Source organism: Pseudomonas sp. HD6422 (assembly GCF_025377065.1).
GTDB lineage: Bacteria > Pseudomonadota > Gammaproteobacteria > Pseudomonadales > Pseudomonadaceae > Aquipseudomonas > Aquipseudomonas putida_U.
Genome location: NZ_JAHWIW010000008.1, coordinates 57672 through 172641 on the forward strand (window position 1 = coordinate 57672; position 114970 = coordinate 172641).

105 protein-coding genes (2 of these 105 only partly in view) are annotated in these 114970 nt (G+C 63.1%); 51 read left to right on the top strand and 54 right to left on the bottom strand.

Features of this window, described 5'->3' with window-relative positions; genetic code table 11:
- The 4 genes from glnA to ntrC all read left to right on the top strand — a co-directional run.
- Nucleotides 1-1004, top strand: the 3' portion of a protein-coding gene (gene glnA / locus KY379_RS07515; protein ID WP_038411143.1) for a glutamate--ammonia ligase. 403 nt of this gene lie to the left of the window's left edge; 1004 of the gene's 1407 nt are visible here — the last part of the coding sequence; its start codon lies beyond the left edge, outside the window; it ends in the stop codon at nucleotides 1002-1004.
- 147 nt (nucleotides 1005-1151) lie between these two features.
- A complete protein-coding gene (locus tag KY379_RS07520; RefSeq protein WP_261239555.1) occupies nucleotides 1152-1646 on the top strand; it encodes a cupin domain-containing protein in 495 nt (164 codons plus the stop codon).
- Between the two features lie 261 nt (nucleotides 1647-1907).
- Complete coding sequence (gene glnL / locus KY379_RS07525; RefSeq protein WP_133324935.1) at nucleotides 1908-2993, top strand: nitrogen regulation protein NR(II); 1086 nt, start codon at nucleotides 1908-1910, stop codon at nucleotides 2991-2993.
- Nucleotides 2990-4426, top strand: coding sequence for a nitrogen regulation protein NR(I) (gene ntrC, locus KY379_RS07530; protein WP_261239556.1), 1437 nt, complete (start codon nucleotides 2990-2992; stop codon nucleotides 4424-4426). The genes glnL and ntrC overlap by 4 nt, the downstream gene beginning before the upstream one ends.
- 299 nt (nucleotides 4427-4725) lie before the next feature.
- Here ntrC and KY379_RS07535 read toward each other — a convergent pair whose 3' ends face one another.
- On the bottom strand, nucleotides 4726-5163 hold the full coding sequence (locus KY379_RS07535; RefSeq protein ID WP_196171347.1) for a hypothetical protein: 438 nt from the start codon (nucleotides 5161-5163) through the stop codon (nucleotides 4726-4728).
- Between KY379_RS07535 and trmL the strand changes: the two genes are divergently transcribed.
- Complete coding sequence (gene trmL, locus KY379_RS07540) at nucleotides 5162-5623, top strand: tRNA (uridine(34)/cytosine(34)/5-carboxymethylaminomethyluridine(34)-2'-O)-methyltransferase TrmL (RefSeq protein ID WP_136916989.1); 462 nt, start codon at nucleotides 5162-5164, stop codon at nucleotides 5621-5623. The genes KY379_RS07535 and trmL overlap by 2 nt on opposite strands.
- Before the next feature lie 79 nt (nucleotides 5624-5702).
- On the opposite strand, the gene secB is transcribed toward trmL, so the two are convergent.
- Genes secB through KY379_RS07555 form a run of 3 tightly spaced genes read right to left on the bottom strand, consistent with a single transcriptional unit; the run spans nucleotide 5703 to nucleotide 6898 of the window.
- Entirely contained in the window at nucleotides 5703-6191 is a 489-nt protein-coding gene (secB, locus tag KY379_RS07545) for a protein-export chaperone SecB (protein ID WP_133324943.1), read from the bottom strand.
- Between the two features lie 37 nt (nucleotides 6192-6228).
- Entirely contained in the window at nucleotides 6229-6483 is a 255-nt protein-coding gene (gene grxC / locus KY379_RS07550) for a glutaredoxin 3 (protein WP_003249204.1), read from the bottom strand.
- Between the two features lies 1 nt (nucleotide 6484).
- Nucleotides 6485-6898 carry a rhodanese-like domain-containing protein gene (locus KY379_RS07555; protein WP_133324945.1) on the bottom strand — a complete coding sequence of 138 codons (414 nt, stop codon included), beginning with the start codon at nucleotides 6896-6898 and terminating at the stop codon, nucleotides 6485-6487.
- Between the two features lie 206 nt (nucleotides 6899-7104).
- On the opposite strand from KY379_RS07555, the gene gpmI reads away from it, so the two are divergent.
- From gpmI to KY379_RS07575, 4 genes are all read left to right on the top strand, one after another.
- Nucleotides 7105-8640: a 2,3-bisphosphoglycerate-independent phosphoglycerate mutase gene (gene gpmI / locus KY379_RS07560; protein ID WP_133324947.1), complete on the top strand. Its 1536-nt coding sequence runs from the start codon at nucleotides 7105-7107 to the stop codon at nucleotides 8638-8640.
- Nucleotides 8641-8782: 142 nt separating this feature from the next.
- Nucleotides 8783-10072, top strand: coding sequence for a murein hydrolase activator EnvC family protein (locus tag KY379_RS07565; RefSeq protein WP_133324949.1), 1290 nt, complete (start codon nucleotides 8783-8785; stop codon nucleotides 10070-10072).
- A gap of 80 nt (nucleotides 10073-10152) precedes the next feature.
- Nucleotides 10153-11472, top strand: coding sequence for a S41 family peptidase (locus KY379_RS07570; protein ID WP_133324951.1), 1320 nt, complete (start codon nucleotides 10153-10155; stop codon nucleotides 11470-11472).
- An 8-nt stretch (nucleotides 11473-11480) separates the two neighbouring features.
- On the top strand, nucleotides 11481-12245 hold the full coding sequence (locus KY379_RS07575) for a divergent polysaccharide deacetylase family protein (protein WP_261239557.1): 765 nt from the start codon (nucleotides 11481-11483) through the stop codon (nucleotides 12243-12245).
- Nucleotides 12246-12318: 73 nt separating this feature from the next.
- On the opposite strand, the gene KY379_RS07580 is transcribed toward KY379_RS07575, so the two are convergent.
- Nucleotides 12319-14265, bottom strand: a complete 1947-nt coding sequence (locus KY379_RS07580; RefSeq protein ID WP_261239602.1) for a BCCT family transporter — start codon at nucleotides 14263-14265, stop codon at nucleotides 12319-12321.
- Nucleotides 14266-14599: 334 nt separating this feature from the next.
- On the opposite strand from KY379_RS07580, the gene betI reads away from it, so the two are divergent.
- The 7 genes from betI (at nucleotide 14600) to trxC (ending at nucleotide 25918) form a co-directional block, all read left to right on the top strand.
- Entirely contained in the window at nucleotides 14600-15256 is a 657-nt protein-coding gene (betI, locus tag KY379_RS07585) for a transcriptional regulator BetI (RefSeq protein ID WP_133324959.1), read from the top strand.
- Nucleotides 15257-15293: 37 nt separating this feature from the next.
- Nucleotides 15294-16766: a betaine-aldehyde dehydrogenase gene (gene betB / locus KY379_RS07590; protein ID WP_133324962.1), complete on the top strand. Its 1473-nt coding sequence runs from the start codon at nucleotides 15294-15296 to the stop codon at nucleotides 16764-16766.
- A gap of 76 nt (nucleotides 16767-16842) precedes the next feature.
- Nucleotides 16843-18540, top strand: coding sequence for a choline dehydrogenase (betA, locus tag KY379_RS07595; RefSeq protein WP_261239558.1), 1698 nt, complete (start codon nucleotides 16843-16845; stop codon nucleotides 18538-18540).
- A gap of 179 nt (nucleotides 18541-18719) precedes the next feature.
- On the top strand, nucleotides 18720-20462 hold the full coding sequence (locus KY379_RS07600) for a potassium/proton antiporter (protein ID WP_133324966.1): 1743 nt from the start codon (nucleotides 18720-18722) through the stop codon (nucleotides 20460-20462).
- Between the two features lie 34 nt (nucleotides 20463-20496).
- Complete coding sequence (gene mscK, locus KY379_RS07605; RefSeq protein ID WP_261239559.1) at nucleotides 20497-23805, top strand: mechanosensitive channel MscK; 3309 nt, start codon at nucleotides 20497-20499, stop codon at nucleotides 23803-23805.
- Nucleotides 23806-23967: 162 nt separating this feature from the next.
- Nucleotides 23968-25428, top strand: a complete 1461-nt coding sequence (gene selO, locus KY379_RS07610) for a protein adenylyltransferase SelO (protein ID WP_261239560.1) — start codon at nucleotides 23968-23970, stop codon at nucleotides 25426-25428.
- A gap of 55 nt (nucleotides 25429-25483) precedes the next feature.
- Nucleotides 25484-25918 (top strand): thioredoxin TrxC, encoded by a 435-nt coding sequence (gene trxC / locus KY379_RS07615; RefSeq protein ID WP_261239561.1) that lies wholly within the window; start codon nucleotides 25484-25486, stop codon nucleotides 25916-25918.
- 3 nt (nucleotides 25919-25921) lie between these two features.
- Here the strand turns inward: trxC and KY379_RS07620 are convergent, their stop codons facing one another.
- The 4 genes from KY379_RS07620 to KY379_RS07635 form a co-directional block, all read right to left on the bottom strand.
- The gene (locus KY379_RS07620; protein ID WP_136917004.1) at nucleotides 25922-26278 is read right to left on the bottom strand and encodes a type II toxin-antitoxin system HigA family antitoxin; all 357 of its coding nucleotides are present in this window, start codon (nucleotides 26276-26278) and stop codon (nucleotides 25922-25924) included.
- Complete coding sequence (locus tag KY379_RS07625) at nucleotides 26268-26576, bottom strand: type II toxin-antitoxin system HigB family toxin (protein ID WP_261239562.1); 309 nt, start codon at nucleotides 26574-26576, stop codon at nucleotides 26268-26270. Before KY379_RS07625 ends, KY379_RS07620 begins: the two co-directional genes overlap by 11 nt.
- Nucleotides 26577-26647: 71 nt before the next feature.
- On the bottom strand, nucleotides 26648-27421 hold the full coding sequence (locus KY379_RS07630; RefSeq protein ID WP_261239563.1) for a ParA family protein: 774 nt from the start codon (nucleotides 27419-27421) through the stop codon (nucleotides 26648-26650).
- A gap of 104 nt (nucleotides 27422-27525) precedes the next feature.
- A complete protein-coding gene (locus KY379_RS07635; RefSeq protein ID WP_133324976.1) occupies nucleotides 27526-28419 on the bottom strand; it encodes a LysR family transcriptional regulator in 894 nt (297 codons plus the stop codon).
- Between the two features lie 107 nt (nucleotides 28420-28526).
- Between KY379_RS07635 and KY379_RS07640 the strand changes: the two genes are divergently transcribed.
- Nucleotides 28527-29771 carry an MFS transporter gene (locus KY379_RS07640; protein WP_133324978.1) on the top strand — a complete coding sequence of 415 codons (1245 nt, stop codon included), beginning with the start codon at nucleotides 28527-28529 and terminating at the stop codon, nucleotides 29769-29771.
- A gap of 12 nt (nucleotides 29772-29783) precedes the next feature.
- On the opposite strand, the gene gspM is transcribed toward KY379_RS07640, so the two are convergent.
- From gspM to pilM, 23 genes are all read right to left on the bottom strand, one after another.
- Nucleotides 29784-30254, bottom strand: a complete 471-nt coding sequence (gene gspM / locus KY379_RS07645; RefSeq protein ID WP_133324980.1) for a type II secretion system protein GspM — start codon at nucleotides 30252-30254, stop codon at nucleotides 29784-29786.
- Nucleotides 30251-31363, bottom strand: coding sequence for a type II secretion system protein GspL (gene gspL, locus KY379_RS07650; RefSeq protein ID WP_133324982.1), 1113 nt, complete (start codon nucleotides 31361-31363; stop codon nucleotides 30251-30253). Before gspL ends, gspM begins: the two co-directional genes overlap by 4 nt.
- Entirely contained in the window at nucleotides 31356-32213 is an 858-nt protein-coding gene (locus KY379_RS07655) for a general secretion pathway protein GspK (RefSeq protein WP_133324984.1), read from the bottom strand. The genes gspL and KY379_RS07655 overlap by 8 nt, the downstream gene beginning before the upstream one ends.
- A complete protein-coding gene (locus KY379_RS07660; RefSeq protein ID WP_165976031.1) occupies nucleotides 32210-32788 on the bottom strand; it encodes a type II secretion system protein GspJ in 579 nt (192 codons plus the stop codon). Before KY379_RS07660 ends, KY379_RS07655 begins: the two co-directional genes overlap by 4 nt.
- Nucleotides 32775-33158, bottom strand: a complete 384-nt coding sequence (gene gspI / locus KY379_RS07665) for a type II secretion system minor pseudopilin GspI (RefSeq protein ID WP_133324988.1) — start codon at nucleotides 33156-33158, stop codon at nucleotides 32775-32777. The genes KY379_RS07660 and gspI overlap by 14 nt, the downstream gene beginning before the upstream one ends.
- Nucleotides 33136-33597, bottom strand: coding sequence for a type II secretion system minor pseudopilin GspH (gene gspH, locus KY379_RS07670; RefSeq protein WP_261239565.1), 462 nt, complete (start codon nucleotides 33595-33597; stop codon nucleotides 33136-33138). Before gspH ends, gspI begins: the two co-directional genes overlap by 23 nt.
- Entirely contained in the window at nucleotides 33597-34043 is a 447-nt protein-coding gene (gene gspG, locus KY379_RS07675; protein ID WP_133324992.1) for a type II secretion system major pseudopilin GspG, read from the bottom strand. The genes gspH and gspG overlap by 1 nt, the downstream gene beginning before the upstream one ends.
- A 1-nt stretch (nucleotide 34044) precedes the next feature.
- Nucleotides 34045-35250, bottom strand: coding sequence for a type II secretion system inner membrane protein GspF (gene gspF / locus KY379_RS07680; protein ID WP_261239566.1), 1206 nt, complete (start codon nucleotides 35248-35250; stop codon nucleotides 34045-34047).
- Between the two features lie 2 nt (nucleotides 35251-35252).
- Nucleotides 35253-36716 (bottom strand): type II secretion system ATPase GspE, encoded by a 1464-nt coding sequence (gene gspE, locus KY379_RS07685; protein ID WP_133324996.1) that lies wholly within the window; start codon nucleotides 36714-36716, stop codon nucleotides 35253-35255.
- Nucleotides 36713-38563: a type II secretion system secretin GspD gene (gene gspD / locus KY379_RS07690; RefSeq protein WP_133324998.1), complete on the bottom strand. Its 1851-nt coding sequence runs from the start codon at nucleotides 38561-38563 to the stop codon at nucleotides 36713-36715. Before gspD ends, gspE begins: the two co-directional genes overlap by 4 nt.
- Complete coding sequence (locus KY379_RS07695; RefSeq protein WP_196171336.1) at nucleotides 38560-38910, bottom strand: hypothetical protein; 351 nt, start codon at nucleotides 38908-38910, stop codon at nucleotides 38560-38562. Before KY379_RS07695 ends, gspD begins: the two co-directional genes overlap by 4 nt.
- Nucleotides 38911-39095: 185 nt before the next feature.
- On the bottom strand, nucleotides 39096-40565 hold the full coding sequence (gbpA, locus tag KY379_RS07700; protein ID WP_261239568.1) for an N-acetylglucosamine-binding protein GbpA: 1470 nt from the start codon (nucleotides 40563-40565) through the stop codon (nucleotides 39096-39098).
- Between the two features lie 212 nt (nucleotides 40566-40777).
- Entirely contained in the window at nucleotides 40778-41842 is a 1065-nt protein-coding gene (hemE, locus tag KY379_RS07705; protein WP_133325002.1) for a uroporphyrinogen decarboxylase, read from the bottom strand.
- 160 nt (nucleotides 41843-42002) lie between these two features.
- Nucleotides 42003-43421: an FAD-dependent oxidoreductase gene (locus KY379_RS07710; RefSeq protein WP_133325004.1), complete on the bottom strand. Its 1419-nt coding sequence runs from the start codon at nucleotides 43419-43421 to the stop codon at nucleotides 42003-42005.
- Nucleotides 43422-43544: 123 nt separating this feature from the next.
- Nucleotides 43545-47990 (bottom strand): glutamate synthase large subunit, encoded by a 4446-nt coding sequence (gene gltB, locus KY379_RS07715; protein WP_133325006.1) that lies wholly within the window; start codon nucleotides 47988-47990, stop codon nucleotides 43545-43547.
- A gap of 372 nt (nucleotides 47991-48362) precedes the next feature.
- Nucleotides 48363-49952, bottom strand: coding sequence for an SPOR domain-containing protein (locus KY379_RS07720; protein WP_133325008.1), 1590 nt, complete (start codon nucleotides 49950-49952; stop codon nucleotides 48363-48365).
- Between the two features lie 15 nt (nucleotides 49953-49967).
- Entirely contained in the window at nucleotides 49968-51065 is a 1098-nt protein-coding gene (aroB, locus tag KY379_RS07725; RefSeq protein ID WP_261239569.1) for a 3-dehydroquinate synthase, read from the bottom strand.
- A 90-nt stretch (nucleotides 51066-51155) separates the two neighbouring features.
- Nucleotides 51156-51674: a shikimate kinase AroK gene (gene aroK, locus KY379_RS07730; RefSeq protein WP_133325012.1), complete on the bottom strand. Its 519-nt coding sequence runs from the start codon at nucleotides 51672-51674 to the stop codon at nucleotides 51156-51158.
- Nucleotides 51675-51678: 4 nt separating this feature from the next.
- Complete coding sequence (locus KY379_RS07735) at nucleotides 51679-52950, bottom strand: type IV pilus secretin PilQ (protein ID WP_261239570.1); 1272 nt, start codon at nucleotides 52948-52950, stop codon at nucleotides 51679-51681.
- On the bottom strand, nucleotides 52868-53347 hold the full coding sequence (locus KY379_RS07740) for a pilus assembly protein PilP (RefSeq protein WP_261239571.1): 480 nt from the start codon (nucleotides 53345-53347) through the stop codon (nucleotides 52868-52870). Before KY379_RS07740 ends, KY379_RS07735 begins: the two co-directional genes overlap by 83 nt.
- Nucleotides 53348-53422: 75 nt before the next feature.
- A complete protein-coding gene (gene pilO, locus KY379_RS07745; RefSeq protein WP_261239572.1) occupies nucleotides 53423-53881 on the bottom strand; it encodes a type 4a pilus biogenesis protein PilO in 459 nt (152 codons plus the stop codon).
- Nucleotides 53878-54414: a PilN domain-containing protein gene (locus tag KY379_RS07750; protein WP_165976029.1), complete on the bottom strand. Its 537-nt coding sequence runs from the start codon at nucleotides 54412-54414 to the stop codon at nucleotides 53878-53880. Before KY379_RS07750 ends, pilO begins: the two co-directional genes overlap by 4 nt.
- Nucleotides 54414-55253 (bottom strand): type IV pilus biogenesis protein PilM, encoded by an 840-nt coding sequence (gene pilM, locus KY379_RS07755; RefSeq protein ID WP_133325020.1) that lies wholly within the window; start codon nucleotides 55251-55253, stop codon nucleotides 54414-54416. Before pilM ends, KY379_RS07750 begins: the two co-directional genes overlap by 1 nt.
- A 177-nt stretch (nucleotides 55254-55430) precedes the next feature.
- Here pilM and KY379_RS07760 point away from each other — a divergent pair, with 177 nt between their 5' ends.
- The gene (locus KY379_RS07760; protein ID WP_409977266.1) at nucleotides 55431-57878 is read left to right on the top strand and encodes a penicillin-binding protein 1A; all 2448 of its coding nucleotides are present in this window, start codon (nucleotides 55431-55433) and stop codon (nucleotides 57876-57878) included.
- A gap of 61 nt (nucleotides 57879-57939) precedes the next feature.
- On the opposite strand, the gene KY379_RS07765 is transcribed toward KY379_RS07760, so the two are convergent.
- The 3 genes from KY379_RS07765 to rpmE form a co-directional block, all read right to left on the bottom strand.
- Nucleotides 57940-59208, bottom strand: a complete 1269-nt coding sequence (locus KY379_RS07765) for a malic enzyme-like NAD(P)-binding protein (protein ID WP_133325024.1) — start codon at nucleotides 59206-59208, stop codon at nucleotides 57940-57942.
- A 178-nt stretch (nucleotides 59209-59386) separates the two neighbouring features.
- On the bottom strand, nucleotides 59387-60214 hold the full coding sequence (locus KY379_RS07770) for a thermonuclease family protein (RefSeq protein ID WP_133325026.1): 828 nt from the start codon (nucleotides 60212-60214) through the stop codon (nucleotides 59387-59389).
- 2 nt (nucleotides 60215-60216) lie between these two features.
- A complete protein-coding gene (gene rpmE, locus KY379_RS07775; protein WP_133325028.1) occupies nucleotides 60217-60429 on the bottom strand; it encodes a 50S ribosomal protein L31 in 213 nt (70 codons plus the stop codon).
- A 168-nt stretch (nucleotides 60430-60597) separates the two neighbouring features.
- Here rpmE and KY379_RS07780 point away from each other — a divergent pair, with 168 nt between their 5' ends.
- From KY379_RS07780 to KY379_RS07790, 3 genes are all read left to right on the top strand, one after another.
- Complete coding sequence (locus tag KY379_RS07780) at nucleotides 60598-62817, top strand: primosomal protein N' (RefSeq protein WP_133325030.1); 2220 nt, start codon at nucleotides 60598-60600, stop codon at nucleotides 62815-62817.
- A 107-nt stretch (nucleotides 62818-62924) separates the two neighbouring features.
- Nucleotides 62925-64661 carry an arginine--tRNA ligase gene (argS, locus tag KY379_RS07785; protein ID WP_133325031.1) on the top strand — a complete coding sequence of 579 codons (1737 nt, stop codon included), beginning with the start codon at nucleotides 62925-62927 and terminating at the stop codon, nucleotides 64659-64661.
- A 1-nt stretch (nucleotide 64662) separates the two neighbouring features.
- On the top strand, nucleotides 64663-65361 hold the full coding sequence (locus KY379_RS07790) for an SPOR domain-containing protein (protein ID WP_133325033.1): 699 nt from the start codon (nucleotides 64663-64665) through the stop codon (nucleotides 65359-65361).
- Nucleotides 65362-65613: 252 nt separating this feature from the next.
- On the opposite strand, the gene KY379_RS07795 is transcribed toward KY379_RS07790, so the two are convergent.
- Nucleotides 65614-66030: an NINE protein gene (locus KY379_RS07795; RefSeq protein WP_133325035.1), complete on the bottom strand. Its 417-nt coding sequence runs from the start codon at nucleotides 66028-66030 to the stop codon at nucleotides 65614-65616.
- 165 nt (nucleotides 66031-66195) lie between these two features.
- On the opposite strand from KY379_RS07795, the gene KY379_RS07800 reads away from it, so the two are divergent.
- Nucleotides 66196-66819 (top strand): C40 family peptidase, encoded by a 624-nt coding sequence (locus tag KY379_RS07800; protein WP_133325037.1) that lies wholly within the window; start codon nucleotides 66196-66198, stop codon nucleotides 66817-66819.
- 95 nt (nucleotides 66820-66914) lie between these two features.
- Here the strand turns inward: KY379_RS07800 and KY379_RS07805 are convergent, their stop codons facing one another.
- Nucleotides 66915-67919, bottom strand: coding sequence for a type IV pilus twitching motility protein PilT (locus tag KY379_RS07805; RefSeq protein ID WP_261239574.1), 1005 nt, complete (start codon nucleotides 67917-67919; stop codon nucleotides 66915-66917).
- A 65-nt stretch (nucleotides 67920-67984) separates the two neighbouring features.
- Here KY379_RS07805 and KY379_RS07810 point away from each other — a divergent pair, with 65 nt between their 5' ends.
- The 9 genes from KY379_RS07810 (at nucleotide 67985) to KY379_RS07850 (ending at nucleotide 74553) form a co-directional block, all read left to right on the top strand.
- The gene (locus tag KY379_RS07810) at nucleotides 67985-68671 is read left to right on the top strand and encodes a YggS family pyridoxal phosphate-dependent enzyme (RefSeq protein WP_261239575.1); all 687 of its coding nucleotides are present in this window, start codon (nucleotides 67985-67987) and stop codon (nucleotides 68669-68671) included.
- A 38-nt stretch (nucleotides 68672-68709) separates the two neighbouring features.
- On the top strand, nucleotides 68710-69528 hold the full coding sequence (proC, locus tag KY379_RS07815; protein WP_261239576.1) for a pyrroline-5-carboxylate reductase: 819 nt from the start codon (nucleotides 68710-68712) through the stop codon (nucleotides 69526-69528).
- Between the two features lie 10 nt (nucleotides 69529-69538).
- Complete coding sequence (locus KY379_RS07820; RefSeq protein ID WP_133325045.1) at nucleotides 69539-70129, top strand: YggT family protein; 591 nt, start codon at nucleotides 69539-69541, stop codon at nucleotides 70127-70129.
- Between the two features lie 98 nt (nucleotides 70130-70227).
- On the top strand, nucleotides 70228-71367 hold the full coding sequence (locus KY379_RS07825; protein WP_133325047.1) for a homoserine O-acetyltransferase: 1140 nt from the start codon (nucleotides 70228-70230) through the stop codon (nucleotides 71365-71367).
- A gap of 7 nt (nucleotides 71368-71374) precedes the next feature.
- On the top strand, nucleotides 71375-71995 hold the full coding sequence (metW, locus tag KY379_RS07830; RefSeq protein ID WP_133325049.1) for a methionine biosynthesis protein MetW: 621 nt from the start codon (nucleotides 71375-71377) through the stop codon (nucleotides 71993-71995).
- Nucleotides 71996-72017: 22 nt separating this feature from the next.
- Nucleotides 72018-72452, top strand: coding sequence for a DUF4426 domain-containing protein (locus tag KY379_RS07835; protein ID WP_133325051.1), 435 nt, complete (start codon nucleotides 72018-72020; stop codon nucleotides 72450-72452).
- On the top strand, nucleotides 72449-73045 hold the full coding sequence (gene rdgB / locus KY379_RS07840; protein ID WP_133325053.1) for an RdgB/HAM1 family non-canonical purine NTP pyrophosphatase: 597 nt from the start codon (nucleotides 72449-72451) through the stop codon (nucleotides 73043-73045). The genes KY379_RS07835 and rdgB overlap by 4 nt, the downstream gene beginning before the upstream one ends.
- Nucleotides 73042-74217 carry a radical SAM family heme chaperone HemW gene (gene hemW, locus KY379_RS07845; RefSeq protein WP_196171331.1) on the top strand — a complete coding sequence of 392 codons (1176 nt, stop codon included), beginning with the start codon at nucleotides 73042-73044 and terminating at the stop codon, nucleotides 74215-74217. The genes rdgB and hemW overlap by 4 nt, the downstream gene beginning before the upstream one ends.
- A 9-nt stretch (nucleotides 74218-74226) precedes the next feature.
- Nucleotides 74227-74553 (top strand): DUF3392 domain-containing protein, encoded by a 327-nt coding sequence (locus KY379_RS07850; RefSeq protein WP_133325057.1) that lies wholly within the window; start codon nucleotides 74227-74229, stop codon nucleotides 74551-74553.
- Nucleotides 74554-75183: 630 nt separating this feature from the next.
- Here KY379_RS07850 and trmB read toward each other — a convergent pair.
- The 4 genes from trmB to KY379_RS07870 all read right to left on the bottom strand — a co-directional run bounded on the left by trmB (nucleotide 75184) and on the right by KY379_RS07870 (nucleotide 77438).
- Nucleotides 75184-75906: a tRNA (guanosine(46)-N7)-methyltransferase TrmB gene (gene trmB / locus KY379_RS07855; protein WP_133325059.1), complete on the bottom strand. Its 723-nt coding sequence runs from the start codon at nucleotides 75904-75906 to the stop codon at nucleotides 75184-75186.
- Between the two features lie 9 nt (nucleotides 75907-75915).
- On the bottom strand, nucleotides 75916-76710 hold the full coding sequence (locus tag KY379_RS07860; RefSeq protein ID WP_008092966.1) for a thiazole synthase: 795 nt from the start codon (nucleotides 76708-76710) through the stop codon (nucleotides 75916-75918).
- 53 nt (nucleotides 76711-76763) lie between these two features.
- The gene (thiS, locus tag KY379_RS07865) at nucleotides 76764-76964 is read right to left on the bottom strand and encodes a sulfur carrier protein ThiS (RefSeq protein WP_133325061.1); all 201 of its coding nucleotides are present in this window, start codon (nucleotides 76962-76964) and stop codon (nucleotides 76764-76766) included.
- A gap of 102 nt (nucleotides 76965-77066) precedes the next feature.
- Entirely contained in the window at nucleotides 77067-77438 is a 372-nt protein-coding gene (locus KY379_RS07870) for a DUF423 domain-containing protein (RefSeq protein WP_133325063.1), read from the bottom strand.
- Between the two features lie 64 nt (nucleotides 77439-77502).
- Between KY379_RS07870 and mtgA the strand changes: the two genes are divergently transcribed.
- Nucleotides 77503-78213, top strand: a complete 711-nt coding sequence (gene mtgA / locus KY379_RS07875; protein ID WP_409977264.1) for a monofunctional biosynthetic peptidoglycan transglycosylase — start codon at nucleotides 77503-77505, stop codon at nucleotides 78211-78213.
- Between the two features lie 130 nt (nucleotides 78214-78343).
- Here the strand turns inward: mtgA and rpoH are convergent, their stop codons facing one another.
- The 4 genes from rpoH to ftsY form a co-directional block, all read right to left on the bottom strand.
- Nucleotides 78344-79198, bottom strand: a complete 855-nt coding sequence (gene rpoH / locus KY379_RS07880) for an RNA polymerase sigma factor RpoH (protein WP_133325067.1) — start codon at nucleotides 79196-79198, stop codon at nucleotides 78344-78346.
- A gap of 120 nt (nucleotides 79199-79318) precedes the next feature.
- Nucleotides 79319-80347, bottom strand: coding sequence for a permease-like cell division protein FtsX (gene ftsX / locus KY379_RS07885; RefSeq protein WP_133325069.1), 1029 nt, complete (start codon nucleotides 80345-80347; stop codon nucleotides 79319-79321).
- On the bottom strand, nucleotides 80344-81015 hold the full coding sequence (ftsE, locus tag KY379_RS07890; RefSeq protein WP_133325071.1) for a cell division ATP-binding protein FtsE: 672 nt from the start codon (nucleotides 81013-81015) through the stop codon (nucleotides 80344-80346). The genes ftsX and ftsE overlap by 4 nt, the downstream gene beginning before the upstream one ends.
- Nucleotides 81012-82487, bottom strand: a complete 1476-nt coding sequence (ftsY, locus tag KY379_RS07895; RefSeq protein ID WP_261239580.1) for a signal recognition particle-docking protein FtsY — start codon at nucleotides 82485-82487, stop codon at nucleotides 81012-81014. The genes ftsE and ftsY overlap by 4 nt, the downstream gene beginning before the upstream one ends.
- 231 nt (nucleotides 82488-82718) lie before the next feature.
- Here ftsY and KY379_RS07900 point away from each other — a divergent pair, with 231 nt between their 5' ends.
- The 6 genes from KY379_RS07900 to KY379_RS07925 all read left to right on the top strand — a co-directional run bounded on the left by KY379_RS07900 (nucleotide 82719) and on the right by KY379_RS07925 (nucleotide 89934).
- Nucleotides 82719-84074, top strand: coding sequence for a M16 family metallopeptidase (locus tag KY379_RS07900; protein WP_133325077.1), 1356 nt, complete (start codon nucleotides 82719-82721; stop codon nucleotides 84072-84074).
- The gene (locus KY379_RS07905) at nucleotides 84067-85551 is read left to right on the top strand and encodes a M16 family metallopeptidase (RefSeq protein ID WP_261239581.1); all 1485 of its coding nucleotides are present in this window, start codon (nucleotides 84067-84069) and stop codon (nucleotides 85549-85551) included. The genes KY379_RS07900 and KY379_RS07905 overlap by 8 nt, the downstream gene beginning before the upstream one ends.
- Nucleotides 85551-86153 (top strand): 16S rRNA (guanine(966)-N(2))-methyltransferase RsmD, encoded by a 603-nt coding sequence (rsmD, locus tag KY379_RS07910; RefSeq protein ID WP_261239583.1) that lies wholly within the window; start codon nucleotides 85551-85553, stop codon nucleotides 86151-86153. The genes KY379_RS07905 and rsmD overlap by 1 nt, the downstream gene beginning before the upstream one ends.
- A gap of 98 nt (nucleotides 86154-86251) precedes the next feature.
- The gene (locus tag KY379_RS07915) at nucleotides 86252-87547 is read left to right on the top strand and encodes a M16 family metallopeptidase (RefSeq protein WP_261239584.1); all 1296 of its coding nucleotides are present in this window, start codon (nucleotides 86252-86254) and stop codon (nucleotides 87545-87547) included.
- 1 nt (nucleotide 87548) lies between these two features.
- Complete coding sequence (locus tag KY379_RS07920) at nucleotides 87549-88877, top strand: M16 family metallopeptidase (RefSeq protein ID WP_230385164.1); 1329 nt, start codon at nucleotides 87549-87551, stop codon at nucleotides 88875-88877.
- Between the two features lie 64 nt (nucleotides 88878-88941).
- Nucleotides 88942-89934 (top strand): hydrolase, encoded by a 993-nt coding sequence (locus KY379_RS07925; protein ID WP_133325087.1) that lies wholly within the window; start codon nucleotides 88942-88944, stop codon nucleotides 89932-89934.
- 14 nt (nucleotides 89935-89948) lie between these two features.
- Here KY379_RS07925 and KY379_RS07930 read toward each other — a convergent pair whose 3' ends face one another.
- Complete coding sequence (locus KY379_RS07930; protein WP_133325089.1) at nucleotides 89949-90803, bottom strand: sulfurtransferase; 855 nt, start codon at nucleotides 90801-90803, stop codon at nucleotides 89949-89951.
- Nucleotides 90804-90838: 35 nt separating this feature from the next.
- Complete coding sequence (locus KY379_RS07935; protein ID WP_133325091.1) at nucleotides 90839-91504, bottom strand: TetR/AcrR family transcriptional regulator; 666 nt, start codon at nucleotides 91502-91504, stop codon at nucleotides 90839-90841.
- 153 nt (nucleotides 91505-91657) lie between these two features.
- Here KY379_RS07935 and KY379_RS07940 point away from each other — a divergent pair, with 153 nt between their 5' ends.
- The 5 genes from KY379_RS07940 to KY379_RS07960 all read left to right on the top strand — a co-directional run bounded on the left by KY379_RS07940 (nucleotide 91658) and on the right by KY379_RS07960 (nucleotide 96160).
- Complete coding sequence (locus KY379_RS07940; RefSeq protein WP_261239585.1) at nucleotides 91658-93088, top strand: coniferyl aldehyde dehydrogenase; 1431 nt, start codon at nucleotides 91658-91660, stop codon at nucleotides 93086-93088.
- 10 nt (nucleotides 93089-93098) lie between these two features.
- Complete coding sequence (locus KY379_RS07945; RefSeq protein ID WP_133325095.1) at nucleotides 93099-93584, top strand: twin-arginine translocation pathway signal protein; 486 nt, start codon at nucleotides 93099-93101, stop codon at nucleotides 93582-93584.
- A 25-nt stretch (nucleotides 93585-93609) separates the two neighbouring features.
- Nucleotides 93610-95208, top strand: a complete 1599-nt coding sequence (locus KY379_RS07950; protein ID WP_261239588.1) for a GMC family oxidoreductase — start codon at nucleotides 93610-93612, stop codon at nucleotides 95206-95208.
- Between the two features lie 111 nt (nucleotides 95209-95319).
- Entirely contained in the window at nucleotides 95320-95799 is a 480-nt protein-coding gene (coaD, locus tag KY379_RS07955; RefSeq protein ID WP_133325099.1) for a pantetheine-phosphate adenylyltransferase, read from the top strand.
- A gap of 109 nt (nucleotides 95800-95908) precedes the next feature.
- Entirely contained in the window at nucleotides 95909-96160 is a 252-nt protein-coding gene (locus KY379_RS07960) for a YfhL family 4Fe-4S dicluster ferredoxin (RefSeq protein ID WP_016489663.1), read from the top strand.
- A 42-nt stretch (nucleotides 96161-96202) separates the two neighbouring features.
- Here KY379_RS07960 and mutM read toward each other — a convergent pair whose 3' ends face one another.
- Entirely contained in the window at nucleotides 96203-97015 is an 813-nt protein-coding gene (mutM, locus tag KY379_RS07965) for a bifunctional DNA-formamidopyrimidine glycosylase/DNA-(apurinic or apyrimidinic site) lyase (RefSeq protein WP_261239589.1), read from the bottom strand.
- Nucleotides 97016-97018: 3 nt separating this feature from the next.
- A complete protein-coding gene (locus tag KY379_RS07970; RefSeq protein ID WP_196171387.1) occupies nucleotides 97019-97837 on the bottom strand; it encodes an HDOD domain-containing protein in 819 nt (272 codons plus the stop codon).
- A gap of 208 nt (nucleotides 97838-98045) precedes the next feature.
- Between KY379_RS07970 and KY379_RS07975 the strand changes: the two genes are divergently transcribed.
- Both KY379_RS07975 and KY379_RS07980 read left to right on the top strand, forming a co-directional pair.
- Nucleotides 98046-98585, top strand: coding sequence for a type 1 glutamine amidotransferase domain-containing protein (locus KY379_RS07975; protein ID WP_133325114.1), 540 nt, complete (start codon nucleotides 98046-98048; stop codon nucleotides 98583-98585).
- A gap of 127 nt (nucleotides 98586-98712) precedes the next feature.
- Nucleotides 98713-99909, top strand: coding sequence for a class I SAM-dependent rRNA methyltransferase (locus KY379_RS07980; protein ID WP_133325116.1), 1197 nt, complete (start codon nucleotides 98713-98715; stop codon nucleotides 99907-99909).
- Nucleotides 99910-99973: 64 nt separating this feature from the next.
- On the opposite strand, the gene mgtE is transcribed toward KY379_RS07980, so the two are convergent.
- A complete protein-coding gene (gene mgtE, locus KY379_RS07985; protein ID WP_261239590.1) occupies nucleotides 99974-101029 on the bottom strand; it encodes a magnesium transporter in 1056 nt (351 codons plus the stop codon).
- A 775-nt stretch (nucleotides 101030-101804) separates the two neighbouring features.
- Between mgtE and ilvD the strand changes: the two genes are divergently transcribed.
- The 3 genes from ilvD (at nucleotide 101805) to KY379_RS08000 (ending at nucleotide 105993) form a co-directional block, all read left to right on the top strand.
- On the top strand, nucleotides 101805-103646 hold the full coding sequence (gene ilvD, locus KY379_RS07990; RefSeq protein ID WP_133325120.1) for a dihydroxy-acid dehydratase: 1842 nt from the start codon (nucleotides 101805-101807) through the stop codon (nucleotides 103644-103646).
- Nucleotides 103647-104206: 560 nt separating this feature from the next.
- Nucleotides 104207-105187, top strand: coding sequence for a hypothetical protein (locus KY379_RS07995; RefSeq protein ID WP_261239593.1), 981 nt, complete (start codon nucleotides 104207-104209; stop codon nucleotides 105185-105187).
- Between the two features lie 38 nt (nucleotides 105188-105225).
- Nucleotides 105226-105993 carry a sulfite exporter TauE/SafE family protein gene (locus KY379_RS08000; protein ID WP_196171324.1) on the top strand — a complete coding sequence of 256 codons (768 nt, stop codon included), beginning with the start codon at nucleotides 105226-105228 and terminating at the stop codon, nucleotides 105991-105993.
- Nucleotides 105994-106183: 190 nt separating this feature from the next.
- Here KY379_RS08000 and KY379_RS08005 read toward each other — a convergent pair whose 3' ends face one another.
- Nucleotides 106184-107239, bottom strand: coding sequence for a haloacid dehalogenase-like hydrolase (locus KY379_RS08005; RefSeq protein WP_133325124.1), 1056 nt, complete (start codon nucleotides 107237-107239; stop codon nucleotides 106184-106186).
- Between the two features lie 242 nt (nucleotides 107240-107481).
- Between KY379_RS08005 and KY379_RS08010 the strand changes: the two genes are divergently transcribed.
- On the top strand, nucleotides 107482-108873 hold the full coding sequence (locus KY379_RS08010) for an L-cystine transporter (protein ID WP_133325126.1): 1392 nt from the start codon (nucleotides 107482-107484) through the stop codon (nucleotides 108871-108873).
- Nucleotides 108874-108905: 32 nt separating this feature from the next.
- On the opposite strand, the gene KY379_RS08015 is transcribed toward KY379_RS08010, so the two are convergent.
- Entirely contained in the window at nucleotides 108906-109421 is a 516-nt protein-coding gene (locus KY379_RS08015) for a dihydrofolate reductase (RefSeq protein WP_261239594.1), read from the bottom strand.
- A gap of 54 nt (nucleotides 109422-109475) precedes the next feature.
- On the opposite strand from KY379_RS08015, the gene KY379_RS08020 reads away from it, so the two are divergent.
- The gene (locus KY379_RS08020; protein WP_261239595.1) at nucleotides 109476-110867 is read left to right on the top strand and encodes a DUF2868 domain-containing protein; all 1392 of its coding nucleotides are present in this window, start codon (nucleotides 109476-109478) and stop codon (nucleotides 110865-110867) included.
- Entirely contained in the window at nucleotides 110860-112224 is a 1365-nt protein-coding gene (locus KY379_RS08025; protein ID WP_133325132.1) for a GTPase/DUF3482 domain-containing protein, read from the top strand. Before KY379_RS08020 ends, KY379_RS08025 begins: the two co-directional genes overlap by 8 nt.
- 101 nt (nucleotides 112225-112325) lie before the next feature.
- Here KY379_RS08025 and KY379_RS08030 read toward each other — a convergent pair whose 3' ends face one another.
- Both KY379_RS08030 and KY379_RS08035 read right to left on the bottom strand, forming a co-directional pair.
- On the bottom strand, nucleotides 112326-113348 hold the full coding sequence (locus KY379_RS08030; RefSeq protein ID WP_261239596.1) for a putative 2-aminoethylphosphonate ABC transporter substrate-binding protein: 1023 nt from the start codon (nucleotides 113346-113348) through the stop codon (nucleotides 112326-112328).
- 29 nt (nucleotides 113349-113377) lie between these two features.
- Nucleotides 113378-114970, bottom strand: partial view of a putative 2-aminoethylphosphonate ABC transporter permease subunit gene (locus KY379_RS08035; protein WP_133325136.1) — the 3' portion only. 132 nt of this gene lie beyond the right edge of the window; 1593 of the gene's 1725 nt are visible here — the last part of the coding sequence; its start codon lies off the right edge, out of view; it ends in the stop codon at nucleotides 113378-113380.

The window sequence follows — 114970 nt, forward strand, 5'->3', positions numbered from 1 at the left end:
TCGACCAGGTCAAGTTCAAGTCGGACATCTCCGGCTCGATGTTCAAGATCTACTCCGAGCAAGGCTCCTGGATGACCGACCAGGACGTCGAAGGCGGCAACAAGGGCCACCGCCCTGCCGTCAAAGGCGGCTACTTCCCGGTTCCGCCGTGCGACCACGACCACGAAATCCGTACCGCCATGTGCAACGCCATGGAAGAGATGGGCCTGGTCGTCGAAGTTCACCACCACGAAGTGGCGACTGCCGGCCAGAACGAGATCGGCGTGAAGTTCAACACCCTGGTCACCAAGGCTGACGAAGTCCAGACCCTGAAGTACTGCGTGCACAACGTAGCCGATGCCTACGGCAAGACCGCTACCTTCATGCCGAAGCCACTGTACGGCGACAACGGCTCGGGCATGCACGTCCACATGTCGATCTCCAAAGACGGCAAGAACACCTTCTCGGGTGAAGGCTATGCCGGCCTGTCCGATACCGCCCTGTACTTCATCGGCGGCATCATCAAGCACGGTAAGGCCCTGAACGGCTTCACCAACCCGGCCACCAACTCCTACAAGCGTCTGGTACCTGGCTTCGAAGCTCCGGTCATGCTGGCCTACTCGGCCCGTAACCGTTCGGCCTCGATCCGTATCCCTTACGTTTCCAGCCCGAAAGCCCGCCGCATCGAAGCGCGCTTCCCGGACCCGGCTGCCAACCCGTACCTGTGCTTCGCCGCACTGCTGATGGCCGGCCTGGACGGTATCCAGAACAAGATCCACCCAGGCGATGCCGCCGACAAGAACCTGTACGACCTGCCGCCTGAAGAGGCCAAGGAAATCCCACAGGTTTGCGGTAGCCTGAAAGAAGCCCTGGAAGAGCTGGACAAGGGCCGTGCCTTCCTGACCAAGGGCGGCGTGTTCTCCGACGACTTCATCGATGCCTACATCGAGCTGAAGTCGGAAGAAGAAATCAAGGTCCGCACCTTCGTTCACCCGCTGGAATACGACCTGTACTACAGCGTGTAAGTGAAATAGATCGGGCTTAACCGCTCGCTCAAGGAAAAGGCCTCCCTCGGGAGGCCTTTTTCGTTCAGCAAAGTCAGCTCCAGCCGGCATTCGGTGACAGACAAACCACGCAGGGTAAGCGCTCATCTTCAAGGAGCCCCCTGCATCATGCGTCCCCCCCTCCTCGCCGTCCTTGCCATCACCACTCTCCTGGCCGGTTGCGGCAAAGCACCTGACAAATCCGACCAGGTAAATGCCGAGCTTCTGCTAAGCACCACCGCCAGCTGGGATGGCACGCCCTATCAGCACTACCCCGAAGGCAAGCCCATGCTGTCCCTGATGAAAGTGAGCGTACCGGCCAACACCAGCCTGGACTGGCACTGCCACCCGTCCTTCAGCCTCGGCTACCTGCTGGCCGGAAAATTCGAGGTCGAAACCACAACAGGTAAACGGATAACGCTATCAGCCGGCGACAGCCTGGCTGAGGTCGTCGACGAGGTCCACCGGGGGCATACAGCGGCTGAACCCGCCACGATCATCATGTTCCACGCGGGCATCGAACACCTCCCGCTCTCCGTTCCCCAGGCCCACTGCGAGCGAGCGACGATGCCCGGCGACGTGCCGATGGACATCGGTGCGGGCCACCAGCCAACCAGGCCATAACGGTCGACCCGCCTATGCTCTATATTGGTGCACATAAAAGGCCGATGCCTTCCAGTGCACCCCAAAAAGGGTCATAAGGATCGTCGCTTCAGAAAATTCTGATCCGTATTTGCGCAGTTGCAGGCCTTTATCGGCAATTTCCGCTTCTTTTCGGAGCCTTGGTTTGTTTCTTGCATTTTCCAGGTATCAGCGGATCCACTGCGCGCCCGGCCCTGCCCCATGCATTGCCAGGCGGGCGCCAAAAGAGGTCAACGACGCCTTATGACCATCAGCGATGCACAGCACCGTCTGCTCCTGGACAACCTGACCACCGCCACGCTACTGCTCAATGGCGAACTGCGCCTTGAGTACATGAATCCCGCTGCAGAGATGCTTCTGGCCGTCAGCGGCCAGCGCAGTCACGGGCAGTTCATCAGCGAGTTGTTCACCGAATCCACCGAGGCGCTGAACTCGCTGCGCCAGGCGGTGGAGCAAGCGCACCCGTTCACCAAGCGCGAAGCGCAACTGACTTCGCTGACCGGGCAGACGATCACCGTCGACTATGCCGTGACCCCAATCCTGCACCTGGGCAACACCCTGTTGCTGCTGGAGGTACACCCCCGTGACCGGCTGCTGCGCATCACCAAGGAAGAAGCCCAGCTGAGCAAGCAGGAAACCACCAAAATGCTGGTGCGTGGCCTGGCCCACGAAATCAAGAACCCGCTCGGCGGCATCCGCGGTGCGGCCCAACTGCTCGCCCGAGAGTTGCCCGACGACGGCTTGCGCGACTACACCAATGTGATCATCGAAGAGGCCGACCGCCTGCGCAACCTGGTCGACCGCATGCTCGGCTCGAACAAGCTGCCATCACTGGCGATGACCAACATCCATGAAGTGCTGGAGCGCGTCTGCAGTCTGGTCGAAGCCGAAAGCCAAGGTTGCATCACTTTGGTGCGCGACTATGACCCCAGCCTGCCGGACGTGTTGATCGACCGCGAACAGATGATCCAGGCGGTGCTGAACATCGTGCGCAACGCCATGCAGGCCATCAGTTCGCAGAACGAACTGCGCCTGGGCCGCATCACCCTGCGCAGCCGCGCGGTTCGCCAGTTCACCATCGGCCATGTGCGCCACCGCCTGGTGGCCCGTGTCGAGATCATCGACAACGGCCCAGGCATTCCTGCGGAACTGCAGGACACCCTCTTCTATCCCATGGTCAGCGGGCGCCCGGACGGCACCGGGCTCGGCCTGGCCATTACCCAGAACATCATCAGCCAGCACCAGGGCCTGATCGAGTGTGAAAGCCACGCAGGGCACACCGCCTTCTCGATCTTCCTGCCTCTGGAACAAGGAGCCACCGCCTCATGAGCCGAAGTGAAACCGTATGGATCGTCGATGATGATCGCTCCATCCGCTGGGTACTGGAAAAAGCCCTGCAACAGGAGGGCATGACCACCCAGAGCTTCGACAGCGCCGACGGCGTGATGGGCCGACTGGCCCGGCAACAGCCCGACGTGATCATTTCCGACATTCGCATGCCCGGCGCCAGCGGCCTCGACCTGCTGGCCCAGATCCGCGAGCAGCATCCACGCCTGCCGGTCATCATCATGACCGCGCATTCTGACCTGGACAGCGCCGTAGCCTCCTATCAGGGCGGCGCGTTCGAGTACCTGCCCAAGCCGTTCGACGTGGACGAAGCGGTGTCGCTGGTCAAGCGTGCCAACCAGCACGCCCAGGAACAGCAAGGCCTGGATGTGCCGCAGAATCTCACACGCACGCCGGAAATCATCGGCGAAGCACCGGCAATGCAGGAGGTGTTTCGCGCCATCGGTCGCCTCAGCCACTCCAACATCACCGTGTTGATCAACGGCGAATCCGGTACCGGCAAGGAGCTGGTGGCGCACGCCCTGCACCGCCACAGCCCGCGCTCGGCATCGCCGTTCATCGCCCTGAACATGGCGGCCATTCCGAAGGACCTGATGGAGTCGGAGCTGTTCGGCCACGAGAAAGGCGCGTTCACCGGCGCGGCCAACCTGCGCCGCGGTCGCTTCGAACAGGCCGATGGCGGAACGCTGTTCCTCGACGAGATCGGCGACATGCCGGCCGATACCCAGACCCGACTGCTGCGCGTGCTGGCCGATGGCGAATTCTATCGCGTCGGTGGCCATATCCCAGTCAAGGTCGACGTGCGCATCATCGCCGCCACTCACCAGAACCTCGAATCGCTGGTACAGGCCGGCAAGTTCCGGGAAGACTTGTTCCACCGCCTGAACGTCATCCGGATCCACATCCCACGCCTGGCCGATCGTCGCGAGGACATTCCGGCGCTGGCCCGGCACTTCCTCGGCCGTGCGGCACAGGAACTGGCAGTCGAGCCAAAGTTGTTGAAGCCGGAAACTGAAGAATTCATCCGCAACCTGCCCTGGCCTGGAAACGTGCGCCAGCTGGAAAACACCTGTCGCTGGATCACGGTGATGGCCTCCAGTCGTGAAGTGCTGATCGGCGATCTACCTCCCGAGTTGCTCAACCTGCCACAGGATGCGGCACCGGTCACCAATTGGGAACAAGCCTTGCGTCAGTGGGCCGACCAGGCCCTGGCCCGGGGCCAATCGAACCTGCTCGACAGCGCGGTGCCCAGCTTCGAACGGATCATGATCGAGACCGCCCTCAAGCACACGGCTGGACGTCGGCGCGACGCGGCGTTGCTGCTGGGCTGGGGGCGCAATACCCTGACCCGCAAGATCAAGGAGTTGGGGATGAACGTCGATGGTGGGGATGATGACGAGGGTGACGATCACTGACCATCGTTCGAACCGTCGAGACCCTGGGGCCGCTTTGCGGCCTCAGTCATTTCTGCCTTGCGGTGCACCGATGTTGTGCTCAACGCACCCTGCGAAGGCATAAATCCCCTCAAAACCCGGCCAAAATACCCCGAAACGCCTTATTTGCGGGGTTTTCAAACTTGGCACGCCACCTGCAATAACCAATGTAACTCCAGTTTTGGGGGCCTCGGTACAGGCAGGCCGGGTGAACCCCCCTTTTGTTCGCGGTATTGCTGTTTTGGGGACCTCGGTACAGGCAGGCCGGGAAATCCCCTCTTTTATTCGTGCAGCCTCACCTGCACACGCCAACGCCCAGCGTCCTCTGCACCGGCCCAATCGCCGTGCAGGGGACGCGCGGCAACCACCGTCAGCAACAACCCTTCCTTGCTCTTGCGCAGTTGCCATGCAACCGGCCTCCCCCCCAGGTCGAGCTGGCCGCGCTGCACCTTGCCCTCGGCCTCGAAGAGCAGTGCCACCGTTCCTTCCACGTTTTCGCCGTGCAGCTTGGGTTCTTCGTTGAACCACAGGTCCAGGCCATCCTGCACCACCGCTATTCGTTCCAGCACCCGTTCTTCTGGGGCCGTCAGACGACCGATCATCAGCCCCACCAGCATCCCGAAGATCGCCAGAGAAAACAGCACACGCGGCCAAGCCTTCGAACGCTCGTCCGGTTCGAGGGTAGAATGCTCGTCATCTTCACGCTTGGAGCCGTGCATGTTTCACGTCATCCTTTTTCAACCTGAAATTCCGCCGAACACCGGCAACATCATCCGCCTTTGCGCCAACAGCGGTTGCGACCTGCACCTGATCGAGCCGATCAGTTTCGAGCTGGACGACAAGCGCCTGCGCCGCGCCGGGCTGGACTATCACGAGTATGCCACGCTCAAGCGCCACGAAAGCTTGGCCGGATGCCTGGAAAGCCTGGGCAATCCGCGCCTGTTCGCCTTCACCACCAAGGGCTCGCACCCCTTCCACGAAACCGCCTACCAACCGGGGGATGCCTTCCTCTTCGGGCCAGAGAGCCGCGGCCTCCCCGCCGAGGTGCTGGACAGCCTGCCGGCGGAGCAACGTCTGCGCCTGCCGATGCGGCCCGGCTGCCGCAGCCTGAACCTGTCCAATACCGTGGCGGTGACGGTGTACGAGGCGTGGCGGCAGAACGGGTTTGCCGGGAGTTGATCCATCGTCTGCCCGCGAAAAGGCCGGCCCAGGCAACAAAAAAGCGCCCCGAAAGGCGCTTTTCTCATTGCCGTAGCAATCACTGCACGGTCGGTGCTTCGCCAGCTTCCTGCATGCGCTGCATTTCTTGCGCGTACAGGGCGTCGAAGTTGACCGGCGACAGCATCAGTGCCGGGAACGAACCACGGGTCACCAGGCTGTCCAGGGTTTCGCGGGCATAGGGGAACAGGATGTTCGGGCAGAACGCACCGAGGGTGTGGCTCATCGAAGCCGCGTCGAGGTTCTTGATCAGGAAGATACCCGCCTGCTGCACTTCGGCGATGAAGGCCACTTCGTCAGCATTCTTGACGGTAACCGACAGGGTCAGGACCACTTCGTGGAAATCACCTTCCAGGGCCTTTTGCTTGGTGTTCAGGTCCAGCGCGACGCTCGGCTCCCACTGCTGGCGGAAGATCTGCGGGCTCTTCGGCGCCTCGAACGACAGGTCACGCACGTAGATGCGCTGCATGGAGAACTGTGGGCTGTTGTCTTCTTCGGTAGCAGCGCCGTTGGTCTGTTGGTCAGTCATGGCAGATCCTTATCCTAATGTTGTTCAATGCAGAAAATCAGGCCGCCAGCAGCGCGTCGAGCTTACCGGCACGCTCCAGGGCATAGAGGTCATCGCATCCACCGACATGCGTACTGCCGATCCAGATCTGCGGCACCGACGTACGACCGGCCTTCTGGCTCATCTCGGCACGCACCTGCGGTTTGCCGTCGACCTTGATTTCCTCGAACGCCACGCCCTTGCTCTCGAGCAGGTATTTGGCGCGCATGCAGTAGGGGCAATAGTCGCTGGAGTAGACGATGACTGGCTTCATATCACTTCACCAAAGGCAGGTTGTCGGCTTTCCAGCTGGACACACCACCGCTGAGCTTGGCAGCGGTGTAACCAGCCTTTAGCAGCTCGCGGCAGAGCGTGCCGGACTGCTGGCCCATCGCGTCGACGACGATCAGGGTCTTCTCTTTGTGCTTTTCCAGCTCGGCCATGCGGTTGACCAGCTTGTCCTGGGGGATGTTCAGCGCACCGACGATGTGGCCGGCGGAGTATTCCTTGGCCGGGCGGATATCGATGACCACGGCCTTGTCGGCGTTGACCAGTGCGGTCAGCTGGCCATTGCTCAGGCTCTGGCCGCCACGGCGGACTTCATTGACGAGCAGCAGGATCAGCAGAACAACGAAAATCGCGACCAGGATGTAGTGATCTGTCGCGAATTGAATCAGGTGAGCAACCATCAGCGGTGTTCCAGGCGATTGAAAATGCCGGCCAGTATACACAGCACCCCAGTACCACCAAAGCCCGACGGGCGGGCGGCAACGGTACCTTCATGTTGCCAGGTCGCCCGCGCTGGTCGGACGAGCGGACGAATATTCGCCGCTGATGGCGTATTTGCCCTAAAATGCGTGTCTTTATCATCTTTGAACAACCGTGAGTTTGATTGATGACGAGTACGCCCAAACCCCTGGTCCTGATCATCCTGGATGGATTCGGCCATAGCGAAAGCCCCGAATACAATGCCATCTATGCCGCCAATACACCGGTCTACGACCGCCTGCGCGCCACCCAGCCGCATGGCCTGATTTCCGGTTCCGGGATGGATGTCGGCTTGCCGGACGGGCAAATGGGCAACTCCGAAGTCGGTCACATGAACCTCGGCGCCGGTCGCGTCGTCTACCAGGACTTCACCCGGGTGACCAAGGCCATCCGTGACGGTGAGTTCTTCCACAACCCGGTGCTCACCGGGGCGGTGGACAAGGCCGCCGGTGCCGGCAAGGCCGTGCACATCCTTGGCCTGCTCTCCGACGGCGGCGTGCACAGCCACCAGGATCACCTGGTCGCCATGGCCGAACTGGCGGCGCAACGTGGCGCCGAAAAAATCTACCTGCACGCCTTCCTCGATGGCCGCGACACCCCGCCACGCAGCGCCCAGTCGTCCATCGAACTGCTCGACGCGACCTTCGCCAAGCTCGGCAAAGGCCGCATCGCCAGCCTGATCGGTCGCTACTACGCGATGGACCGCGATAACCGCTGGGACCGCGTCAGCGCCGCCTACAACCTGATCGTCGACAGCGTTGCCGACTATAGCGCCGACACCGCACTGGCCGGCCTCGAAGCGGCCTACGCGCGTGATGAAAGCGATGAGTTCGTCAAGGCCACGCGCATCGGCGAAGCCGTCAAGGTCGAAGACGGCGATGCCGTGATCTTCATGAACTTCCGCGCCGACCGAGCGCGCGAGCTGTCGCGCGTGTTCGTCGAGCCCGACTTCAACGAGTTCCCACGCGCCCGTCTGCCGAAGCTGGCAGCCTACATCGGCCTGACCCAGTACTCGGCCAAGATCCCGGCCCCGGCGGCGTTCGCCCCGGCCAGCCTGAACAATGTACTCGGTGAGTACCTGGCGAAAAACGGCAAGACCCAGTTGCGCATCGCCGAAACCGAGAAGTACGCCCACGTCACCTTCTTCTTCTCCGGCGGACGTGAAGAGCCCTTCGAAGGCGAAGAGCGCATCCTGATCCCGTCGCCGAAGGTCGCCACCTATGACCTGCAGCCGGAGATGAGCGCGCCGGAGGTCACCGACCGCATCGTCGAGGCTATCGAGCAGCAGCGCTACGATGTGATCGTGGTCAACTACGCCAACGGCGACATGGTCGGCCATACCGGCGTGTTCGAGGCCGCGGTGAAGGCCGTCGAGGCCCTGGATGGTTGTGTCGGCCGCATCGTCGCAGCGCTGGACAAGGTCGGCGGCGAAGCGCTGATCACCGCCGACCACGGCAACGTCGAACAGATGGAAGACGAATGCACCGGCCAGGCGCACACCGCGCACACCACCGAGCCGGTACCGTTCATCTATGTCGGCAAACGCAAAGTGCAGGTCCGCGAAGGCGGTGTGCTGGCCGACGTGGCACCGACCATGCTCAAGCTGCTGGGGCTGGAAAAACCGGCCGAGATGACCGGCACCTCGATCCTGGTAGACGCCTGAATCCTCGGGCAGGGGCCGCGCTGCGGCCCCCGTTGTCGATGAATTCCAGACAAACGCCCCGCAGCAGCCACAGCGAGGCGTTTTTTTTGCCAGCCCAGGCGGGCATACTAGGTCGGTCTCCATCCTCGGTACCCCCAACCCCATGCTTCGCGCCCTGATCCTCCTCGCCCTGTCATGCCTGCTCAGTCCGGCCTTCGCCGACGAGCGCGCACAGACCCAGCAACAACTGGAAGCCACCCGCCAGGACATCGCCGAGCTCAAGAAAACCTTGGGCAAGCTCCAGGAAGAGAAGTCCGGCGTGCAAAAGGACCTCAAGGCCACCGAAACCGACATCGGCAACCTCGAGAAGCAGGTGGAGGCGTTGCAGCAAGAGTTAAAAAAGACCGAGGGCGAGCTGGAGCGCCTTGATACCGAGAAAAAAAAACTCCAGAGCGCCCGCGTTGAACAACAGCGACTGATCGCCATCCAGGCCCGCTCGGCCTACCAGAATGGCCGCGAGGAATACCTCAAGCTCCTGCTCAACCAGCAGAATCCCGAGAAGTTCGCCCGCACCCTCACCTATTACGATTACCTGAGCAAGGCGCGCCTGGAGCAACTGCGCGCCTTCAACGAGACCCTGCGCCAGCTGGCCAACGTCGAACAGGACATCGGTCGTCACCAGGAAGAGCTCCTGACCCAGCGCGCCGACCTCGACAGCCGCCGCCAGGCGCTCGACGCCGAACGAAGCAAACGCCAGCAGGTACTGGCCAAGCTCAACAGCGACATGAAGAGCAGTGACCAGAAGCTGCAGGCCCGTCAGCAGGATCAGGCCGAGTTGGCCAAAGTCCTCAAGACCATCGAGGAAACCCTTGCCCGCCAGGCCCGCGAAGCCGAGGAGGCTCGCAAGAAGGCCCTGCTCGCCCAGCAGGAAGCGGAAAAGCGCCGCCAGCAGCAAGCCCTGGCGGCCCGCGACGCGGCCGATACCGAGCCGCCGAAGAAGGCCCGGACCACCCTCGGCCCACTGGTATCCAGCGACGGTGCGAGCTATGGCGGCGCATTTTCTGCTGCCCGCGGAAAACTTCCATGGCCCGTCAATGGTCGATTGCTGGCACGCTTCGGTGAAGCCCGTGGCAGCGACTCCCGCGCCAAGTGGGACGGGGTGATGATCAGCGCCAGCCCGGGCACCCAGGTGCATGCCGTGCATGGCGGGCGCGTGGTGTTCGCCGACTGGTTGCGCGGCGCTGGACTTCTGGTCATTCTCGACCATGGCAACGGTTACCTGAGCCTGTACGGCCACAACCAGAGCCTGCTCAAGAGCGCCGGTGACATCGTCAAGGCCGGCGAAGCCATCTCCACCGTTGGCGACAGCGGTGGTCAGGACAGCGCAGGCTTGTACTTCGCCATTCGCCAGCAGGGCCGGCCGACCGATCCTGCGCAATGGTGCCGAGGCTAAATCCACTTTATCCGGCATGGCGCCTGACGCTACGCCGTTGCTCCGCAGGGAGCGCCTACAGGATCAGGAGTTCGTTCGACATGCTGCACTCGCCTCGCCTCACCCAGCTGGCCCTGACCATCGCCCTCGTGGTCGGTGCGCCTCTGGCCATCGCCGCCGAACCGGCCGTGGTCAAGCCTGCCGCAGCGCCGGCAACCGAGGCCGCCAAGGCGCCGCTGCCGTTGGAAGAGCTGCGTACCTTCGCCGAGGTCATGGACCGCATCAAGGCGGCCTATGTCGAGCCTGTGGATGACAAGACCCTGCTGGAAAATGCCATCAAGGGCATGCTCAGCAACCTTGACCCGCACTCGGCCTACCTGGGCCCCGAGGACTTCCAGGAGCTGCAGGAAAGCACCAGCGGCGAATTCGGCGGCCTGGGCATCGAAGTGGGCCAGGAGGACGGCTTCATCAAGGTGGTCTCGCCCATCGACGACACGCCGGCCTCGCGTGCCGGCATCCAGGCCGGCGACCTGATCGTCAAGATCAATGGTGCCCCGACCCGTGGCCAGACCATGACCGAGGCGGTCGACAAGATGCGCGGCAAGGTCGGTGAGAAAATCACTCTGACCCTGGTGCGCGACGGTGGCACTCCGTTCGATGTGACCCTCGCCCGCGCCGTCATCCAGGTCAAGAGCGTGAAGAGTCAGCTGCTGGAGAACGACTACGGCTACATCCGTATCACCCAGTTCCAGGTCAAGACCGGCGAGGAAGTCGGCAAGGCCCTGGCCAAGCTGCGCAAGGACAACGGCAAGAAGCTGCGCGGGATCGTCCTCGACCTGCGCAACAACCCCGGCGGTGTATTGCAGTCGGCGGTGGAAGTGGCCGATCACTTCCTGACCAAAGGCCTGATCGTGTACACCAAGGGCCGTATCGCCAACTCCGAGTTGCGCTTCTCTGCCGACCCCGCCGACGCCAGCGAAGGCGTGCCGCTGGTGGTACTGATCAACGGTGGCAGTGCTTCCGCTTCGGAAATCGTCGCCGGCGCCCTGCAGGACCAGAAGCGCGCCGTCCTGATGGGTACCGACAGCTTCGGCAAAGGCTCGGTGCAGACCGTGCTGCCACTGGCCAATGACCGGGCGCTGAAACTCACCACCGCGCTGTACTTCACCCCGAACGGTCGCTCGATTCAGGCCCAGGGCATCGTGCCCGATATCGAGGTACGCCCGGCCAAGCTGACCGCCGAGGTCGACACCGAGAACTTCAAGGAAGCCGACCTGCAGGGTCACCTCGGCAACGGCAATGGCGGCGCCGATCGCCCAACCGGCAGCAGCAAGCGCAAGGAACGCCCACAGGACGACGACTTCCAGCTGAGCCAGGCCTTGAGCCTGCTCAAGGGCCTCAACATCACCAAGGGGAATTGACCCCACCCATGCGTTATCTGCTGTGTCTGCTGCTCTGCCTGTTGGCCGGTGTCGCCCAAGCGGCGCCGGCCAAGGCCTACATGAGCATCATCATCGACGACCTGGGTCAGAGCAGCGAGCGCGATAGTCGCACCCTCGCGCTACCGGGCCCGGTAACCCTGGCGATCATGCCCGATACACCCCATGCCAGCGATTTCGCCCGCCAGGCCCATGACGCCAAGCGCACGGTGATCCTGCACATGCCCATGGACCCGGCCACTGGCCCTTACGCCTGGCATCCCGAATTACCACTGGACGAGCTCGCCAAGCGCCTCCAGGCCGCCCTGACCAAGGTGCCCTACGCCGCGGGTATCAACAACCATATGGGTAGCCGAATGACGGCGCAGCGCGAACCGATGGCCTGGCTGATGGCCGAGCTGCAACGTCGCCATCTGTTCTTCGTCGACAGCCGTACCAGCGCCGCCACCGTGGCTGCGGCCCAGGCCCAGGAAATCGGGCTGGCCCAGGTGTCGCGCGACGTGTTCCTCGATGACGTGCGCACCGTCGAGGCCATTCGCGCTCAGTTGCAACTGGGCATTGCCCAGGCGCGCAAGCAGGGCTCGGCAGTGCTCATCGGCCACCCTTACCCACAGACGCTGGAAGTGCTCGAGCAGGAACTGCCGCGCTTGCACAGCCAAGGGGTCGAGTTGATCGACCTGAACCAGATGATCGCCGAGCGCGGCAACCAGGCCATGCCTGCCCATGGCAAGCATGGCCGCTACAGTAACCATTGAGGGGAAAGAACGCCCGGTAGAGTGTGCAGGGATGTTGCGACCTGCCTACCCCACCAGACGGCGCTCATAGTGATCAGCTGTAGACGCGGCCCAGCAACTGTCGATGGCTCTCGAACTGATCGAGCACATCGCGCACGATCTGATCGGGCGCGAAGCCCATCAGGTCGTATTCCTGACTGCCGTCATGCAGGTACACCTCGGCACGATAGAAGCGCTGACGCACCTCCGGCTCGCCCTCGACCGGCGCCTCGCTCGGCGCGGCCAGGTAGCCGTCCAGGCTCACTTCATAGACGAAGGGGTTGCCCTCCTCCATCATCACCCGCAAACCCATCATGTTGCGCGACTGGCCAACCCGGGTCTCGACCTCGAAGCCCAAGGTACGAAGCTGCGCGGCGGCTTCCTGCAACGCCGGGCTCACCTGCCGGTCCATGAAGCGCTGCACCACCGCCTGGGTCGGTTGCAGCTCCAGCTGGGTCAGGCGCTCGCTGAAGCCTCGGCGACCGCGGGCGGCCAATTCGGCGCGCTCCTGCTCCACTGCCACGTCCTGCTTCATGGCCTTGTACAGACCGAACATGAACAGCACCAGCACCACCGAGAACGGCAGGCCGGCGAGCACCACCATGGTCTGCATCGCCTCGAAGTTACCGGCGAACAACAGGCCGATGGTCACCAGGGTGATCACCACCGACCAGAACACCACCATCCAGTGCGGTGCGTCCTCATCGACCTTGCCGCCTTTGCACGACAGGTTGGCCATCATCACCGCGCCGGAATCGGCCGGGGTGAGGAACAGCACGAAGCCGACGAACACTGCCACACCGATCACGATCTTCGCTGCCGGGAAATATTCCAGCAGCTGGTAGATGGACATCGACGGCTGTTCCAACGCGGTCTTGCCCAGCTCCACGGCGCCCTGGTTGATGACCAGGTCCAACGCGGTGTTGCCGAAGATCGACAACCAGGCCAAGGTGAAGCCCAGCGGGATCAACAGCACGCCGCTGACCAGTTGGCGCACGGTACGGCCCTTGGAAATACGGGCGATGAACATGCCGACGAATGGGCCCCAGGAGATCCACCAGGCCCAGTAGAACACGGTCCACAGACCGAGCCAGCGCTCGGATTTGCCGGCCTCGCCCTCGTAGACGTAGAGATCGAAGGTTTTCAGCACGATGCCGTTGAGGTAATCACCGACGTTCTGCACCAGGCCATTGAGCAAGTGCAGGGTCTGGCCGCCCAGCAGCACGAAGATCAGCAGGCCGCTGAACAGCACGATGTTCAGGTTGGACAGACGGCGAATGCCGTTCTCCACACCCGAAACCGCCGCCACGGTGGCCACACCGGCCATGACCAGGATGACCACCAGCAGGTTGGTCTTGCTGTGGTCCATGCCGAACAGGTATTCCAGGCCGGAGGCCACCTGCATCGAGCCGATACCCAGATTGGTCACCAGGCCCAACAGGGTGACGAACATGCCGAAAATGTCCACGGCGTTGCCGGCAGCGCCCTTGACCCAACGTTCACCGACCAACGGGTACAGCGCGGAACGCAGTGCCAGCGGCTGATTGTGGCGGTAGGCGAAATAGCCCACGGCCAGGCCGACCAGGGCATAGATCGCCCAACCATGCAGGCCCCAATGCAGGAAGGTCAACTGCAAGCCCTGACGCGCGGCCTCGAGGCTGGCAGGCGTACCCTCCGGTGGGTTGAAGTAGTGGTCCAGCGGTTCGGATGCGCCGAAGTACAGCAGCGAGATACCGATGCCGGACGAGAACAGCATCCCGGCCCAGGCGCCGTAGCTGAAATCGGGCTGGTCGTCCTTGCCGCCAAGCTTGAGCTTGCCGTAGTCGGAGAATGCCAGATAAACGACGAACAGCAGGTAACCACAGATCACCAGCATGTAGTACCAACCGAAGGTCCGCGTCAGCCAATGCTGGGCAACACCCAGGATTCGGCCAGCGGTTTCGGGAACAGCAATCAGCAAGGCAGTCAAAACGAGGATCATCAGCGCGGAGGTGAAGAACACCACGCGGTTGACCCCTACCCTCTCGGCGGGGGGTTTGGTTAGGGAGGCAGAACTCATTGCACGAAGGCTCCGGGCAGTGCGGCTGTGGAGGCTAATCAGTCTTTTCCCGAGCAATTGGTGGAATACCCCCACTGCCCCGGGTGTTATAAAAGCACCCTGGAAAATTTCCCGGGGTGTCAATTCGTGCCGGCTCGACCGCCTGAACAACTGTCAATGGCACAAATTGTCGCAGAGCTTATTCTTTATTGATTGAACGTTCAATCAAAACAAAATAGACTGGTCTTCGCCGAGTCAGCCGCTTGTCGTCTGCTCGCAGGCCTGAGGAGAAAGCAAGATGCCCAAGGTCGGTATGCAACCCATCCGCCGCCAGCAATTGATCGAAGCCACCCTGCAGGCGGTCGATCAGGTCGGCCTGGGGGACGCCAGCATTGCGCTCATTGCCCGTTTGGCCGGCGTGTCGAACGGCATCATCAGTCACTACTTTCGGGACAAGAACGGCCTGATCGCAGCGACGATGGGCTACATCATGACCATGCTCAACGAAGGCGTTGCAGCACGGCGCCAGGCCCTGACCGACGACAGTCCGCGCGCCCACCTGAAAGTGATCATCGAGGGTAACTTCGATGCCAGCCAGGTGAATGGCCCGGCAATGAAAACCTGGTTGGCCTTTTGGGCGTCCAGCATGCACCAGCCCGATTTGCACAGGTTGCAGCGGATCAACGATCACCGCCTGTATTCCAACCTGTGCTGTCAGTTCCGCCGCGTCCTGCCGCTCTACCATGCGCGCAAGGCTGCCCGCGGACTGGCGGCCCTGATCGACGGTTTGTGGCTGCGTGGCGCTTTGTCGGGAGATGCTTTCGACACCGACCAGGCGATACGGATCGCTTACGAATACATGGATCTACAACTGGCTAAGCAGCACACCCTGAGCGCAAGCGCCCAGGCCGCTGACCAGACGCACACGGCGCTTGCCAACCCGGCGGGAGCGTGACGCGCAGCCAAACACACACTGCACTTGCGAGGACACTATGGCCCGTTTCGGAACGCAAAAACTCTACATTGATGGTGGTTATGTCGACGCCGGCAGCGATGCCACCTTCGAAGCCATCAACCCGGCCAACGGCGAAGTCCTCGCCCACGTGCAACGTGCCACCGAGGCGGACGTCGAAAAAGCCGTCGCCAGCGCCGAGCGTGGCCAGAAAGTCTGGGCGGCGATGACCGCCATGCAGCGTTCGCGCATCCTGCGCCGCGCCGTCGACATCCTGCGCGAGCGCAACGACGAGCTGGCCATGCTGGAAACCCTGGACACCGGCAAGTCGTACTCCGAAACCCGCTACGTCGACATCGTCACCGGCGCCGATGTGCTGGAATACTACGCAGGCCTGGTACCGGCCATCGAAGGCGAACAGATCCCGCTGCGCGAGTCGTCCTTCGTCTACACCCGCCGCGAGCCGCTGGGCGTGACCGTCGGCATCGGCGCGTGGAACTACCCGATTCAGATCGCCCTGTGGAAGTCCGCCCCGGCCCTGGCCGCAGGCAACGCGATGATCTTCAAGCCGTCGGAAGTCACTTCCCTGACCACCCTGAAACTGGCCGAGATCTACACCGAAGCCGGCCTGCCGGACGGCGTGTTCAACGTTCTGACTGGCAGTGGCCGTGAAGTCGGCACCTGGCTGACCGAGCACCCGCGCATCGAGAAAGTGTCCTTCACCGGCGGCACCACCACCGGCAAGAAGGTCATGGCCAGCGCTTCGAGCTCCTCGCTCAAGGAAGTCACCATGGAACTGGGCGGCAAATCGCCGCTGATCATCTGCGCCGACGCCGACCTGGACAAGGCCGCGGACATCGCCATGATGGCCAACTTCTACAGCTCCGGCCAGGTCTGCACCAACGGCACCCGCGTGTTCGTCCCAGCCGAGATGAAAGCCGCTTTCGAAGCCAAGATCGTCGAGCGGGTGGCACGCATTCGTGCCGGTAACCCGGAAGACGAGAACACCAACTTCGGTCCGCTGGTCAGCTTCCCACACATGGAAAGCGTGCTCGGCTACATCGCCAAGGGCAAAGAAGAAGGTGCCCGTGTGCTGTGCGGCGGCGAACGCCTGACTACCGGTGATTTCGCCAAGGGCGCCTTCGTTGCCCCGACCGTGTTCACCGACTGCCGCGACGACATGACCATCGTCAAGGAAGAGATCTTCGGACCCGTGATGAGCATCCTCACCTACGAGACCGAGGAAGAAGTCATCCGCCGCGCCAACGACACCGAATATGGCCTGGCCGCTGGTGTCTGCACCAACGACATCTCCCGCGCCCACCGCATCATTCACCAGCTCGAAGCCGGCATCTGCTGGATCAACGCCTGGGGTGAGTCGCCGGCGGAAATGCCGGTCGGTGGCTACAAGCAGTCGGGCGTTGGCCGTGAGAACGGCATCAGCTCGCTGGCTCAATACACTCGCATCAAGTCGGTCCAGGTCGAACTGGGCGGCTATACCTCGGTTTTCTAAACCCGGTCCAGCCACGCCCGTGCCACCGTGCACGGGCGTTCCCGCCTCCTGATCACCGCCAAACGAGGGAACGCTCATGTCCCAAGCATTCGATTACATCATCGTCGGCGCAGGTTCCGCCGGTAACACCCTGGCCACCCGCCTGACCGAAGACGCCAACGTCACCGTGCTGCTGCTCGAAGCCGGCGGCCCCGACTACCGCTTCGACTTCCGCACCCAGATGCCGGCGGCCCTGGCCTTCCCGCTGCAGGGCCGCCGCTACAACTGGGCCTACGAGACCGACCCGGAGCCGCACATGGACGGCCGCCGCATGGAGTGTGGCCGCGGCAAGGGCCTGGGTGGCTCGTCGCTGATCAACGGCATGTGCTACATCCGCGGTAACGCCATGGACTTCGACGGCTGGGCGAAACTGCCAGGCCTGGAAGACTGGACCTACCTCGACTGCCTGCCGTATTTCCGCAAGGCCGAAACCCGCGACATCGGCCCTAACGATTACCACGGCGGCGAAGGCCCGGTCAGCGTGACCACACCCAAGACCGGCAACAACCCGCTGTTCCATGCCATGGTCGAAGCCGGCGTGCAGGCGGGCTACCCGCGTACCGAAGACCTCAATGGCTACCAGCAGGAAGGCTTCGGTCCCATGGACCGTACCGTGACCAAGCAAGGCCGCCGCGCCAGCACCGCCCGTGGTTATCTGGACCAGGCCAAGAAGCGTCCGAACCTGACCATCGTCACCCACGCCCTGACCGACCGCGTGCTGTTCGAAGGCAAGCGTGCCGTTGGCGTGACCTACCTGGTCGGTGACAGCGAAGAGCGCGTCGAAGCCCGTGCCCGCAAGGAAGTCATCGTCAGCTCCGGCGCCATCGCTTCGCCGCAACTGCTGCAGCGCTCCGGCGTCGGTCCGCGCGAACTGCTGGAAAGCCTCGACATCCCAGTAGTGCACGACCTGCCAGGCGTCGGCGAGAACCTGCAGGACCACCTCGAGCTGTACCTGCAGTACGCCTGCACCCAGCCGGTGTCGCTGTACCCATCGCTGCTGTGGTGGAACCAGCCGGCCATCGGCGCCGAATGGATGTTCAAAGGCACCGGCATCGGCGCCAGCAACCAGTTCGAGGCCGGCGGTTTCATCCGTACGCGCCCCGAGTTCGAGTGGCCGAACATCCAGTATCACTTCCTGCCGGTGGCCATCAATTACAACGGCTCCAACGGCGTGAAAGAGCATGGCTTCCAGGCGCACATGGGTTCGATGCGCTCGCCAAGCCGTGGCCGCATCAAGCTCAAGTCCAAGGATCCGCGCCAGCACCCAAGCATCCTGTTCAACTACATGGCTACCGAACAGGACTGGCAGGAGTTCCGTGACGGCATCCGCCTGACCCGTGAGATCATGGCCCAGCCGGCGCTGGACCCGTACCGTGGTCGCGAAATCAGCCCAGGCGAGCATGTGCAGACGGACGAGGAACTGGACAAGTTCATTCGCGAACACGCCGAGACCGCGTTCCACCCGTCCTGCTCGTGCAAGATGGGCACCGACGACATGGCCGTGGTCGACAACGAAGGCCGCGTGCATGGCATGCAGGGCCTGCGTGTGGTGGACGCGTCGATCATGCCGATCATCATCACCGGCAACCTCAACGCCACCACGATCATGATCGCCGAGAAGATCTCGGACAAGATCCGTGGTCGCCAGCCACTGCCGCGCAGCACCGCCAAGTACTATGTGGCGGGTGATGCACCGGTGAAGGGCAAGGCGATGCGTGAGGTGAAGCAAGGCTGATCGGCGAAAGGGCCATCACCGGCAACAACCCAAAAGGCACCGCTACGGTGCCTTTTCTACATCTGCAGAAACGCTTTACATGCTGCCAATTCATCAGGTTAGAATCGATTGGCACGCGACCTGCTACTTCATCGCAACTACCGTGTCCTTTTCCCCGCGCTGTCCCGGAGTACCTGCCTTTGGATGCAAGCACCATCAACAGCCTGTTCTTGATCGGCGCATTGCTGGTGGGCGCAAGTATCCTGGTCAGTTCGCTGTCGTCGCGCCTGGGGATCCCGATCCTGGTCATCATCCTCGCCGTCGGCATGGCAGCCGGGGTCGATGGTGGCGGCATCATCTTCAACAACTATCCGACCGCCTACCTGGTGGGCAACTTGGCGTTGGCAGTGATCCTGCTCGACGGCGGCCTGCGCACCCGCGTTGCCAGCTTCCGGGTGGCGCTGTGGCCGGCCTTGTCGCTGGCCACTGTGGGCGTGATGATCACCACCGGTCTCACCGGTATGGTCGCCGCCTGGCTGTTCGACCTGAGCCTGATCCAAGGCCTGCTGATCGGCGCCATCGTCGGCTCCACCGACGCTGCGGCGGTGTTTTCGCTGCTGGGCGGCAAGGGCCTGAACGAACGGGTCACAGCGACCCTGGAAATCGAATCGGGCAGTAACGACCCGATGGCGGTATTCCTCACCGTCACCCTGATCGACATGATCGCCAGCGGCCAGACCGGATTGCACTGGAGCCTGCTCGGCCACCTGCTGCGGGAGTTCGGCATCGGCGGGCTGATCGGCCTGGGCGGCGGCTGGCTGATGCTGCAACTGGTCAACCGCATCAACCTGGCAGGTGGGCTCTACCCGATCCTGGTGATAGCCGGCGGCCTGGCAGTGTTCTCCCTGACCAACGCCCTGCACGGCAGTGGCTTCCTCGCCGTGTACCTGTGTGGCCTGGTGCTGGGCAACAAGCCGATCCGCAGTCGCCATGGCATCCTGCACATGCTCGACGGCATGGCCTGGTTGGCACAGATCGGCATGTTCCTGGTGCTCGGCCTGCTGGTCACCCCCCATGACCTGCTGCCGATCGCCCTGCCCGCGCTGGGTCTGGCACTGTGGATGATCCTGGTGGCCCGCCCCCTGTCGGTAGTCGCCAGCCTGCTGCCGTTCAAGGCCTTCCATGGCCGAGAAAAAGGCTTCATCTCGTGGGTCGGCCTGCGCGGCGCGGTGCCGATCATTCTGGCCGTGTTCCCACTCATGGCCGGCCTGCCCAACGCCCAGTTGTTCTTCAACCTGGCCTTCTTCATCGTCTTGGTGTCGCTGCTGGTGCAAGGCACTAGCCTGCCGTGGATGGCCAAGTTGCTGAAGGTCACGGTCCCGCCGGACCCCGCGCCGATCTCACGCTCGGCTCTGGAGGTCCACATCACCAGCGAGTGGGAGATGTTCGTCTACCGCCTGGGCGCGGAGAAGTGGTGCATCGGCGCCGCCCTGCGCGAGTTGAAGATGCCCGAGGGCACCCGTATCGCCGCCCTGTTCCGTGGCGAACAGCTGCTGCACCCCTCTGGCAGTACCGTCCTGGAGGTCGGCGACATGCTCTGCGTGATCGGCCACGAACACAACCTGCCAGCGCTGGGCAAGCTGTTCAGCCAGGCACCGCAGCGCGGACTCGACCTGCGCTTCTTCGGCGACTTCGTGCTCGAGGGCGATGCCGAGCTGGGTGCGGTGGCGGCACTGTATGGCCTGAAACTCGACGGCCTGGACGCAAAAATGCCGCTGGCGCAGTTCATCCGACAGAAGGTCGGAGGCGCTCCAGTAGTGGGCGACCAGGTCGAATGGCACGGCACGATCTGGACCGTGGCCACCATGGACGGGAACAAGATCCAGAAAGTGGGCGTCAGATTCCCCGAAGGAACGCGACCAGGACCAGGATTGTTCCTCTAAACTCCGTTTCAGCCTGATCCTAAGTAGTCTGCCTATGTCCCTGCGCGCATCCCTTCGCGCAGCCCTGTTCGGGCTGTGCCTGTCCTTCTCGTTCATGACCCTCGCGGCCGAGGCGCCCACCACTGCCAGCATCCAGAGCAGCCTCGACAAGATCGCCGAGCGCAAGCTGCCGGAGGCCGAGCAGAAGGCCTTGCAGCAAGTCCTGGAACAGACCCTGACCCTGCTCGCCAGCGCCGAGGACAGCGAGAAGAAGCTGGCTGCCCTCAAGCAGCAGTTGGCCGACGCACCGAAGGAGACCACCGAAAGCCAACGTGAGCTGTCCAAGCTCAAGGGCAGCAAGAGCGTACCGGTGGCCGAGCGCTACGCCGACCTCAGCGTGCCGCAGCTCGAACAGTTGCTCAGTGAGCGCAGTACCCAGCAGGGCGAGCTGCAAAAGGCGCTGTCCGAGGCCAACAGCCTGATCATCAATTCGCAGACCCGCCCCGAGCGGGCCCAGGCCGAAATCAGCAACAACCAGACCCGCACCCAGCAGATCAATAACGCCCTGAAAAGCGGCAAGGTCGATGGCAAGCCGATCAACGCCGACCAGCGCAACCAACTCACTGCCGAGCTGGCCTCGCTCAATGCCCTGACCCTGCTCCGGCGTCAGGAATTGGCCGGCAATGGCCAACTGCAGGACCTGGGCAACGCCCGCCACGACCTGCTGATCGAACGTGCCACCCGCCTGGAGCAGGAAATTCAGGACCTGCAGACGCTGATCAATGACAAGCGCCTGGCGCAGTCGCAGCAAACGGTCACCCAGCAGTCGATCGAAGCGCAAAAAGCCGGGGGTAGCACCCTGCTGGCCAACGAAAGCGCGACCAACCTCAAGCTGTCCGACTATCTGCTCAAGAGCACCGACCGCCTCAACGAACTGACCCAGCAAAACCTGCGCACCAAGCAGCAACTGGACAGCCTGACCCAGGCCGACCAGGCCCTGGACGAACAGATCAGCGTACTCAAGGGCAGCCTGCTGCTGTCGAAGATCCTCTATCAGCAGAAACAGGCACTGCCCCACCTGAAGGTCGACCGCGACCTGGCCGACCAGATCGCCGACATTCGCCTGTATCAGTTCGAGATCAACCAGCAGCGCGAACAGATGAGCAGCCCGCTGGCCTATGTCGACAAGTTGCTGGCCAACCAGCCCCAGGAGCAGGTCACCCCGCAACTGCGCAAGGCGTTGCTGGAAGTCGCAATCACCCGCAGCGACCTGCTCGAGCGGCTGAATCGGGAACTGTCGGCACTGCTCAACGAGTCGATCACCCTGCAGCTCAACCAGAAGCAACTGCTGGGCACGGCCCAGGGCCTGCGTACCACCCTCGAAGAGCAGATGTTCTGGATTCCCAGCAACAAAGCCCTGGACTGGGACTGGCTGCGCTATGTGCCCGAGCGGTTCGCCAGCCAGGTCGCGAGCCTGCCATGGAGCTCAGGGATCAAGGAACTGGCCGACGGCCTCAGCCAGCGCCCGCTGCTGTTCCTGCCGCTGCTACTGGTGATCGGCGCACTGCTGTGGCGCCGCAAGTACCTGTACCAGCGCCTGGGCAAGGTGCACCAGGACATCGGCCACTTCCGTCGCGACAGCCAGTGGCACACGCCACAGGCGATCCTGATCAACATTCTCCTGGCGATGCCGGTCAGCCTGGGCCTGGCGCTGTGCAGCTATGCCCTGCAGATCGACGCCCGCGGGCAGAACGCCAACCTGGGCGCAGCACTCTGGCAACTGGCCCAGGCCTGGCTGGTGTTCTACACCGCCTACCGCATCCTCGCTCCCGGTGGCGTGGCCGAGATCCACTTCCGCTGGCACAAGCCCCAGGTCGAGTTCCTGCGCGGCTGGGTCCGGCGCCTGGGCACGGTGGTGCTGGCGCTGGTCGGCGTGGTCGCGGTGGCCGAACATCAACCTTCGGCGCTGGCCGACGACGTACTGGGCATCGGTATCGTGCTCACCTGCTACGCGCTGATGGCATGGCTGCTCAGCCGCCTGCTGCTGAGCAGCCCGGCGCACCGAGATACCTCGCTGTTCCGCAAGGCGGTCGGGGTGGCCTTCACCGCCCTGCCGATCGCGCTGTTCGTGGCGGTCTGCTTCGGCTACTACTACACCGCCCTGAAACTCACCGACCGTCTGATCTACACCCTGTACCTGCTGCTGTTCTGGCTGGTGATCGAAGCGGCCTTCGTCCGCGGCCTGTCGGTGGCGGCGCGGCGCCTGGCTTATCAGCGAGCCTTGAGCAAGCGTGCGGCGGCCAAGGAAGGGCTCGATGGCGAGGTCATCAGCGAAGAGCCGACCCTGGATATCGAGCAGGTCAACCAGCAGTCGCTGCGCCTGATCCGCCTGGCCCTGCTCGGTGGTTTCATCGCCGGGCTGTACTGGGTCTGGTCGGACCTGCTGTCGGTGTTCGCCTACCTCAACAACTTCACCCTGTACGAGTACACCAGCGGCACCGGGTCCGCTGCCAGCATGGTGCCGATCAGTCTGGGCGACCTGCTCGGTGCGCTGGTGATCGTCGGCATCACCTTCGCGCTGGCCGGCAACCTGCCAGGTCTGCTGGAGGTGCTGGTACTGTCGCGGCTGAACCTGGCCCAGGGCAGCGCTTACGCCACCACGACACTGCTGTCGTACACCATCGTCGGGATCGGTATCGTCAGCACCCTGTCGACCCTCGGGGTCAGCTGGGACAAACTGCAATGGCTGGTGGCGGCGCTGTCGGTCGGCCTGGGCTTCGGTATGCAGGAGATCTTCGCCAACTTCATCTCCGGCATCATGATCCTGTTCGAGCGCCCGGTGCGTATCGGTGACACCATCACCATCGGCAACCTGTCAGGCACGGTAAGCAAGATCCGCATCCGCGCCACCACCATCACCGACTTCGACCGCAAGGACATCATCGTCCCCAACAAGACCTTCATCACCGGCCAGTTGATCAACTGGTCGCTGACCGACACGGTCACCCGGGTGACGCTCAAGCTAGGCATCGACTACGGGTCAGACCTGGATCTGGTGCGCGAGCTGCTGCTCAAGGGCGCCCACGAGAACCCAAGGGTGCTCAAGGACCCGGAGCCGATCGTGTACTTCCTGAACTTCGGCGAGAGCTCGCTGGACCACGAACTGCGCATGCACGTGCGCGACCTGGGCGACCGCAACCCGACCCTGGACGAGATCAACCGCTATATCAACCGTGAATTCAAGGCGCACGGCATCAAGATCTCGGTGCGCCAGGTCGAGGTGTTCCTGATGGACACCAAGGGCGGCAAGCAACAGCTGATTCCACTGGAACAACCAAAATCGGATGGCACCGCACCGGCCTGAGTACACTCCAATACTTTATGCTGTGCGCACCCCCTGCGAGGGCTGCGCCCTCGTTCGCGGGCAAGCCCGCTCCCACAGAGACCGCGCACTACCTATGGGAGCGGGCTTGCCCGCGAAGGGCCGCAAAGCGGCCCCGATGTCCAGACTTCAGGAGCCGGCCCCGTGAAAGCCCTCGACCAACTCAGCTTCGACAACCGCTTCGCCCGCCTGGGAGATGCCTTCTCCACTCAGGTCCTGCCCGAGCCCATCGCCGAGCCGCGCCTGGTGGTGGCGAGCGAGTCGGCCATGGCCCTGCTCGACCTCGACCCGACCCAGGCAGAACTGCCGATCTTTGCCGAACTGTTCAGCGGCGCCAAGCTCTGGGAGGAGGCCGACCCACGAGCGATGGTCTATTCCGGCCACCAGTTCGGTTCGTACAACCCACGCCTTGGCGATGGCCGAGGCCTGCTGCTGGCTGAAGTGCTCAACGACGCCGGCGAGCATTGGGATCTGCACCTCAAGGGTGCCGGGCAGACGCCCTACTCGCGCATGGGCGATGGCCGCGCCGTGTTGCGCTCGTCGATTCGCGAATTCCTTGCCTCCGAAGCCCTGCACGCCCTGGGTATTCCCACCAGCCGTGCGCTGTGCGTGGTCGGTTCAAGCACCCCGGTGTGGCGCGAAACCCGCGAAAGCGCCGCGATGCTCACGCGACTGGCTCACAGCCATGTGCGTTTCGGCCACTTCGAATACTTCTACTACACCCAGCAGCCAGAGCAGCAGCGACTGCTGATCGATCATGTGCTGGATCAGCACTATCCCGAATGTCGCGACGCCGAGCAGCCGTACCTGGCGATGTTCCGCACCATCGTCGAGCGCAACGCCGAGCTGATCGCACGCTGGCAAGCCTACGGTTTCTGCCATGGGGTGATGAACACCGACAACATGTCGATTCTCGGCATCACCTTCGACTTCGGCCCTTACGCCTTCCTCGACGACTTCGACGCCAACTTCATCTGCAACCACTCCGACGACCGAGGCCGCTACAGCTACGCCAATCAGGTGCCGATCGCCCACTGGAATCTCAGCGCCCTGGCCCAGGCGCTGACCACGGTGGTCGAGGTGGAGCCGCTCAAGGAAGCGCTGGGGCTGTTCCTGCCGCTGTACCAGGCCCATTACCTGGACCTGATGCGTCGCCGCCTGGGCCTGACCTGCGCCGAGGACGACGACATGGCGCTGGTCGAGCGGCTGCTGCAACGCATGCAGAGCGGCGGTGTGGACTACAACCTGTTCTTCCGCAGACTGGGCGAGCAGCCGCTGGCCGAGGCGCTCAGGGTCGTACGTGACGACTTCGTCGACCTCGCAGGTTTCGATGCGTGGGGCGCGGATTACCTCGCTCGGTGTCAGCGCGAACCGGCCAATGCCGAAGGGCGTCGGCAACGGATGCACGCGGTCAATCCGCTGTATGTGCTCCGCAACTACCTGGCGCAAAAGGCCATCGAAGCCGCCGAAGCCGGGGATTATAGTGAAGTGCGGCGGCTGCATCGGGTGTTGAGCACGCCGTTCGAAGAGCAGCCCGGCATGCAGGCCTATGCCGAGCGACCACCCGAGTGGGGCAAGCATCTGGAGATCAGCTGCTCCTCATGATCGGTGCTGGCTGTACCGGCGATAGACCGGTACCTACAACACACAAGGAACAGACATGTCAGAGCCATTGGTAATCCCCTGCCCTCACTGCAACGGTCTCAACCGCCTGCCCGCCGCCCGCTTGGGCGATGCCCCTAAATGCGGGCGCTGCAAGCAGGATGTGCTGCTCAGCACGCCGTTCGACCTGACCGAAAGAGGCTATGCCAGCCAAATCAAGGGCGACCTGCCATTGCTGGTCGACGTCTGGGCCGACTGGTGCGGCCCGTGCAAGTCCTTCGCCCCGACCTTCGAGCAGGCCGCCCGTCAGCTCAGTGGCCGCTGCCGCCTGGCCAAGCTCGACAGCGAAGCCAATCGCAACCTCGCTGGCCAGTTGGGCATCCGCTCGATCCCCAGCCTGATCCTGTTCAAGAACGGCCGCGAAGTCAGCCGCCAGGCGGGTGCCTTCCCGCTTCAGTCGTTGCTGGAGTGGTTGCGGAGCCAGGGGGTCTAGGTTCTATGCGCTTGCCAACAAGGATTCGTAGGGAATGCGAAGGCCATCGTGCAGGCGCTTGATCATGGAAAGGCTAAGTCCGCGCTTTCCATTCAAAACCTCTGATACCCGCCCGCTTGGACCGATAAATGGTTCAAGATCACGCGGCGTCAGGCCCTGCTGATCCATACAAAACTTGATCGCCTCGATGGGATTGGCCGGATGGATGGGGTAGTGCTTGTTCTCGTACACCTCGATCAAAGCTACAAGCACTTCCATTTCATCAGCCTCGGGCGTGCCCGCCTCAGCCTGAAAAATGGCTTCGAGTCGCTGGAAGGCTGCTCGAAGGTCGTCATCATTACGGATCGGCTTAATATTCACAGATTGTCTCCACGTCAATCTCGTCATAGCGCTTGTGCGTACCGACGAACTTCACCCAGGCAATACCGGCTCGATACTGCATCTCGACAACAAGCCGGTACTTGTTACCCCCGATATTGAAGACCACGCGGTTGCTGCCACATATGCTGGCGCTGCCAATCTGATTTTTTACATCCTGCGGCGTTTGCCAGATGGCCTTTGTTGCCATATCGTGCCAGCTCTCCAACGGAGCTCTGGCATCCTCATACCCCGGTAATTCCCAGAACCTCACCAGGGTGCTTTTAGCAATGACGCGCATCCAAGCATATCTCCCGTTTTGGGAGATTATGCATGGCACTCAGCGAATGGGCAATGATTTGAATGTTGCGCTCACTCACTACGCTCAAGCAGATCGTGCAACTCGACAAATTGCTGGGTCAGCTTGTGCCGCGGTTCCAGGTGTATCAACGGCAGGCTGGCATGGTGCGATTCACGCATCTTCACCGAACTGCCCAGGTACACCGGTAGCACCGGTAACCCCTCCGCCAGCAATTCGTCGAGCATTTGCTGAGGCAGGCTGGCGCGGGACTGGAACTGGTTGACGACGATGCCCTCGACCACCAACTCCTCGTTGTGGTCATCCTTGAGTTCGTCGATCTCGGCCAGCAGGCCATACAGGGCCTGGCGTGAGAAGCTGTCGCAATCGAAGGGGATCAATACACGATCGGCTGCGATCAGCGCAGAAACAGCGTAAAAATTCAGCGCCGGTGGTGTATCGATATAGATCCGCTCGTAGTCCTCGTCCAGCTCGTCGAGCAACTTACGCAACTTGTTGATCTTGTGCTTGGCTTCGAGCTTGGGCTGCAGGTCGGCCAACTCCGGGGTCGCCGTGACGACATGCAGGTTGTCGAACGGCGTTTCATAGATATCGACCTTGTTCTTCTTGCTGAACGGCCCGCTGGACAGGCTCTGCTTGAAGAAATCCGCGATGCCCATGGGAATGTCCTCACCGGTCAGGCCGGTCAGGTACTGGGTCGAGTTGGCCTGGGCATCCAGGTCGATCAGCAGGGTCCGGTAACCCTCGTTGGCACTCACCGCCGCCAGGTTGCAAGCGATGCTCGACTTGCCCACACCACCTTTCTGATTGAACACCACACGCCGCATGACAGACCTCCGTGTATCAACGAATGCCCGAGTATGTGGCGGCGCCACGGCATTGACCAGCCCTGTTCATCCGTGCCCGCCACCAACCGTCCGAGCGTTTGCGCTCAGCCACTCACCTGGTCGGTCAGCAATTCGGCGAAGGCCTTGGCCATCGCCGATCCACCATGGGCACGCTGCAACAGCCACACTGCCGACATCGCGTCCTGGTCCAGCAACGTGCGATAGACCACCCCTTCGATGCGCATGCGCTGATAGGAAGCCGGAAGTACCGACACGCCCAAGCCCGCCGAGACCAACCCGATGATGGTCATCGCCTCACCCGCCTCCTGGGCGAAGTGTGGGCTGAAGCCGGCCTGGCGTGCCAGGCTCTGCAACTGGGCATACAGCCCACTGCCATAGCTACGGGGGAAGAACACGAATGGCTCATGGGCCAATGCCGCCATGTGCAGGCCCTGCTCGGTACCGGCAGCCAGCGGATGCGAGGCATTGATGACGGCCACCAACGGCTCGCGGAACAGTTCCGTGGCCAGAAGTCCGTCCGGCAACGGCATCGGTCGCATCAGGCCGACCTCGATGGATTCGTCGAACACCGCTTGGGCCACATCGCGGCTGCTCATTTCCTGCAAGTGCAGGTGCACGGCAGGAAATCGCTGGCGGAAGGCGTGGATAGCCTTGGGAATCTTCGACGTGAACGGCGCCGATGAGGTGAAGCCGATCTTCAACTCACCTAACTCGCCGAGCTGGGCACGTCGGGCCACGTCGGCCGCCTTCTCCACCTGTGCCAGCACCTGCCGCGCCTCCTCGAGAAACAGTCGGCCAGCCTCGCTGAGCTCCACTCGTCGGTTCGTGCGCTCGAACAGGCGCGCACCCAGCTCCTGTTCCAAGGCCTGAATCTGTTGGCTCAGGGGCGGCTGGGAGATGCCCAGTTGCTGCGCGGCCCTGCCGAAATGCAGCTCTTCGGCGACGGCGATGAAATACCGCAGGTGACGCAGTTCCATGTTCGCTCCTAACGAGTCGTTAAAGCTCTTAAATAGGTCGAACAATATATTGGATCTAATCATTAGGCAGCTATATGATTTTTTCCATTGCCCCAGAGGTCTCCCCCGTGAAAACTGCTGTAGCCCCACTTTCCGCCGAGCCCGACCCCGCCCCGCTGAACGAGATCTGGATCGAAAAAGGCTCCCCCGCCTTCATGAAGACCGTGCTGGCCCTGTTCAGCGGCGGTTTCGCCACGTTCGCCTTGCTGTACTGCGTTCAGCCGATGATGCCGCTGCTGTCCAAGGAGTTTTCGATCAACGCCGCGCAGAGCAGCCTGGTGCTGTCGGTATCGACGGGTCTGCTAGCGTTCGGACTGTTGGTTACCGGCCCGATCTCCGATCGCATCGGACGCAAGCCGGTGATGGTCGCTGCCTTGCTCTGCGCCGCACTGTCGACCCTGGCCAGCGCCGTGATGCCGACCTGGGAACTGGTGCTGGCCACACGCGCGCTGGTCGGCCTGTCGCTGAGCGGCCTGGCGGCGGTGGCGATGACCTACCTGAGCGAAGAGATCCACCCACAGCACATCGGGCTGGCCATGGGCTTGTACATCGGCGGCAACGCCATCGGGGGGATGAGCGGTCGCCTGATCACCGGCGTTCTCATCGATTTCGTCAGTTGGCACACGGCAATGCTGGTGATCGGTGGCCTCGCCCTGGTGGCGGCAGTGGTGTTCTGGAAGGTCCTGCCCGAATCTCGCAACTTCCGCGCGCAGACGCTCAATCCACGTAGCCTGCTCGATGGCTTCCTCATGCACTTCAAGGATGCCGGCCTGCCATGGCTGTTCCTCGAAGCGTTCTTGTTGATGGGCGCCTTCGTCACCTTGTTCAATTACATTGGCTACCGCCTCCTCGCCGAGCCCTATCACATGAATCAGGCACTGGTCGGCCTGCTCTCGGTGGTGTACCTGTCGGGCATCTACAGCTCGGCGCAAGTGGGCGCCCTTGCCGACAAGCTAGGCCGCCGCCGGGTATTCTGGGCGAGCATCCTGGTGATGGCCGGCGGGCTGCTGATGACCCTGGCCAGTCCCTTGACGCTGGTGATCGTCGGCATGCTGGTGTTCACCTTCGGCTTCTTCGGCGCGCACTCGGTGGCCAGCAGCTGGATCGGTCGCCGGGCCCTGAAGGCCAAGGGCCAGGCTTCGTCGCTGTACCTGTTCTGTTATTACGCAGGCTCCAGCGTGGCCGGTACGGCGGGCGGGGTGTTCTGGCACCATGGCGGATGGAACGGCATCGGGCTGTTCATTGGCAGCTTGTTGGCCGTGGCGTTGCTGGTGGCACTGCATCTGAGCAAGCTGGCGCCCAAGAGTGCCTGAACACGGCGCACTTCAAATGTCCGCCAGTTCCAGCACCAAGCGCGCATGCAGCAACTCACCCTGGGCCTGCAACTGGATGCCACGAACTCTGCCACCATCCCGTTCGAGCTGATGCAGCCACGGCAAGACCTGGGTGGCCGGGCCTTCGAGGCTGACATCCAGCTGCCCGGCCTTGGCTTGCAGACTGTTGATGCGGATACCGGCGGCCTTGGCGCGCTCACTCAAGGTGGCAGGTGTCAGCCGGGGGGTTGCGCCATCTGACCGGGGCGGCCCCTGCATCAGCCGCCGCAAATTGGCGCCCTGCTCATATTCCGCCACGAGATTTCGTTCAGCCTGCTGCAAGCGCGCCTGACCCGGTAGCCAGAGCAGTTGATGAATCACCAGCAGGCCGCAGGCCCACAGACCCACTTGCAACAGGACACGTCGAGCGCTCGATATCTGCTGCCACTGACGCACCAAGGTGTGATCGCTCCAGGGTTTCAATCAACCTCCTCCCAGGAAAGACTGGCTCGAACGCCGCCATCGTCCTGCCGGCCATGCTCCATATGCAGACCTGGAACCCGCTCGGCCAGTCGTTCAAGGTCGCCGAAGCTCTGAGCGACAACGTCCACCCGCCATCCTTGCGCAGGGCTCGATTCGGCACGCTCGATGGTGATGTTCGCGGCCGCGACCAACTGCTCGGCGAATCCGGCCAGCTTCTCTACCGCGGTGGTTGCCTGGGGGCGGGCTTGCAGCGAACTGATCAGCAGGTTCAAGTCTGAGCCGACAGGCTGCCCGGGCGTCCAGCGCTGCAATGCCTGGACGGTCTCGGCATGCTGGCGTGATGCGAGCCGCGACAATCGCTCAGCCTGCAGATGATCCGCTGCGCAGACCATCAGCGCGGCAAGCGTCACCCCGCCTGCCAGCCCTACCCAAGAGGGGGCTTTGCCTCGCCGCCGCAAGTCCCCTTGGCGCAGGTCCACGGCGCCGCCACGGCCTTGCAACAAGATGTCGAGGGCATTGCCGACCTGCCGTTCGTCACCCATCCCAGTAATCGCCCCGGCCTCCGCCATCCAAGGCATGCCCGGGCATTTCGCCAAGAGAGCCCCCGCAGCCTGGGCACCGACCGCCAGCCGCACGCCCTCGGTGCCCCCTAACAACCAGCGCCCTTCGAACCACAGAGCACAGACCCGCTCGGCCACCAGCAGATCGGCATCGACATGGATTGCTACAGGGTCGATGCCCTGTCCCTGCAATAGCGCCAGCACCCGGCGCAGTTGCGCCTGGGCGACGATCAGGACCTTTCGCCGACCCTGTCCATCCACCGGCCCGAACGCCAGGTGCGATGCTTCCAGCGATGCGGCCAGCTGCTCTTCGGCGGCATACGCCAGGGCCTCGCGACTGGGGCGCCGCCCCGGCACCGGCCCGATCGGGCAATATCCCGCCATTTCCATGGGCAGCACCAGCACCACACCTGCGTCGCTCAGTGCCGCCGGCAGCTCAGCCAAGGTGGAACGGTAGGTATTACCATCCGCCGCACGCACAAGCACTGGCCACTGCGCGTCCCCCTGCGCCAGCCCCTCGGCCAGCAGAAACAGGTAAATGTCATTCATCGGGCATTGGCTCCGGTTGTGCAGAATGAACCCGACGCACCACGCGTATCCGAAGCGTGTCCGGGTCGATCTCCAAGTCGCTGTACAAGTAAAGGGACCGGCCCTGTAGCACTGCCCGGACTTCCAGGCGGTACCATCGGCTGTTTACCCTCAGGCCATGGCTGTCGATGCCCAGGCCAACCAGTTGTGGCTGCGCCAGAAAGCGCTGAACGCTGGCAGAGCCCTCCTCGTCCCGCCCGTTGACCAGGCGCTCGGCTGTGGCGGGTTCGACCCCTTCGAGGGCTGCGAGCAACGTGGCCGACGCGGTATTGATGTTCAGCCCCGCTTGCGCCGGCAACGCCACGACCCAGGGGCGCAAACGCCGCATGACTTCGCCATCGACACCCGGCAGAGCCCGCAGCTGGCTGGGATCGAGCAGCCGTTGACCAGCCAGGGCGTCCAATGCCGGCGCCTCGATCTGCAAGACGCGACACAGACGCTGCCAACGTTCGAGCAGCACCGGGTCCAAGGTCTTGCGTGCAGTGAGCGCCCCGAGGTTGAAGCGACCGGACAGGTCCTCCAACTTCAAGTGCACCTGCCCCTGCGCAAGATCGAGCACGCGCGGTTGCGCCCAGGGCTGGCCGGTATGGGTAATCTGCAACAAGGTGGTGGCCTGCTGCTTGAGCTGCGCCATGGCGTAGCGCTCTCCCGCCTGCGCCAGCTGCAAAAGCCGCGACGCGTCGATCTGTTGCCCGATAGCACCGAGCATGCCGTGATGGCTGCGTAACGAGCCGGCGACCAGCATGATCAGCAGTGCCATCACCAGCAGCACGGTTACCAGTGCCACGCCCCGCTGCCGCGGCTTGCTCACAGGCTGGCCCCCGCCAACGGCAGGACCCGGCGTATCGCCTGCAGACGCTGGGTCGACAGGATGACTTCGAGCGCCAACGGGGGCTGGGTCATCTTCCCGTCGGATGACCAACCCTCCTCTGCGCCATACAACCGCCAGTGCAACGCCACTACGCCTTCCAATAGCCGCTGCGGCCGCACTTCGCCGTACTCCAGCGTGCGCCGCTGACGCCACAGCACCCCATCCTCGAGCCAGTACTCGACGATCCTCAGATCGCTGCGCGGCAATGCCTGGCGGTCGTATTCTGCGCCCAGCAACCAACTCACTCGATGCGGCGTCAGCACCACATTGGAACTCGCACGCTTGTCCCCGGAGGCTGGCCAGTAACCTTGCAGGGCGTCACGCTGCATCACGCTCATGGCTCGGCCGAGTGCGCGGAGTTCGTCGGCGTAGGCCTGACGCGCGGCATCGGCGCGTACCCAGGTCGCCAGCAGCTGGCTGGTGCCGGTGGCAAGCAAGGCGAAGACGCTGATGGCCAGCAGCAGTTCCAACAGCGTGAAGCCGCGCTGGGCACGCCGTGGATCATGGGCGTTCATCGCCTGCCTCCAGCCAGCCCACCGCCTGGTGAAGCGGTCGCCCATCAGCCGCCAGGCCAACGCTCACGCTCACCTCCACCAGACCAAGGCCCACCAGTGAGCGCCGCGATTCCTCGAGCACCCAGGTGCGCTGATCGAGGCGAACCTGCAACGTACGTTGCGCCTTGGCCGGCATCGCCTGCACGCGGAGCTCGCTGAGGTGGTTGTCTGCAATCCAACTGGCGAACAAGCGATCACGCACATCCTGGGACTGCGTCAGCAGGTGCTGACTGGCCGTGGTCACCGCCGCGGCAAGGACGGCGAACACCGTCAGTGCCACCAGCACTTCCAACAGCGTGAAGCCACGTTCAGAGTTCGAGCCAGGGGTCATTCAGGCCATCGCTCGTGACGCGGGCAAGTTCCACACCTGCCTGCTGAAAGGACAACGAAAAAGGGGTGTATTCGTCGTTGCAGGCAAACACCAACTGGGCAATATTCGAATCGCTGGCGAGGACCACAGGAAGGCTGTCGATCTCCAGCAACAGGTCCAGCCCCGTATCGTGGCGCGGCCCTTCGACCTGCCAGATTCGCCCTGCAGCCTTGAGCAGCTGATAGCCGTGCGGGTCGATGTGCACGCCAAGCGCCTGCCCCTCCAGGACGGCCTGGTGCCGGGCATGCTGAACCAGTTGCAAGAACAGGCTCGCTTCTTCACGGGCCAGTCGCTGCGGGTCACGCCCAGCCTGGAACCCCGCGAGCCCCATGACGATGCCCACCAGCACCAGCACCAGCATCATTTCCAGAAGGGTGAAGCCCCGTGCCTGGCGCCGCATCATTCGGTCCAGTTGCCGATATCGGCATCGGCGTTCTCACCCCCCGGCTGGCTATCGGCGCCGAGGGAATAGAGATCGAAGCCCTGGTTCGAACGGGTCCCGGGACTGGCGTATTGGTATGGCGCGCCCCAGGGGTCGAGCGGAGCGCTTTTGAGGTACCCCTGGGCACTCCACTGACGGGGCAATGGGGCGATGGTAGGACGCTTGACCAGTGCCTCGAGGCCTTGGGCCGTGCTGGGGTAGCGCCCGTTGTCCAGGCGATAGATCTCCAGCGCGGTGGAAATGGACTGGATATCGGTACGTGCCGCTGTCAGCTTGGCGTGTTCCGGGCGGCTCATCACATTGGGCAGGACCAGTGCGCCGAGTACGCCCAGGATGACGATGACCACCATGATTTCGATGAGGGTGAAGCCGCGTTGTCGGCGACGAACAGAGCCAGGAGACATATCAGTTGACCAATTGGTTGAGGTTGAGAATCGGCAGGAGGATGGCCAGCACGATGAACAGCACGATGCCACCCATCACCAGCAGCATCAGGGGTTCGCAGAGACTGACGAGAAGAGAGATACGGCCGGCCAGGTGCTTGGCCTGAAGGTCGGCGGCGCGTTCGAGCATGCTGTCCAGTTCGCCCGCCCGCTCGCCGCTGGCGATCATGTGCAGCATCAATGGGGGCAAGGTCTCGCTGCGGGCAAGGCTATCGGCCAAGGTCGTTCCTTCGGCGACTTCCCGCGCAGCCGCTTGCAGGCGCTCGCGCAGTACCCGATTGCCCACGACGTCCGCGCCGATGGTCATAGCATCGACCAGAACGACACCACTGCGACCTAGAATCGCCAGCGTGCTGACAAACCGCGCCGCGTCGCTGGCGCGCACGAAGCCGCCATAACCGGGCAAGCGCAAGACCAGGGCATGCCATTGCCGGCGTCGTTGCGGCTGACGTAACGCCAGGGCTATGCCCACCGCAGCGAGCACCACCAACAGCAATGCCGACAAACCCAGGCTGCCGACCCCCTCACTTAGCGCGATCAGCACCTGGGTCGGCAACGGCAATTGCGCCTGGTCACGGGCGAAGGCCTGCACCACGTCTGGCACGACATAGCCCAGCAGAAACCCCACCACCAGAATCGACACGACCATCAGGATCAGCGGATAGAGCATCGCCAACTGCACCTTCTGGCGCAGGGCCTGCTGGGCCTCGCCATGCTCGGCCAACCGTTCCAGCACCCCGGCCAGATGCCCGGAGCGCTCGGCCGCCTCGACAGTGGCACGGTACATGGGGGGAAAAGCTGCGGGATAATGCGCCAGTGCATCGGCAAAGGCATTGCCTTCGGCGACCCGCTCGGCCACGCCCAGCAACAGCTGCTTGGCCTGGCGCTGGTTGGTCTGCCACGCCACCGCGTGCAAGGCCTCGGTCAGCGGCATGCCGGCCTGCAACAAGGTGGCCAGTTGTCGGGTCAGCAGGCAACGACGGTCGAGCGAAAGCCGGTGACCGGGGGCCAGCGCAGTGAAAGGCGACGGCTGCACCGCACTGATCGCCAACACCGTCAGGCCTTGCTCGCGCAGCTGTTGCCGGGCCTGACGCGCATTCGGCGCGTCCAGCGTGCCACGTAGACGGGCGCCCTCGAGCGAGTGTGCCTGATACCTGAAAACCGGCATCGTCAATCCTGTCCCGTCACGCGCAACAGTTCCTCGACACTGGTCTGCCCTTGGCAGACACGCTCAACGCCGTGCTGGAACAGGCTGGAAGTCATGGGCCGGATCATCTCGCGCATCTGCGCCTGGGCGGCGCGACCATGAATGGCTTGAGCCAGGGACGGCGTGACAACCACCAGCTCGTGCAGCGCCACACGTCCTCTGTAACCCATCTGGCAATGCTCGCAACCGGCGGCCCGGTAAAGATGCGTGGGCAGATCATCGGGGTTGCCCAGGGCTCGGGCCATGGCGGCGTCCACCGCACAGGCGACCTTGCAGTGCGGGCACAGCCTACGCACCAGGCGTTGGGCCATGACCCCAGCGAGCGACGAGGCGAGCAGGCAGGTATCGATCCCCATGTCCGCCAACCGGGTGATGGCGCCCAAGGCATCGTTGGTGTGCAGGGTCGACAGCACCAGGTGGCCGGTCAGCGACGCCTGCACGGCGATGTCGGCGGTTTCCCGGTCACGGATCTCGCCGACCATCACCACGTCCGGGTCCTGCCGCAGAATCGCCCGCAGGCCACGGGCAAAGGTCATCTCGACCTTGGTATTGACCTGGGTCTGCCCGATGCCGGGCAAGTGGTATTCGATCGGATCCTCGACGGTGAGGATGTTGCGCGACTCCTGGTTGAGCACCGAAAGCGCGGTGTAGAGGGTCGTGGTCTTGCCGGAGCCGGTCGGGCCGGTGACCAGGAAGATGCCATGGGGCCTGTCCAGCAGGCCCAGGAAGCTGTCGCGCACCGACGGTTGCATCTGCATGTGATCGACATCCAGGCGCACAGCGCGTTTGTCCAGCAGACGCAGCACCACCCGCTCGCCATGTGCGGCGGGCAGCGTCGAGACCCGCACATCGACTTCATGACCCGCCAGCCGCAGACTGATCCGACCATCCTGAGGCACGCGTTTTTCCGCAATGTCCAGGCGCGCCATGACCTTGATTCTCGAGACCAGCAAAGCCGCGACCGCCCGGGGTGGCGTGAGCACTTCACGCATGATGCCGTCGATGCGCATCCGAACCCGTAGCTGTTGCTCGAATGTCTCGAGATGAATATCCGAAGCCTGCGCCCTGACGGCCTCACTGAGCAGGGCGTTGAGCAAGCGGATGATCGGCGCATCGTCCTGCTGGTCGAGCAGGTCGCAGGTCTGCGGCAAGGCCTCGGCCAGGCGGGACAGATCGATGTGTTCGTCCAGGCCCTGGATCAGCGACTGGGCGGCATCCTGGGCCGCGCCATAGCACTGCGTCAGGTGCCGGGCGAACTGCTCGGCATCCACCCAACGCAACGGCCAGTCAGGACCCACCACCCGCAGGGCCTCGGAAAGCGCCTCCAGCGTGGCATCCTCGCGCATCAGCAGTGCTGGCTGCGCAGCCTGCTGGTCGAGGAGGATCCCGTGGCGACGGGCAAAGCTGAAGGGCAGCACGGGACTCACTGGGCGGACTCCTCGCCCACCGGCATGCGCCGCGTTTCGAACAGCGAGTGTGGATCTTCGGAGAGGCGCGCCGGATCAGAAGCATGCACTTCATCGTATGCACGGCGTCCTGACTCGATCAGTTCTGCCTGGCTGCGAAGAATGGTGGGCCGCAAGAACACCATGAGGTTGGTTTTTTCCTGGGTGTCCCGGGTCCAGCGGAACAGACCTCCGATCAGCGGCAACCGCCCGAGCAGCGGCACTGCGCGCTGCTCCTGACGCACACTGTCCTTGAGCAGGCCGCCAATCACGATGATTTCGCCATCCTCCGCCAGGATCGTGCTCTTGAGCGTGCGCTTACTGGTGACCAGGTCCCCTTCGAGCGTGCTCGGCGCCAGTTCGGAGCTTTCCTGCTCCACTTCCAAACGCAGGCTCCGGCCCTCGTTGATGTGCGGGCGGACTTTGAGGCTGATGCCGATGTCCTTGCGTTCGACGGTGGTGAACGGGTTATCCGCACCACTGCCTGAGGTGGTGTACGAGCCGGTCTTGAACGGCACGTTCTGACCCACCAGGATCTGCGCTTCCTGGTTGTCGAGGGTCAGCAGGCTGGGTGTGGAGAGCAGGTTGCTGCGGCTGTTGCTGGCCAACGCCGAGACCAGCACGCCGAAGCGGTCCGAACCCAGTGCCAGCGCTGCGCCGCTGGGTAACACCTTGTCATCGCCCAGCAGGTCGCCCCAGGCGGCGCCACTGTCGGGGAAGGTGATTCCCCCCTTCAGGCTGCCGGTATTGATCCCCCACTGCAGGCCCAGGGCTTCATTGATGTCGCCACTGACCTCGACGATCGCCGCGTGGATCAACACCTGCGCACGGGGCTGGTCCAACTGCTCGATGATCTTGACTACGTTGCCGAGCATGCGCGGCTCTCCGAGCAGTACCAGGGCATTCTGGCTGACATCGGCTTTCACCATGGTACCTGCCGTGAGCGACTGGCCCAGAGCCTGCGGGTCGCTCTTGCCTGCCAAACGCTTGCCCACCTCGCCGAGAACCTCGGCCAACTGCTCGGCATTGCCATGCTGAAGCCGGACGACGCGCCAGTTCTGCGAACTGATCGGCGCCGGTACATCCAGGTCACGGATCAGTTGGGCCAGACGCTTGCGCGATGTGGACGGACCAAGCACCAGCAGACGATTGCCGCGCGGGTCGGATAGCACACGCAAACCGCTGTCCGGGGCCGCGGTCAATTGCTCGACCACGGGCAACAGGTCAGTCGCCTGGGTGGCGCGCAGGGTCACCAACTCATAATCCTGCCGTTGCCCGCTGTCCAGTTGCGCCACCAGGCTTTGCAGGCGGTCCAGGTTCGCCGCCGAGTCAGTCACGACCAGGGCGTTGGCCGAGTTGGAAGGACCTATGTAGCCATTGCTCGACACCAGCGGCCGGAGCAGGCCGGCCAGATCGGATGCCGTGCTGCCGGAAAGTTCGAACACGCGCGTGCCGAAGGCAGCAGGAATGCTTTCGACCTGCTGGTTGGCCCAGGCCTTGGCCTCGCTGGCCGGCACGATCAGCAAGCGATCGCCGTCGTTCACCGCCGCAAAGCCTTGTGCACTGAGCACCGAATAGAACAAGCGGCGAACCCCCTCGCGATCGTGGGGCTCATTGGAATGGACAGTGATGCGGCCCTGCACACGCGGATCGAGCACGATCGTCTGGTCGAGGATCATCCCGACTTCGCGCACCACGTCGCGCACATCGGCATCACTCATTGCCAACTGCCACGTTGGCTGATCGGGCTGATCTGCGAGTACCAGCGAGCAGCCGATGCTCAGACACGCGCCCAGAGAAGCCGCTCGCAGGTAACGTTGGAATTTCATTGCACCTCCCGCAACAAGCGGGGTGGATCGGCAGCAGCAGGACCTGGGTCACGTGCGCCACCAGATGGATAGATGTGGTTGGTTCGGCCCTCGGACAGCGTCACTCTGCGCTCGCCACTGCCATCCCAGAGCGTCATGGAACGGACATCGATGTGGCGCACCACATGGCCACCCGGCAAGCGGTCGCCCACCTGGTAGAAACGCTCATCCTGGCCGCTGGCCACCAGCACACGGGCGGTGCCGCGACTGGAGATGAAACTTGCCTTGAGTACCAGCCCTGCCGGACTGGCGGCCTGGGCACCAGGCTCGTGGTAGCCGAAGGCCAACGCCAGGGTTGCCGTGGGCAATGATGGGTATGTCGGTGCTGCGGGCCGAACTGCTCCTTGCTCGACGGCCACGGCAACGGTGGGCCGCGTCGTTTCACGTGCGATCAGAAAGACGAGCGTCACGAGCGGAACAGCCAACCACGACAACACCGATAACGACTTCATTGATCAGGACAACATCTGGCGAGGCACTTATCGGACCTTTCTCAACGCTTGATCCAAGCGTCCTGCCAGTTGCTGCCTACACCCGGCTCGTACTGGTTGGCATTTTCCGAGTAGATCTTGCACCAACCCTCATACGGGAATGGCTTGCACTCGAAGACTTCGCCGGTCTTGGGTTGCAGAACGGTCACACCAGCGGCATAGCTCGCCAACGACTGCGGGAATTCGAAGTCGTATTGGTCGCCGCCTGCGGCCTTGAGCTGCACAGGGCGTTCTTCCTGCAGCAGGATGCGGCCGGTCTTGTTGACGCCGACGACTTTCAGCAGGTGCTCGCCTTCGCTGCTGGTGGCCTGCAGCTTGATCGGGCTGGAGGTGGCATTCACCGCCTGACGAGCGAAGCCGACCTGCTGGTTGGCGCTGTCGAACAGACGCGAAGTCACTTGCAGATCACGGTTGGTCATTACCGTGAAGTCCACGCTGGTCTTGCCATCCGTCAGGGTGTAGTCGGGCTTCAGGTCATGCAGGTGCATGTAGCTGTCATCGACCGGCTTGCCTTTGAAGTCCAACTGATAGCTGGTGATACCCGACTCCGCTTTGGCGAAAATCGTATTGCTGCCCTGCACCGGCTTGATTTCGCCGTCGCTATCGATCTGGCCTGCGCGCACCAGGGGCAGGGTTTCGTTGATACGCTTGGCGAGTTTGTACGACCAGTTCGGGGCAAGGCCCTCGTCGGCGTTGTCGATGCTGATACTGGCGCTCAGTTCTGGGCTTTCGACACCTTCCACGAACGCGCGAGCCTTGACCCTGTCGCCCACTTGCAGGTCACGCTGCGGGTTGATGCTGCCGACTCGGGGCCACTCAGGCGCCGGGCCACCGTCGACCTGAATGTCCACGTCCATGACGTTGTAGAATGCGGCGGCGGTATCGTCGATGGTCCAGACGCCCAGAATGATGTGCTGTCCGGACTTGTCGGCAGGCAGCGTGCACTGGTGTTTTTCCAAGGCTGGACCGTGAGACTCCTGCCCCTCGCCACGGGCTGGCTTGCCGTGACCGTCGACGGTGCAGAAAGGTGCCGTTTCGAACGCTTCTCGCGCCAAAGGCGCATTGGGGTTCCAACCGCTCTTGGTGATGAAATATTCCCACCGGGTCGTCCGGTGCCCCGTGGTGTAGTACCAGTCGAAGGCCACCTCCCGCTGCGTCAGAGGAGTGAGATGCCAGCGGTTGGCCGACTGTTCATCTAACGGTGAGAAGTCTGCACGCACTCCACCACTGGCGATCTTGCCGTCTGCAGGACCCTGTGCCGGAAAGCCTTTCGGGGCCTCGCCGACAGAGAACTCCTCATACATCGCCTGGCCACAGCCGGTGTTCAAACCCAGCCGACAGGCGGAGGCACGCGAAGGTGGCTCACTCGCATAGCCATGCGCGTTGGCCAGCTGAGCGTGCATGCCCGCGCTAGCAACCGCCAGCCACACACCGCTGGTGATGATTCCTCGTAGATTGTTTTTCTGACTCATATCGCACCCCGAACTGCTTGGGACTATGTCGGGAGGGCCCGACGGGAGTGCGCGAGTCTAGAAAGTTGTCGTAAGTCGATATGTAGGATTAAACCTGTAAGAACTGTGGACTTTCAGTTCATGAGCTCCATGATGGGGACGTCCACGTCCCGGCTCATGAGGTGCTTTTCCACCGCACCGATCAGCTTGGGCTGACCGGGTCGGCGATCAACTCACTGATGGTACTGCGCCGACAACTCGTGCACGGCGTTGATGAACGCGCCGGCATGTTCCGGATCGACTTCCGGGGTGATGCCATGGCCCAGGTTGAATACATGGCCGCTGCCATTGCCATAGCTGGCCAGAATACGCGCCACTTCCTTGCGGATGGCCTCGGGTTTGGCGTAGAGCACGGTCGGGTCCATGTTGCCCTGCAACGCCACCTTGTCGCCAACGCGACGGCGGGCATCGCCGATATCGCAGGTCCAGTCCAGGCCCAAGGCATCGGCGCCGGCCTCAGCGATGCTTTCCAGCCACAGCCCGCCATTCTTGGTGAACAGGATTACCGGTACCTTGCGCCCCTCGTGCTCGCGGATCAGGCCGCTGACGATCTTGCGCATGTAGGCCAGGGAGAATTCCTGATAGGCCGCTGCCGACAGGTTGCCGCCCCAGGTGTCGAAGATCTGCACAGCCTGGGCGCCGGCCAGGATCTGCCCGTTGAGGTAGCTGGTGACCGATTGGGCCAGCTTGTCCAGCAGCAGGTGCAGGGCCTCTGGGTTGTCGTAGGCCATGGCCTTGGTCTTGCGGAAGTCCTTGGAGGAGCCGCCTTCGACCATGTAGGTGGCCAGGGTCCAAGGGCTGCCGGAGAAACCGATCAAAGGCACTCGGCCATTGAGCTCGCGGCGGATGGTGCTGACCGCATCCATGACGTAGCCGAGGTCTTTCTGCGGATCGGGGATCGGCAGCGCCTCGATATCGGCCGGGGTGGTGATGACCTTCTTGAAACGCGGGCCTTCGCCGGTCTCGAAATACAGGCCCAAGCCCATGGCATCAGGGATGGTGAGAATGTCCGAGAAGAGGATCGCGGCATCCAGCGGATAACGGTCCAGCGGCTGCAGGGTGACCTCGCAGGCGAACTGCGGGTTCATGCACAGGCTCATGAAGTCGCCAGCCTTGGCACGGCTCGCGCGGTACTCAGGAAGGTAGCGGCCAGCCTGGCGCATCATCCACACCGGGGTGACGTCTACGGGTTGCTTGAGCAGTGCACGCAGGAAACGATCGTTCTTCAGGGCAGTCATGTCGGCATCCGGAAAAATAGTGCCGGCATTTTCTCAGACGCCAGCGCAAAAGGCACGGACGAGGCCATGCGATTTGTCTATTAGGTGCCATGGATCAAGCGTTTTTGTATACAAAAGCTCCGCGGGCGGGTCGGGTCGACTCGCCCGCGAATGCGCTGGATCAGACTTCCAGGTAGTCCAGAATGCCTTCGGCGGCGGTACGGCCTTCGAAGATCGCCGTCACTACCAGGTCCGAACCGCGGACCATGTCGCCACCGGCGAAGATCTTCGGGTTGCTGGTCTGGTGCTTGAACTTGCCTTTCTCCGGTGCCACCACACGGCCCTGGCTGTCCAGCTGGATACCATGCTGCTCGAACCACGGCGCAGGGCTCGGACGGAAGCCGAAGGCGATCACCACGGCATCGGCCGGCAGGATCTCTTCGGAGCCTGGGATCGGCTCGGGGCTGCGGCGGCCACGGGCATCGGGCTCGCCGAGACGGGTCTCGACCACCTTGACGCCTTCGACCTTGTCTTCGCCGACGATGGCGATAGGCTGACGGTTGTAGAGGAACTTCACGCCTTCTTCCTTGGCGTTCTTCACTTCTTTGCGCGAACCCGGCATGTTGGCTTCGTCACGGCGATAGGCGCAGGTCACCGATTTGGCACCCTGGCGGATCGAAGTGCGGTTGCAGTCCATCGCGGTGTCGCCACCACCCAGCACCACGACTTTCTTGCCCTGCATGTCGACGAAGTCTTCAGGGGACTTCTCGAAACCCAGGTTGCGGTTGACGTTGGCGATCAGGAAATCCAGTGCATCGTGCACGCCTGGCAGGTCCTCGCCCGGGAATCCGCCCTTCATATAGGTGTAGGTGCCCATGCCCATGAACACTGCGTCGTACTCGGCGAGCAGTTGCTCCATGGTGATGTCCTTGCCCACCTCGGTGTTCAGCCGGAACTCGATGCCCATTCCGGTGAAGACTTCGCGACGATTGCTCAGCACGGTCTTTTCCAGCTTGAACTCAGGAATACCGAAGGTCAGCAGGCCGCCGATTTCCGGATTCTTGTCGAACACCACCGGGGTCACCCCGGCGCGCACCAGCACGTCGGCACAGCCCAAGCCAGCCGGACCGGCACCGATGATGGCAACGCGTTTGCCGGTCGGTTTGACCTTGGACATGTCCGGACGCCAGCCCATGGCGAAGGCGGTATCGGTGATGTATTTCTCGACGGAACCGATGGTTACCGCGCCGAAGCCGTCGTTCAGGGTGCAGGCACCCTCGCACAGGCGGTCCTGCGGGCACACGCGGCCGCACACTTCCGGCAGGGTGTTGGTCTGGTGGGAAAGCTCCGCCGCCGCCAGGATGTTGCCCTCGGAAACCAGCTTCAGCCAGTTGGGGATGAAGTTATGGACCGGGCACTTCCACTCGCAATACGGGTTGCCGCAGCCCAGGCAGCGGTGCGCCTGTTCGACGGACTGTTGGGGCTTGAAAGGTTCGTAGATTTCCACGAACTCTTTCTTGCGCTGACGCAGCAGCTTCTTCTTCGGGTCCTTACGACCCACTTCGATGAACTGGAAGTCGTTGTTCAGACGTTCAGCCATTTTTCAAAACCTCTTTACAGCAGCTGCAAGCTACACGCTGCAAGCCGCAAGACGATCACTTAAGCCGGGCGAACCGCATGCTGCCTTCACTTGCAGCTTGCAGCTCGCCACTTGCAGCTTTATTTACTGCGGGTTGGCACGGGTGCTGGACAACAGTTGCTTGAGGTTGGCTGCCTTCGGCTTGACCAGCCAGAAGCGCCGCACATAGTCGTCCAGGTTCTCCGAGAGCTCACGCCCCCACTCGCTGCCGGTTTCTTCGACGTATTCGCCCAGGACACGCGCCAGGTGGCTGCGGTAGGCCTCCATCGCTTCACCACTGATACGCTGGATTTCCACCAGCTCGTGGTTGAGCTTGTCGACGAAGGTATTGTCCATGTCGAGCACGTAGGCGAAGCCGCCAGTCATGCCAGAACCGAAGTTGTAACCGGTCTTGCCCAGTACGCAGACAAAGCCGCCGGTCATGTATTCACAGCAGTGATCGCCAGTACCCTCGACAACAGCGTGGGCGCCGGAGTTACGCACAGCGAAGCGCTCGCCCGCAGTGCCGGCGGCGAACAGCTTGCCGCCAGTGGCACCGTACAGGCAGGTGTTACCCACGATGGCGCTGTGCTGGGTTTCGAACGGGCTACCGGCCGGCGGCACGATGGTCAACTTGCCACCGGTCATGCCTTTGCCGACGTAGTCGTTGGCATCGCCTTCCAGGTGCAGGTTCAGGCCACCGGCGTTCCACACGCCGAAGCTCTGGCCAGCCGTGCCTTTGAAGCGGAAGGTGATCGGCGCTGCGGCCATGCCCTGGTTGCCGTGCAGCTTGGCGATTTCGCCAGAGATGCGCGCACCGATGGAGCGGTCGCAGTTGCAGATGTCGAGGCTGAACTCGCCACCGGCCTGGTCGCGGATCGCTGGCAGGGCCATCTCGACCATCTTCTCGGCCAATTCGCCCTTGTCGAACGGCGGGTTCTTCTCCACTTCGCAGAACTGTGGCTTGTCGGCCGGGATGTGCGAGCTGCCCAGCAACGGCGTCAGGTCGAGGTGCTGTTGGCGCTCGGTGTCGCCTGGCAGCACGTCGAGCAGGTCGGTACGGCCGATCAGTTCACCCAGGCTACGCACACCCAGCTTGGCCAGCCACTCGCGGGTTTCTTCAGCGACGAAGGTGAAGAAGTTGATCACCATGTCGACGGTGCCGATGTAGTGATCTTTGCGCAGCTTGTCGTTCTGGGTAGCCACGCCGGTGGCGCAGTTGTTCAGGTGGCAGATACGCAGGTACTTGCAGCCCAGGGCGATCATCGGCGCGGTGCCGAAGCCGAAGCTTTCGGCGCCGAGGATGGCTGCCTTGATGACGTCCAGGCCGGTCTTCAGACCGCCGTCGGTCTGCACCCGCACCTTGCCGCGCAGGTCGTTGCCGCGCAGGGTCTGGTGGGTTTCAGCCAGGCCCAGCTCCCATGGCGCGCCGGCGTACTTGATCGAGGTCAGAGGCGAAGCGCCGGTGCCGCCGTCGTAGCCGGAAATGGTGATCAGGTCGGCATAGGCCTTGGCCACGCCGGCAGCGATGGTGCCGACACCGGCTTCTGCCACCAGCTTGACCGACACCAGCGCTTGCGGATTGACCTGCTTGAGGTCGTAGATCAGCTGCGCCAGGTCCTCGATCGAGTAGATGTCGTGGTGCGGCGGTGGCGAGATCAGGGTCACGCCCGGCACTGCATAGCGCAGCTTGGCGATCAGACCGTTGACCTTGCCGCCAGGCAGCTGGCCGCCTTCGCCGGGCTTGGCGCCCTGGGCCACCTTGATCTGCAGCACTTCGGCATTGACCAGGTATTCCGGGGTGACGCCGAAGCGACCGGTGGCCACCTGCTTGATCTTCGAGCTGCGAATGGTGCCGTAACGCGACGGGTCTTCACCGCCCTCACCGGAGTTCGAACGCGCACCCAGGCGGTTCATGGCTTCGGCCAGCGCCTCGTGGGCCTCTGGCGAAAGCGCGCCGAGCGAGATACCAGCGGAGTCGAAGCGCTGCAGAATCGCTTCCAGCGGTTCGACCTGATCCAGCGGCAATGGCTGATCAGCGACCTTGACCTTCAGCAGGTCACGGATCATCGACACAGGGCGCTGGTCCACCAGCGTGGTGTATTCCTTGAACTTGGCGTAGTCGCCTTGCTGCACGGCAGCTTGCAGGGTGTTGACCACGTCCGGGTTGTAGGCGTGGTATTCGCCACCGTGGACGAACTTCAGCAGGCCGCCTTGCTGGATCGGCTTGCGCGCACTCCAGGCTTCTGCGGCGAGCAGCTTCTGGTCGCTTTCCAGGTCGACGAACCGCGCTCCCTTGAGACGGCTGGACACGCCCTTGAAGCTCAGGCCAACCACTTCCTCGGCCAGACCCACGGCTTCGAACAGCTGGGCGCCACGGTACGAGGCGATGGTGGAGATACCCATCTTCGACAGGATCTTCAGCAGGCCTTTGGAGATGCCCTTGCGGTAGTACTTGAACACCTCGTCCAGGTCGCCGAGGACTTCACCGGTGCGGATCAGATCGGCGAGCACTTCGTAGGCCAGGTAGGGATACACGGCCGAGGCGCCGAAGCCCAGCAGCACGGCGAAGTGGTGGGGGTCGCGAGCGGTGGCGGTTTCGACCAGGATGTTGCTGTCGCAACGCAGACCCTTTTCGGTCAGACGGTGGTGCACGGCACCGACGGCGAGCGAAGCGTGAACCGGCAGCTTGCCCGGGGCGATGTTGCGGTCGCTCAGCACCAACTGGGTCTTGCCCGCGCGAACCGCTTCCTCGGCCTGATCGGCGATGTTGCGGATGGCAGCTTCCAGGCCGACGCTTTCCTCGTAGTTGAGGTCGATCAGCTGACGCTCGAAACCTTCACGCTCCAGGCTCATGAGGGAACGCCACTTGGCCGGCGAGATCACTGGCGAGCTGAGGATAACCCGCGAGGCATGCTCTGGGGATTCCTGGAAGATGTTGCGTTCGGCACCGAGGCAGATTTCCAGCGACATGACGATCGCTTCGCGCAGTGGGTCGATCGGCGGGTTGGTCACCTGAGCGAACTGCTGGCGGAAGAAGTCGTACGGCGAACGCACGCGCTGGGACAGCACGGCCATCGGCGTATCGTCACCCATCGAACCGACCGCTTCCTGGCCTTGCTCGCCGAGCGGACGCAGTACTTGGTCACGCTCTTCGAAGGTGACCTGGAACATCTTCATGTACTGCTTGAGCTGGTCGCTGTCGTAGCTGGCCACGCCCTGGTCGTCGGTCAAGGTCGCCTGGATGCGCAAGGCATGCTGACGCAGCCAACGCTTGTATGGGTGGCGGGACTTGAGACGGTTATCGATGGCATCGGTATCGAGGATCTGGCCGGTCTCGGTGTCCACGGCGAAGATCTGGCCCGGACCTACGCGGCCCTTGGCCAGAACGTCCTCGGGCTTGTAGTCCCAGACGCCGATTTCCGAAGCCAGGGTGATGTAGCCGTTCTTGGTGGTCACCCAGCGCGCAGGACGCAGGCCATTGCGGTCGAGCAGGCAGACCGCGTGGCGGCCTTCGGTCATGACGATACCGGCCGGGCCATCCCACGGTTCCATGTGCATGGAATTGTATTCGTAGAAGGCACGCAGGTCGGCGTCCATGGTCTCGACGTTCTGCCAGGCTGGCGGCACCAGCATGCGCACGCCACGGAACAGGTCGATGCCACCGGTGACCATCAGTTCGAGCATGTTGTCCATGCTCGAGGAGTCCGAGCCCACGCGGTTGACCAGCGGGCCGAGCTCTTCGAGGTCAGGGATCAGGTCATTGGAGAACTTGGTGCGACGGGCCATGGCCCAGTTGCGGTTACCGGTGATGGTGTTGATCTCGCCGTTGTGGGCGAGGAAGCGGAACGGCTGAGCCAGCGGCCATTTCGGCAGGGTGTTGGTGGAGAAGCGCTGGTGGAACACACAGATCGCGGTCTGCAGGCGCTCGTCGCCCAGGTCCGGGAAGAATGCGGCGAGGTCCGCCGGCATCATCAGGCCTTTGTAGATGATGGTCTTGTGCGAGAAGCTGCAGATGTAGTGGTCGGCGTCATGGGCGTTGGCCACGGACGAACGACGACGGGCGCTGAACAGCTTGATGGCGAATTCCTGGTCGCTCAGGCCTTCACCGCCGATGAACACCTGTTCGATCTGCGGCAGGCGCTCCAGGGCCAGGCGCCCGAGCACGCTGGTGTCGATCGGCACCTTGCGCCAGCCGACCAGCTTCAGACCGGCATTGATGATCTCGCGATCCATGTTGGCGCGGGCAGCTTCGGCTTTGACCGGGTCCTGGTTGAAGAACACCATGCCGACGGCGTACTGCTTTGGCAGTTCGACGGCGAAGTGTTCCTGGGCCACGGCACGCAGGAACTGATCGGGCTTCTGCATGAGCAGACCGCAACCGTCACCGGTCTTGCCGTCAGCGTTGATGCCACCGCGGTGGGTCATGCAGGTCAGCGCCTGCATGGCGGTTTGCAGAAGGTGGTGGCTCGGTTCACCCGTCATATGGGCGATCAGGCCAAAACCACAGTTGTCCTTGAATTCTTCGGGATGGTACAGACCTGTTTTCATAGACACTTTCTCACCAGGTTCACCTCTCAACGGAGGCAAATCTCTTTTTAGTACAACCACTTACCATCCACGCCGATCAAATGCCAGCTTTTTTGCGGTGGCCATGGAAAACCATTGTTGCACAGCGACAGTGACGCTCACAAATTTTCATGTCTCACCATTGAAAATTCATGTCGCATTTTTGAATGTTTTACGCCATACGCCGTGATAGCGGATTGGCTCGAGTCTGAAGCGTTTCAGCCATGACTGCAAGTTGGGCTTGTGGCCGGCAGTCTGGGACAGAAAAGCCTGCCGCGCTCAGGCGCAGCAGGCTAGACGGGTATCAGTGGTCGCTCAGCAACTGGGCAGCGGGGTGGTGCCGCCCGGCAGGTATCAGCGGGCCGCAGCCAGCTCTTGTTGGACGCTGGCGACGGTACGTGGCCAAGGTTTACCAGCCTGAACCTTCGCTGGCAAGTTCTTGATCGCCGCAACCGCGGCATCACGGTTGGCAAAACTACCATAAGTGACGACGTAGAGTGGCTTGCCCTGGAGGTTTTTCTTGAAGTAGCGATAGTCGCCACCTTGCGCCTTGACGAAGGCCTGGGCCGAGGCCTCGGAGCTGGTGCCGAAGATCTGAACGACGTAGTTGCCGGGCTTCTGGCCGCTGTACCAGCCGCTGTTGCCACTGCCGCCAGCAGCAGGTTTGGTCGCTGGTTTGGCAGTGGCGACCTGAGTTGGCTGCGAAGCCGGTTTGGCAGGTGCAACCGACTTGGCGGGCTGGGTAGCGACAGGCTTCTGGGCAGGCGCAACCGGCTGGACCGGCGTTGGCGCAGGACCTGCAGCGACGCCTTCAGGCGGCGCAGTGGTGGTCACAGTCGGCGGATTGGACGGCTGCAGCTCGGTGGTGCCGGCGGGGCTCCCCTCCTCTCCATCCCCCATGCCTGCGGCCTGGGCAAGCGGCTCGCGCATCACCGGCTGGGACTGACCGACCAACGGCAATGGCATGGGCTGAGAGTTGCCGGAGAACTCGATGGCGGGGCCGCCATTGTTGGATTGCGCGGCATTAGGCTGGCCATCGCCCAATGGCAACTGCGCTTGCGCGACCGGCGCTTCGGCGGGCGCCTTGTCGCCTTTCTTGGGCATGAGCACGGCAGCCGCCACGGCGACCACTACGACTGCAGACAGGGCGAGCACGTGTTTTTTAGGCATTTTGAACCCCATGGATGGTCGCTTGGCCGTGGAACGGGTAGCGATCATGGCTTCGATCAAAGTATCGCGGGCGACCTGATTGATGTTGCCAGGCCATCCGTCGGACTGTTCATGGATATCGACGATCTGCTCACGACTGAAGACCTCGATGCCGCGCCCCGCGCCCTCAAGACGTTGCTCGAGGTATTCACGGGTCTCGTCCTCGCTGTAGGGCGCCAGCTCGATGACATGGAAGCGCTCTTCATCGGTGTGGATCGCCTCAAGGGAAGCGATCAGGGACGGCTCGCCGAACAGGAACACGTGGGGGTGCCCTTCCGGTACGCCCGCCGCCAGTTCCAGCAACGCTTGGAGTGCCGACTCGCCGAGTTGTTCCGCATCGTCCACCAACAGATAGACTTCCTGCCCGGTCAGCGCCAGTTGTACCACCTGGGACAGGATCGCCTGCATCTCCGGTTGGGCTACGCCCAGCGACTGGGCCACTTGACCAAGCACGCTGGCAGCATCGCCGGCACTGCGGGCCGAGATCACCACGCTCTGCACCGACTGCTTGTTGGTGCTGGCCACCAGGGCCTGGCGTAGCAGCGTCTTGCCGCTGCCCACCGGACCGCTGACCACCAGCATCAGCTGGCTGTAGCGTGCCAGGTGGTGCAGCTGGCCGAGCACCGGCTTGCGCTGGGCAGGGAAGAACTTGAAGCCGGGCACACGCGGCGCGAACGGATCGTGGCTCAGCTGGTAGTGCTCGAGAAACGCCTCATCGGCATGCAAACTGGTCATTGCGCTGTCACAACCTCAAAGCTGGGCCACGATCGTACGGTAATCCGCCGCCAGCGTGGCCTGAAGAATCTCTTTCGGATAGTCGTCGGTCACCACCGCTTCGCCCATCTGGCGCAACAGCACCAGGCGTAAACGGCCATCGATCACCTTCTTGTCGACCGCCATATGCTCCATGAAGTGCGCCGGGGTCATTTCCTGGGGAGGCACCACCGGCAACCCGGCATCACGCAACAAGCGGATCCCGCGATCGCGTGCCGCCTGGTCGATCCAGCCCAGGCGCATGGACATCTCCAGGGCCATGACCGTGCCTGCTGCCACGGCTTCGCCATGCAGCCAGACGCCATAGCCCATGTGGGTCTCGATGGCGTGACCAAAGGTGTGGCCCAGGTTCAGCGTGGCACGCACGCCGGACTCCCGCTCGTCGGCGCCCACCACCGCAGCCTTGGCCGCGCAGGAGCGACGGATGGCCTCGGTCAGCGCAACCGGCTCCAGTGCACGCAACGCAGCCATGTTGTCCTCGAGCCAACCGAGGAACGGCGCGTCGCAGATCAGGCCGTATTTGATCACCTCGGCAAGGCCGGCGGAAAGTTCACGCACAGGTAGGGTCTTGAGGCTCGTGGTGTCGATCAGCACCGCATTGGGCTGGTAGAACGCACCGACCATGTTCTTGCCCAACGGATGGTTGATACCGGTCTTGCCGCCCACCGACGAGTCGACCTGAGACAGCAGGGTCGTCGGCACCTGGATGAAGTCGACGCCACGCTGATAGCAGGCCGCGGCGAAACCGGCCATGTCACCGACCACGCCGCCGCCGAGCGCGACGACGGTAGTGCGACGGTCATGCCGCGCCGTCAGCAGACCGTCGAAGATCAATTGCAGGGTTTCCCAGTTCTTGTAGGCCTCGCCGTCGGGCAGGACCACCGGCAGGACCGAATAGCCCCCCAGGGTCTTGCTCAACCGCTCGAGGTAAAGTGGGGCAACGGTTTCATTGGAGACGATGGCGACCTGCCGCCCGGCAATGTGCGGGGCCAGCAATTCGGGCTGGTCCAGCAGGCCTTCGCCAATGTAGATCGGGTAGCTGCGCTCGCCCAGGTCGACCTTTAGTGTCTGCATGTATCCCCACAATGTACTTGGGCGCGGCGCCAATGGTGGGAGCCACGCGTTGAACCTCGCCTCGGCGTGGTCGCCGAGAATAGTCCCGGCTTACCGGGGCGGCAACTGCTGCAAACGCTCGAGAATATCGAGCACTACCATGCGCGGCGGCCGTTCGTCGGTTTCCACCACCAGATCGGCGATTTCCCTGTAGAGCGGGTCACGAGCCTCGAGCAGGGCACGCAGGGTGGCTTCCGGATTGGCGGTGCGCAGCAACGGGCGATTGCGGTCGCGCGCGGTGCGCCCGACCTGCTGCTCCACCGAGGCATGCAGATAGATCACCCGACCGCCGGCATGCAGGGCACGACGATTGGCTTCGCGCATGACCGCGCCGCCGCCGGTGGCGACGACCACGCCATCGAGCTCGCACAGCTCGGCGATCATGGCCTGCTCTCGGTCACGGAAGCCCGGTTCGCCTTCCTTGTCGAAAATCCACGGGATATTGGCGCCGGTTCGCAGTTCGATTTCCTTGTCGGAATCCTTGAACAGCAGGCGCAGCTCTTTGGCCAACAGGCGCCCGATGGTGCTCTTACCGGCACCCATGGGCCCTACAAGTATCAAATTTCGCACAGAATCAACGACTCACAGCAATCGCCTGGTCACTCATGATACGCGGAGTCAGGAAGACCAGCAGCTCGGATTTTTTCTCTTGTAATGCATCGCGTCGAAATAGCCGCCCAACATACGGCAGATCGCCGAGAAATGGCACCTTGTCGACCACTTTGTTTTGCGTGGTCGAGTACACACCGCCGATCACGATGGTTTCGCCATCGGCCACGCGGACCTTGGCATTGACTTCGTTCTTGCGGATCGGCGGAACGTCGTTCAAGGCATTGACGTAATCAGGCTCGTCCTTGGTCACCCGCACCGCCATGATGACCTTGCCATCCGGGGTGATCTGCGGGGTGACTTCCAGCGACAGCGAAGCTTCGCGAAACGACACCGAAGTGGCGCCGCTCTTGCTGGTTTCCTGGTAGGGCACCTCTGTGCCCTTGAGAATCCGTGCGGTTTCCTTATCGGCGGTAACCACCTTGGGCTGGGAGATGATCTCGCCATTACCGCTCTTTTCCATGGCACTGAGTTCGAGGTCCAGCAACAGGCCGCCCCGCAACAGGCCCAGACCAAGGCCAGCTGCGGGCCGTTCGACGCCAAGGTCGACGAACAGGTCCTTGCCCAGCCGCGCAGACTCGCCATGCAACGCAGTGCCCCAACGCACTCCCAGGCTCTTTTCGTAGTCGACATTGGCCTCGACGATCCGCGCCTCGATCGCCACCTGGCGCACCGGCACGTCCAACTGCGCGACCAGCTGTCGCAATTCCGCCAAGCGCCCGGCCGGCTGGTAGGCCACCAAGGTGTTGGTGCGTGGATCTACGCTCAGGCTGCCACGCCCGGTGAGAATGCCGTCGTCGGCGAGCGTCTCCAGCAGCAGTTCGGCCAACTCACTTGCCTTGGCATGGTGAACCGGCAGCAATTCACGACGCAGGGGCTGCAACGGCGGGTCCGGTTGTCCCAAAGTGGCTTCGCCCGATGGCCAGGCAAGCGCTCCGGCGGGCGCGACCAACAGGACGTTGCCTTCCTTACGACTGCTCAGGCCTTTGCTACGCAGGATCAGGTCAAGCGCGTGGTCCCACGGCACCTCCTGCAAGCGCAGGGTGACACTGCCCTCGACCGCATCGCTCGCCACCAGGTTGATCCCGGCATGGTCGGCTAACACCTGCAACACTGCGCGCACCGGCACATCCTGGACATTCAACGACAACGCTTCACCACGGTAGGCTGTCGCCGAAGCCAGCGGGATCGGCATCACCAGCGCCAACAGCCATTTCCAACTTCTGCCCCACTTCATCCCTGCCTTCTCCATGCCGCCGATGCCCCACGCTCAAGTACACGCTGTGTTCATGCCAGCTCCCGTTTGCGAACAAGCGCTCGCGCACCTCCAGGGTGGTTTCATCGATATTCGCCACCCGCCCCTCGTTACGCCCCAGCACATCCCCCAACTGGACCCGATACACCCGGCCTCCGGCCAGCAGCAAGGCCTGTCGCTCCTCGCCCCGGGCAAGGCTACCGACCATCCTCAGTTGACCCAGTGCGACGCCAGCCAGACCGGCCTCTCCCGGCCCACCGCCGCTGGCGAACAGGTCACCGGCAGGAGCTGCCGGCAAAGGCCGAGCGGGCTCGTCAGCCAGCGATGCGGGCATCACCGGCTCACCCTCGGCGCGGTAGGCATTTACTTGCAAGGTCAAACGTAACAGGCCGTCCTCGGACTCCGTCTGCCGCCACTGGAAGTCGCCAGTTCCCAGTACGCGAACCTGCCCCAGCTAGTCGTCGAGCAGGTGCCGCAGAGCGCCGTAACGTCCGACCACCTGCACCTGCATGGGCATTCGCCAGTAAAGGTCTTCGCGGATTTCATCGAGCAACTCGAGTCGCTCGAGGATCACCCCGCGCACCTGGGCAGACCGGGATAGATGCTCCACCAGACCGGCCACCCCCTCGCCCGCGGAAAGTCGCCAAAGCGCTCCCTGCACCTCACTCTGCACGCCGATCAACTTCGCACGCAGTGCTTGCAACCCCGCCACATCGCGCCGACCAGCCTGCTCCTCAGCGGCCAGCGCCTGGCTGACCAACGCCTGTTCCTGCTGCAGCCGCAACAGATCGGGCAGGCGTACGGCGGCACCTGCTCCCAGCACCAACAGCGCAGCGAGGGCGACCAACGCGCAGCGCACCGCGCTGCTCTGAACCGCAATCCAGTCCTCATCCACCCAGGGCCAGCGCGTCACGACGGCGAAGCCGTTACACGCACGGCCAAGCGGAAGTGCTCCCCGCCTGCCTGGCGCTGCATGTGCCGAAGCGCGGGTTCACTCACCCCCCTGGCGTCTTCGAGGCCTTTCATGAACGCCGCCACCGCACCCGCAGACACCGCCAAACCCGTCATGTGTAACTGCGCACCATCAAGGCTTAGCGTGGTCAGTTCGACGCCATCAGGCAATGCCTGCTCCAGTTCGCTCAATAGCGCAGGCAAGCGCTGTTGCCCGGCGCGAAGCGAAGCGAGGGCCTGGGACTGCCTGCTCGCCGCCTCCAGCGTCGTACGCACCTGTGCGAACGGTTCGAGTTGCTGGTCCAGCGCCGCGATGGCGCGCTCACGTCGATCATTGGCGAGAGCTTGTTGCTGGACACGTTGCCTCGCCATCCGATCGATCAGCAACACCAGGCACAACGCCAGGCACATGCTGCCCACCAGCGCTCGCTTGAATCGCTTCACCGCAGACAGCCGTTGGCGCTCGCGCCAGGGCAACAGGTTCAGGCGCAGCATCAATGCAGCCCTCCCAGCGCCAATGCGTAGGCCAGGACCATGGTCCCATCCCCCCTGGTCATCCCTGGCATGGCCGGTAGCGCATGGCATGGAACACCCAGTGTCGCGCTCAATGCATCGAGCCGGTCAGGCGTCAGCGCTTGACGACCGACCACCTGCAGCGACTGCAGCACAAGCGAAGAAGGAATGCCCACTGCACCTGGCGCAAGCTCCAAAGCATGGCGCTGCGGGACTTGATCGCGGGACCAGCCATACAGGATGGCGTCCCCGCCTTCCAACCGCAAAAGCGCCTGGTCGCCCTCCGCACGGGTCGGCATCGCACGCCGCAAGGCAATGCTATCGACTTCGACCGCCACCAGGTCCAGTCCGGCTCGCGCAACCATCCGTTCGACCGGCTCCAGCGCTCGCTGCCGACAGGCGGCCACCAGCACGTCCTGGTGCCCGTCCCGCTCACCGGAAGCGCCAAGCACCTGGAAGTCCAGCGCCAGGTCATCCAGTGGAAACGGAAACAGCCGCTCGGCATCGGCGAGCAGTTGCGCTTCGAGTCCGGACGCCCCGAGGCCCTGTGGCAACTGGCAGTGCTTGAAGATGACCTGGGAACCCGGTAACGCCAGGGCTGCCCGGCGCTGCCGACTGCCACAACGGCGCAGGGCGTTTTCCAGGGCGGCGACGACGCTGTCGGGGTCGCCGGCAGCTCCATCGGAAGACAGGGGCTCCGATATGCAGGCCGCCACCCGGTGACGCCGACGACAGCCCTGGAGTTGAATGATCCGTACCGAATCGGAGGCGATCTCCACCCCCAGCAGTGAACCGGCATCCTTGCCGAAGCGTCCTAGCATCGCTGTTCCTTTTTTACTGTGATGTCGCCCCGCCGACAGACGGCCGTGCAGGCCATGCGCCGAGGCCGGCCGCCCAGGCGGTGACCCGGCGGAGCGAAAAATGCTTATAATGCCCAGCGCTTTTCCGGCGCTGGCCGCGTGCAATCCACTCCTCAACCTGGACACCCAAAAGCCTTGATACGCCTGCTGAAGTTCTTCTGGTGGTCTCTCGTCGCAGTCATCTGCGCGCTCGTACTCGGTGTGAGCGGTGCGTTTCTGTATCTTAGTCCCAGCCTGCCCTCGGTCGACGCTCTCAGAAGCATCCAGTTGCAGATCCCCCTGAGGGTCTACAGCAGCGACGGCAAGCTGATTGCCGAGTTCGGCGAAATGCGCCGCTCGCCGATCCGTTTTGCGGATATTCCCCCGCAATTCATTCAGGCGCTTCTGTCAGCCGAAGATGACAATTTCCTCAACCACTACGGCGTCGATCCGGGCAGCCTGATGCGCGCCGCGACCCAGTTGTTGAAGTCCGGCCATATCCAGACCGGCGGCAGCACCATCACCATGCAGGTGGCGAAGAACTTCTTCCTGACCAACGAGCGCAGCTTCTCGCGCAAGACCACCGAGATCCTGCTGGCGCTGCAGATCGAACGGGAACTGACCAAGGACGAAATCCTCGAGCTGTACGTCAACAAGATCTACCTGGGCAACCGCGCCTATGGCATCGATGCCGCCGCGCAGGTGTACTACGGCAAGTCGATCCGCGACATCAGCCTGGCGCAGATGGCGATGATCGCCGGCCTGCCCAAGGCACCGTCGCGCTTCAATCCGCTGGCCAATCCGGTGCGCGCCAAGGAGCGCCGCGACTGGATCCTGGGCCGCATGTACAAGCTCGGCAAAATCGATCAGGCCAGCTACGAAGCGGCCTTGGCTGAACCGCTCAACGCCAGCTATCACGTGCCGACGCCGGAGGTGAACGCGCCGTACATCGCCGAGATGGCCCGCGCCGAAATGGTCGGGCGCTACGGCAGCGACGCCTATACGGAAGGTTTCCGGGTGACCACCACGGTGCCCAGCGACATGCAGGAAATGGCCAACAAAGCCGTGCTCAATGGGCTCACCGCCTACGACGAGCGCCACGGCTACCGTGGCCCCGAGTCGCGTTTCCCCGGCAAGACCCACGCTGCCTGGCTGCAGGAACTGAACAAACAGCGCGCCCTCGGCGGCCTGGAACCGGCCATCGTCACCGAGGTCGACAAGACCGGGCTGAAGGTGATGACCCGCGACGGTGAAGAAGAGCACGTTGCCTGGGACACCATGAAATGGGCACGTCCTTACCTCAACACCAACGCCCAGGGGCGTTCGCCGCAATCACCGGCGGACGTTGCCCAGGTGGGCGACCTGGTACGGGTACAACGCCTAGAGGATGGTTCGCTCAAGTTCAGTCAGGTGCCGGCGGCGCAAAGTGCACTGGTGACCCTCGACCCTTATAGCGGCGCGATCCGCGCCTTGGTCGGCGGTTTCTCGTTCGAGCAGAGCAACTACAACCGCGTCATGCAGGCCAAGCGCCAGCCAGGCTCGAGCTTCAAACCCTTCGTCTACAGCGCGGCGTTGGACAGTGGCTATACCGCGGCCAGCCTGGTCAACGACGCACCGATCGTGTTCGTCGACGAGTACCTGGACAAAGTCTGGCGACCGAAGAACGACACCAACACGTTCCTCGGCCCGATCCGCATGCGCGAGGCGCTGTACAAGTCGCGCAACCTGGTGTCGATTCGCCTGCTGCAAGCCATGGGCGTCGACCGCACCATCGACTACATCAGCAAGTTCGGCTTCAACAAGCAGGACCTGCCGCGCAACCTGTCCCTGGCACTGGGCACCGCAACGTTGACGCCGATGGAGATCGCGACCGGCTGGAGCACCTTCGCCAACGGCGGCTACAAGATCAACCCGTACCTGATCGAGCGGATCGAGAGCCGCAATGGCGAAACCTTGTTCACCGCCAATCCCGCTCGCGTGCCTCAAGGCGCCGAAGACAACGCCGGAGTAGCCGCGCCGGAGCAGCCGCTCAGCACCGCCGCATTGCCTGGGGAGGCACCGGCTGACAGCCAGGAGGCTGCGCAGCCGCAGACCCCGGCGGTGGCCGAGCGGATCGTCGATGGCCGCACCACCTACATCCTCACCAGCATGCTGCAGGACGTGATCAAGCGAGGGACCGGCCGTCGTGCCCTGGCCTTGGGCCGTGACGACCTCGCAGGCAAGACCGGTACCACCAACGAGTCCAAGGACGCCTGGTTCTCCGGCTACAACGCCGACTACGTGACTTCCGTCTGGGTCGGTTTCGACCAGCCGGAAAGTCTTGGCCGTCGGGAATACGGCGGTACCGCGGCACTGCCGATCTGGATGAGCTTCATGGGCGCGGCGCTCAAAGGCAAGCCAAGCCATGCGCCTGCCGAACCCGAGGGCATCCTCAGCCTGCGCGTCGATCCGATCAGTGGACGGGCCGCTTCGCCAAGCACGCCTAACGCCTACTTCGAGCTGTTCAAGGCCGAAGACTCGCCACCCTCGGTGGACGAACTGGGCAATGGGGTGGCACCTGGCAGCCCGCTACCGGCCGACGAAGCGACGCCGATGGACCTGTTCTAGCCTGGAACCTGAAGCAAAAAAAACCGGCTCATATGAGCCGGTTCTTTTTTGTCTGCTGCTTTCAGCCGTTGAACACTTCATCCACGCTGTTCAGCGGGTAGTGCTTCGGATACGGCAGGGTCGCGACGCCGGATTCGATGGCGGCCTTGGCCACGGCATCGGAAACCACAGTGATCAGACGTGGATCCAGTGGCTTCGGAATGATGTACTCGCGACCGAATTCCAGGGCCTGGACGTTGTAGGCGTCGCAAACTTCCTTCGGAACCGGCAGCTTGGCCAGGTCTTTCAGGGCGATGGCGGCGGCGATCTTCATCTCTTCGTTGATGCGCTTGGCGCGAACGTCCAGCGCACCACGGAAGATGAACGGGAAGCCCAGTACGTTGTTGACCTGGTTCGGGTAGTCGGAACGACCGGTGGCCATGATCACGTCGCTGCGGGTTTCGTGGGCCAGTTCAGGCTTGATTTCCGGATCCGGGTTCGAGCAGGCGAACACGATCGGGTTGGCAGCCATCGACTTCAGACCTTCCGGGCTCAGCAGGTTCGGGCCGGACAGGCCGACGAACACGTCGGCGCCGTCCAATGCGTCGGCCAGGGTGCGCTTGTCGGTGGCGTGGGCGAACTGCGCCTTGTACTGGTTCAGGTCGTCACGACCAGCGTGGATCACGCCGCTGCGGTCGATCATGAAGATGTTCTCGACCTTGGCACCCATGCTGACCAGCAGCTTCATGCAGGAGATGGCGGCAGCGCCGGCACCCAGGCAGACGATCTTGGCGTCTTCGAGCTTCTTGCCGGCGATTTCCAGGGCGTTGATCATGCCGGCCGCGGTGACGATGGCGGTACCGTGCTGGTCATCGTGGAACACCGGGATGTCGCACTGCTCGATCAGAGTGCGCTCGATCTCGAAGCACTCAGGTGCCTTGATGTCTTCCAGGTTGATGCCACCGAAGGTGATGGAAATACGACGCACGGTATCGATGAAAGCCTGCGGGCTTTCCGACTCGACTTCGATGTCGAACACATCGATACCGGCGAAACGCTTGAACAGAACACCCTTGCCTTCCATGACCGGCTTGGAGGCCAGTGGGCCGAGGTCGCCCAGGCCGAGGATGGCGGTACCATCGGAAATCACAGCAACCAGGTTGCCCTTGCCGGTGTATTTGTAAGCCAGCTCTGCATCGCGGCCGATCTCGCGCACCGGCTCGGCAACGCCAGGGCTGTAGGCCAGGGCGAGGTCACGGGCAGTGGCGGTTGGCTTGGAGAGCTCGACGCTCAGTTTCCCCGGACGAGGTTGAGCGTGATAATCGAGAGCGGCGGTTTTCAGGTCTGACATGGTGGGCATTCCGCTTGTTTACTGTTCTGACGGACCGCCGAGGATACGCAAAGAGCCGGGTAGTCACAAGACTGCCCGGTCACTTGTGTCAAGGCCTTTGGCCTAAGACTTTCCGCTATAACCCACGGGGCATACGCCTCACAGTGTGTACAATCTACACTCTTAATGTCTACATGTTTTAGCCGGAAATACGCTGCAGCATGCTGGGGTCGGTCAGCGGCAGCACCCAGCGCCGCTGGCCCGACTTGAGCCCTCCCCGGCGGGACCGATCCAGCACCCAACCCCGCGCCTCGACCCGATGCCCCTTGAGGTGTTCGAAGAAGCTGGAGGGAAAGCTGCGCTGCAGACGAGCCGGCACCTGCAACACCACGGCATCATCCAAGGTCAGCCAGACTCCACCGCGATTACGCTCGATGCCTTGCACGGTGCCACTGAGCACGGCGAAGCCGGCGTGCCGCACGGCATCGGCACGCAGCACCGGCGATTGCCGCCATAGGCCGGCGCCAGCGTCGCGCGCAGCCTGTTCGGCCCGCTGCTGGCAGCGCGCCAGGCTGACATTGGGGGCCACCGCAACCCGGTAACCCAAGCCTTCGCTAAGCAACCGCGCCTCGAGATTGTCGCCATTGCGCCCATACAAATGCGCCAGGGTGCGACCGTACTTGTCCCTGCCCTGCGCCCCCAACACCAGGCCGACCTGGCCATCACTGGCCTTTACCAACGCCTGCAGGCGCCGTCTGGCGGCTTCGGCATAGGGTTCGCTGGTGCGCCCCTTGCGCCCGATTTCCGGCGCGTTGATACCGATCATCCGCACGCTGCGGCCATCGCTCAAGCGCACGGTGTCGCCATCGACCACCTGGCGAACCGCGACCGTCTGCGGATTGGCTGGCAGCGGGCAAAAGGCAGTGGCCGAAGCAGGGCAGTGCCAGATCGCAGCCACAAAAAAGGCGCCCACGAGGGGCGCCTTCTTCTGCAACAACGCGAAGCCCGAAGGATTCGCCATGCGCATGATTACTTCTTGGTACCGAACATGCCGAAGCGGTCGGCGAACTTCTGTACGCGACCACCGGTGTCCAGGACTTTCTGCTTACCGGTGTAGAACGGGTGGCACAGGTTGCACACGTCGATCGCCAGGGTATCGCCCAGGGTCGAACGGGTTTCGAATTTGTTGCCGCAGCTGCAAGTGACTGCAACTACTTCGTAGTTCGGATGAATATCTTTCATGGTTGCTTCCTCGAGCTGCGTGCCGCCATCCAACACCAATTGTTGAATACCGCACGTAATTAGGCGGCGAATAATACCAGAGCACAGCGCTAGCGCAAGTTGTCGCGTGTACCAACGGTCGTCTGCTAGGCTCGCCAAACCTTGAAATGCCCTGCCGAGACCTTCCGCGTGTCCGATGTCATCCTGCGTCTTGCCCTGCCCTCTCCGCTGCGCCGCCTGTTCGACTACAAGGCACCGGCGAGCATGGCGCGTCTTGCCCTGACCCCAGGCATGCGCATTCGCGTGCCGTTCGGTCGACGCGAAATGATAGGCGTGCTGGTGGAGGTATGCGCGCAAAGCGAGGTGCCCGCCGACAAGCTCAAGCCGGCCACGGCCCTGCTCGACCCGGTGTCGCCGATCCCGGCGTCGCTGTTCAAGCTGTGCCTGTGGACCGCCCAGTATTATCAGCACAGCCTCGGAGACACCCTCAGTTGGGCGCTCCCCACCCTGCTGCGCCAAGGCGAACCGGCCGAGATGCGCCAGGAGCGTTTCTGGCACGTGGCACCCGGTGCACGCTTGGAAGACCCGCGCATCGCCCGCGCACCACGCCAGCGGGATGCGCTCAAGACCTTGGCCCAGCATCCCCATGGCGTGGCGCACAGCTTGCTGGGCAAGCTCAACCTGAACAAGGACAGCCTCGATCTGCTGCTGGCCAAGGAGCTGGTCCAGGTCGAGGTCCGTCGCCACTTGCCCAGCACCCGCCACGAACATTGGCTGGCGCAGCCGGAATTGCCGCTCAACGACGAACAGCGCGAGGCCTTCGACAGCGTTCGCGAAGGCTTTGGCGGCTTCGCCGCGTTTCTGTTGGCCGGCGTTACCGGCAGCGGCAAGACCGAGGTGTATCTGCAACTGATTCGCGAAACGCTGGAGGCCGGCAAGCAGGCGTTGGTGCTGATTCCTGAGATCAACCTCGGCCCTCAGACCCTGGCCCGCTTCGAACAGCGCTTCAACGCCCGCATCGCCCTGCTGCACTCGGCGGTCGGCGATCGCGAACGACTGGACGCCTGGCTGGCCGCGCGCGACGGCGAGGCGGACATCATCATCGGCACGCGCTCGGCGCTGTTCACGCCAATGAAAAACCCCGGCCTGATCATCATCGACGAAGAGCATGACGGCTCCTATAAACAGCAGGAAGGCCTGCGCTATCATGCCCGCGACCTGGCACTGGTGCGCGCCCATCAGGAAAACATCCCGATCCTGCTCGGCTCGGCGACCCCGTCGTTGGAAACGCTGCACAACGCGCTGACTGGACGCTATCGGCTGCTGCGCATGAACCAGCGCGCCGGCGGCGCGCGCCCACCGCGAATGTTGCGCCTGGACGTCAAGAGCCTACCCCTGGACAGCGGCATCAGCGGCCCGCTGCAACAGGCCATTCGCCAGACCCTCGAGGCCGGCCAGCAAGTACTGGTGTTCCTCAACCGTCGCGGCTTCGCGCCCACACTGCTATGCCATGACTGCGGCTGGTTGTCGGAATGCCCTCGCTGCGACGCCCGCATGACCGTGCACCAGCGCTCGGGGGTACTGCGCTGTCACCATTGTGGCTACGACGAACGCCTGCCGCACCACTGCCCCAAGTGCCAGCACGTCGACTTGCGTGCCGTTGGCGCGGGCACCGAACGCGCCGAGGAGCGGCTCAAGGTGCTGTTCCCGGACTACCCGGTCCTGCGGGTGGACCGTGACAGCACCGCGCGCAAGGACGCCATGCACAACCTGTTCAGCACCATCCAGCGGGGACAGCCGAGCATTCTCGTCGGCACCCAGATGCTGGCCAAGGGTCATCACTTCCCCCGGGTCACTCTTGTAGCCATCCTCGATGCCGATGGAGGACTGTTCTCCGGCGATTTTCGCGCCAGCGAGCGCATGGCCCAGCTAATCGTCCAGGTGGCCGGGCGAGCTGGACGCGCCGAAGAACCGGGCAAGGTGATCATCCAGACCCACCTGGCCGACCACCCATTGCTGGTGCAATTGACCGAACAGGGCTATTTCGCTTTTGCCGAGCAGGCCCTGGAAGAACGCCGCAGTGCCGGGCTGCCGCCTTTCTCGCACCTCGCCCTGCTGCGCGCCGAGGCGCACAAGCCCGGCCAGGCAGAAGGCTTTCTCGATGAGGCCTGCAGTGCCGCCGAGCGCTTGGTGGCCGAGCAGCGCCTGCCCGGCATCGAACTGCTGGGACCGGTACCGGCACCGATGGAGCGGCGCGCCGGCCGCTTCCGGGCGCAATTGTTGATACAAGCCAACACCCGGGCGCCCTTGCATCGACTCATCAGCGCCTGGTTGCTAGTGTTGGAACAGATGCCGAGCGGGCGCCAGGTGCGCTGGTCGCTGGACGTCGACCCCGTCGACCTGTACTGAGCCAGCAGTTCAAAGGTTGGCAACCCGCTCCCGGCAACGGATAATAGCCAGTTTTTCCACCTGCGCATCCAGGCGCTCACCGCGCTTGCGGTCGAAAAGAGAACCCCATGAAAGACACCATTCGCCAGCTCATCCAGCAAGCCCTCACCCAACTCGCCGCCGATGGTGTGCTGCCAGCAGGGCTGACGCCGGCGATCCAGGTCGAAAACGCCCGCGACAAGACCCACGGCGATTTCGCCAGCAACATTGCCATGATGCTGGCCAAGCAAGCGGGCATGAAGCCGCGTGACCTGGCAGAAAAGCTCATCGATGCGCTGCCGGCCAGCGATGACATCAGCAAGGTCGAAATCGCCGGCCCCGGCTTCCTGAACTTCTTCCAGAACACCGGCGCCCTCGCCAGTCGCCTGGACGCAGCCCTGGCCGACGATCACCTCGGCGTGCGCAAGAACGGACCTGCCGAGAAAGTGGTGATCGACATGTCGGCGCCCAACCTGGCCAAGGAAATGCACGTCGGCCATCTGCGCTCGACCATCATCGGCGACAGCGTCGCCCGCGTGCTGGAGTTCCTCGGTGATGACGTCGTGCGGCAGAACCACGTGGGCGACTGGGGTACCCAGTTCGGCATGCTGCTGGCCTACCTGGAAGAGAACCCGATCACCAGCGACGAACTGTCGGACCTGGAGAACTTCTACCGCGCAGCCAAGAAACGCTTCGACGAGTCCGAAGAATTCGCCAACCGTGCACGTGGTCTGGTGGTCAAGCTGCAGGCCGGCGATGCTGACTGCATGGCATTGTGGACGCGCTTCAAGGATATTTCCCTGTCGCACTGCCAGAAGACCTACGAGCTGCTCAACGTCAAGCTGACCATGGCCGACGTGATGGGCGAAAGCGCTTACAACGACGACCTGGCCAACGTGGTCGCCGATCTCAAGGCCAAAGGCCTGCTGGTCGAAGACCAGGGCGCCCAATGCGTCTTCCTCGATGAATTCAAGAACAGCGAAGGCGAGCCGCTGCCGGTGATCGTGCAGAAAGCCGACGGCGGCTACCTGTACGCCACCACCGACCTCGCGGCCGTGCGCTACCGCAGCAACGTGCTCAAGGCCGACCGCGCGCTGTACTTCGTCGATCAGCGCCAGGCCCTGCACTTCAACCAGGTGTTCGAAGTCGCGCGCCGCGCAGGTTTCGTCGGCCATCCGATGCGGATGGAGCACATGGGCTTCGGCACCATGAACGGCGCCGACGGCCGCCCGTTCAAGACCCGCGACGGTGGCACGGTGAAGCTGATCGACCTGCTCACCGAAGCCAAGGAACGCGCCTATGCCCTGGTCAAGGACAAGAACCCAGACCTGGCCGAGGACGACCTGCGCCATATCGGCGAAGTGGTGGGTATCGGCGCGGTCAAGTACGCCGACCTGTCCAAGCATCGCACCAGCGACTACAGCTTCAACTTCGACCTGATGCTCAACTTCGAGGGCAACACCGCGCCTTACCTGCTGTATGCGTACACCCGCGTGGCCGGCGTGTTCCGCAAGCTGGGCAAGGGCTTCGACGAGGTGGACGGGCAAATCGTGCTGCAGGCCGAGAAGGAGCAGGACCTGGCTGCACGCCTGGCCCAGTTCGGTGAAGTCCTGAACAACGTCGCGGAGAAGGGTACGCCACACGTGCTGTGCAGCTACCTGTACGACCTCGCAGGTCTGTTCTCGAGCTTCTACGAGAACTGCCCGATCCTCGCCGCCGAGAGCCCGGAGCAGCAGCAGAGCCGCCTGCGCCTGGCGGCCCTGACCGGCCGCACGCTCAAGCAGGGCCTCGAGTTGCTGGGCCTGGAAACCCTGGAGCGCATGTAAGTTGGCTGCCAAGAAAAAACCCGCCCCCAAACGCGGCGCCAGCCGCCCGCAAGCCCCCGCCAAGCAGCCCATCCCCGGATGGGTCTGGCTGGCGGTCGGCCTCACCGTCGGTGCTTTCATCGTCTTCCTGATGAAGCTCGAACCGGGCGGCGGCGATATCAAACGCAGCAAACCCGAGCAGCAGAAGCCAGAGAAGGTGGCCGAGGCCAGCAAGGGCAATGCCGCTACCCCACAGCAGCCGGTGAAGCCGAAGTACGACTTCTATACCCTGTTGCCGGAGTCCGAGGTGATCGTGCCGCCGGAGGCTGTGCCAGAGAAGACTCCGCCCGTGCCTGCCCAACCGCCGACACCGGTCACCCCTGCCGAAGCCGCCAAGATCGATACCGCACGCGCCCAGGCAGCACTGCTTGGACAGACGCCACCACCGGCACCGCCCGTGATCAAGCCGGCGGCCACCACCCAGTTCTTCCTGCAGGCCGGCTCGTTCCGCAAGCAGGCCGATGCCGACCGGGTTCGCGCGCAGATTATCCTGCTCGGCCAGGCGGTCAAGGTGGAGTCGGGTACGGTCAAGGATGAAACCTGGTACCGCGTATTGGTAGGTCCGTTCAGCAACCGCGAACAGTTGACCGGGGCACAGAAGCAGTTGGCGGGAGCAGGTTTCAGCAACCTGCTGTTGCAGCAGCGTCAGACTCGCCAATAAAGCCAGCGAGTGAAAAAGGCCTTGTCACACGACGCGACAAGGCCTTTTTTGGCTCTTCACGGATTAGTGGGGGGCAGGGGTTTGGGCTTTGGGGTCTCCTGGTCTCCGGGGGTGGGGCTTGGGTTTGTATGGCTGGTCCGAGGGATGTAGCGGCGCTACGCACAATGGATCAGCTCACGATCTAAATGCCAACCCAAGCCAAGCCAAGCTCCCCGACAATCCGTGAATAACCTTTGGGTGCCGGCAGCCCTTTCAGCGCTGGGCATTGGCCTCGGAGACCTGGCTGTTCAGCGTCCAGAAGTCGTACAACACCCCCAGCAGGAACAACCCACCGGTGAAGAAATAGATGATCGCGCTGATCCATTTCCCTTGATACAGGCGATGCACACCGAAGATGCCGAGGAAGGTCAGCAGGATCCAGGCGATGTTGTAGTCGATACGGCCGGAGGTGAAGCGCATGTCGGCCTCTCGGTCCATCGACGGGATCAGGAACAGGTCGATCAGCCAGCCGATACCGAACACACCGAGGGTCAGGAACCAGATGGTCCCGGTGATCGGCTTGCCGTAGTAGAAACGGTGCGATCCGGTGAAGCCGAAGATCCACAACAGGTAGCCGATGACCTTGCTATGGGTGTCGTGATACGGCACGCCGTCTTGATAACTGTTCATTCATAGCTCCCTGGGTTTATCCAAAAATTTTCTAACGAAAAATGTGACTTTTCTGGCGCAGGCCGACGTACGGCAACATGACAATCGACCAACGGATCAGAAATTGATCAAAAAGCTGTTATAAAGTTGCGCGCCCAACACACAACATTCATAAGAGCTTCATCTATGCCGCCTTTCTTCAAGACATGGCTGACCCTCTGCCTATTATTGCCCCTGGCCGCCCACGCCACCAATCGTGAGCAACGTCTTCCCAACGGGTTCACCGGCTATACCACCAATGCCACGGTGAAACACGCCCCGGCCAAGCACACCACGCTGCGTGCTCGCCCGAGCAGCGTTGCCAGCAGTCACGGTCTGCCGGTGGCCGCGATGTCGCCGAAACAGAGCAGCACTGTGCTCAGTCGCGCCGTCAATATGCTCGGCACCCCCTATCGCTGGGGCGGTAGCAGCCCGAAGAAGGGCTTCGATTGCAGTGGTCTGGTCAAGTACGCCTTCGATGACGTGGCCAATGTCGACTTGCCACGCACCTCCAATGCCATGGCCCAGGGCCACGGCATCAAGGTGGCGAAGAGCGACCTCAAGCCCGGTGACCTGATCTTCTTCAACATCAAGAGCCGTCGGGTCAATCACGTTGCCATCTATCTGGGCAACGATCGCTTCATCCATGCGCCGCGTCGCGGCAAGCGGGTGAGCATCGACACGCTGAGCAAGCCTTACTGGCAAAAGCACTACGTGGTGGCCAAGCGAATGCTGCCCAAGGAACAGCAACTGAGCTTGGCCAAGCGCTGATCCGATCGGCGCTGCAGCGCGACGACCTGTTCGCGGGGCAGGCCCGCTTGCTTCAGGCCCGCCCGAAGGAGCGGGCCTGCCGCGTCAACGAGCGGCTACAGGTGCTGGTCACTGATCAGCCTTTTCTCCACCAGCCGCCGCACGGCGCCCTCCATCGTCGACATTCCCTGCGCAGCACCTGCCTGCATCACTGAACACAACTGCTCCATGCGCCCCTCACGAACCAGGTTGCGTACCGCCGGGGTCGCCACCAATACCTCCCGGGCTGCCACACGTCCGCCGTCGACCCGCTTGACCAGCGCCTGCACCACGACCAAACGCAGCGAATCGGCCAGCATCGCACGCACCAGCGGCTTTTCCTCGGCGGCGAACACCTCTACGAGGCGCTCAAGGCTGCTTGAAGCCGAACGCGCATGCACCGTGGCCAGGACCAGATGCCCGGTTTCCGCAGCCCGCAACGCCAGGCGAATGGTCTCCAGGTCGCGCAGTTCGCCGATCATGATCACATCGGGGTCCTGGCGCAGCGCACTGCGCAGGCCCTGGGAAAAATCCTGGGCGTGGCGACCGATTTCCCGCTGAGTCACCAGACTTCGCCCGCTCTTGTGGATAACTTCGATCGGATCTTCCAGCGTGACGATGTGCAACGCTCGCTGACTCCCTAGCTGGTGCAGCAAAGCCGCCAGGGTGCTGGACTTGCCGCTGCCGGTCGGACCGCCGACCAGCACCAGGCCGTCGCTATGATTGGCAATCATTGGGTACAAATTTTCCAGTTCGAGTGCAGCGAGGCTGGCGACGTTCTTCGGGATCAGGCGAAACGTTGCCGCAGCGCCGCGCAACTGGCGGAACAGGTTCACGCGGAAACGCCCAAGCGGCTCCAGGTCCAGTGCCAGGTCCAGATCCTCTCCGCGCTGCCAGCGCTGGTGCTGGCTGGCATCCAGCCATTGCGCCAGGGCATGGTCCAGCAATGCCGGCGATAGGCTCGGCAGGTCCATGCGCTGCAACTCGCCCGCACAGCGCAGCATTGGTATCTCACCCACGGCCAGGTGCAGGTCGCTCGCCCCTGCCTCCACGGCCAGGGCCAACAGGTCGGTCACATCCATGAGACTCCCCAAAGACCGTCAAGCAGGTAGAATGCGGCAGACTCCTGAGCCGCCGGCATCGATCCATGTCCACCATAGCAGACAACCTTTCCGCCCTACTCACCCGCATCGATAGCGCCGCCAAGGCTGCCGACCGGGCTCCGGCGAGCATCCAGTTGCTGGCCGTGAGCAAGACCAAACCCGCCACCGCCATCCGCGAGATCCATGCCGCCGGCGTGCGCGATGTCGGGGAGAACTACCTGCAGGAAGCCCTGGCCAAGCAACAGGAACTTGCCGACCTGCCCTTGATCTGGCACTTCATCGGCCCCATCCAGTCGAACAAGACCAAAGCCATTGCCGAACATTTCGACTGGGTACATTCCGTGGATCGCCTGAAGATCGCACAACGCCTTTCCGAACAGCGCCCTGCCGGGCTGCCGCCGCTGAATATCTGCCTGCAGGTGAACGTCAGCGGCGAAGACAGCAAGTCCGGCTGCACCCCGGCCGACCTGCCGGCGCTGGCCGAGGCGGTGATGGCGTTGCCCAACCTGCGCCTGCGCGGGCTGATGGCGATTCCCGAACCGACCGATGACCGGGCGGCGCAAGAGGCCGCCTTCGCCACCGTGCGCCAGTTGCTCGACGGCCTGGACCTTGGCCTGGACACCCTCTCCATGGGCATGAGCCACGATCTGGAAGCGGCGATCGCCCAGGGCGCGACCTGGATCCGTATCGGGACCGCCCTGTTCGGTGCCCGCGACTACGGGGCTGCCTGATTCCATGCTTTACTCACTCTTTCCCTCAAGGACCTGACATGAGCAAGACACGTATCGCCTTTATCGGCGCCGGCAACATGGCCGCCAGCCTGATCGGTGGCCTGCGTGCCCAGGGCCTGGATGCTTCGCAGATCACCGCCAGCGATCCCGGCGCCGAGACCCGCACCCGCGTCCACGTCGAGCACGGTATCGAGGTTTACGAAGACAATGCCCAGGCCGTGGCCAGTGCCGACGTGGTGGTGCTGGCGGTCAAGCCGCAAGTGATGAAAACCGTGTGCCAGACCCTGCAGCCCTCGCTGCAGGACGGCCAGCTGATCGTCTCCATCGCTGCCGGTATCACCTGTGCCAGCTTGCAAGCCTGGCTGGGTGCCCGCCCGCTGGTGCGCTGCATGCCCAACACCCCGGCCCTGCTGCGCGAAGGCGTCAGCGGCCTGTATGCCACTTCCGAAGTGACCGACGCCCAGCGCCAACAGGCTGAGCAGTTGCTGTCGGCGGTCGGCACCGCCGTCTGGCTGGAGCAGGAACAGCAACTGGATGCCGTCACCGCTGTCTCCGGTAGCGGCCCGGCGTATTTCTTCCTGCTGATCGAGTCCATGATTGCCGCGGGTGAAAAACTCGGCCTGCCGCGTGAAACCGCCTCGCAGCTGACCCTGCAGACCGCCCTGGGGGCTGCGCGCATGGCCGTTTCCAGCGATGTCGACGCCGCCGAATTGCGGCACCGTGTGACTTCGCCGGCGGGCACCACTGAGGCTGCGATCAAGTCGTTCCAGGGCAACGGTTTCGAGGCCCTCGTCGAGCAAGCGCTGCAGGCTGCGGCCAAACGCTCGGCCGAACTCGCCGAACAATTGGGCAAATAAGGAGTTCTTGATGAATGCACTGTCCGGCGCCGCGATCTTCGTGGTGCAAACCCTGGTCAGCCTGTACCTGGTGATCGTCCTGCTGCGCTTCGTGCTGCAACTGGTCAAAGCCAACTTCTACAACCCGCTGAGCCAGTTCACGGTGCGCGCCACCCAACCGCTGCTCAAGCCGATCCGCCGTATCATCCCCAGCATCGGCGGGTTGGATACGTCTTCGCTGCTGCTCGCCGTGGTCATTCAGGCGCTGCTGATGGCCTTCGTGCTGATGCTGACCTACGGCGTCTTCGGCGATGTGCTGCACCTGCTGCTGTGGGCGATCATCGGCATCACGTCGCTGTTCCTGAAGATTTTCTGGGTGGCGATGATCGTCATGGTGATCGTGTCCTGGATCGCGCCCAACAGCCACAACCCGGCAGCCGAGCTGGCCTACCAGATCAGCGAACCGGTACTCGCGCCGTTCCGCCGCCTGGTGCCGAACCTTGGCGGCCTGGACATTTCGCCGATCTTCGCCTTCATCGCCATCCAGGTGATCCAGTCGTTCGTCATGCCCCCGCTGGCCGCCTACGCCGGCATGCCACAAGAACTGTGGCGGATGATCTGACCCGGATCAGCGCTCCTTGAGCCTGGCGGCAAGCCTTTGCTTGCCGCTGGGGGTAGCGCTCTTTAGACTTACGCCTCCGTCAAGCGTGAGCAGGGTCGATGTCCACTGTCCTTCCCGAAGATTCCGTCGGTCTGGTGACCCCGCAGGTCGCCCGGTTCGACGAGCCCCTGGCCCTGGCCTGTGGCCGTTCCCTGACCAGCTACGAGCTGGTCTACGAAACCTATGGCACCCTGAATGCCAGCGCGAGCAACGCTGTGCTGATCTGCCATGCTCTGTCCGGCCACCACCATGCCGCCGGCTATCACGCGGTCACCGACCGCAAGCCGGGCTGGTGGGACAGCTGCATCGGCCCAGGCAAGCCGATCGACACCAACCGATTCTTCGTGGTCAGCCTGAACAACCTCGGCGGCTGCAATGGCAGCACGGGGCCAAGCAGCCTCAACCCGGCCACCGGCAAGCCCTATGGCGCCGATTTTCCGGTGCTGACCGTGGAAGACTGGGTGCACAGCCAGGTGCGCCTGGCCGATCGCCTGGGGATCGGCCAGTGGGCCGCGGTGGTCGGCGGCAGCCTCGGTGGCATGCAGGCCCTGCAATGGACCATCACCTATCCTGAGCGCGTGCGCCACTGCGTCGACATCGCCTCGGCGCCCAAGCTTTCGGCGCAGAACATCGCCTTCAACGAAGTGGCGCGCCAGGCCATTCTCACCGACCCCGAGTTCCACGGTGGCTCGTTCCAGGATCAGGGCGTGATCCCCAAGCGCGGACTCATGCTGGCGCGCATGGTCGGCCACATCACCTACCTGTCCGACGACTCGATGGGCGAGAAATTCGGCCGGGAACTCAAGAGCGACAAGCTCAACTACGATTTCCACAGCGTCGAATTCCAGGTCGAAAGCTACCTGCGCTACCAAGGCGAGGAGTTTTCCGGTCGATTCGACGCCAACACCTACCTGCTGATGACCAAGGCCCTGGATTACTTCGACCCGGCAGCCGCCCACGGCGGCGACCTGGCTGCCACCCTGGCCCACGTCAAGGCAGACTACTGCATCATGTCGTTCACCACCGACTGGCGTTTCTCGCCGGCCCGCTCGCGGGAAATCGTCGATGCCCTGATGGCCGCACGCAAGAACGTCTGTTATCTGGAGATCGACTCGCCTTACGGCCACGATGCCTTCCTGATCCCAACACCTCGCTACATCCAGGGATTCTCGAACTACATGAACCGCATCGCCATCTGAGGACAGCATGAGAGCCGATCTGGAAATCATCCACGACTGGATCCCCGCCGGCAGCCGGGTACTCGACCTGGGCTGCGGCAGCGGCGAGCTGCTGGCTTCGCTGCGTGACCGCAAGCAGGTCAGCGGTTATGGCCTGGAGATCGACCCTGACAACATCGCCGCGTGCGTGGCCAAGGGCGTCAACGTCATCGAACAGGACCTGGACAAGGGCTTGGGCAACTTCGCCAGCAACAGTTTCGACGTGGTGATCATGACCCAGGCCCTGCAGGCCGTCGAATACCCCGACCGCATCCTCGACGAGATGCTGCGGGTCGGACGTCAGTGCATCATCACCTTCCCCAACTTCGGTCACTGGCGTTGCCGCTGGTATCTGGCGACCAAAGGCCGCATGCCGGTATCGGACTTCATGCCGTATACCTGGTACAACACGCCGAACATCCACTTCTGCACCTTCGCCGACTTCGAAGAACTGTGCCACGAGCGCCACGCCAAGGTCCTCGACCGCCTGGCTGTGGATCACTTGCACCGCAACGGGTGGGGCGGGCGGCTTTGGCCTAATCTTCTAGGTGAAATCGGCATCTACCGCGTCAGCAGCCCAAGCCTGCAGGAGCATCAGCTCGCGGTCTGACGCCCACCGGAGGACTCGCACCATGCGTCGCCTAGCCCTGTTCCTGATCAGCCTGTGCCTGGCCCTGCCAGCCCTGGCGGCCGACGCCGCCCGCCCCGAGCGCAAGGAAGTGTTCGGCGATGTGACGGTCCACTACAGCGCCTTCACCTCCAGCATGCTGCAGCCGAATATTGCCGCCGCCACCGGTCTGGTCCGCAGCAAGAACCAGGGCGTGCTCAACATTGCCGTGATCAAGGCCGGCAAGCCGAGCATCGCGGTGGTCAGCGGCACGGTGAAAGACCTCACCGGACGCAGCAGCCCACTGTCGTTCCGGCAGATCACCGACCAAGGGGCGGTGTATTACATCGCTCAGTTCAAGATCGAACAGGCCGAGACACTGACTTTCGACCTGAACGTCGAAACCGGCGGTATCAGCCACCCACTCAGTTTCAACCAGGAAGTGTTCCCAGGCGAATGATGAATCTCCAGCAACTCGTATTGGCCAGCCATAACGCCGGCAAACTCAAGGAACTCCAGGCCATGCTCGGCACCTCGGTGCAGTTGCGCTCGATCGGCGAGTTCAGCCAGGTCGAGCCGGAGGAAACCGGCCTGTCGTTCGTCGAAAACGCCATCCTCAAAGCGCGCAATGCCGCGCGTATCTCAGGGTTGCCGGCGCTGGCCGACGACTCGGGCCTGGCGGTGGACTTCCTCGGCGGTGCCCCCGGCATCTACTCGGCACGCTATGCCGATGGCAAGGGCGATGCAGCGAACAACGCCAAGCTGCTCGAAGCCCTCAAGGACGTGCCCGAGGCAGAACGTGGCGCTCAGTTCGTCTGCGTGCTGGCTTTGGTGCGCCATGCCGACGACCCGCTGCCGATCCTCTGCGAGGGCCTGTGGCACGGCCGTATCCTGTTCCAGGCCAGCGGTGAGCATGGCTTCGGCTACGACCCGCTGTTCTGGGTGCCGGAGCGCGACTGCTCGAGCGCCGAGCTCGCCCCTGTGGACAAGAATCAGCTCAGCCACCGCGCCCGCGCCATGGCGCTGCTGCGTAAACGTCTGGGCCTGGCATGATCGAAACGTTGTCCCAGCCAGGCGCGGCAGGCCTTTCCAGCCTGCCCCCGCTGGCGCTGTACATCCACATTCCGTGGTGCGTGCGCAAGTGCCCCTACTGCGACTTCAACTCCCACGCCGCCGGGCCTGAGTTGCCGGAAGAGGCCTACGTCGATGCCTTGCTGACCGACCTCGACCAGGAGATGCCCGCCGTGCAGGGCCGGCCGATCACGTCGATCTTCTTCGGCGGAGGCACCCCGAGCCTGTTCAGCGCCAACGCGCTGGGGCGCTTGCTGCGCGGGGTGGAGCAACGCATCCCGTTCACTGCAGATATCGAGATCACCCTCGAGGCCAACCCCGGTACGTTCGAGCAGGAGAAGTTCAAGGCCTACCGGCAGACCGGTATCAATCGCCTGTCGATCGGCGTGCAGAGCTTCCAGCCCGCCAAGCTGCAGGCCCTGGGGCGCATTCACAACGGCGACGAAGCGATCCGCGCCGCCGCCATGGCCCGCGCCGCCGGTTTCGACAACTTCAACATGGACTTGATGCACGGCCTGCCCGACCAGTCTCTGGACGATGCCCTGGGCGACTTGCGCCAAGCCATCGACTTGAGTCCGACGCACCTGTCCTGGTACCAGCTGACGGTGGAGCCGAACACGGTGTTCTGGAACCAGCCGCCGGAGTTGCCCGAGGACGATATCCTCTGGGATATCCAGGAAGCCGGCCAGGCGCTGATGGCGGCAAACGGCTTCCAACAGTACGAAGTGTCAGCCTACGCCCAGGCCGGGCGCGCCGCACGGCACAACCTCAATTACTGGCGCTTCGGCGATTTCATCGGCATCGGCGCGGGCGCCCACGGCAAACTGACGTTTGCCGATGGTCGAATCCTTCGCACCTGGAAGACTCGCCTGCCCAAGGATTACCTGAACCTGGCCAAACCGTTCAAGGCTGGCGAGAAGCTGCTGCCAGTCGACGAGTTGCCGTTCGAATTCCTGATGAACGCCCTGCGCCTGACCGAAGGCGTGGAGGCGGAGCTGTTCACCCAGCGCACCGGCCTGCCCCTGGCGCAGCTTACCGAAGCGAGGCGTGCGGCCGAACAAAAAGGCCTTTTGCAGGTCGAACCGGATCGGCTGGTGGCAACGCCACGCGGCCAGTTGTTCCTCAACGACCTGCTGCAGTATTTCTTGACCTAAGGATGACCCATGGATCTGGTACTTGACTTGCTCGCGACGGTTTCCCGCTGGAGCCGCAGCCACCTCTCGGAAATCTCCCTGGCCCTGGTCGGCTGTCTGCTGGTGCTGTTTGGCACCGATATCAAGGGCTGGGTTGAACAGCGCCTGGGCGGCCTGGCCGGTGCGCTGCGCGTGCCGTTCATGGCATTGCTGGTGATGATCGGCAGTGGCGCCGCGCTGATCTATGCCACGCCATGGGTGGTGAAGGGTCTGGGACAGTTCAACAACTATGCGCTGGCACCGGTGTTGCTGGTGGTACTGGTGTTGATTGGCGTTGTGGCGGATCGCCGGGGTTGAGGCTGCTAGAAGCTGCCCCGGAAGACCGGGGCAGCCCAACCACCTGACTAGCCCTTACTGGGCGTCATCGAAGTGATCGCGCATGAAGTCTCGAGCGGTCTTGAACACAGTCAAGATTCGGACGAGCTTCCAGACGCGGCTCAGCGTACCAAGCAAACGCTTCATAAGCCTTGGCCTCCGTGTTGGCGGGCCAATCTTCCAGCATCTAACCGGTACTTCGATGCCTTCGAAAACCGTGTGGAGGTTTTCGGTGAAGTGGCCAGGTCAGTGGCCCTTCGAATAACGTCACCGGCACGGTTCTCAGGCCGTGTCGAAGGGGCCGAAAAGCAGAATTCTTCTCCTACCCGGCCCATCACCGAAATCATCCAAACAGGAGCAGCGCGATGATACTTGGGATACGCGACCGAAGCTGTTAAACGCTCCGACACACATGATGCTGGTTGTTTCTGATTATTGACCCACCGTCGCAGGCTGCCTATGATCCTTTCACCGTGTGGGGGTTTCGGTGAAGTCCCAGAGCGATGGATACTCAGTCCTACCGCTCACACAAAAAAACCGCCCTTTGAAAGGCGGTTTTTTTTCGCCTGCATCGCAGCAGACAGCAGCGTTTCGAACGGCCCGATCAGCCGATCAATCCACCTTCTCGAACTTCAAATCCCACACCCCATGCCCCAAGCGCTCGCCACGGCGTTCGAACTTGGTGATCGGACGCTCTTCCGGACGCGGTACATAGGTGCCGTCAGCAGCACGGTTGCGATAGCCGGGCGCTGCGCTCATCACTTCCAGCATGTACTCGGCATAGGGCTCCCAGTCGGTCGCCATGTGGAACACGCCACCGGGTTTGAGCTTGCGCCGTACCAGCTCGGCGAACTCCAGCTGCACGATGCGGCGCTTGTGGTGGCGCGCCTTGTGCCAAGGGTCCGGGAAGAACAGCATCAGCCGGTCGAGGCTGTTATCGGCCACGCAGCGGTTGAGCACTTCGATGGCATCGCAGTCATACACCCGCAGGTTCTTCAGGCCCTGGGTCAGCACGCCGTTGAGCAGCGCGCCCACACCTGGACGGTGCACTTCGACACCGATGAAGTCCTGTTCCGGGGCGGCAGCGGCCATCTCCAGCAGCGAGTGACCCATGCCAAAGCCGATCTCCAGCGTACGCGGTGCCGTGCGGCCGAAGACCTGGTCGTAGTCGACCGGGCTGTCGGTCAGCGGCAGGATGAACAGCGGCCCCCCCTGGTCGAGGCCACGTTGCTGGCCTTCGGTCATGCGCCCTGCACGCATCACGAAGCTCTTGATGCGGCGGTGGTGGCGCTGGTCGCCGTCGGCGGGAATCGGCGTATCTTGCGAGTCAGTCATCGGGGGCTCTTACTTGATCAGACCATCCAGCGGCGAAGAGGCGCTGGCGTAGAGTTTTTTCGGCATCCGGCCGGCGAGGTAGGCCATGCGGCCGGCGACGATGGCATGCTTCATGGCTTCGGCCATCAGCACCGGCTGCTGGGCATGGGCGATGGCCGAGTTCATCAGCACGGCCTCGCAGCCCATTTCCATGGCGATGGTGGCGTCGGAGGCAGTGCCGACACCGGCATCGACCAGCACCGGCACCTTGGATTCCTCGAGGATGATCTGCAGGTTGTAGGGGTTGCAGATACCCAGGCCGGTGCCGATCAGGCCGGCCAGCGGCATCACCGCGATGCAGCCGGCTTCGGCCAGCTGACGGGCGATGATCGGATCGTCACTGGTGTAGACCATCACGTCGAACCCGTCCTTGACCAGCACTTCGGCGGCCTTGAGGGTTTCGATCACGTTGGGGAACAGGGTCTTCTGGTCGGCCAGGACTTCCAGCTTGACCAGGTTGTGGCCATCGAGCAGCTCGCGGGCCAGGCGGCAGGTGCGCACGGCCTCGACCGCGTCGTAGCAGCCGGCGGTGTTGGGCAGGATGGTGTAGCGGTCAGGCGGCAGCACGTCGAGCAGGTTCGGCTCGCCCGGGTTCTGGCCCAGATTGGTACGGCGCACGGCGACAGTGACGATTTCGGCACCCGAAGCCTCGATGGCCAGGCGGGTTTCTTCCATGTCACGGTATTTGCCGGTGCCTACCAGCAGGCGCGACTGGAAAGTGCGCCCGGCCAGGGTGAAGGGCTTGTCGCTACGAACGTTGCTCATCGTTGTTCCTCGGGAAAAGGTTACGGGACTTGCGGGTGAATCGCCGGGACGGATCAACCGCCACCGATGGCATGGACCACTTCGACCTGGTCGCCCTCGTTCAATAGGGTGCTGTCGTGCTGGCTACGCGGCACGATGTCCAGGTTCAGTTCCACCGCCACGCGGCGCCCGGTCAGCTCCAGGCGGGCCAGCAAGGCCGCGACGCTTTCGCCAACAGGCAATTCGTAAGGTTCACCGTTCAGTTGAATGCGCATGCGCACGGCCACCATTGTACTTTGGGGCACGCATTCTAGCCCCGATCAACCCTTGAACCCAAGGGCGACGGGCACCATTAGTCGCGATTGTGGACCGGGCGGTCAGCCCAGTCGCCAGGCTGCCAGGCCCAGGCACAGCCAACCGGCCAGGAAGCAGAGCCCACCGAAAGGCGTGATCATGCCAAGCTTGCCCAGGCCACTCAGGGTCAGCAGATAAAGGCTACCGGAGAACAGGACGATACCGACCGCGAACAGACCACCGGACCAGGCCACCAGGCGTCCAGGCAAGTGCACCGATAGCACCGCCACCGCGAGGATCGCCAGGGCATGCACCAGTTGGTAGGTGACGCCGGTGTGGAACACCGCCAAGTAGTCGGCACTGAGCCGGCTTTTCAGGCCATGGGCGGCGAACGCGCCGAGCGCGACACCGGTGAAGCCGAAAAACGCGGCGAGCATCAGGAAGCTGCGAAGCATGGGACGACTCCTTGGAACGGGTCTGTATAATGGCCTCTTCCACCGGTCCGGCCAAGCCATTGCCATGCTGTCATCCCTTTTCCGCCGATTCGTCCGCGTCCTGCTCTGGTTTGCCGCCGCGAGCATCGTGCTGGTCCTGGTGTTTCGCTGGGTACCGCCGCCAGGTACGGCCCTGATGGTCGAACGCAAGGTGGAATCTTGGGTCAGCGGCGAACCGATCGACCTGCAACGCGACTGGGAGCCCTGGGACAACATCTCCGATCAGCTCAAGGTGGCGGTCATTGCCGGCGAGGACCAGAAATTCGCCAGCCATTGGGGCTTCGACATCCCAGCGATTCAGGCAGCGCTGGCCTACAACGAGCGTGGCGGCAGTATCCGCGGTGCCAGCACCCTGACCCAGCAGGTGGCCAAGAACCTGTTCCTGTGGTCGGGTCGCAGCTGGTTGCGCAAGGGCCTGGAAGCGTGGTTCACCGTACTGATCGAGCTGTTCTGGCCCAAGGACCGGATCCTCGAGGTGTACCTCAACAGTGCCGAGTGGGGCAAAGGCGTGTTCGGCGCCCAGGCCGCGGCTCGCTATCACTTCGGCATCGATGCCAGCCGCCTGAGCCGCCAACAGGCCGCGCAGCTGGCAGCAGTGCTGCCCAATCCGATCAAGTGGAGCGCCAGCCGGCCGAGTGCCTACGTCGCCAGCCGGGCCGGCTGGATTCGCCGACAGATGAGCCAGTTGGGTGGGCCGAGCTATCTGATGCAACTGGATGCTTCGCGCCGGCCTTGAGGGCGAGTGCAGCGTAAGCTTGGAGTTGTCGCGGCGCTCGATCTCAACAACGCAGCAACCCTCAAGACGAGCATAAAAAAACCGCCGCCCCGTCTCCGAGCCAGCGGTTTTCCAATCCCACCAAACTAGATCAAACCGCGATCAACGCCTTGACCTTGTTCATCGCGTTCTTTTCCAACTGACGGATACGCTCAGCCGACACACTGTATTTGTCCGCCAACTCGTGCAGCGTGGCTTTCTCCTCGGCCAACCAACGCTGGTAGAGAATATCGCGGCTGCGCTCGTCCAGACCCTGGAGCGCTTCGTGCAGGTTGCTGGTGGAGTTGTCGCTCCAGTCGGCGTCCTCCAGCTGCGTTGCCGGATCGTAGCGATGGTCTTCCAGGTAGTACGCCGGCGATTGGAACGCGCTGTCGTCGTCCGCCTCGGCGGCCGGGTCAAACGCCATGTCCTGGCCGCTCAGGCGGCTTTCCATCTCGCGCACTTCGCGAGGCTCGACGCCCAGGCTTTCCGCCACGCGATGGACTTCGTCGTTGTTCAGCCAGGCCAGACGCTTCTTCTGACTGCGCAGGTTGAAGAACAGCTTGCGCTGGGCCTTGGTGGTAGCGACCTTGACGATACGCCAGTTGCGCAAGATGAATTCGTGGATTTCCGCCTTGATCCAATGCACGGCGAAGGAAACCAGGCGCACGCCCATCTCCGGGTTGAAGCGCTTGACGGCTTTCATCAAGCCGACGTTGCCTTCCTGGATAAGGTCGGCCTGAGCCAGGCCATAGCCGGCATAGCTGCGTGCGATGTGCACGACGAAACGCAGGTGGGCCATTACCATTTGCCGAGCGGCCTCAAGATCCTGCTCGAAATAGAGACGCTCGGCCAGTTCACGCTCCTGCTCGACCGTCAGCAGCGGGATGCTGTTGACCGTGTGCACGTAGGCCTCCAGGTTCGCACCGGGGACCAGGGCATAGGCAGGTTGCAACGAAGTGGTCATTCAAGAACCTCCGACTCACTAGACTCGTGCCTTGTGGGCACTGCCAACATAGACCTTGAACCACTGTACAAGTTCCGAGTGGTTCACAAGATGAAAAAAAGTCAATGCTGGCGAAGAAAACTATCGTGGCGCCAACTCGTTCAGGTGTCGGGCTACCGCGATCCATGCACCGATATACCCCAACAAGACCGCTCCGATCAAGAGAGAAAGACCATCGGAGGCCGGCACCCCGCCCAGGGCGAAATCACTGTTGTACAACCCCGAAAGCCCTACCACTGCTTCGTTCAGCCAGTTCAGTCCGAACGCCAGGATCCCCCAGGCCAGCAAGCCCGCGCCCAGGCCGTACAGAGCGCCCATGTACAGGAAAGGCCGGCGTACGTAGCTGTCGGTGCCGCCGACCAGCTTGATGACTTCGATCTCGGTACGCCGGTTCTCGATGTGCAGGCGAATTGTGTTACCAATTACTAAAAGCAGCGCTGAAATCAGCATCACCGCCAGGCCAAAGACGAACCGATCACCCAACTTGAGGATGGCGGCCAGACGCTCGACCCAGACCAGATCCAGTTGCGCCACCTCGACCCGCGGCAATTCAGCCAGGCGCTGACGCAATGCCTCCAGGGCCGGCTTGTCCACCTCGGTTGGAGTCACCACCACCACGCCAGGCAGCGGGTTGTCGGGCAGTTCACGCAGGGCTTCGCCCAGACCCGACTGTTGCTGGAACTCCTCCAGCGCCTGCTCGCGGCTGACGTACTGGGCGTCAGCCACGCCGGGCATACCCTTGATCTCGTCACGCAGTGCCTCACCTTCGCGGCTGCCCGCGTCAAGCTTGAGGTACAGCGAGATCTGCGCCGCCCGCTGCCAGGAGCCGCCGAGTTTCTCGACATTCTTCAGCAGCAGCGAAAGGCCCATGGGCATGCTCAGGGCAACCGCCATCACCAGACAGGTGAAGAAGCTGCCGATCGGCTGCTTGCCCAGGCGCCGCAAGCTGTCGGCCAGACTGGCGCGGTGGCTTTCCAGCCAGGCGTGCAGCAGTGTGCGGAAGTCCGGGCCGTCGTCGTCATGGTCGCCGCGTTTTTTCTTCGCCGGCTGTGGGTCCGCAGGCTTGGGCGCGACGCGCTCGGAAACCTTGGGTGTACGTGTAGTGCTCATTGCCCGGCCTCCCCATCGCCGATCAGACGACCGCGCTGCAGGGTCAGCATGCGGTGGCGCATGCGCGCAATCAGTGCCAGGTCATGACTGGCGATCAGAACCGTGGTGCCGAGGCGATTGATGTCCTCGAACACACCCATGATTTCCGCAGCCAGGCGCGGATCGAGGTTGCCGGTCGGCTCGTCCGCCAGCAACAAGGCCGGCTGATGGACGATGGCGCGGGCGATACCGACCCGCTGCTGCTGGCCCGTGGACAGGTCCGCGGGGAACAGCTCGCCCTTGTCGGCCAGCGATACGCGCTCCAACGCCGAATCCACGCGTTTGGTGATCTCGGCCTTGGACAGGCCGAGAATCTGCAGCGGCAGCGCGATATTGTTGAATACCGTGCGGTCGAACAGCAGTTGGTGGTTCTGGAACACCACGCCAATCTGCCGGCGCAGGAACGGGATCTGTGCATTGCTGATCTGACCCAGGTCCTGCCCGGCCAGCATCAGCTTGCCGCTGGTCGGTCGCTCCATGGCCAGCAGCAGGCGCAACAAGGTGCTCTTGCCGGCGCCCGAATGCCCGGTGACGAACAGGAATTCGCCCCGGCGCGCCCGGAAACTCAGCTCATGCAAGCCGACATGGCCGTTGGGATAGCGCTTGGCAACCTGTTCGAATCGGATCATGGGTGCTCCCGCTCGGCAAACAAGGCTTTGACGAAAGGTTCGGCCTCGAACGTGCGCAGGTCATCGATGCCCTCGCCCACGCCAATGAAGCGGATCGGCAACTTGAACTGCTTGGCCAGGGCGAAGATCACCCCGCCCTTGGCGGTGCCATCCAGCTTGGTCAGCGCCAGGCCCGTCAATTCGACGCTCTGGTTGAAGTACTTGGCCTGGCTGATGGCGTTCTGACCGGTGCCGGCATCGAGCACCAGCAGCACCTCATGGGGCGCCTCGGCGTCCAGTTTGCCGATCACTCGGCGCACCTTCTTCAGCTCCTCCATCAGGTTGTCCTTGGTATGCAGGCGTCCGGCGGTGTCGGCGATCAGCACATCGATGCCCCGGGCCTTGGCGGCCTGCACGGCATCGAAGATCACCGAAGCGGAGTCGGCGCCGGTGTGCTGGGCGATCACCGGGATCTGGTTACGCTCGCCCCATACCTGCAGCTGCTCGACCGCGGCAGCGCGGAAGGTGTCTCCGGCGGCGAGCATGACTTTCTTGCCTTCGAGCTGCAGCTTCTTGGCCAGCTTGCCGATGGTGGTGGTCTTGCCGGCGCCGTTCACGCCGACCACGAGGATCACGTAGGGCTTGTTCTGCGCCTCGACCTTCAGCGGCTGTTCGACCGGACGCAGCAGCGCGGCCAACTCTTCCTGCAGCGACTGGTACAGCGCGTCGGCGTCGGCCAATTGCTTGCGGGCGACCTTCTGGGTCAGGTTCTGGACGATCGCGGAAGTGGCCTCGACGCCGACGTCGGCAGTCAGCAGACGAGTCTCGATCTCGTCGAGCAGGTCGTCATCGATGACCTTCTTGCCCAGGAACAGGCTGGCCATACCTTCGCCGATGCTGGCGCTGGTCTTCGAAAGGCCCTGTTTCAGGCGGGCGAAGAAGCCCAGCTTGGACTGTTCGGCGCTGGCCGGAGCTGCGGCAACAGGTGCTACCGGCTCTGGCGCCGGCCGCTCGGGGATGGCCGGCGGGGCCTTGGGTTCGAGGTCCGGGACCAGGGCGACGGGCTCTTCGGCAACGGGCAGGACCAGGTTGCTGACGGGCGCCTCGACGGGCTGGGCTTGCGGGGGCTGCGCGGCCTCTGGGACGGTCGCTATCGGCGCAGGGCACGGTGGCTCTGCTGCGGCGGGCGGCGCAGCCGCCGGCAAGCCGGTGTCTACAGGGGCCGGGGCCGGCTCCGAAGGCGGCACAGGCTCTGGTGCTGTGGAGGCTGCAGGGACCACCGGCGCGGGGGCAGCAGGCACCTCCACTGGCTCAGCCGGGGCCGGCGCAGGCTGGGGATCGACCTGCGGCGCTACCGGCTCTGCGGGTTGCGTGTCAGGGGCTTGTGGCTGTTCGGCGACAGGTTGCTGCGGCTTCTTGCGAAACCAGCTGAACAGGCCTTTTTTCTCGCCAGCCTCGGTCGGCGCTTTTTTGTCGTCGTTGGAACCAAACATGGAAGACGGCTATCTCAGGGTAGCGATGGGCCAGCATTGGCGCATCAGGAATTCTCTAAACGCAGAACAGACTATTTTGAATCCGGCTGGTTCATGCGCAATGTTTTGTCGTAGGGTCCTGTGGGCCAGAACGGCGACAGGCATGGTCGCCAGGCAACCGGATCAGTATCCTAGCACCTCCTGGCCCGCCGACGCTAAACCCTGCGGGCCGCCGAACAGGTCAAACACCGTATGAATGCTCTAGCCCGCCGCGCCGCTGGCCTGCTGCTCAGCACGCTCTGCCTGCCACTGGCCGCCTTCGCCGCCGATGTGCAGCCGACCCACGAATTCATTCTCGACAACGGCCTCAAAGTGGTCGTACGCGAGGATCACCGCGCCCCGGTCGTGGTTTCGCAGATCTGGTACAAGGTCGGCTCCAGCTACGAAACGCCCGGGCAGACGGGCCTGTCCCACGCCCTGGAGCACATGATGTTCAAGGGCAGCGCCAAGGTCGGCCCCGGCGAAGCCTCGCGCATCCTGCGCGACCTGGGCGCAGAGGAGAACGCTTTCACCAGCGACGACTACACCGCCTATTACCAGGTGCTGGCCCGTGACCGCCTGCCCGTCGCCCTGGAGTTGGAGGCCGATCGACTGGCCAGCCTGCGCCTGCCGGCCGACGAGTTCAGCCGCGAAATCGAGGTCATCAAGGAGGAGCGCCGCCTGCGCACCGACGATCAGCCGAGCGCCAAGGCCTTCGAGCTGTTCCGCAGCATGGCCTATCCGGCCAGCGGCTACCACACACCGACCATCGGCTGGATGGCCGACCTCGAGCGAATGAAGGTCGAAGAGCTGCGTAACTGGTACGAATCCTGGTATGCGCCGAACAATGCGACCCTGGTGGTGGTCGGCGATGTCACCGCCGACGAGGTCAAGGGCCTGGCCCAGAAGTACTTCGGCGCCATCCCGAAACGCGCCGTACCGCCGGCCAAGCTGCCGCTGGAACTGGCCGAGCCCGGTAACCGTCTGCTCACGCTGCATGTCCGCACCCAACTGCCGAGCCTGATCTACGGCTTCAACGTGCCGGGCCTGGCCACCGCCAAGGACCCCAGCACCGTACATGCCCTGCGCCTGATCTCGGCACTGCTCGACGGCGGCTACAGCGCGCGCATGCCGGCACGCCTGGAGCGCGACCAGGAGCTGGTGGCCGGCGCTTCGTCGAGCTACAACGCCTTCACCCGTGGCGACAGCTTGTTCATGATCTCGGCCACGCCGAACGTGCAGAAGCACAAGACCCTGGCCGATGTCGAAAAAGGCATCTGGCAGTTGCTCGATGAGCTCAAGACCACACCGCCGAGCAGCGAAGAGCTGGAGCGGGTGCGTGCCCAGGTGATCGCCGGGCTGGTCTTCGACCGCGACTCCATCAGTAGCCAGGCCACCACCATTGGCCAACTGGAGACGGTCGGCCTGTCCTGGAAGCTGATCGACAGTGAGCTGGACGAGCTCAAGCGCGTGACGCCGCAGGACATCCAGAATGCCGCGCGCACCTACTTCACCCGCGAACGCCTGAGCGTTGCCCATGTATTGCCCGAGGAGTCCGCTCATGAGTGATCGCAGCGCACCACGCTACACCCTGATCGGCGCTGGCATCATCGCCCTGGTGGTGGCCTTGGCCGCCGTGCTGGCACGCCCGGTCCACGCCGAAGCCGAGACCAGCGCCGCGCGCCCGGCCAACACCTTGCAGTCGCTGGCCGAGCTGGATGGCAAGACGCCCAGCCGGCGCCAGTTGAACATCCAGAACTGGACCACAGCCGAAGGTGCCCGCGTACTCTTCGTCGAGGCTCGCGAGCTGCCGATGTTCGACCTGCGCGTGACCTTCGCCGCCGGCAGCAGCCAGGATGGCGCCACGCCAGGCCTGGCCACCCTGACCAACGCCATGCTCAACGAGGGGGTGGCCGGCAAGGACGTGACCGCCATTGCCGAAGGTTTCGAAAGCCTGGGCGCGGACTTCGGCAACGGCTCCTACCGCGACATGGCGATCGCCTCGTTGCGCAGCCTGAGCGCCAAGGACAAACGCGAACCGGCGCTCAAGCTGTTCGCCGAGGTGGCCGGTAAGCCGACCTTCCCCGAAGACGCGCTCAAGCGCATCAAGAACCAGCTGCTGGCCGGTTTCGAGTACGGCAAACAGAACCCCGGCAAGATCGCCGGCAAGGCGCTGTTCGCCAAGCTCTATGGCGACCACCCCTACGCCCACTCCAGCGACGGCACCGCCGAAAGCATCCCGGGCATTACCCTGGAACAACTGCGCGCCTTCCACGCCAAGGCCTACACCGCTGGCAACGCGGTCATCGCCCTGGTTGGCGATCTCAGCCGCAGCGAAGCCGAGGCCGTCGCCGCCCAGGTCTCCGCCGCCCTGCCCAAGGGCCCTGCACTGGCCGCGCCAGCCGAGCCGGTCGAGCCCAAACCGGGCATGACCCACATCGACTTTCCGAGCAAACAGACCCACCTGATGCTCGCTGAGCTGGGCATCGATCGCCAGGACCCCGACTGGCCTGCCCTGTCCCTGGGCAACCAGATCCTCGGCGGTGGCGCCTTCGGCACTCGGCTGATGAGCGAAGTGCGGGAAAAACGCGGCCTGACCTATGGCGTATACTCGGCATTCAGCCCCATGCAGGTTCGCGGCCCGTTCATGATCAACCTGCAGACCCGTGCCGAACTCAGCGAGGGCACGCTGAAGCTGGTCCAGGAGATCCTCGCCGAGTACCTGAAGAACGGTCCGACCCAGCAGGAACTCGACGATGCCAAGCGTGAGCTGGCCGGCAGCTTCCCGCTGTCCAACGCCAGCAATGCCAGCATCGTCGGCCAGTTAGGTGCCATCGGTTTCTACAACCTGCCACTGACCTGGCTGGAAGACTTCATGCAGCAATCCCAGGCGCTGACCGTCGACCAGGTCAAGGTCGCGATGAACAAGCACCTGGCTGCCGACAAGCTGGTGATCGTCACCGTCGGCCCGAAAGTGCCGCAGAAACCGCTGCCGGCCCCCACTGACAAACCCGCCGAGCAACCGCTCGGCGTACCGGAGCACTAATGCCCAGATCCACCCCTCCCGCCCGCCCGCAAGCCGGCCAAAGTAAGGGCCAGGGCCACCTACGCATCATCGCCGGTGAGTGGCGCAGCCGCCGCCTGGCGGTACCGGACGGCGAAGGCCTGCGGCCGACGCCTGATCGCGTGCGCGAAACTCTGTTCAACTGGCTGGCGCCGTACATCGAAGGGGCGCGGGTGCTGGATGCCTTCACCGGCAGTGGCGCCCTGGTGCTCGAAGCGCTGTCGCGCGGCGCAGAAGATGCGGTGGCCCTGGACAGCAACCCGGCGGCCATCGCCAATCTGAAGAACAACCTCGAGATCCTCCGCTGTCCACGCGGCCAGATCCTTCAAACCGACGCCCTGCGCTACCTCCAGGGCCCGGCCAAGCAGCAGTTCGATCTGGTGTTCCTCGACCCGCCATTCCACCAAGACCTGCTGGCCGACACCTGCGCCCTGTTGGAGCAGAACGCCTGGCTGCGTGAGCAAGCCTGGATCTACACCGAAAGCGAAGTGGCACCGTCGAGTCTGGCGATGCCGGGCAACTGGCGTCTGCATCGCGAGAAAAAGACCGGGCAGGTGCATTACGCCTTGTGGCACAGAGATTGATCGGGCCGATGGCCACGAGTTGAAGACTTAACTACCGCCATTGCACCTCGGGCATGGCTGAAGCTGCTCCTTCCGATTCATCCAGGAGCAGTTCAGCCATGCCCGACACCTCACGTGCGCAATTCTCATTGCAGCACTTCACCCTGGCCAATGGCCTCAAGGTCTATCTGCGCGAAGATCATCGCGCCCCGCTGGTCAGCGTCCAACTCTGGTACCACGTGGGTTCCAGCTACGAGCCCGAGGGTCACAGCGGGTTATCCCACGCCCTTGAGCATCTGATGTTCGAAGGCAGCAGCAAACTGGCCGCGGGCGAATACTTCCAATTGATGTCGCGTCTCGGTGGCGATCCCAATGCCTATACCTTCTCGGACGCCACGGTCTATCCCGTCACCTTGCCTGCCAGCCGTATGGAGGTCGCCCTTGAAGCCATGGCCGATGCGATGGCCACGGCGACACTGAGCGAAGCACCGTTCGAGCGCGAACTCGCCGTCGTCATGGCAGAGCGCCGGGTAGATGTCGACAACAAACCTTTTGCCGTCGCTGTCGAGCAACACAAGCTGCTGGCCCACGGCAGGAGCGGCTACGCCACACCAACCCGCGGTTTCCGAGAAGACCTGCAGCAGCTGGCTCAGGCCGCGGCGCTTAGCTGGTACCAGCGCTGGTATCACCCCAACAACGCCACACTGGCGGTGGTTGGCGCCGCGCACCCGGCGCAATTGCGCACGCTGGTAGAGCGTCACTTCGGCGCGATTCCCGCTCATCCCCTGCCCATCGCGCCACTCCCTCGACACGACCAGACGCTAACCCGCCGCACGCAATCGGTGCGCATCGAGGGCCTGCGCGAAGGCCTGATCATGAGTTTCAACTGCCCTAGCCTGGCCACCGCTGATGACCCGACCCAAGCCCAGGCGTTGCGCCTGATCCCCGAACTGCTCACCCAGGGCGCCTCCGCACGACTGCAGCGCTCGATGGTCGCGGAACAACCGCTGCTGCAAGGCGTGAAAGGCGGCTATGACCTGCTGGTTCGCGGCGACGGCCTGCTGACGTTTAGTGCCTTCAACGACCCCGCCAAAGTCACGCCGGAGCAGGCTCAGGAACAATTGCTGCGGGAAATCAGCGCGCTTCGCCTGACGCCGCCCACAGCAGCAGAACTCCAGCGGGCCAAAGCCCAGCTGATGGCAAGAGAGGTGTTTGCCCGGGATGACATCGCCAAACAAGCCGACATGTTGGGCCGCATGGCCGCCTGTGGCCTCGACCCAACCGAACTGGAGTTCGAGACAACGATGATCGAGGGCCTGACCGACGTGCAAGTCTGCCAAGCCGTAGAAGCCTTCCTGAGCGACGACCGCCTGACGACCACTTTCATGAGTGGCATGGAGAGCCATGATGAATGACATGACCCGTTTGACTTCCCTCCAAGGGCTGGACCTCAACCACCTGGAACCTGTCGATACCCACGTGCAGACCTGGACGACCGAGGCCGGTACACGCGTCCAGTTCGTCGAAGCGCGAGGGCTGCCCGTCGTCGATCTGGTCCTGCGCTTTGGCGCCGGAGTCGTCCAGGACACCGACAAATCGGGCTTGGCTGCGCTGACGCTGTACATGCTCGATGAAGGCAGCGATGGGCTCACCGCGAGCGAGCATGCGGTGGCCCTGGAGCGCCTGGGCGCAGAAGTCAGCAAGGAGGTGCGCCTGGAAGAAGCCGTGCTGAGCTTGCGCAGCCTCAGCCAGCGGACCTTGCTCGACCCTGCCCTGGCACTGTTCGGCGCAATGGCCGCTAAGCCTGACTTTTTGCCGGCCGCGCTGGAAAAAGTGAAGTCGCAGACGCTCGCATATACCGCCTCACGCCTCAGAAACCCCATCGTGCAGGCACGCTCCGCGGCCTTCGGCTATCTATTCGATGGCCACCCCTATGGCAACCCGAACGGCACCACGCCGGAGGGAATCGAAGCCGTCACGGTAGACGACCTCAGGGCCTTCCACCGCAGAGCTTATAGTGCCAGCAACCTGCAAATGACTCTGGTGGGTGACCTATCCACTACCGAGGCCAAGGCCATTGCCCACCGCATCAGCCAGACATTGCCACAGGACTGGACAGCCCTACCTCCGCCAGCAGTGGCCGAAGTCCCTGCCATGACGTTGCATGTCGAGCGACCCGGCGCGAGCAATTGCGTGCTCCTCGCATTGCCCATGAACGTTCCGGCAAACGATCCGCAATTCCTGGCCATGGTGCTGGCGAGCGAGATCCTGACCTCAGGCCTGGACTCCAGGCTGATGACTGAACTGCGTCAGCGCAGGGGGCTGACCTATGACGTGAGTTCGAAGATCTCGGCGATGCGTTCAGGCGGCGTGTTCATGATCGAATGGGACATCGCCTCGGACCTGGTAGAGGCCAGCAAGACACTGGTCGGCACGCTGTTGCAACGGTTCATCGATGAAGGACCCACCGAGGCGGAACTGGAACAGGCTCGGCACCAGTTGGCTGGCGAGCTGCTGCGTAACGTTGCCCAGAACAAACGACTCGCCGGTTTGTTGTCGGCCACCGCCAGGCAGCGCCAACCAGAGGGCTATCTGAACGGCTACAACGCCATGCTGAACGGTCTCACCACGGGCGCAGTACGGGAAACCCTCAGGCGCAGGCTCGACCTGCGCCAGGCGGTGTGGGTAAGCGTGGGGCCAACCGTCGATCAGCAACCGCTGCCGGAACTGCCCGACACCGACTAATGGGTACAGACACAGGAGCGGTATTTCGTGGCACTCTAGACAGGCACAACACGAGTCGCCCAGCATGCCCAGTCTTACCGCCAGCTTCCGCCCGGCCACCGGCCTGTCCAATCCTCACCTGCAGACCCTGTGGGGACCGTTGTGGCGCAAGCTGCCGACGCTCGAACGCAACCGCGAGCGCCTATGGCTGGCCGATGGCGACTTCCTCGACCTGGACTGGCATGGGCCGCATCAGCCCGGCTCGCCCTTGGTGATGATCCTGCATGGTCTCACCGGCTCTTCCCATTCGCCCTATGTCAAAGGCTTGCAGCAATCGCTGCAGGCCCGCGGCTGGGCGAGTGTGGCTGTGAACTGGCGCGGCTGTTCGGGTGAACCGAACCTGTTACCACGCAGCTATCACTCTGGCGCCAGCGAAGACCTGGCCGAAGTCGTCGCCCACCTGCAAGCCCAGCGGCCCATGGCCCCACTGTATGCCGTGGGCTATTCGCTGGGCGGCAACGTGCTGCTCAAGTACCTGGGTGAAAGCGGTACGGCCAGCGGGTTGGAGGCGGCCGTGGCGGTGTCGGTGCCGTTTCGCCTGGATCTATGCGCCGACCGCATTGGCCAGGGCTTTTCCAAGGTCTACCAGGCACATTTCATGCGAGAAATGCTTGCTTATGTGCAGGTCAAGCAGCGTCACTTCCGTGACCAGGGGCACCACGAACGGCTGGCCACCCTGGACCGCCTTGGACCCTTGCGCAACCTGCGTACGTTCTGGGATTTCGACGGCAAGGTGACAGCCCCGCTCAATGGTTTCGCCGATGCCCAGGACTACTATCGCCGCTCGTCGAGCCGCTATTTCCTGGGGCAGAACCGCACACCGACACTGATCATTCAATCCGCCGACGACCCTTTCGTTTCCAGCCACAGCCTGCCAACGACCAACGAACTGGCGCCAAGGACGCAGCTAGAGTTGCATGCGCGCGGCGGCCACGTGGGCTTCGTCGAGGGCAGCCTGCGCAATCCCAGCTATTACCTGGAGCGGCGAATTCCGCAGTGGCTGGTCGAAGGCAGTTAAACCCTTCAGCTGGGCTACTCTCCAATGGCCACGCCATGCTGCGGATCATTGATCCACTCGCTCCACGACCCGGCATACAGCCGGCCCAGCGGGTAGCCTGCCAGTGCCAAGGCGAACAGGTTGTGGCACGCCGTCACCCCGGACCCGCAGTACGCCACCAGCTGCTCGGGCGCACGCCCGGCCAATAGCTGGGCAAAGCGCTGCTTGAGCGCTTCTGGCGCCAGGAAGCGCCCATCCGAACCGAGATTGTCGGTGAATGTCGCGCATTGGGCGCCGGGAATGTGTCCTGCCACTGGATCGATGGGCTCCACCTCGCCGCGAAATCGTGGCAACGCCCGCGCATCGACCAGGGTCAACTCGGCGCTGCCCAGGCGCTTGGCCAAGTGCTCCGCATCGATCAACAGCCTGGGGTCCGGCTCGCCCTCGAAGCTACCCTCGCGTTTGGCCGGCGGATCCAGGCTCAGCGGCAGATGGGCAGCGTGCCAGGCCTTGAGACCTCCATCGAGGATCGCCACACCGCTACGCTTGCCCAGCCAGACCAGCAACCACCAGGCACGGGCAGCGAAAGCGCCGGGGCCATCGTCGTACAGCACCACCTCACTGTCGTCGTCCACACCCCATTCGCGCAGGCGTTCGACCAGTCGGCGCGCATCCGGCAGCGGATGGCGGCCGGTCCTGCCCTTGCTCACCGGGCCGCTCAGGTCACGTTCCAGGTCGGCGAAATGCGCCCCGGCGATGTGCCCCTCGGCATAGCTGCGCTGGCCGTAGTCGGCATCCTCCAGAGCGAAACGACAATCGAGGATCACCAGCTTGGGCGAGTCCAGACGCTCGGCCAGCTGTTGCGGGGTGATCAATTGCGCAAGGGGCATGACAGTCTCCTGATCGATGGCACGGTGACCCTGGCCTAGTGCTCCAGGGCCTGATTGAACGGAACGTGGAATTCTTCGCAGAGCGTTTCCACGGCACCGCGGGCATTGGCGGTGACGAAGCCGAGCTCCAGCACCAATACCTGATAGACACCGCGCTTGAAGGCTTCTTCCCCCAAGTGCGCCGAATGCTCGCGGGTGGTGCTGAGAAAACGTACCCATGAGGTCAGGACGATCCAGGCATTGATGGTCAGCGACTCGATCTGCGCCGGCTCCATGGCCAGGATCCCGGCCTCGACGAAACCACGGTAGATCGCCTGGCCCTGGCGCAGGCAGCGCTCGGAAAAACGCCGATAACGGGCAGCCAGCTCGGGGTCGCTGTCGAGCAGATGTTCCAGGTCGCGGTGCAGGAAACGGTAGTTCCACATCGCCGCGAGCAACGCCTTGAGGTAGAAACGCTTGTCCTCGACAGTGGCCGCGCGCCCCTGCGGCGGACGCAGAAAGCTGTCCACCAGCGCTTCGTACTGGCTGAACAGCAAGGCGATGATCGCCTGCTTGTTGGGGAAGTGGTAGTACAGGTTGCCGGGCGACATTTCCAGGTGCGCGGCGATGTGATTGGTGGTGACGCTCCGCTCGCCCTGCTGGTTGAACAGCTCCAGGCTGTTGTGCACGATGCGCTCGCGGGTCTTCATGCGCGGGGCCATGCTCAGCTCCCAATCTGCAGGCTCTCGATAATGCCGCCATATTACGGTGTATCACGCTGCTGATGCACCGTCGGGTTGCGTGAAAAAAAATCGCGCCAGGGTCACTTTTAGAGTATAGGCTCTAGAAAAAACCAGCCGAGACGGGACACCGCCGTGACCTCGCCCATCGCCCTGACTGCTGTGCCATCGGACACCGACCTGGCGTCGACGTTCGCCACCCAACGCCAGGCCTTCGCCGGCAATCCCATGCCCCCTGCGGCGCAGCGCCGACAATGGCTGAAAAGCCTGCGGGCAGCACTGCTGGCAGAGCAACAGGCGTTGATCGCTGCCATCGACCAGGACTTCGACGGCCGAAGCGCCGATGAGACCCTGTTGGCCGAGCTACTGCCCTCGGTGCAAGGCATCCGCCATGCCGAGCGCCACTTGCAACGCTGGATGCGCCCGGCCAGGCGAAGCGTCGGCCTGGCCTTCCAGCCGGCCAATGCCCGGGTGCTCTACCAGCCCCTGGGCGTAGTCGGCATCATCGTGCCCTGGAACTACCCGCTGTTTCTCGCCATCGGCCCGCTGACCTGCGCGCTGGCCGCTGGCAACCGGGTCATGCTCAAGCTCAGCGAGGCCACACCGGCCACAGCCCAGGCACTCAAGGCGCTGCTCGAGCGGGTGTTCCCGGCAGACCTGGTCAGCGTGGTGCTGGGCGAGGTCGAGATCGGCCAGGCCTTCGCCAGGCTGCCGTTCGACCACTTGCTGTTCACGGGCGCCACCTCTATCGGACGCCAGGTCATGCTGGCCGCCGCGCAAAACCTCACGCCAGTGACCCTGGAACTGGGCGGCAAGTCTCCGGCCATCGTCTCGGCCAACGTGCCCTTGGCGACAGCCGCCGAGCGCATCGCCTTCGGCAAGACCCTCAATGCCGGCCAGACCTGCGTCGCCCCCGACTACGTCCTGGTGCCCCGAGCACGCCTGCAGGCGTTCAGCGAGGCCTACCGCGAGGCGGTGCACCGGTTGTACCCGCGCATCGCTGACAACAACGACTACAGCGCGATCATCAACCCCAGGCAGTGGCAGCGCTTGCAGCACTTGTTGGACGATGCCCGCAGAAAAGGTGCCGAGGTCATCGACCTGTACCCTGGCGAGGCCCCCCAAGGCAGACGCCTGCCGCCCCATCTGCTGCTGGGGGTCAACGACGGCATGCAGGTGATGCAGGACGAGATCTTTGGCCCTTTGCTGCCGCTGGTGCCCTACGACCACCTCGATGAGGCTCTGGACTATATCAACCAGCGCCCGCGCCCACTGGCGCTGTACTACTTCGGATACGATCGAGCCGAGCAACGCCGGGTGCTGCAGCACAGCCATTCCGGCGGCGTCTGCCTGAATGACACCCTACTGCACGTGGCTCAGGATGACCTGCCATTCGGTGGCATCGGCCCTTCCGGCATGGGTCATTACCACGGTCACGATGGTTTCCTGACCTTCAGCAAGGCCAAGGCCGTGTTGGCCAAACAGCGCCTGAATGCCGCCCGGCTGATCTACCCGCCCTATGGCAAAGCGTTGCAGCGCCTGGTCTACAAGCTTTTCATCCGCTGAGGTCCGGGCCATGCATCGTCGTGATCTGCTGCGTTTGAGCCTCGGTGCCAGTGTTTTCCTCGGTACCGCCAGCCTGCTCGGCTGCACCCAACAAACGCCTGCCAGCGGTTACCAGGCGCTGCGCGAAGACGACCTGCCCGTGTTGCTGGCGCTGATCCCAGTGGTCCTTGCTGGCACAGGCGCCAGCGACACGTTGGTCCTGCATAGCCTTGACCACACGTTGGCGGCGCTGTCGCCGGAAATGCTCAAGCTCACCCGACAGCTGTTCGACGTGCTCAGCCTGCCCCTGACGCGAGGTCCGTTGACCGGTATCTGGGGCGCCTGGTCCGAGGCCAGTCCTGGGGAGGTCACGGCCTTCCTGCAACGCTGGCAGGACAGCTCGCTGAACCTGCTGCGCATGGGGCATGCCTCGCTGCTGCAACTGCTGTTGATGGCCTGGTACGAGCGCCCGGAAGCGTGGGCTGCCTGCGGCTATCCTGGGCCACCGAACATCTGACCGACAACCCACAAGAGCATCGCAAATGCCAGTGACCGACCCCTTTCGCCAAGGCCTGGAGCGCGGCTGGATCACCTACGACGGCTCGCGCCTGGAGCAGAACCTGAACCTGGAGGCCGATATCGCCGTGATCGGCAGCGGCGCGGGTGGCGCCACCAGCGCGCAGATGCTCAGTGCGGCGGGCTTCAAGGTGCTGTTGATCGAGGAAGGCCCGCTCAAGACCAGCAGCGACTTCCACCTGCTGGAGAACGAGGCCTACGCCAGCCTCTACCAGGAAGGCCTGGGCAGGATGAGCAAGGATGGCGCCATCACCATTCTGCAAGGCCGCGCCGTGGGCGGCACCACCCTGGTCAACTGGGCCTCGTGCTTTCGCACGCCAGCACCGACCCTGGCCCACTGGGCTGCGGCACACGGTGTGACCGGCCTGGACGCCGACGCCCTGCGCCCGTGGTTCGAGCGCATGGAACAGGAACTGGGTATCACGCCGTGGGCCATGCCCCCCAATGCCAACAACGAAGTGCTGCGCCGCGGTTGCGAACAGCTCGGTTACCGCTGGGCGGTGATCCCGCGTAACGTGCGTGGCTGCTGGAACCTCGGCTATTGCGGCATGGGCTGCCCGGTCAACGCCAAGCAGTCGATGCTGGTCACCCGAATCCCCGCCACCCTCGAACAGGGCGGCGAACTGCTGTATCTCGCCCGTGCAGAGCGCTTCGAGCACGACGGCGAGCGCATCGCCCACCTCCATTGCCAGGCGCTGGACGCCCAAGGCGTTCAGCGTACCGGGCGCACCATCCGGATACGCGCCCGGCACTACATTCTGGCGGGCGGCGGCATCAACAGCCCCGCCCTGCTGATGCGCTCCGAGGCCCCCGACCCGCATGGACGCTTGGGTCGGCGGACTTTCCTGCACTTGGTCAACTTCAGTGCCGCGCGCTTCAGTGAACGCATCGACCCGTACTACGGTGCCCCGCAATCGATCTACAGCGACCATTTTCAGTGGGCGGCGGGCGTCACCGGGCCCGTCGGCTACAAACTGGAGGTACCGCCGCTGCATCCGGCCCTGGCCAGCACTCTGTTCGGCGGACATGGGGCCGACAACGCCCAGCGCATGGCCGAACTGCCGCACACCCACGTGATGCTGGCGCTGCTGCGTGATGGCTTCCACCCCGACAGCCCTGGCGGCAACGTGACGTTGCGCGGCGATGGCTCGCCGGTACTCGACTACCCGATCACCGACTACCTGCGCGATGGCCTGCGACGGGCGTACCACAGCATGGCGCAGATCCAGTTCGCCGCTGGTGCCACCGAGGTCATGCCGCTGCACAGCGATGCCGGCCGGGCCAGCGACCTGGCGCAGGCACGTGGGATGATCGACCGCCTGCGCCTGGAGCCGTTTCGTACGCGTCTGGGCAGCGCCCACGTGATGGGTGGCTGCGCCATGGGCGAAGACCCGCGCCAGGCGGTCTGCGACAGCCTGGGCCGCCATCACCAACTGGAAAACCTGTCGATTCACGACGGCTCGCTATTCCCCACCAGCATCGGCGCCAACCCACAACTGTCGGTATATGCCATCAGTGCCAGACTCACCGATGCGCTTGCCCGCCGCCTGGCCAACGGCGCATGAAGACGAACCCAGAGACTGTCCATAATACCTTCGGCCGACCGTGTCACTTGGCCGCAGCGCGTTCGCTGCGCTACCATCCGACTCCCGACGCACTCCAGCCAGGATGACGCGATGAACCGAGTGTTGTACCCAGGTACCTTCGACCCCATTACCAAAGGCCATGGCGACTTGGTCGAGCGCGCTTCGCGGCTGTTCGACCACGTGATCATCGCGGTAGCGGCCAGCCCGAAGAAAAACCCCCTGTTTCCTCTGGAACAACGGGTAGCGCTGGCACGTGAGGTCACCAAGCACCTGCCCAATGTCGAAGTCATCGGCTTCTCCTCGCTGCTGGCGCACTTCGCCAAGGAACAAGGCGCCAACGTGTTCCTGCGCGGCCTGCGAGCGGTATCGGACTTCGAGTACGAGTTCCAGTTGGCGAACATGAACCGGCAACTGGCCCCGGACGTCGAAAGCCTGTTCCTGACGCCCTCGGAGCGCTACTCGTTCATTTCCTCGACCCTGGTCCGGGAGATCGCGGCGCTGGGCGGCGACATCACCAAGTTCGTCCACCCGGCGGTGGCCGACGCACTGACCGAGCGCTTCAAGAAGTGAGCTACACCGCCTGATCATCGCGCCCGCGTGCACTGCGGGCGCGAATGCGGCACAATTGTGCCCATTGCGTTTGAACATGCCCGGGCCCAATGCCCAGGCCGGAGCCCCCATGTCCCTGATCATCACCGACGATTGCATCAACTGCGACGTCTGCGAACCCGAGTGCCCGAACGAGGCCATCTCCCAAGGCGAAGAGATCTACGTGATCGACCCCAACCTGTGCACCCAGTGCGTAGGCCATTACGACGAGCCGCAGTGCCAGCAGGTCTGCCCGGTCGACTGCATCCCACTGGATGAAGCGCACCCGGAGACCGAAGAGCAACTGATGGCCAAGTACCGCCGCATCACCGGCAAGGACTGATCACCGCCCCATCGCCGACAAGCCGGCGAAGGGGCGCCTGTATCAGCGCTGGCAGCGCGGGCAGAACACACTGGCGCGCTGCCCGAGCTTCATCTCGCGCAAAGTCGTGCCGCATAGCTTGCAGGGCAAGCCACCGCGCCCGTAGACGAACAGTTCCTGCTGAAAGTATCCCGGCTGCCCATCCCCGCCGAGGAAATCGCGCAGGGTAGTACCGCCTTGCTCGATGGCTGCCGCCAGTACCCGCTTGATCTCGATGGCCAGCTTCAGGTAACGGGCTCGCGAGATCCCGCCTGCCTCCCGGCGCGGATCGATGCCAGCGGCGAACAGCGCCTCGGTGGCGTAGATGTTGCCCACCCCCACCACCACTGCGTTGTCCATGATGAACGGCTTGACCGCCATCGAACGCCCACGGGACAGCTGGAATAGCCGCTCGCCGTCGAACAGGTCGGTCAACGGCTCCGGGCCCAGGCGCAGCAACAGTTCGTGATTGAGCGGGTCGAGGCTCCACAGCATCGCACCGAACCGACGGGGGTCGGTATAGCGCAGCATCAGCCCCGATTCCAATTCGATGTCCACGTGCTCATGCTTGGCCGCGGGGAGCCCCACCTCGACCAGGCGCAGGTTGCCCGACATGCCCAGGTGACTGATCAACGTGCCGACCTCGGCGTTGATCAACAGGTACTTGGCCCGTCGCTGCACGGTGACGATACGCTGCCCGGACAAGCGCACATCCAGGTCCTCCGGGATCGGCCAGCGCAGGCGGCGGTCGCGCACCACCACACGGCTGACCCGTTGGCCCTCCAGATGCGGAGCGATACCGCGCCGGGTCGTCTCGACCTCTGGTAGTTCTGGCATGCGTCAGTGCCCTCCCAGCTCGCGGATGTTCTGCTTGAGCTGCTCGAAGTCGTATTCCGACAGACCGATGTAGTCCAGTACCAGCGGGCCGACCGCTTGCCACTCGTGATCGACCGATTGGTTGCCCAGCACTCGATAGGAGGCGCAGATGTGCTCGGCCATCTTCAGGACCGCCAGCAGATTCTTGAGCTGAGTCTGGGCGTTGCGCGAGGACTCTTCGCGGAACACCGCCAGGGCATTGTGGTGATTGGCGATCGCCGCACTGATGTGCTCCGGCAGGCGCCAGGACTTGGCGGTGAAGTAGCCGACCACCGAATGGTTGGTGTTGAACACTCGATTCTCGGTGTCCACTACCCGGGTCCGCTCATCGGCCTTGGCGTAGGCATCCTCCAGCACCTCCATGTATTCCGGAAAGCGCTTGAGCATCAACGGCACACCACAATCGTGGAACAGGCCGAGGGTGTAGGCCTCGTCCGCGGACTGAATGCCGGTACGCTTGGCCAGGGTCAGGCAAGTCATGGCCACGTCCTGGGCGGTGTCCCAGAAGCGATTGAGGGTAACGATGGTCTCGTCGCTCATCTCGCCCTTGATCGACTGGGCGTTGATCAGGTTGATGATCGAGCGGCTACCCAACAGGTTAACTGCACGCTGGATCGAGCCGATCTTGTTGGAAAGCCCGAAATGCGGCGAATTCACCAACTTGAGCAGGGCGCCGGCAAGGCCCGGATCCTGGGAGATCAGCTTGGCGATGGTCTCGAGGTCGGGGTCGGGCATGTATTGCTCGAACTGCAGGTCGACCATGATCTGCGGTTGCGGCGGGATGGTGATGCCTTGCAGGGCTTGCTGGATCTGCTCGGCGCTGAGTTCCTGGGACATTAGTGCTTACTCGATGGGGACGGGCGATTCTAACCTCTGTCCAGCGCCTGACGCAGCAATCGGCAGCGCTGTAACCATTGGCGCATTGCGCAGGAACTTTGCCCTCGCAGCGCAGGCCTTCTGGTTCAGCCCTACTGAAAAAGGAGTACAACCGATGAGTACCGATTTGAACGGCAAGCGCGTCGCCTTCCTGGTAACCGATGGTTTCGAGCAGGTCGAGCTGACCGGCCCTCGCGATGCCCTGCAACAGTGCGGTGCGGTCGTGGATATCCTCAGCGACAAACAAGGCTCGGTGCGCGGCTGGAACCACGACAAACCAGCGGATGAATTTGCCGTCGACACGACGTTCGAAGCCGCCAACCTGGACTTGTACGATGCCCTGGTACTGCCAGGTGGTGTACAGAATTCCGACACCATTCGCCTGATCCCTGGTGCGCAAAAGCTGGTGAAAAGCCATGCCGCCGCAGGTCGACCACTGGCGGTGATCTGCCACGGCGGCTGGCTGCTGGTGTCTTGCGGGCTTGTCGAAGGCAAGCGCATGACCAGCTACAAGACCCTGCAGGACGATATCCGCAATGCAGGGGGCAACTGGGTGGATGAAGAGGTGGTGGTCGACGGTAACCTGATCACCAGTCGCCAACCGGATGATATCCCCGCATTCAACGAAGCATTGATCAAGGCCCTGAAAGGCTGATCCATCTCTGCGGTCCCATCGCTGCAGGCGCGAGCTTGTCGGCGATGGGGCCCAACACTTTGTCGAACCCCGCACCGCCCCAGGGACCAACACGCTATAATCCCGCTCTTTTTTCCGGAGCGACGTCATGTCCCTGCCCAGCCTTCGCCTCAAAGCCAATGCCGACCGCCGCCTGCGCGCCGGCCACCTGTGGGTCTACAGCAACGAAGTCGATGTTGCCGCCACCCCACTGCAAGGCCTTCAGGCCGGTCAGCAAGCAGTCCTCGAGGCGGCCAGCGGCAAACCCCTGGGCATCGTCGCGCTGAGCCCCAACAACCTGATCTGTGCCCGCCTGCTGTCGCGCGATGCCAAGCTGCCGCTCGACAAATCGCTGCTGGTGCACCGCCTGAACGTCGCCCTGTCGCTGCGCGAGCGCTTGTTCGACAAGCCCTGCTACCGCCTGGTCTACGGTGACTCCGACCTGCTTCCGGGCCTGGTGGTCGACCGCTTCTTCGATATCCTCGTCGTCCAACTCGCCTCGGCCACCATGGAAGCACACAAGGACGACGTGATCGCCGCCTTGGTACAGGTGCTCAAGCCAAGTGGCATCCTGTTCAAGAACGACTCGGCCGCCCGTGACGCCGAAGGCCTTGAACGTTACGTCGAGACCGTCTACGGCGAAGTGCCCGATTGGGTGGCGCTCGAAGAGAACGGCGTGAAGTTCGAAGCCCCAGTACGCGAAGGCCAGAAAACCGGCTGGTTCTACGACCACCGCATGAACCGCGCACGTCTGGCGCCCTATGTGAAAGGCAAGCGCGTACTCGACCTGTTCAGCTACATCGGCGGCTGGGGCGTGCAGGCCGGCGCGTTCGGCGCCAGTGAGGTGTTCTGCGTCGATGCTTCGGGCTTTGCCCTGGACGGCGTCGAACGCAACGCCGCGCTCAACGGCATCAGCGAGAAGCTGACCTGCATCGAAGGCGATGTATTCGAGGCCCTGCGCGAGCTCAAGGCCGCCGAAGAACGCTTCGACGTGATCATTGCCGACCCACCCGCCTTCATCAAACGCAAGAAGGACCTGAAAAACGGCGAAGCGGCCTACCGTCGCCTCAACGAACAGGCCATGCGCATGCTGACCAAGGACGGCATCCTGGTCAGCGCCTCGTGCTCGATGCACCTGCCCGAGGACGATCTGCACAACATCCTGCTGACCAGCGCCCGCCACCTGGACCGCAACCTGCAACTGCTCGAGCGCGGCGGCCAGGGCCCTGATCACCCGGTCCACCCGGCCATCGCCGAAACCCGCTACATCAAGAGCATCACCTGCCGGTTGCTGCCCAACAGCTGATCCGCATTGGCCCGAGCGCCGGCTTGCCGGCACTCGGGCCAATCGACCTCGTGCAAGTACCGAATCAGAGATTCAGTACATACGATGCGATCCCGAAGTACACCAACACCCCGGCCGCATCGGCGATCGAGGTCACCAGTGGGCCACTGGCAGTGGCCGGATCGAGCTTCAACCTGGTGAACATGAACGGCAGGCTCATGCCGATCAAGCTGCCCACCAGGACAATCACCAGCATGCTGCTGGCGACGATCAGGGCAATTTCCGCACCACCGCGCAGCGCCCCAAGCGATGCCACCGCCACCGCCATGGTGCAGCCAAGCGCCAGCGCAACCCCGCATTCACGCCCGAGCATGCGCAGCCAGTCCGCCATGACCACCTCGCCCGTCGCCAGGCCACGCACCATCAAGGTCGCCGACTGTGCCCCGGCGTTGCCTCCACTGTCCACCAGCAGCGGCAGGAAGAACACCAGAACGATATTGGCAGCGATGGTTTCTTCGAAGGCGGCGATACCCGCGCCTGAGAACAGATTGCCGAACACCAGTACCACCAGCCACAGCACGCGTTTGCGGTATAACAGGCCGACCGTGGCATCGCCCAGGTTACCGACATGGTTGGTGATCGATGCGCCCTTGTGGAAATCCTCTGTGGCTTCGCCCACCACCACATCGAGCACTTCGTCGTAGGTGACGATTCCCACCAGGCAGCCCGCTTCGTCGAGCACCGGCACAGCTAGCAGCTCGTGCTCGCGGATCTGCCGTGCGACTTCATCCTGGTGGGTTGCGGTGCGAACACTGATCACGTCGCGCACCATGATGTCCTCGATGGGCTGATCAGGCGCGGCGAGTATCAATTCTCGCAAGGACAGCGTGCCCAGCAGGTTACGCTGCGCATCGAGCACATAGGACTGATAGATGGTTTCGGCGTCTGCCGCTTCCCGACGGAGCATGTCGATGGCCTGGCTGGCCGTAAGGCCGGCATCGAGACTCGAATAATCGCTGCTCATCAAGCGGCCAGCCGTGCCGTCGCCATAGCCTTCCGGCTGCAGAAGCTCATCGCGGCGGGTCTGGGCGGCCAGGCGCAGGGCCCGTGGGGTATCACGAAAATCGGAAACAGGTTGCATGCAGTTCTCCAGGCGCCGACGCAGGCGCCCGGAGACCTCAGCCAGACAGGCTCAGGTCTTCGCAAGCCCTGGCAACAGCGCACTCAGTGCCAGATCGTGGGTTCGTGTTGAACCGAAAACTGGGAAGGTCCATCAAGAATGAATCTCGTCGAGCCGCACATGCGGCGTGGGGATAATAGGCAAGGTGGCCAGCCGCGTCTGCAGGGAAAAAGGCAGGGATGTGCGTTTCAGAAGCGACCTACAAATCATTTCCCCAAGTCATGCGCGACGTGGTGGTTATTGGCAATGATATTGGCAATCAAGTCGACCTCCCCTACCGAAACGAGCCCCGTAGAAAGCAGGTTGCCGTGTCGTGGGTACCCGGCAGAGGCAGCTCACTCAATTGCACGGTGCGCCTGCGCCGCTGTGGCCAGCCAACAAAGCAGGGCGCCAAGGCAAAAACCGGTGTAAGTAGTTTGCTTGATCAAGTCCTTTTGGGGTCGATGAGTCCCTGCCAGGTTACTGATCTGCGCCTGCAACGGGCCCTATATAGTTGGCTGGGCACGACCGCACCTCGGCTTGCACACGCTAATTCATTCCCTCGCCGCGCCAGCGGTGTAGAATCGGCGTATTCATCGCCAGTCATCCCCGGCGGGTTTATGAGCTCTGGCCAAGCACGCGGCGATCCCGCGAAGTCTTGGCCCCATCCGTGCCAGTGGCAACCGGCCTGCGGCGCTAAGGACAAGAGAAGCTCACTCCCCTATTCGTGACCTGATCAAGCCGCCAGGAGTGTTACATGCCTGATTATCGTTCCAAGACTTCCACCCAAGGCCGCAACATGGCCGGCGCCCGTGCCCTGTGGCGCGCCACCGGGATGAAGGACGAAGACTTCAAGAAACCGATCATCGCCATCGCCAACTCGTTCACCCAGTTCGTCCCAGGCCATGTGCACCTGAAGGACCTGGGCCAGTTGGTCGCTCGCGAGATCGAACGCGCCGGTGGCGTAGCCAAGGAATTCAACACCATCGCGGTCGACGACGGCATCGCCATGGGCCATGACGGCATGCTGTATTCCCTGCCGAGCCGCGAGATCATCGCCGACGCCGTGGAGTACATGGTCAACGCGCACTGCGCCGATGCCATCGTCTGCATCTCGAACTGCGACAAGATCACCCCCGGCATGCTGATGGCCGCCCTGCGCCTGAACATCCCGGTGATCTTCGTCTCCGGCGGCCCGATGGAAGCTGGCAAGACCAAACTGGCCAGCCATGGCCTGGACCTGGTCGACGCCATGGTCATCGCCGCCGACTCTTCGGCCTCCGACGAGAAAGTCGCCGAGTACGAGCGCAGTGCCTGTCCGACCTGCGGTTCCTGCTCCGGCATGTTCACCGCCAACTCGATGAACTGCCTGACCGAAGCCCTGGGCCTGGCCCTGCCGGGCAACGGCTCGACCCTGGCCACCCATGCCGACCGCGAACAGCTGTTCCTCACCGCTGGGCGCACCATCGTCGAGCTGTGCAAGCGTTACTATGGCGAAAACGACGACTCGGTGCTGCCGCGTAGCATCGCCAACTTCAAGGCGTTCGAGAACGCCATGATGCTCGACATCGCCATGGGCGGTTCGACCAACACCATCCTGCACCTGCTGGCTGCCGCCCAGGAAGGCGAGGTCGCCTTCGACCTGCGCGACATCGATCGCCTGTCGCGCAAGGTGCCGCAGCTGTGCAAGGTGGCGCCGAACATCCAGAAGTACCACATGGAAGACGTCCACCGCGCCGGCGGCATCTTCAGCATCCTCGGTTCACTGGCCCGTGGCGGCCTGCTGCACACCGACCTGCCGACCGTGCACAGCCGCAGCATGGAAGAAGCCATCGCCAAATGGGACATCACCCAGACCGATGACGAAGCCGTGCACACCTTCTTCAAGGCAGGCCCAGCCGGTATCCCGACCCAGACCGCCTTCAGCCAGTCGACCCGTTGGGAAACCCTCGACGACGACCGCGAGAACGGCTGCATCCGCAGCGTCGAGCACGCCTACTCGCAAGAGGGCGGCCTGGCCGTGCTCTATGGCAACATCGCGCTGGACGGCTGCGTGGTGAAAACTGCCGGTGTCGATGAGTCGATCCTGGTGTTCGAAGGCACCGCGAAGATCTTCGAGAGCCAGGATAGCGCCGTGCGCGGCATCCTCGCCGACGAGGTGAAGGCCGGTGATATCGTCATCATCCGCTACGAAGGTCCGAAAGGCGGCCCGGGCATGCAAGAGATGCTCTATCCGACTTCGTATCTCAAATCCAAAGGCTTGGGCAAGGCCTGCGCCCTGCTCACCGACGGCCGTTTCTCGGGCGGTACCTCGGGCCTGTCGATCGGCCATGCCTCGCCAGAGGCCGCTGCCGGCGGCGCCATCGGCCTGGTGCGCGATGGCGACAAGGTCCTGATCGACATCCCCAACCGTTCGATCAACCTGCAGGTCAGCGATGAAGAGCTGGCCCACCGCCGTATCGAGCAGGACAAGAAAGGCTGGAAGCCCGCCGAAGTCCGCCCGCGCAAGGTGACCACCGCGCTGAAGGCCTATGCCCTGCTGGCCACCAGCGCCGACAAGGGTGCAGTGCGTAACAAGGCGATGCTCGAAGGGCTGTAAGGGTTTCATGGCAAAAGAAAACCGGCGCTTCAAGCGCCGGTTTTTCATTTCGGGTCAGGACAATCAATACACTTGTGCACTTTTTTGAGCTCGGAACATCGTGCACAAGAAATCAATCTTCTTACAGTGCCTGGAAATGCAAGACCAGCCCTCCAGTCCGCTCCATTACGAAATATCCGGATAATCTCCACGACGCACTAAATCCTATATCGTCTCTACCAAGCCAGCCCTGAGCGATGTCGCATGCAATTAAAGGGGAGTGGCATTTCAGCGCACTAGAACAAGTCATCACCGCAACATCTTCTATCCAACCCAATTACAGAACCATCCTACTGAGCAAGAAGACGTATCTGTAGGAACTCTCTGATATTTCAAAGAACACGAAAAAGTGCATTGACGACATTTGAAACGCGTGCTCTTATTCAAGCATCCGATAACCAATTCACACACGCCCAGTAACCGTACCTAAAGTTACTGCACGCGCTTATACCTTTCGACAAAGCTAATGGATTTTCGCTTCGCGTATGACTCGCTTAAAAATAACTAAATGAGGCTCCGCAATGCGTGACATGAAAGCCAGATCCATGCAAGATTTCTCTACACTCTTCATAAGCAATTTTGACAAGCATATTGAGAGGCTCAAAATACCTGAGCGAGAATACATCAACGGCTTGCGTCATAGACCGCTGCTTGCTCAAATAGAACGCGCAAGTGAAATAAAAGCAATGCTGGAAGATGTATTTCACCACCCTGAGACAGTCTTGTCCCAGCAGCGAGCCGAGCGTGCACTACTTACCTTTCTCGACAAACGAAATGCAGACATTGGCCTGTTAAGTTTCTTTCATGGATGGAACGAAACACACAAGACAACAAGTCTGGTGTCGGCCAAACTGATCGTGCGGCTATCCCGGGACGCCCTGTACGTCAACATTGCGGAACAACATATGCACAACACTGTAATGGCGCATATGTACGAGGTAGCGAAAGATTACTTGGGTTTGGGACACTCCGGCCATGACGGAATGTTTCCGAGCATGGCTGCAGCATTCGGAGCTCACGGCTGGGAGAATTGCCAGTACTCAGTAGATGAATGCAGCGAATTTTCTGAGTTTCTATACCGGACCGGTGTAGCAGGACATAAACTCCCTGTCGAGTCTGATCAATACAGATACGCTGTGATAAACGCAATGATGACCGCTGTGGCTTCAGAACTGTGGAACGGAAGCGAATATAATTTTCTAGCGCAATATATAAACAATAAAATCATAGACATGCACCCCTCTCTAGTCAACGACAACGTCGCACTGCGCAAGGCGAATGGATATGTAATGAGCCACTCCGGCACCGTTGAAAGTCGCCATGGTTTACACGCGCTAGCTGCTGTGCAGAAGTACCATCAACTCGCCAACTTGGATTTCGATCTATGTAAATTCAAGGAAAAGATGATTGATTATAATCAGCGCGTCGGCAAAGCCTTCTGCTCTCTGCATCAAGCCCTTTTACAGCACGGACTTGGTGGTCAATTCATCGACGGGCAATGAAAACGGCCATCCTCCACGCCATAAACTCGGTATCATTTATGACCGTTGACTATGCATTGTTAGCTTTAGGGTTCTTTGCTTTCTGCGGTGGTTTAATTGACGCAGCGGTGGGGGGAGGTGGACTAATACAAGTTCCCGCTCTATTGCACGCGCTCCCTCAGTACAGCCTGGCTACCGTTTTCGGGACGAACAAACTAGCGGTGCTAGCAGGCACGTTAACATCAACACTTCGCTATGCAAGAAACATCAGAATAAAATGGAAGCTTGTGGCACCCATGTCGTTATCTGCACTCGCATCTTCCTATCTCGGGGCTTATTCTGTATCAATTATTCCCAAAATTTTAATGGAGTACGTGGTTTTTAGTCTTCTTATAACCATGGCGACGTACACCTTCTTCAAAAAGGATTTCGGCCACGTCGACCGGAATTTAGATCTGACTACTCGAACCGTACTACTCGGTACTGTCTTGGGAGGGGCTATTGGTTTCTATGATGGTATCTTCGGTCCTGGTAGCGGCAGTCTCCTACTGTTCGTATTTGTCCGGTTTTTCGGGTTTGACTTTCTCAATGCCTCAGTATCAGCAAAGCTGGTAAACGTGGGGACCTTCGGTGCAGCACTGGTATTTTTCATATCATCAGGGAATGTTTTGTGGATGATCGGCGGACTGGTGGCTGCCTGCAACATCGCTGGTTCTGTGACAGGCGTATTCCTGGCGCTGCGATACGGAAGCGGATTGATCAGAACCCTCTTTCTACTAATCTTGGTCTTTCTGATTGGAAGACTGGGCGTGTCTTTGTTCTTATAAATTACCTCCACCGAGACTGCACTGACCCGTTACGCTAGCGGGCCCGATTGACTTGACCACTGGGTTTACCCCCACCACTGCCGTGAGGGATGTTCGTGCCCGGTATGTATGCGGCCCATCCAGAATGGCTAAAGGAGCCCTGACAGTCTGCGATGCCAGGGCTCAGCCGTAACAACTTAGAACCTGCTCCTTACTGAATCTGCTCCGGCGTCACGATCACCCAGTTTTTGTCTGCCGTCACCGGTAACCCTTCCTTGGCCTGCGCCGCCGCATTCTTCGCGATCATCCCGTTCAACTGGTCCATGTATTTGGCTTTGCGGTTTATCCACAGATGGATGCCACCCTTGCTCACGTCGACGCCATGGAACTGCATGTAACCATCGCTGGTGGGTGTATCGCCGCCGACCAGCACTGGCTTCTTCCATTGATCGATATAGGTCAAAATCGCCGCCTGTTTGCCCGCCATCCAGGTTGCCGGCGTCCACAGATAAGGCGTGAGTTCCAGTCGCTCGTTGGCCTTGGCATCGTAGTGTCCCTCGGCGACCTGCTTGCGCGCGGTCGTCACCTGGCCGCTAGCGCGGTCCTTGAGCAGCAGGCTGACACCGATCACGTTCTGCGGTTTGACGTTGTAACCATATTTGGGATCCGAGGCGACCATGCGTACCAGTTCCTCGGAAGCCGCAGACACCACATAGACCTCGATGCCGTTCTCCATCAATTTGTTGTACAGCTCAGCCTGGCCCTTGAACACCTTCGGCGGCTGCACCTCTATAGACTTGACCTGGTCACCTTCGTAATAGGTGCTGGGGATCGGCTTGTTGGCGGCCATCAGCTCATCCACCTGCACTTTCAGTTCCTTCAAGGTGAACCCCGAGAACACCTGGGCCACCCACGGATAGCAGACCATGTCGTCGATTTCACACAGGCGGTAGTAGTAGCTGAACAGCGTTTCCTTGTGCTCGGCGGTGTCCTTGAAGGGTATGAGCTTGAGCGACGGATCGAGCTTGTCGCGGGTCAGCAGGCCTTTGTTTTCCATGAAAGGCAGCAGGGCCTCTTCGAGGTCATAGCGGTAACTGGTGTTGTCCATGTCGAACACCGCGAAGTTACCTTTGTGGGCGTTGGCAGCAATCATGGCATTCAACTGCCGGGCGGCGTCCGCCGGCCAGTGCTGGAGCTCGGTGGCAAAGGATTCGACACAGCACAGCAGGGCCAAGCCGCCCGCGAGGGCTTTCGAAGCGAACTTCATGTGCGTTTCTCCTGAAAAGACCCAAAGACGCTAGTGCAATCATCCAGGTTCGCGGGCTCCGACAGCGACCCTCATGCAGCTCTGGGCGTCGTGGACGTAGGTGTGAGCGACGTGCCTATATTCCAAAAACGACTATGCAAATTATTTTTGGATATAAGTTCGTTTGTTTTCAGCCTGTTAGCATTTGCGTTCGCAATCGCTCACAGAAGCGACGCCCCCTACTGCATTCTCCTGGAGCTTCAATGAACCTGCCGCTGTCTCTCAACCTGCTGGCGTTCCTGGCCCTGCTGCTGGGCCTGGCACAAACCCGCCGCACCGACTGGAGCCTGGCCAAGAAGGTGTTACTCGGTCTGGTGCTGGGCGTGGTCTTCGGCCTGGCCCTGCACACGGTCTACGGCGCCGGCCACCCGGTGCTCAAGGCCACCATCGGCTGGCTCGACCTGGTCGGCAACGGCTATGTCGGCCTGCTGCAGATGATCGTCATGCCGCTGATCTTCGCGTCGATCCTCAGTGCCGTGGCACGCTTGCACAATGCCTCGATGCTCGGCCGCATCAGTGTGCTGACTATCGGCACACTACTGCTGACCACCGCCATCGCCGCCCTGATCGGCATCAGCCTGACCAACCTGTTCGGTCTGAGCGCTGAAGGCCTGGTGGCCGGGGTGCAAGAACACGCGCGCCTGCAGGCCATCCACAGCGACTACGCCGGCAAGGTCGCCGACATCAACGTTCCGCAGCTGCTGCTGTCGTTCATCCCCAGCAACCCGATCGGCGACCTGGCCCGGGCACGACCGACTTCGATCATCGCCGTGGTGATCTTCGCAGTATTCGTAGGCCTTGCCGCGCTGCAACTGATCAAGGATGACGCCGCCCAGGGCGAGCGCGCCCTGTCGGCCATCGATACCCTGCAAGCGTGGGTCATGCGTCTGGTGCGTGTGGTGATGCGGCTCACGCCCTATGGCGTACTGGCCTTGATGACCAAGGTGGTCGCCAGCTCCAACCTGGACGACATCCTCAAGCTCGGCAGCTTCGTATTGGTGTCGTACTTGGGCCTGGGGTTGATGTTCGGGGTGCACGCCATCATCCAGGCGTTGACCGGCGTCAATCCGCTGCGGTTCCTGCGCAAGGTTTGGCCAGTGCTGACCTTCGCCTTCACCAGCCGCTCCAGCGCTGCCAGCATTCCACTGAACATCGAAGCGCAGACCCGCCGCTTGGGCGTGCCGCAGTCGATCGCCAGTTTCAGTGCCTCGTTCGGCACCACCATCGGCCAGAACGGCTGCGCCGGACTGTACCCGGCGATGCTGGCGGTGATGGTCGCCCCGACCGTGGGCATCGACCCGTTCGACCCCTTGTGGATCGCCACGCTGGTGGCCATCGTCACCCTGAGTTCGGCCGGGGTGGCCGGGGTGGGCGGTGGCGCGACCTTCGCCGCCCTGATCGTGCTCCCGGCCATGGGCCTGCCAGTCGAATTGGTGGCGCTGCTGATTTCCGTGGAGCCGCTGATCGACATGGGCCGCACGGCGTTGAACGTGAATGGTTCGATGACCGCGGGCGTGGTGACCAGCCAACTGCTCAAGGAAACCGACAAAGACTTGTTGGGCGGCGATGAGCATGCCGAGTTGAAGCACTCCTGAGCTATCGGGGCTGCAGTGCAGCCCCGATAAACTCAACGCTTGTCCCAAACCTCGAAATGATACGCAGGCTTGCCTTCTTCAGCCTGCGCCTCGCTCGACACCCGCTGCCACTGCGCCATATCGAATTCGGGGAACCAGGCGTCGCCCTCCGGCTGCAGCTCGACCCGGGTCAGGTACATCCGGCTCACCAGCCCCTTCTCCAACGCCTGCGCGTACAACTGCGCCCCGCCGATCAGCATCAACTCGCCCACGCCTTGTTCGCGCGCCCATTGCTCGGCTCGCACCAGCGCAGCCTCCAGCGAAGCGAACACCTCGGCACCAGCCAATTGCAGACCCGGCTGACGACTGACCACGACGTTCAGCCGCCCCGGTAACGGCCGCCCCAGCGAATCCCAGGTCTTGCGGCCCATGATGATCGGCTTGCCCAGGGTGGTTGCCTTGAAGTACTTGAAGTCCCCCGGCAGGTGCCAGGGCATGGAATTGTCGATGCCGATGACGCGGTTCTCGGCATGAGCCGCGATCAGGCTGAGGGGAAGTGATGTATTCATGCCGGCGAGGATAGCACCCGGCGTGTGGGTTATGCTTCTGCCCTGAACCGTGCAATGGAAGAGCTTGTGACTGCACCTACATCACTGGACAAACGTTGGCTCACCGAAGCGGTGCGCCTGCGCGAGGAACAGGCTGGTCCCCTGGAGGATCAGGAAGCCAACCGCCATGCCCGACAGCAAGGCGGCGACCTGGCTACGCGGATCGAGACCCGGGCGCTGTTCCTGGCCGAGCGCGACGGCATGAGCGCCGCCCTGGGTCGCTGGAAGCAAGGCGCTCGCCTGGCGCTGTTGGCCCTGGCGCTGCTGGCCGTGGTCAGCGGCTCTGGGCTGGCCTTCGCCGCCTTGGGCGATGGCCAGCGACCGGTCAACGTATTCTGGGCCTTGGGCAGCCTGTTGGGGCTCAACCTGCTGATGCTGCTGGGCTGGGCTGCGGGTCTGATGCTCAGCGGCGAGCATGGCGCCAGCCTCGGGCGGTTGTGGCTGTGGTTGAGCGAACGCTTCGCCCGCGATGCCAAGGCCGCCCAGCTGGCCCCCGCCCTGCTCGTGCTGCTGCAACGCCAGCGCCTGAACCGCTGGCTGTTGGGCGCGCTGGTGCATGGCCTGTGGCTACTGGCGATGCTGACGGCAGTCGCCATGCTTCTGGCATTGCTGGCCACCCGCCGCTATGGCTTCGTCTGGGAAACCACGTTGCTGGCGGCCGAACCGTTCATTCGCCTGACCCAGACCCTCGGCGCCCTGCCCTCGCTGCTGGGCTTCGCCGTGCCGGACGAAACCATGATCCGCGCCAGCGGCGCGACCCTTCCGGCCCTGGACATCGCCCGTCAGGCCTGGGCCAGTTGGTTGCTCGGCGTAGTCCTGGTTTATGGCCTGCTGCCCCGCCTGCTGTTGGCCGGCCTGTGCCTGTGGCGCTGGCGCCAGGGCCGCGAGCGCCTGGCCCTGGACCTCAGCCTGCCGGGCTATGCGCAACTGCGCGAGGTCCTGATGCCGCGCAGCGAGCGGATCGGTGTGCAGGATGCCGCGCCCGAGAGCTTGCCGCAATTCCAGGCCGGCCAGTTGGAAAGCGGCAGCAGCGGTGCCCTTCTGGTCGGCCTCGAACTGGACGAGCAGCGCCCCTGGCCGCCGGCAATGCCCAAGGCTGTGACCAACGCCGGCGTGCTCGACAGCCGCGAGTCGCGCAACCGCCTGCTCGAACAGCTCAGCCGCTTTCCGCCGGCGCGCCTGGCCATCGCCTGCGACCCGCGTCGCTCGCCCGACCGCGGCAGCCTGGCACTGCTCGCCGAGCTGGCACGTTACGCCGGTGCGACGCGCATCTGGCTGCTCCAGGCCGAGCCGGGCCAGGCCCTGGACGCGCAACGCTTGGGCGATTGGCACGAAGCCCTCGACCGCCTCGGCCTGCCCCACGCCGACACCTCGCCCCTGACCTGGCTGGAGCATGGCCATGACTGAGCCGCTGAAACTGGCCGTGGTCGGCCACACCAACGTCGGCAAGACCTCGCTGCTGCGCACCCTGACCCGCGACATCGGCTTCGGCGAGGTTTCCCACCGTCCGAGCACCACCCGCCACGTCGAAGGTGCACGCCTGTCGGTGGACGGCGAGCCACTGCTTGAACTCTATGACACCCCTGGCCTGGAAGACGCCATCGCCCTGCTCGACTACCTGGAACGCCTGGAGCGCCCAGGCGAACGCCTGGACGGTCCGGCGCGCCTCGCTCGCTTCCTGCAAGGCAGCGAGGCCCGCCAGCGATTCGAACAGGAGGCCAAGGTGCTGCGCCAGTTGCTGGCCAGCGATGCCGGCCTGTATGTGATCGACGTACGCGAGCCGGTGCTGGCCAAGTACCGCGACGAGCTGGAGGTGCTCGCCGGCTGCGGCAAGCCATTGCTGCCGGTGCTGAACTTCGTGGCCAGCGACCAGCACCGCGAGCCCGAATGGCGCGAAGCCCTGGCCCGCCTTGGCCTGCATGCGCTGGTGCGGTTCGACAGCGTGGCGCCGCCAGAAGATGGCGAGCGGCGCCTCTACGAAAGCCTGGCGTTGCTGCTCGAAGATGCCCGCCCGGCCCTGCAACGGCTGATCGACGACCAGCAGGCGCAGCGTCTGGCCCGCCAGCACAGCGGCAAGCGCCTGATCGCCGAACTGCTGCTCGACTGCGCCGCCTGCCGGCGCAGTGTCCAGGCCGAACCTGCCGCCGAAGCCAAGGCCATCGAGGCGCTGCGCCAAGACGTTCGCCAGCGCGAGCAACGCTGCGTCGAGGCATTGCTCAAGCTGTATGCCTTCCGCCGCGAGGACGCCAACGCGGGAGACCTGCCACTGCTCGATGGCCGCTGGGGCGATGACCTGTTCAACCCTGAAACCCTGAAATTGCTCGGTGTACGCCTGGGCAGCGGCGTGGCAGCGGGTGCCGCAGCCGGAGCCGGGGTCGACCTGCTGGTGGGCGGGCTGACCCTCGGCATCGCCGCACTGGCCGGTGCCGTTGCCGGAGGCGCACTGCAAACGGCGCGCAACTATGGGTCGCGGCTGATGGGCAAGCTCAAGGGGCAGCGGGAACTGACCGTGGATGACACCGTGCTGCGGTTGCTGGCCTTGCGCCAACAGCAGTTGATGGCGGCGCTGGACCGCCGTGGGCATGCAGCGCAGGACAGCATTCGCCTCGCACCGCTGGATGAAAAGGCCTGGCGCGAAGGCAAGCTGCCGGAGGCCTTGAGCAAGGCAAGGGCGCACCCGCAGTGGTCGACGCTCAACCCAGGGGCGAAGGTGAACCAGGCGGAGCGGCAGGAGCAACTCGAGGCGCTGGTTTTGCAGATTTAAGGGGGCTTGAAGGGCTGGCTTGAGAGGTGTAGCGCCGTTGAGATCGAGCGCCGCCCGCGCGGCGCTCGATCTCATGAACACCACACCCCTCAAGACAGACCCTACTGCGCCACCTTCTCCGACTTGCCGTCATAGCGCTTGCGCCACTCGGCCAGAATCTGGTCGCGGTTCTTCGAAGCCCAGGCGAAGTCGTTCTTGATCAACCGCTGTTCATAGTCGGCCGGCAGTTCTGTCTGGGGTTTGGCGATCCCGGGCGCGGCCAATACCGCGAAGTTTTCCTTGTACAGCTCCATCGCCGCCGGGCTTGCCGAGAAATCGGCAAGGCGCCTGGCGGCATCGGCCTTGGCCGAGCCCTTGATCACCGCGGTGGCCTCGATTTCCCAACCCAGACCTTCCTTGGGCAGCACGATGTCCAGCGGCGCGCCCTGGCGCTTGAGCTGTACTGCCGGGTACTCGAACGAGATACCGATTGGGAATTCACCCGACGCCGCCAGCTTGCAAGGCTTGGAACCGGAGTGAACGTATTGGCCGATGTTCTGGTGCAGGTCATCCATGTAGGTCCAGCCCTGCGGCTCGCCAAAGGTCTGCAGCCAGGCGCTCACGTCGAGGAAGCCCGTGCCGGACGAGGCCGGGTTGGGCATGACTATCTTGCCCCTGTACTCAGGCTTGGTCAGGTCCTGCCAGCTCACCGGCTTGCTCAAGCCCTGCCTCTCGGCCTCGATGGTGTTGAAGCAGATGGTCGCGGCCCATACGTCCATGCCGACCCAGGCCGGCGGATTGGCCGCATCGCGGTAGTTGGGCGAAATCTTGCCCAGGTCTTTCGGTGCGTAGGCTTCAAGCATGCCGTTCTGGTCGAGGATGGCCAGGCTGGACGCTGCGAGCCCCCAGACCGCATCCGCCTGTGGGCGGTCTTTTTCGGCCAGCAGTTTGGCGATGATGATCCCGGTGGAGTCACGCACCCATTTGATCTCGATGTCCGGGTTGGCCTTTTCGAACGCCTGCTTGTAGCTGCGCAGCTGCTCGGCTTCCAGGGCGGTGTAGACGGTCAACTGGGTGGCTGCGGCCGAAGCCTGCAGGCAGAAGACGGCGGATACGGCAGCGGCAAGTGCGAGGGGCTTGAACATGATGCGGTTCCTATCGTTTGGGCAATCGGTCAGTGACCGGGCGCACGTTGGCGCCAGGCCTGGGAGCGGCGCAGCAGGCCACGCGAAGCCGCGGCCAGCAGCAGGGACGCGGCAGCACTGGTGAGCAGGATCAGGGTCGACATGGCGGCAGCACCACCGACGTTGCCGGCGTCGTCCATGTTCAGCACCGCGACGGCAGCCAGGATGGTGTCGGGGCTGTAGAGGAAGATCGCCGCCGAGACGGTGGTCATCGCCGAGACGAACAGGTAGCGAACGATATCCAGCAGCGCAGGCAGGCAGATCGGCACGGTGACCCGTACGAAGTGCTTGTACAGCGGCGCCTTGAGCGACAGCGCGGCGGCCTCGAACTCGCCATCGAGCTGGCGCAGCGCGGTGGTCGCGGTCATCTGCGCAGTGGTCAGGTAGTGAGCGACGGTGCACAGCACCAACAGCGCCATGCTGCCGTAGAACACGTGCAACGGGTTGCCGGCGAAGTTGAAGAAGAATACGTAACCCAGCCCCAGCACCAGGCCCGGCACCGCCATGGGGATGAAGCTCAGCAGGCGCAGGATCTGGTTGAGCAGGCGCTGACCCTGGGTCTTCTCCATCAGGTAGGCCCCGGTGAAGATCACCAGGCTGCCGACCAGCGCGGTGCAAATGGCCATGGTCACGCTATTGCGGTAGGCCAGCCAGCCACCGCCTGCCGTGTCCTCGAACAGGTAGTGCTTGAACGACAAGGTCAGGTTGTATGGCCAAAAGGTGACCAGCGACGAGTACACCGCCATGCCGATCACCACCAGCAGCACCGCGCAGACCAACGCCACCACGGTCAGGAAGCAGGCATCACGCATCCGTGACGGCTTGGGCTCGAAGACCTGGGCACGACCACTCATGGCGTCGCCCTGACGTCGTCGCAGCCAGGCATCGACGGCGAAGCTCAGCAGCGCCGGCACCAGCAGCACCATGCCGATCAACGCACCACGGCCGAACTGTTGCTGACCGACCACCGCCTTGTACGCCTCCAGTGCCAGCACCTGGTAGTCGCCACCGACCACGACCGGAACGCCGAAGTCGGTGATGGTCAAGGTGAACACCAGGCAGAAAGCCGCGAATACCGCCTGGCGCGACGCCGGCCAGGTGATGCTGGAGAACGCCCGCCACGGCCCGGCACCCATGCTCGACGCCGCATCGAACAGCCGCGCATCGGCCAGCGACAGGGCCGAGAGCAGGATCATCAGCGCATGCGGGAAGGTGTAGATGGCTTCGCCCAGAACGATGCCCCAGAAACCATAGATGTTGTCGCTGAGCAAATGGCGCAGCAGGCCCTGGTTGCCGAACAGGTAGACCAGGGCGATGGCCGGCAGCATCGACGGCGCCAGCAGCGGCAACAGCGAGATGCCGCGCCATAGGCCCTTGGCTGGGATCAGCGTGCGTTGCAGGGCATAGGCGAACAGATAGGCCAGCGGCACCACGACGGCGGCCACGGTGCAGGCGACCGCCAGACTGTTGCCCAGCAGCCAGCGGAAGTTGGCACTGGCGAACATCTCGCGTGCCGCCAGCAAGCCACCGCCCTGTCCGGCGTCACCGCTCAAACCACGCCAGAAGATCGCCAGCAACGGCAT

Excerpts from the sequence above, each read along its gene's own strand:
- KY379_RS07960 (WP_016489663.1), top strand. The coding sequence starts at position 95,909 with ATGTCCCTGATCATCACCGACGATTGCATCAACTGCGACGTCTGCGAA.
- KY379_RS07795 (WP_133325035.1), bottom strand. The coding sequence starts at position 66,030 with ATGAACAGTTATCAAGACGGCGTGCCGTATCACGACACCCATAGCAAG.
- KY379_RS07975 (WP_133325114.1), top strand. The coding sequence starts at position 98,046 with ATGAGTACCGATTTGAACGGCAAGCGCGTCGCCTTCCTGGTAACCGAT.
- rpmE (WP_133325028.1), bottom strand. The coding sequence starts at position 60,429 with ATGAAAGATATTCATCCGAACTACGAAGTAGTTGCAGTCACTTGCAGC.
- mgtE (WP_261239590.1), bottom strand. The coding sequence starts at position 101,029 with ATGCAACCTGTTTCCGATTTTCGTGATACCCCACGGGCCCTGCGCCTG.
- KY379_RS08025 (WP_133325132.1), top strand. The coding sequence starts at position 110,860 with ATGACTGAGCCGCTGAAACTGGCCGTGGTCGGCCACACCAACGTCGGC.
- hemE (WP_133325002.1), bottom strand. The coding sequence starts at position 41,842 with ATGACTGCCCTGAAGAACGATCGTTTCCTGCGTGCACTGCTCAAGCAA.
- KY379_RS07860 (WP_008092966.1), bottom strand. The coding sequence starts at position 76,710 with ATGAGCAACGTTCGTAGCGACAAGCCCTTCACCCTGGCCGGGCGCACT.
- KY379_RS07810 (WP_261239575.1), top strand. The coding sequence starts at position 67,985 with ATGTCCACCATAGCAGACAACCTTTCCGCCCTACTCACCCGCATCGAT.
- gltB (WP_133325006.1), bottom strand. The coding sequence starts at position 47,990 with ATGAAAACAGGTCTGTACCATCCCGAAGAATTCAAGGACAACTGTGGT.
- KY379_RS07915 (WP_261239584.1), top strand. The coding sequence starts at position 86,252 with ATGCCCGACACCTCACGTGCGCAATTCTCATTGCAGCACTTCACCCTG.
- rdgB (WP_133325053.1), top strand. The coding sequence starts at position 72,449 with ATGATGAATCTCCAGCAACTCGTATTGGCCAGCCATAACGCCGGCAAA.
- KY379_RS08010 (WP_133325126.1), top strand. The coding sequence starts at position 107,482 with ATGAACCTGCCGCTGTCTCTCAACCTGCTGGCGTTCCTGGCCCTGCTG.
- metW (WP_133325049.1), top strand. The coding sequence starts at position 71,375 with ATGAGAGCCGATCTGGAAATCATCCACGACTGGATCCCCGCCGGCAGC.
- KY379_RS07900 (WP_133325077.1), top strand. The coding sequence starts at position 82,719 with ATGAATGCTCTAGCCCGCCGCGCCGCTGGCCTGCTGCTCAGCACGCTC.
- gpmI (WP_133324947.1), top strand. The coding sequence starts at position 7,105 with ATGACGAGTACGCCCAAACCCCTGGTCCTGATCATCCTGGATGGATTC.
- KY379_RS07850 (WP_133325057.1), top strand. The coding sequence starts at position 74,227 with ATGGATCTGGTACTTGACTTGCTCGCGACGGTTTCCCGCTGGAGCCGC.
- KY379_RS07520 (WP_261239555.1), top strand. The coding sequence starts at position 1,152 with ATGCGTCCCCCCCTCCTCGCCGTCCTTGCCATCACCACTCTCCTGGCC.
- KY379_RS07765 (WP_133325024.1), bottom strand. The coding sequence starts at position 59,208 with ATGTCAGACCTGAAAACCGCCGCTCTCGATTATCACGCTCAACCTCGT.
- KY379_RS07800 (WP_133325037.1), top strand. The coding sequence starts at position 66,196 with ATGCCGCCTTTCTTCAAGACATGGCTGACCCTCTGCCTATTATTGCCC.
- betB (WP_133324962.1), top strand. The coding sequence starts at position 15,294 with ATGGCCCGTTTCGGAACGCAAAAACTCTACATTGATGGTGGTTATGTC.
- rpoH (WP_133325067.1), bottom strand. The coding sequence starts at position 79,198 with ATGACCACTTCGTTGCAACCTGCCTATGCCCTGGTCCCCGGTGCGAAC.
- proC (WP_261239576.1), top strand. The coding sequence starts at position 68,710 with ATGAGCAAGACACGTATCGCCTTTATCGGCGCCGGCAACATGGCCGCC.
- gbpA (WP_261239568.1), bottom strand. The coding sequence starts at position 40,565 with ATGAGTCAGAAAAACAATCTACGAGGAATCATCACCAGCGGTGTGTGG.
- ftsX (WP_133325069.1), bottom strand. The coding sequence starts at position 80,347 with ATGAGCACTACACGTACACCCAAGGTTTCCGAGCGCGTCGCGCCCAAG.
- KY379_RS07905 (WP_261239581.1), top strand. The coding sequence starts at position 84,067 with ATGAGTGATCGCAGCGCACCACGCTACACCCTGATCGGCGCTGGCATC.
- KY379_RS07820 (WP_133325045.1), top strand. The coding sequence starts at position 69,539 with ATGAATGCACTGTCCGGCGCCGCGATCTTCGTGGTGCAAACCCTGGTC.
- secB (WP_133324943.1), bottom strand. The coding sequence starts at position 6,191 with ATGACTGACCAACAGACCAACGGCGCTGCTACCGAAGAAGACAACAGC.
- gspD (WP_133324998.1), bottom strand. The coding sequence starts at position 38,563 with ATGAAATTCCAACGTTACCTGCGAGCGGCTTCTCTGGGCGCGTGTCTG.
- ftsY (WP_261239580.1), bottom strand. The coding sequence starts at position 82,487 with ATGTTTGGTTCCAACGACGACAAAAAAGCGCCGACCGAGGCTGGCGAG.
- KY379_RS07660 (WP_165976031.1), bottom strand. The coding sequence starts at position 32,788 with ATGAACGCCCATGATCCACGGCGTGCCCAGCGCGGCTTCACGCTGTTG.
- gspH (WP_261239565.1), bottom strand. The coding sequence starts at position 33,597 with ATGCGGCGCCAGGCACGGGGCTTCACCCTTCTGGAAATGATGCTGGTG.
- KY379_RS07825 (WP_133325047.1), top strand. The coding sequence starts at position 70,228 with ATGTCCACTGTCCTTCCCGAAGATTCCGTCGGTCTGGTGACCCCGCAG.
- aroB (WP_261239569.1), bottom strand. The coding sequence starts at position 51,065 with ATGCAGACACTAAAGGTCGACCTGGGCGAGCGCAGCTACCCGATCTAC.
- KY379_RS07770 (WP_133325026.1), bottom strand. The coding sequence starts at position 60,214 with ATGCGCATGGCGAATCCTTCGGGCTTCGCGTTGTTGCAGAAGAAGGCG.
- trxC (WP_261239561.1), top strand. The coding sequence starts at position 25,484 with ATGTCAGAGCCATTGGTAATCCCCTGCCCTCACTGCAACGGTCTCAAC.
- KY379_RS08015 (WP_261239594.1), bottom strand. The coding sequence starts at position 109,421 with ATGAATACATCACTTCCCCTCAGCCTGATCGCGGCTCATGCCGAGAAC.
- mutM (WP_261239589.1), bottom strand. The coding sequence starts at position 97,015 with ATGCCAGAACTACCAGAGGTCGAGACGACCCGGCGCGGTATCGCTCCG.
- KY379_RS07945 (WP_133325095.1), top strand. The coding sequence starts at position 93,099 with ATGCATCGTCGTGATCTGCTGCGTTTGAGCCTCGGTGCCAGTGTTTTC.
- hemW (WP_196171331.1), top strand. The coding sequence starts at position 73,042 with ATGATCGAAACGTTGTCCCAGCCAGGCGCGGCAGGCCTTTCCAGCCTG.
- trmB (WP_133325059.1), bottom strand. The coding sequence starts at position 75,906 with ATGACTGACTCGCAAGATACGCCGATTCCCGCCGACGGCGACCAGCGC.
- KY379_RS07805 (WP_261239574.1), bottom strand. The coding sequence starts at position 67,919 with ATGGATGTGACCGACCTGTTGGCCCTGGCCGTGGAGGCAGGGGCGAGC.
- KY379_RS08005 (WP_133325124.1), bottom strand. The coding sequence starts at position 107,239 with ATGAAGTTCGCTTCGAAAGCCCTCGCGGGCGGCTTGGCCCTGCTGTGC.
- KY379_RS07625 (WP_261239562.1), bottom strand. The coding sequence starts at position 26,576 with ATGCGCGTCATTGCTAAAAGCACCCTGGTGAGGTTCTGGGAATTACCG.
- rsmD (WP_261239583.1), top strand. The coding sequence starts at position 85,551 with ATGCCCAGATCCACCCCTCCCGCCCGCCCGCAAGCCGGCCAAAGTAAG.
- KY379_RS07870 (WP_133325063.1), bottom strand. The coding sequence starts at position 77,438 with ATGCTTCGCAGCTTCCTGATGCTCGCCGCGTTTTTCGGCTTCACCGGT.
- mtgA (WP_409977264.1), top strand. The coding sequence starts at position 77,503 with ATGCTGTCATCCCTTTTCCGCCGATTCGTCCGCGTCCTGCTCTGGTTT.
- KY379_RS07535 (WP_196171347.1), bottom strand. The coding sequence starts at position 5,163 with ATGCACGGCTCCAAGCGTGAAGATGACGAGCATTCTACCCTCGAACCG.
- KY379_RS07710 (WP_133325004.1), bottom strand. The coding sequence starts at position 43,421 with ATGGCTGAACGTCTGAACAACGACTTCCAGTTCATCGAAGTGGGTCGT.
- gspL (WP_133324982.1), bottom strand. The coding sequence starts at position 31,363 with ATGAATGACATTTACCTGTTTCTGCTGGCCGAGGGGCTGGCGCAGGGG.
- KY379_RS07980 (WP_133325116.1), top strand. The coding sequence starts at position 98,713 with ATGTCCCTGCCCAGCCTTCGCCTCAAAGCCAATGCCGACCGCCGCCTG.
- KY379_RS07565 (WP_133324949.1), top strand. The coding sequence starts at position 8,783 with ATGCTTCGCGCCCTGATCCTCCTCGCCCTGTCATGCCTGCTCAGTCCG.
- KY379_RS07920 (WP_230385164.1), top strand. The coding sequence starts at position 87,549 with ATGACCCGTTTGACTTCCCTCCAAGGGCTGGACCTCAACCACCTGGAA.
- KY379_RS07555 (WP_133324945.1), bottom strand. The coding sequence starts at position 6,898 with ATGGTTGCTCACCTGATTCAATTCGCGACAGATCACTACATCCTGGTC.
- KY379_RS08000 (WP_196171324.1), top strand. The coding sequence starts at position 105,226 with ATGACCGTTGACTATGCATTGTTAGCTTTAGGGTTCTTTGCTTTCTGC.
- KY379_RS07835 (WP_133325051.1), top strand. The coding sequence starts at position 72,018 with ATGCGTCGCCTAGCCCTGTTCCTGATCAGCCTGTGCCTGGCCCTGCCA.
- pilM (WP_133325020.1), bottom strand. The coding sequence starts at position 55,253 with ATGCTAGGACGCTTCGGCAAGGATGCCGGTTCACTGCTGGGGGTGGAG.
- KY379_RS07630 (WP_261239563.1), bottom strand. The coding sequence starts at position 27,421 with ATGCGGCGTGTGGTGTTCAATCAGAAAGGTGGTGTGGGCAAGTCGAGC.
- KY379_RS07930 (WP_133325089.1), bottom strand. The coding sequence starts at position 90,803 with ATGCCCCTTGCGCAATTGATCACCCCGCAACAGCTGGCCGAGCGTCTG.
- KY379_RS08030 (WP_261239596.1), bottom strand. The coding sequence starts at position 113,348 with ATGTTCAAGCCCCTCGCACTTGCCGCTGCCGTATCCGCCGTCTTCTGC.
- gspG (WP_133324992.1), bottom strand. The coding sequence starts at position 34,043 with ATGTCTCCTGGCTCTGTTCGTCGCCGACAACGCGGCTTCACCCTCATC.
- KY379_RS07575 (WP_261239557.1), top strand. The coding sequence starts at position 11,481 with ATGCGTTATCTGCTGTGTCTGCTGCTCTGCCTGTTGGCCGGTGTCGCC.
- KY379_RS07635 (WP_133324976.1), bottom strand. The coding sequence starts at position 28,419 with ATGGAACTGCGTCACCTGCGGTATTTCATCGCCGTCGCCGAAGAGCTG.
- KY379_RS08020 (WP_261239595.1), top strand. The coding sequence starts at position 109,476 with ATGGAAGAGCTTGTGACTGCACCTACATCACTGGACAAACGTTGGCTC.
- KY379_RS07935 (WP_133325091.1), bottom strand. The coding sequence starts at position 91,504 with ATGGCCCCGCGCATGAAGACCCGCGAGCGCATCGTGCACAACAGCCTG.
- ntrC (WP_261239556.1), top strand. The coding sequence starts at position 2,990 with ATGAGCCGAAGTGAAACCGTATGGATCGTCGATGATGATCGCTCCATC.
- KY379_RS07735 (WP_261239570.1), bottom strand. The coding sequence starts at position 52,950 with ATGAAGTGGGGCAGAAGTTGGAAATGGCTGTTGGCGCTGGTGATGCCG.
- KY379_RS07925 (WP_133325087.1), top strand. The coding sequence starts at position 88,942 with ATGCCCAGTCTTACCGCCAGCTTCCGCCCGGCCACCGGCCTGTCCAAT.
- KY379_RS07570 (WP_133324951.1), top strand. The coding sequence starts at position 10,153 with ATGCTGCACTCGCCTCGCCTCACCCAGCTGGCCCTGACCATCGCCCTC.
- trmL (WP_136916989.1), top strand. The coding sequence starts at position 5,162 with ATGTTTCACGTCATCCTTTTTCAACCTGAAATTCCGCCGAACACCGGC.
- KY379_RS07995 (WP_261239593.1), top strand. The coding sequence starts at position 104,207 with ATGCGTGACATGAAAGCCAGATCCATGCAAGATTTCTCTACACTCTTC.
- grxC (WP_003249204.1), bottom strand. The coding sequence starts at position 6,483 with ATGAAGCCAGTCATCGTCTACTCCAGCGACTATTGCCCCTACTGCATG.
- betI (WP_133324959.1), top strand. The coding sequence starts at position 14,600 with ATGCCCAAGGTCGGTATGCAACCCATCCGCCGCCAGCAATTGATCGAA.
- KY379_RS07950 (WP_261239588.1), top strand. The coding sequence starts at position 93,610 with ATGCCAGTGACCGACCCCTTTCGCCAAGGCCTGGAGCGCGGCTGGATC.
- ftsE (WP_133325071.1), bottom strand. The coding sequence starts at position 81,015 with ATGATCCGATTCGAACAGGTTGCCAAGCGCTATCCCAACGGCCATGTC.
- argS (WP_133325031.1), top strand. The coding sequence starts at position 62,925 with ATGAAAGACACCATTCGCCAGCTCATCCAGCAAGCCCTCACCCAACTC.
- gspI (WP_133324988.1), bottom strand. The coding sequence starts at position 33,158 with ATGACCCCTGGCTCGAACTCTGAACGTGGCTTCACGCTGTTGGAAGTG.
- coaD (WP_133325099.1), top strand. The coding sequence starts at position 95,320 with ATGAACCGAGTGTTGTACCCAGGTACCTTCGACCCCATTACCAAAGGC.
- KY379_RS07750 (WP_165976029.1), bottom strand. The coding sequence starts at position 54,414 with ATGCTGCGCCTGAACCTGTTGCCCTGGCGCGAGCGCCAACGGCTGTCT.
- KY379_RS07720 (WP_133325008.1), bottom strand. The coding sequence starts at position 49,952 with ATGACCAGTTTGCATGCCGATGAGGCGTTTCTCGAGCACTACCAGCTG.
- gspF (WP_261239566.1), bottom strand. The coding sequence starts at position 35,250 with ATGCCGGTTTTCAGGTATCAGGCACACTCGCTCGAGGGCGCCCGTCTA.
- betA (WP_261239558.1), top strand. The coding sequence starts at position 16,843 with ATGTCCCAAGCATTCGATTACATCATCGTCGGCGCAGGTTCCGCCGGT.
- ilvD (WP_133325120.1), top strand. The coding sequence starts at position 101,805 with ATGCCTGATTATCGTTCCAAGACTTCCACCCAAGGCCGCAACATGGCC.
- mscK (WP_261239559.1), top strand. The coding sequence starts at position 20,497 with ATGTCCCTGCGCGCATCCCTTCGCGCAGCCCTGTTCGGGCTGTGCCTG.
- glnL (WP_133324935.1), top strand. The coding sequence starts at position 1,908 with ATGACCATCAGCGATGCACAGCACCGTCTGCTCCTGGACAACCTGACC.
- thiS (WP_133325061.1), bottom strand. The coding sequence starts at position 76,964 with ATGCGCATTCAACTGAACGGTGAACCTTACGAATTGCCTGTTGGCGAA.